Origin of the sequence: Acinetobacter sp. NIPH 298 (assembly GCF_000369505.1) — a bacterium.
Classification (GTDB): Bacteria; Pseudomonadota; Gammaproteobacteria; order Pseudomonadales; family Moraxellaceae; genus Acinetobacter.
The window spans coordinates 262,981-378,323 of sequence record NZ_KB850053.1 but is presented as its reverse complement, the minus strand read 5'-3'; the positions used below and the strand labels follow the sequence as shown (position 1 = coordinate 378,323).

99 protein-coding genes and 8 tRNA genes (2 of these 107 only partly in view) are annotated in these 115,343 nt (G+C 39.9%); 64 read left to right on the top strand and 43 right to left on the bottom strand.

The genetic code is table 11. From position 1 onward, the window contains the following. On the bottom strand, nucleotides 1–503 hold the 5' portion of the coding sequence (gene sfnG, locus F903_RS01695) for a dimethylsulfone monooxygenase SfnG (RefSeq protein ID WP_005194031.1). 601 nt of this gene lie to the left of the window's left edge; only the first 503 of its 1,104 coding nucleotides appear in the window; the start codon lies at nucleotides 501–503; the stop codon falls past the left edge of the window. Nucleotides 504–530: 27 nt separating this feature from the next. Then, nucleotides 531–1,271, bottom strand: coding sequence for an FMN reductase (msuE, locus tag F903_RS01690; protein WP_004673400.1), 741 nt, complete (start codon nucleotides 1,269–1,271; stop codon nucleotides 531–533). A 349-nt stretch (nucleotides 1,272–1,620) separates the two neighbouring features. Here msuE and F903_RS01685 point away from each other — a divergent pair, with 349 nt between their 5' ends. After that, entirely contained in the window at nucleotides 1,621–2,271 is a 651-nt protein-coding gene (locus F903_RS01685; protein ID WP_005194029.1) for a response regulator transcription factor, read from the top strand. A 123-nt stretch (nucleotides 2,272–2,394) separates the two neighbouring features. Here the strand turns inward: F903_RS01685 and omp33-36 are convergent, their stop codons facing one another. Continuing rightward, the gene (omp33-36, locus tag F903_RS01680) at nucleotides 2,395–3,267 is read right to left on the bottom strand and encodes a porin Omp33-36 (RefSeq protein WP_265596651.1); all 873 of its coding nucleotides are present in this window, start codon (nucleotides 3,265–3,267) and stop codon (nucleotides 2,395–2,397) included. Between the two features lie 711 nt (nucleotides 3,268–3,978). Between omp33-36 and F903_RS01675 the strand changes: the two genes are divergently transcribed. The 3 genes from F903_RS01675 to F903_RS01665 all read left to right on the top strand — a co-directional run bounded on the left by F903_RS01675 (nucleotide 3,979) and on the right by F903_RS01665 (nucleotide 8,620). Continuing rightward, nucleotides 3,979–4,818, top strand: a complete 840-nt coding sequence (locus F903_RS01675) for a class D beta-lactamase OXA-289 (protein ID WP_081400730.1) — start codon at nucleotides 3,979–3,981, stop codon at nucleotides 4,816–4,818. Between the two features lie 328 nt (nucleotides 4,819–5,146). Further along, complete coding sequence (locus F903_RS01670; protein ID WP_005194023.1) at nucleotides 5,147–6,868, top strand: GGDEF domain-containing protein; 1,722 nt, start codon at nucleotides 5,147–5,149, stop codon at nucleotides 6,866–6,868. A 54-nt stretch (nucleotides 6,869–6,922) separates the two neighbouring features. Further along, nucleotides 6,923–8,620: a P-loop NTPase family protein gene (locus F903_RS01665; RefSeq protein ID WP_005194020.1), complete on the top strand. Its 1,698-nt coding sequence runs from the start codon at nucleotides 6,923–6,925 to the stop codon at nucleotides 8,618–8,620. A gap of 28 nt (nucleotides 8,621–8,648) precedes the next feature. Here the strand turns inward: F903_RS01665 and uvrA are convergent, their stop codons facing one another. Next, entirely contained in the window at nucleotides 8,649–11,480 is a 2,832-nt protein-coding gene (gene uvrA / locus F903_RS01660) for an excinuclease ABC subunit UvrA (protein WP_005194014.1), read from the bottom strand. A 367-nt stretch (nucleotides 11,481–11,847) separates the two neighbouring features. Here uvrA and F903_RS01655 point away from each other — a divergent pair, with 367 nt between their 5' ends. The 3 genes from F903_RS01655 (at nucleotide 11,848) to F903_RS01645 (ending at nucleotide 13,854) form a co-directional block, all read left to right on the top strand. After that, nucleotides 11,848–12,450 (top strand): TetR/AcrR family transcriptional regulator, encoded by a 603-nt coding sequence (locus F903_RS01655; protein WP_034594675.1) that lies wholly within the window; start codon nucleotides 11,848–11,850, stop codon nucleotides 12,448–12,450. Between the two features lie 3 nt (nucleotides 12,451–12,453). Next, nucleotides 12,454–13,431, top strand: a complete 978-nt coding sequence (locus F903_RS01650; protein ID WP_005194009.1) for a zinc-binding dehydrogenase — start codon at nucleotides 12,454–12,456, stop codon at nucleotides 13,429–13,431. Between the two features lie 69 nt (nucleotides 13,432–13,500). Then, the gene (locus F903_RS01645; protein WP_005194008.1) at nucleotides 13,501–13,854 is read left to right on the top strand and encodes a DUF1304 domain-containing protein; all 354 of its coding nucleotides are present in this window, start codon (nucleotides 13,501–13,503) and stop codon (nucleotides 13,852–13,854) included. A gap of 144 nt (nucleotides 13,855–13,998) precedes the next feature. Here F903_RS01645 and tenA read toward each other — a convergent pair whose 3' ends face one another. After that, complete coding sequence (gene tenA, locus F903_RS01640) at nucleotides 13,999–14,673, bottom strand: thiaminase II (RefSeq protein WP_005194007.1); 675 nt, start codon at nucleotides 14,671–14,673, stop codon at nucleotides 13,999–14,001. Nucleotides 14,674–14,848: 175 nt separating this feature from the next. Here tenA and F903_RS01635 point away from each other — a divergent pair, with 175 nt between their 5' ends. The 3 genes from F903_RS01635 (at nucleotide 14,849) to ssb (ending at nucleotide 18,050) form a co-directional block, all read left to right on the top strand. After that, nucleotides 14,849–15,931: a DUF475 domain-containing protein gene (locus F903_RS01635; protein ID WP_005194006.1), complete on the top strand. Its 1,083-nt coding sequence runs from the start codon at nucleotides 14,849–14,851 to the stop codon at nucleotides 15,929–15,931. Between the two features lie 136 nt (nucleotides 15,932–16,067). Next, nucleotides 16,068–17,432 carry an MFS transporter gene (locus tag F903_RS01630; protein ID WP_005194005.1) on the top strand — a complete coding sequence of 455 codons (1,365 nt, stop codon included), beginning with the start codon at nucleotides 16,068–16,070 and terminating at the stop codon, nucleotides 17,430–17,432. Nucleotides 17,433–17,483: 51 nt separating this feature from the next. After that, on the top strand, nucleotides 17,484–18,050 hold the full coding sequence (gene ssb / locus F903_RS01625; protein WP_004673380.1) for a single-stranded DNA-binding protein: 567 nt from the start codon (nucleotides 17,484–17,486) through the stop codon (nucleotides 18,048–18,050). Between the two features lie 97 nt (nucleotides 18,051–18,147). On the opposite strand, the gene F903_RS01620 is transcribed toward ssb, so the two are convergent. After that, on the bottom strand, nucleotides 18,148–19,071 hold the full coding sequence (locus tag F903_RS01620; RefSeq protein ID WP_005194004.1) for a LysR substrate-binding domain-containing protein: 924 nt from the start codon (nucleotides 19,069–19,071) through the stop codon (nucleotides 18,148–18,150). 71 nt (nucleotides 19,072–19,142) lie between these two features. Beyond that, nucleotides 19,143–19,769: an isochorismate family cysteine hydrolase YcaC gene (ycaC, locus tag F903_RS01615; protein ID WP_005194002.1), complete on the bottom strand. Its 627-nt coding sequence runs from the start codon at nucleotides 19,767–19,769 to the stop codon at nucleotides 19,143–19,145. A gap of 289 nt (nucleotides 19,770–20,058) precedes the next feature. On the opposite strand from ycaC, the gene F903_RS01610 reads away from it, so the two are divergent. The 3 genes from F903_RS01610 (at nucleotide 20,059) to F903_RS01600 (ending at nucleotide 23,498) form a co-directional block, all read left to right on the top strand. Further along, nucleotides 20,059–20,925: a pirin family protein gene (locus F903_RS01610; RefSeq protein ID WP_005194000.1), complete on the top strand. Its 867-nt coding sequence runs from the start codon at nucleotides 20,059–20,061 to the stop codon at nucleotides 20,923–20,925. Nucleotides 20,926–21,355: 430 nt separating this feature from the next. Next, complete coding sequence (locus F903_RS01605) at nucleotides 21,356–22,654, top strand: FAD-dependent oxidoreductase (protein WP_034594671.1); 1,299 nt, start codon at nucleotides 21,356–21,358, stop codon at nucleotides 22,652–22,654. 1 nt (nucleotide 22,655) lies between these two features. Further along, nucleotides 22,656–23,498, top strand: a complete 843-nt coding sequence (locus tag F903_RS01600; RefSeq protein ID WP_005193996.1) for an SAM-dependent methyltransferase — start codon at nucleotides 22,656–22,658, stop codon at nucleotides 23,496–23,498. 51 nt (nucleotides 23,499–23,549) lie between these two features. Here F903_RS01600 and F903_RS01595 read toward each other — a convergent pair. Then, nucleotides 23,550–23,625: transfer RNA gene (locus F903_RS01595), tRNA-Thr, on the bottom strand. 626 nt (nucleotides 23,626–24,251) lie between these two features. Between F903_RS01595 and F903_RS01590 the strand changes: the two genes are divergently transcribed. From F903_RS01590 to F903_RS01575, 4 genes are all read left to right on the top strand, one after another. Next, nucleotides 24,252–26,489 carry a hypothetical protein gene (locus tag F903_RS01590; RefSeq protein ID WP_005193993.1) on the top strand — a complete coding sequence of 746 codons (2,238 nt, stop codon included), beginning with the start codon at nucleotides 24,252–24,254 and terminating at the stop codon, nucleotides 26,487–26,489. Nucleotides 26,490–26,817: 328 nt separating this feature from the next. After that, entirely contained in the window at nucleotides 26,818–27,741 is a 924-nt protein-coding gene (locus F903_RS01585; RefSeq protein ID WP_005193991.1) for a YagK/YfjJ domain-containing protein, read from the top strand. Between the two features lie 183 nt (nucleotides 27,742–27,924). After that, nucleotides 27,925–28,533 (top strand): hypothetical protein, encoded by a 609-nt coding sequence (locus F903_RS01580; protein ID WP_005193990.1) that lies wholly within the window; start codon nucleotides 27,925–27,927, stop codon nucleotides 28,531–28,533. Nucleotides 28,534–28,628: 95 nt separating this feature from the next. Beyond that, a complete protein-coding gene (locus tag F903_RS01575; RefSeq protein ID WP_005193987.1) occupies nucleotides 28,629–29,636 on the top strand; it encodes a DUF4917 family protein in 1,008 nt (335 codons plus the stop codon). A 100-nt stretch (nucleotides 29,637–29,736) separates the two neighbouring features. Here the strand turns inward: F903_RS01575 and F903_RS01570 are convergent, their stop codons facing one another. From F903_RS01570 to F903_RS01555, 4 genes are all read right to left on the bottom strand, one after another. After that, on the bottom strand, nucleotides 29,737–30,195 hold the full coding sequence (locus F903_RS01570; protein WP_034594669.1) for a hypothetical protein: 459 nt from the start codon (nucleotides 30,193–30,195) through the stop codon (nucleotides 29,737–29,739). Nucleotides 30,196–30,390: 195 nt separating this feature from the next. Further along, entirely contained in the window at nucleotides 30,391–30,915 is a 525-nt protein-coding gene (locus tag F903_RS01565; protein ID WP_005193981.1) for a hypothetical protein, read from the bottom strand. A gap of 128 nt (nucleotides 30,916–31,043) precedes the next feature. Beyond that, nucleotides 31,044–31,613, bottom strand: coding sequence for a hypothetical protein (locus tag F903_RS01560; protein WP_005193980.1), 570 nt, complete (start codon nucleotides 31,611–31,613; stop codon nucleotides 31,044–31,046). Nucleotides 31,614–31,662: 49 nt separating this feature from the next. Beyond that, entirely contained in the window at nucleotides 31,663–32,079 is a 417-nt protein-coding gene (locus F903_RS01555; RefSeq protein WP_005193979.1) for a hypothetical protein, read from the bottom strand. 684 nt (nucleotides 32,080–32,763) lie between these two features. Between F903_RS01555 and F903_RS01550 the strand changes: the two genes are divergently transcribed. From F903_RS01550 to drmB, 10 genes are all read left to right on the top strand, one after another. Next, nucleotides 32,764–32,997, top strand: coding sequence for a hypothetical protein (locus F903_RS01550; RefSeq protein ID WP_005193976.1), 234 nt, complete (start codon nucleotides 32,764–32,766; stop codon nucleotides 32,995–32,997). Nucleotides 32,998–33,033: 36 nt separating this feature from the next. Next, nucleotides 33,034–34,083 (top strand): DUF932 domain-containing protein, encoded by a 1,050-nt coding sequence (locus F903_RS01545; RefSeq protein ID WP_005193975.1) that lies wholly within the window; start codon nucleotides 33,034–33,036, stop codon nucleotides 34,081–34,083. 164 nt (nucleotides 34,084–34,247) lie between these two features. After that, on the top strand, nucleotides 34,248–35,360 hold the full coding sequence (locus F903_RS01540) for a YqaJ viral recombinase family nuclease (protein ID WP_005193974.1): 1,113 nt from the start codon (nucleotides 34,248–34,250) through the stop codon (nucleotides 35,358–35,360). 141 nt (nucleotides 35,361–35,501) lie between these two features. Then, nucleotides 35,502–36,392 carry a recombination directionality factor gene (locus tag F903_RS01535; RefSeq protein WP_005193973.1) on the top strand — a complete coding sequence of 297 codons (891 nt, stop codon included), beginning with the start codon at nucleotides 35,502–35,504 and terminating at the stop codon, nucleotides 36,390–36,392. Nucleotides 36,393–36,479: 87 nt separating this feature from the next. Further along, the gene (locus F903_RS01530) at nucleotides 36,480–36,710 is read left to right on the top strand and encodes a helix-turn-helix transcriptional regulator (protein WP_005193972.1); all 231 of its coding nucleotides are present in this window, start codon (nucleotides 36,480–36,482) and stop codon (nucleotides 36,708–36,710) included. 216 nt (nucleotides 36,711–36,926) lie between these two features. After that, the gene (locus F903_RS01525; RefSeq protein WP_005193971.1) at nucleotides 36,927–37,787 is read left to right on the top strand and encodes a hypothetical protein; all 861 of its coding nucleotides are present in this window, start codon (nucleotides 36,927–36,929) and stop codon (nucleotides 37,785–37,787) included. Then, a complete protein-coding gene (locus F903_RS01520) occupies nucleotides 37,784–39,151 on the top strand; it encodes a hypothetical protein (RefSeq protein ID WP_005193969.1) in 1,368 nt (455 codons plus the stop codon). Before F903_RS01525 ends, F903_RS01520 begins: the two co-directional genes overlap by 4 nt. Nucleotides 39,152–39,157: 6 nt before the next feature. Then, nucleotides 39,158–40,912: a nuclease-related domain-containing DEAD/DEAH box helicase gene (locus F903_RS16940; protein WP_005193968.1), complete on the top strand. Its 1,755-nt coding sequence runs from the start codon at nucleotides 39,158–39,160 to the stop codon at nucleotides 40,910–40,912. Between the two features lie 2 nt (nucleotides 40,913–40,914). Beyond that, a complete protein-coding gene (locus F903_RS01510) occupies nucleotides 40,915–44,616 on the top strand; it encodes a helicase-related protein (protein ID WP_005193967.1) in 3,702 nt (1,233 codons plus the stop codon). After that, nucleotides 44,609–46,480, top strand: a complete 1,872-nt coding sequence (gene drmB / locus F903_RS01505; RefSeq protein WP_034594733.1) for a DUF1998 domain-containing protein — start codon at nucleotides 44,609–44,611, stop codon at nucleotides 46,478–46,480. The genes F903_RS01510 and drmB overlap by 8 nt, the downstream gene beginning before the upstream one ends. Here drmB and F903_RS01500 read toward each other — a convergent pair. The 5 genes from F903_RS01500 to F903_RS01480 all read right to left on the bottom strand — a co-directional run bounded on the left by F903_RS01500 (nucleotide 46,441) and on the right by F903_RS01480 (nucleotide 51,880). Continuing rightward, complete coding sequence (locus tag F903_RS01500; protein ID WP_005193963.1) at nucleotides 46,441–48,000, bottom strand: DNA cytosine methyltransferase; 1,560 nt, start codon at nucleotides 47,998–48,000, stop codon at nucleotides 46,441–46,443. The genes drmB and F903_RS01500 overlap by 40 nt on opposite strands. Before the next feature lie 232 nt (nucleotides 48,001–48,232). Next, nucleotides 48,233–49,276 (bottom strand): BsuBI/PstI family type II restriction endonuclease, encoded by a 1,044-nt coding sequence (locus tag F903_RS01495; RefSeq protein WP_005193961.1) that lies wholly within the window; start codon nucleotides 49,274–49,276, stop codon nucleotides 48,233–48,235. Further along, complete coding sequence (locus tag F903_RS01490; protein ID WP_005193959.1) at nucleotides 49,260–50,282, bottom strand: DNA cytosine methyltransferase; 1,023 nt, start codon at nucleotides 50,280–50,282, stop codon at nucleotides 49,260–49,262. The genes F903_RS01495 and F903_RS01490 overlap by 17 nt, the downstream gene beginning before the upstream one ends. A gap of 162 nt (nucleotides 50,283–50,444) precedes the next feature. Continuing rightward, on the bottom strand, nucleotides 50,445–51,608 hold the full coding sequence (locus tag F903_RS01485; RefSeq protein ID WP_005193958.1) for a tyrosine-type recombinase/integrase: 1,164 nt from the start codon (nucleotides 51,606–51,608) through the stop codon (nucleotides 50,445–50,447). Nucleotides 51,609–51,790: 182 nt separating this feature from the next. Continuing rightward, a tRNA-Ser gene (locus tag F903_RS01480) sits at nucleotides 51,791–51,880 on the bottom strand. 121 nt (nucleotides 51,881–52,001) lie between these two features. On the opposite strand from F903_RS01480, the gene F903_RS01475 reads away from it, so the two are divergent. The 3 genes from F903_RS01475 (at nucleotide 52,002) to F903_RS01465 (ending at nucleotide 55,434) form a co-directional block, all read left to right on the top strand. Continuing rightward, nucleotides 52,002–53,882, top strand: a complete 1,881-nt coding sequence (locus tag F903_RS01475) for a potassium transporter Kup (protein ID WP_005193957.1) — start codon at nucleotides 52,002–52,004, stop codon at nucleotides 53,880–53,882. Between the two features lie 162 nt (nucleotides 53,883–54,044). Then, the gene (locus F903_RS01470; RefSeq protein WP_005193954.1) at nucleotides 54,045–55,121 is read left to right on the top strand and encodes a DNA/RNA non-specific endonuclease; all 1,077 of its coding nucleotides are present in this window, start codon (nucleotides 54,045–54,047) and stop codon (nucleotides 55,119–55,121) included. 70 nt (nucleotides 55,122–55,191) lie between these two features. Beyond that, on the top strand, nucleotides 55,192–55,434 hold the full coding sequence (locus F903_RS01465; RefSeq protein ID WP_005193952.1) for a hypothetical protein: 243 nt from the start codon (nucleotides 55,192–55,194) through the stop codon (nucleotides 55,432–55,434). Between the two features lie 59 nt (nucleotides 55,435–55,493). Here the strand turns inward: F903_RS01465 and aqpZ are convergent, their stop codons facing one another. Both aqpZ and F903_RS01455 read right to left on the bottom strand, forming a co-directional pair. Then, nucleotides 55,494–56,186, bottom strand: a complete 693-nt coding sequence (gene aqpZ / locus F903_RS01460) for an aquaporin Z (RefSeq protein ID WP_005193950.1) — start codon at nucleotides 56,184–56,186, stop codon at nucleotides 55,494–55,496. A 176-nt stretch (nucleotides 56,187–56,362) separates the two neighbouring features. Next, the gene (locus tag F903_RS01455) at nucleotides 56,363–57,370 is read right to left on the bottom strand and encodes an AraC family transcriptional regulator (protein WP_005193948.1); all 1,008 of its coding nucleotides are present in this window, start codon (nucleotides 57,368–57,370) and stop codon (nucleotides 56,363–56,365) included. Between the two features lie 115 nt (nucleotides 57,371–57,485). Here F903_RS01455 and F903_RS01450 point away from each other — a divergent pair, with 115 nt between their 5' ends. After that, nucleotides 57,486–58,130 carry a sterol desaturase family protein gene (locus F903_RS01450; RefSeq protein WP_005193938.1) on the top strand — a complete coding sequence of 215 codons (645 nt, stop codon included), beginning with the start codon at nucleotides 57,486–57,488 and terminating at the stop codon, nucleotides 58,128–58,130. A gap of 338 nt (nucleotides 58,131–58,468) precedes the next feature. Here the strand turns inward: F903_RS01450 and hisF are convergent, their stop codons facing one another. Further along, entirely contained in the window at nucleotides 58,469–59,227 is a 759-nt protein-coding gene (hisF, locus tag F903_RS01445; RefSeq protein ID WP_005193936.1) for an imidazole glycerol phosphate synthase subunit HisF, read from the bottom strand. Between the two features lie 112 nt (nucleotides 59,228–59,339). On the opposite strand from hisF, the gene F903_RS01440 reads away from it, so the two are divergent. From F903_RS01440 to F903_RS01430, 3 genes are read left to right on the top strand one after another with little or no spacing between them, the layout of a single operon-like run. Continuing rightward, nucleotides 59,340–60,290, top strand: a complete 951-nt coding sequence (locus F903_RS01440; protein WP_005193934.1) for a homoserine kinase — start codon at nucleotides 59,340–59,342, stop codon at nucleotides 60,288–60,290. Between the two features lie 9 nt (nucleotides 60,291–60,299). Then, nucleotides 60,300–60,917: a DUF1294 domain-containing protein gene (locus F903_RS01435; protein ID WP_005193932.1), complete on the top strand. Its 618-nt coding sequence runs from the start codon at nucleotides 60,300–60,302 to the stop codon at nucleotides 60,915–60,917. Between the two features lie 24 nt (nucleotides 60,918–60,941). Beyond that, nucleotides 60,942–61,334: a DUF4870 family protein gene (locus F903_RS01430; protein WP_005193930.1), complete on the top strand. Its 393-nt coding sequence runs from the start codon at nucleotides 60,942–60,944 to the stop codon at nucleotides 61,332–61,334. 143 nt (nucleotides 61,335–61,477) lie between these two features. Here the strand turns inward: F903_RS01430 and F903_RS01425 are convergent, their stop codons facing one another. From F903_RS01425 to hisB, 8 genes are all read right to left on the bottom strand, one after another. Beyond that, nucleotides 61,478–62,662 (bottom strand): Fic family protein, encoded by a 1,185-nt coding sequence (locus F903_RS01425; protein ID WP_005193929.1) that lies wholly within the window; start codon nucleotides 62,660–62,662, stop codon nucleotides 61,478–61,480. A 115-nt stretch (nucleotides 62,663–62,777) separates the two neighbouring features. Then, nucleotides 62,778–63,620: a DMT family transporter gene (locus tag F903_RS01420; RefSeq protein ID WP_051065073.1), complete on the bottom strand. Its 843-nt coding sequence runs from the start codon at nucleotides 63,618–63,620 to the stop codon at nucleotides 62,778–62,780. 120 nt (nucleotides 63,621–63,740) lie between these two features. Beyond that, complete coding sequence (locus tag F903_RS01415; protein WP_005193924.1) at nucleotides 63,741–64,592, bottom strand: universal stress protein; 852 nt, start codon at nucleotides 64,590–64,592, stop codon at nucleotides 63,741–63,743. Between the two features lie 116 nt (nucleotides 64,593–64,708). After that, nucleotides 64,709–66,196, bottom strand: a complete 1,488-nt coding sequence (locus F903_RS01410) for a SulP family inorganic anion transporter (RefSeq protein WP_005193922.1) — start codon at nucleotides 66,194–66,196, stop codon at nucleotides 64,709–64,711. 235 nt (nucleotides 66,197–66,431) lie between these two features. Continuing rightward, complete coding sequence (gene hisA, locus F903_RS01405) at nucleotides 66,432–67,163, bottom strand: 1-(5-phosphoribosyl)-5-[(5-phosphoribosylamino)methylideneamino]imidazole-4-carboxamide isomerase (protein WP_004673294.1); 732 nt, start codon at nucleotides 67,161–67,163, stop codon at nucleotides 66,432–66,434. A gap of 172 nt (nucleotides 67,164–67,335) precedes the next feature. Next, a complete protein-coding gene (locus tag F903_RS01400; RefSeq protein ID WP_005193921.1) occupies nucleotides 67,336–67,875 on the bottom strand; it encodes a DUF805 domain-containing protein in 540 nt (179 codons plus the stop codon). A gap of 149 nt (nucleotides 67,876–68,024) precedes the next feature. After that, nucleotides 68,025–68,642, bottom strand: coding sequence for an imidazole glycerol phosphate synthase subunit HisH (hisH, locus tag F903_RS01395; protein WP_005193920.1), 618 nt, complete (start codon nucleotides 68,640–68,642; stop codon nucleotides 68,025–68,027). Continuing rightward, nucleotides 68,642–69,235 carry an imidazoleglycerol-phosphate dehydratase HisB gene (gene hisB / locus F903_RS01390; protein WP_004673288.1) on the bottom strand — a complete coding sequence of 198 codons (594 nt, stop codon included), beginning with the start codon at nucleotides 69,233–69,235 and terminating at the stop codon, nucleotides 68,642–68,644. The genes hisH and hisB overlap by 1 nt, the downstream gene beginning before the upstream one ends. Before the next feature lie 104 nt (nucleotides 69,236–69,339). Between hisB and F903_RS01385 the strand changes: the two genes are divergently transcribed. The 4 genes from F903_RS01385 (at nucleotide 69,340) to F903_RS01370 (ending at nucleotide 71,003) form a co-directional block, all read left to right on the top strand. Next, nucleotides 69,340–69,717, top strand: a complete 378-nt coding sequence (locus F903_RS01385) for a GNAT family N-acetyltransferase (protein WP_004673286.1) — start codon at nucleotides 69,340–69,342, stop codon at nucleotides 69,715–69,717. 107 nt (nucleotides 69,718–69,824) lie between these two features. Beyond that, nucleotides 69,825–69,900 (top strand) — tRNA-Phe (locus F903_RS01380). Between the two features lie 152 nt (nucleotides 69,901–70,052). Next, nucleotides 70,053–70,128: transfer RNA gene (locus tag F903_RS01375), tRNA-Phe, on the top strand. A gap of 221 nt (nucleotides 70,129–70,349) precedes the next feature. Further along, nucleotides 70,350–71,003 (top strand): IS1595 family transposase, encoded by a 654-nt coding sequence (locus F903_RS01370; protein ID WP_005193918.1) that lies wholly within the window; start codon nucleotides 70,350–70,352, stop codon nucleotides 71,001–71,003. A gap of 30 nt (nucleotides 71,004–71,033) precedes the next feature. Here F903_RS01370 and F903_RS01365 read toward each other — a convergent pair whose 3' ends face one another. The 3 genes from F903_RS01365 to ompR form a co-directional block, all read right to left on the bottom strand. Next, entirely contained in the window at nucleotides 71,034–72,548 is a 1,515-nt protein-coding gene (locus tag F903_RS01365; protein ID WP_005193916.1) for an acetyl-CoA hydrolase/transferase family protein, read from the bottom strand. 121 nt (nucleotides 72,549–72,669) lie between these two features. Further along, nucleotides 72,670–74,124 carry an ATP-binding protein gene (locus F903_RS01360; RefSeq protein WP_005193914.1) on the bottom strand — a complete coding sequence of 485 codons (1,455 nt, stop codon included), beginning with the start codon at nucleotides 74,122–74,124 and terminating at the stop codon, nucleotides 72,670–72,672. Nucleotides 74,125–74,141: 17 nt separating this feature from the next. Next, nucleotides 74,142–74,906 carry an osmolarity response regulator transcription factor OmpR gene (ompR, locus tag F903_RS01355; protein ID WP_004673280.1) on the bottom strand — a complete coding sequence of 255 codons (765 nt, stop codon included), beginning with the start codon at nucleotides 74,904–74,906 and terminating at the stop codon, nucleotides 74,142–74,144. A 459-nt stretch (nucleotides 74,907–75,365) separates the two neighbouring features. On the opposite strand from ompR, the gene F903_RS01350 reads away from it, so the two are divergent. The 5 genes from F903_RS01350 to F903_RS01330 all read left to right on the top strand — a co-directional run bounded on the left by F903_RS01350 (nucleotide 75,366) and on the right by F903_RS01330 (nucleotide 80,538). Further along, nucleotides 75,366–77,723, top strand: coding sequence for a Tex family protein (locus F903_RS01350; RefSeq protein ID WP_005193913.1), 2,358 nt, complete (start codon nucleotides 75,366–75,368; stop codon nucleotides 77,721–77,723). Between the two features lie 388 nt (nucleotides 77,724–78,111). After that, a complete protein-coding gene (locus F903_RS16310; RefSeq protein ID WP_416202005.1) occupies nucleotides 78,112–78,396 on the top strand; it encodes a DUF805 domain-containing protein in 285 nt (94 codons plus the stop codon). 210 nt (nucleotides 78,397–78,606) lie between these two features. After that, a complete protein-coding gene (locus tag F903_RS01340) occupies nucleotides 78,607–79,437 on the top strand; it encodes an AraC family transcriptional regulator (RefSeq protein ID WP_005193910.1) in 831 nt (276 codons plus the stop codon). A 76-nt stretch (nucleotides 79,438–79,513) separates the two neighbouring features. Beyond that, entirely contained in the window at nucleotides 79,514–80,224 is a 711-nt protein-coding gene (locus tag F903_RS01335) for an AzlC family ABC transporter permease (RefSeq protein WP_005193909.1), read from the top strand. Then, the gene (locus F903_RS01330; protein WP_005193908.1) at nucleotides 80,221–80,538 is read left to right on the top strand and encodes an AzlD domain-containing protein; all 318 of its coding nucleotides are present in this window, start codon (nucleotides 80,221–80,223) and stop codon (nucleotides 80,536–80,538) included. The genes F903_RS01335 and F903_RS01330 overlap by 4 nt, the downstream gene beginning before the upstream one ends. 52 nt (nucleotides 80,539–80,590) lie before the next feature. On the opposite strand, the gene F903_RS01325 is transcribed toward F903_RS01330, so the two are convergent. Then, nucleotides 80,591–81,346 (bottom strand): SDR family oxidoreductase, encoded by a 756-nt coding sequence (locus tag F903_RS01325; protein WP_005193907.1) that lies wholly within the window; start codon nucleotides 81,344–81,346, stop codon nucleotides 80,591–80,593. 104 nt (nucleotides 81,347–81,450) lie between these two features. Here F903_RS01325 and F903_RS01320 point away from each other — a divergent pair, with 104 nt between their 5' ends. Next, the gene (locus F903_RS01320; protein ID WP_005193906.1) at nucleotides 81,451–82,335 is read left to right on the top strand and encodes a LysR family transcriptional regulator; all 885 of its coding nucleotides are present in this window, start codon (nucleotides 81,451–81,453) and stop codon (nucleotides 82,333–82,335) included. A gap of 99 nt (nucleotides 82,336–82,434) precedes the next feature. Next, nucleotides 82,435–83,202 (top strand): HD domain-containing protein, encoded by a 768-nt coding sequence (locus F903_RS01315; RefSeq protein WP_005193905.1) that lies wholly within the window; start codon nucleotides 82,435–82,437, stop codon nucleotides 83,200–83,202. A gap of 81 nt (nucleotides 83,203–83,283) precedes the next feature. Here F903_RS01315 and F903_RS01310 read toward each other — a convergent pair whose 3' ends face one another. After that, the gene (locus F903_RS01310; protein ID WP_005193904.1) at nucleotides 83,284–84,171 is read right to left on the bottom strand and encodes an SDR family NAD(P)-dependent oxidoreductase; all 888 of its coding nucleotides are present in this window, start codon (nucleotides 84,169–84,171) and stop codon (nucleotides 83,284–83,286) included. A 248-nt stretch (nucleotides 84,172–84,419) separates the two neighbouring features. Beyond that, a complete protein-coding gene (locus F903_RS01305) occupies nucleotides 84,420–85,697 on the bottom strand; it encodes an O-acetylhomoserine aminocarboxypropyltransferase/cysteine synthase family protein (RefSeq protein WP_005193902.1) in 1,278 nt (425 codons plus the stop codon). Between the two features lie 298 nt (nucleotides 85,698–85,995). On the opposite strand from F903_RS01305, the gene ettA reads away from it, so the two are divergent. Beyond that, the gene (gene ettA, locus F903_RS01300; RefSeq protein ID WP_004673266.1) at nucleotides 85,996–87,657 is read left to right on the top strand and encodes an energy-dependent translational throttle protein EttA; all 1,662 of its coding nucleotides are present in this window, start codon (nucleotides 85,996–85,998) and stop codon (nucleotides 87,655–87,657) included. A 171-nt stretch (nucleotides 87,658–87,828) separates the two neighbouring features. Then, nucleotides 87,829–88,932: an acyltransferase family protein gene (locus F903_RS01295; protein ID WP_005193900.1), complete on the top strand. Its 1,104-nt coding sequence runs from the start codon at nucleotides 87,829–87,831 to the stop codon at nucleotides 88,930–88,932. Nucleotides 88,933–89,037: 105 nt separating this feature from the next. Here the strand turns inward: F903_RS01295 and F903_RS01290 are convergent, their stop codons facing one another. Then, nucleotides 89,038–89,493, bottom strand: coding sequence for an AAA family ATPase (locus F903_RS01290; RefSeq protein WP_005193898.1), 456 nt, complete (start codon nucleotides 89,491–89,493; stop codon nucleotides 89,038–89,040). Between the two features lie 147 nt (nucleotides 89,494–89,640). On the opposite strand from F903_RS01290, the gene F903_RS01285 reads away from it, so the two are divergent. The 7 genes from F903_RS01285 to F903_RS01260 all read left to right on the top strand — a co-directional run bounded on the left by F903_RS01285 (nucleotide 89,641) and on the right by F903_RS01260 (nucleotide 98,148). Further along, nucleotides 89,641–90,048, top strand: coding sequence for a cation efflux protein, CzcI-like (locus F903_RS01285; protein ID WP_416202004.1), 408 nt, complete (start codon nucleotides 89,641–89,643; stop codon nucleotides 90,046–90,048). A gap of 297 nt (nucleotides 90,049–90,345) precedes the next feature. Continuing rightward, nucleotides 90,346–90,522 (top strand): hypothetical protein, encoded by a 177-nt coding sequence (locus F903_RS16630; RefSeq protein WP_005193894.1) that lies wholly within the window; start codon nucleotides 90,346–90,348, stop codon nucleotides 90,520–90,522. A gap of 167 nt (nucleotides 90,523–90,689) precedes the next feature. Beyond that, on the top strand, nucleotides 90,690–91,118 hold the full coding sequence (locus F903_RS01280; RefSeq protein ID WP_005193892.1) for a cation efflux protein, CzcI-like: 429 nt from the start codon (nucleotides 90,690–90,692) through the stop codon (nucleotides 91,116–91,118). 44 nt (nucleotides 91,119–91,162) lie between these two features. Continuing rightward, complete coding sequence (locus F903_RS01275; RefSeq protein ID WP_005193891.1) at nucleotides 91,163–92,581, top strand: TolC family protein; 1,419 nt, start codon at nucleotides 91,163–91,165, stop codon at nucleotides 92,579–92,581. Between the two features lie 4 nt (nucleotides 92,582–92,585). Further along, entirely contained in the window at nucleotides 92,586–93,827 is a 1,242-nt protein-coding gene (locus tag F903_RS01270) for an efflux RND transporter periplasmic adaptor subunit (protein WP_005193890.1), read from the top strand. Beyond that, nucleotides 93,817–96,957, top strand: coding sequence for an efflux RND transporter permease subunit (locus tag F903_RS01265; RefSeq protein WP_005193889.1), 3,141 nt, complete (start codon nucleotides 93,817–93,819; stop codon nucleotides 96,955–96,957). Before F903_RS01270 ends, F903_RS01265 begins: the two co-directional genes overlap by 11 nt. Nucleotides 96,958–97,203: 246 nt before the next feature. After that, nucleotides 97,204–98,148 (top strand): cation diffusion facilitator family transporter, encoded by a 945-nt coding sequence (locus F903_RS01260; RefSeq protein WP_005193888.1) that lies wholly within the window; start codon nucleotides 97,204–97,206, stop codon nucleotides 98,146–98,148. 36 nt (nucleotides 98,149–98,184) lie between these two features. Here the strand turns inward: F903_RS01260 and F903_RS01255 are convergent, their stop codons facing one another. Continuing rightward, on the bottom strand, nucleotides 98,185–98,523 hold the full coding sequence (locus F903_RS01255; protein WP_005193887.1) for a hypothetical protein: 339 nt from the start codon (nucleotides 98,521–98,523) through the stop codon (nucleotides 98,185–98,187). A 230-nt stretch (nucleotides 98,524–98,753) separates the two neighbouring features. Here F903_RS01255 and F903_RS01250 point away from each other — a divergent pair, with 230 nt between their 5' ends. Together F903_RS01250 and F903_RS01245 are read left to right on the top strand one after the other, a co-directional pair. Then, on the top strand, nucleotides 98,754–100,382 hold the full coding sequence (locus tag F903_RS01250; RefSeq protein ID WP_005193886.1) for a hypothetical protein: 1,629 nt from the start codon (nucleotides 98,754–98,756) through the stop codon (nucleotides 100,380–100,382). 180 nt (nucleotides 100,383–100,562) lie between these two features. After that, entirely contained in the window at nucleotides 100,563–101,489 is a 927-nt protein-coding gene (locus tag F903_RS01245; RefSeq protein WP_005193885.1) for a hypothetical protein, read from the top strand. An 83-nt stretch (nucleotides 101,490–101,572) separates the two neighbouring features. On the opposite strand, the gene F903_RS01240 is transcribed toward F903_RS01245, so the two are convergent. The 7 genes from F903_RS01240 to F903_RS01210 all read right to left on the bottom strand — a co-directional run bounded on the left by F903_RS01240 (nucleotide 101,573) and on the right by F903_RS01210 (nucleotide 105,708). Continuing rightward, nucleotides 101,573–101,648 (bottom strand) — tRNA-Glu (locus F903_RS01240). A gap of 30 nt (nucleotides 101,649–101,678) precedes the next feature. Further along, a tRNA-Glu gene (locus F903_RS01235) sits at nucleotides 101,679–101,754 on the bottom strand. Nucleotides 101,755–101,930: 176 nt separating this feature from the next. Continuing rightward, nucleotides 101,931–103,346 carry an amino acid permease gene (locus tag F903_RS01230; protein WP_004673240.1) on the bottom strand — a complete coding sequence of 472 codons (1,416 nt, stop codon included), beginning with the start codon at nucleotides 103,344–103,346 and terminating at the stop codon, nucleotides 101,931–101,933. A gap of 114 nt (nucleotides 103,347–103,460) precedes the next feature. Next, nucleotides 103,461–103,536: transfer RNA gene (locus tag F903_RS01225), tRNA-Glu, on the bottom strand. A 120-nt stretch (nucleotides 103,537–103,656) separates the two neighbouring features. Next, nucleotides 103,657–103,732: transfer RNA gene (locus F903_RS01220), tRNA-Ala, on the bottom strand. Nucleotides 103,733–103,789: 57 nt separating this feature from the next. Further along, nucleotides 103,790–105,298 (bottom strand): glutamate--tRNA ligase, encoded by a 1,509-nt coding sequence (gene gltX, locus F903_RS01215; RefSeq protein ID WP_005193883.1) that lies wholly within the window; start codon nucleotides 105,296–105,298, stop codon nucleotides 103,790–103,792. A 104-nt stretch (nucleotides 105,299–105,402) separates the two neighbouring features. After that, nucleotides 105,403–105,708, bottom strand: coding sequence for a DUF4179 domain-containing protein (locus tag F903_RS01210; protein WP_005193882.1), 306 nt, complete (start codon nucleotides 105,706–105,708; stop codon nucleotides 105,403–105,405). Nucleotides 105,709–106,116: 408 nt separating this feature from the next. On the opposite strand from F903_RS01210, the gene F903_RS01205 reads away from it, so the two are divergent. From F903_RS01205 to F903_RS01170, 8 genes are all read left to right on the top strand, one after another. Continuing rightward, nucleotides 106,117–107,109 (top strand): sulfate ABC transporter substrate-binding protein, encoded by a 993-nt coding sequence (locus tag F903_RS01205; RefSeq protein WP_005193880.1) that lies wholly within the window; start codon nucleotides 106,117–106,119, stop codon nucleotides 107,107–107,109. Nucleotides 107,110–107,307: 198 nt separating this feature from the next. Next, complete coding sequence (rsmH, locus tag F903_RS01200) at nucleotides 107,308–108,231, top strand: 16S rRNA (cytosine(1402)-N(4))-methyltransferase RsmH (protein ID WP_005193879.1); 924 nt, start codon at nucleotides 107,308–107,310, stop codon at nucleotides 108,229–108,231. Continuing rightward, nucleotides 108,231–108,569 (top strand): cell division protein FtsL, encoded by a 339-nt coding sequence (locus tag F903_RS01195; RefSeq protein ID WP_004673228.1) that lies wholly within the window; start codon nucleotides 108,231–108,233, stop codon nucleotides 108,567–108,569. Before rsmH ends, F903_RS01195 begins: the two co-directional genes overlap by 1 nt. A gap of 10 nt (nucleotides 108,570–108,579) precedes the next feature. Next, nucleotides 108,580–110,412 (top strand): penicillin-binding protein PBP3, encoded by a 1,833-nt coding sequence (ftsI, locus tag F903_RS01190; protein ID WP_005193877.1) that lies wholly within the window; start codon nucleotides 108,580–108,582, stop codon nucleotides 110,410–110,412. 3 nt (nucleotides 110,413–110,415) lie between these two features. Then, on the top strand, nucleotides 110,416–111,915 hold the full coding sequence (locus F903_RS01185) for a UDP-N-acetylmuramoyl-L-alanyl-D-glutamate--2,6-diaminopimelate ligase (RefSeq protein ID WP_005193875.1): 1,500 nt from the start codon (nucleotides 110,416–110,418) through the stop codon (nucleotides 111,913–111,915). Between the two features lie 23 nt (nucleotides 111,916–111,938). Further along, on the top strand, nucleotides 111,939–113,336 hold the full coding sequence (locus tag F903_RS01180; RefSeq protein ID WP_005193874.1) for a UDP-N-acetylmuramoyl-tripeptide--D-alanyl-D-alanine ligase: 1,398 nt from the start codon (nucleotides 111,939–111,941) through the stop codon (nucleotides 113,334–113,336). Continuing rightward, nucleotides 113,337–114,455: a phospho-N-acetylmuramoyl-pentapeptide-transferase gene (mraY, locus tag F903_RS01175; RefSeq protein ID WP_005193873.1), complete on the top strand. Its 1,119-nt coding sequence runs from the start codon at nucleotides 113,337–113,339 to the stop codon at nucleotides 114,453–114,455. It abuts the gene before it with no gap. A gap of 70 nt (nucleotides 114,456–114,525) precedes the next feature. After that, nucleotides 114,526–115,343: the 5' portion of a putative RNA methyltransferase gene (locus F903_RS01170; protein WP_005193872.1), read on the top strand. It continues 1 nt past the right edge of the window; the window shows 818 of its 819 coding nt (coding positions 1–818); its start codon is at nucleotides 114,526–114,528; its stop codon straddles the right edge of the window (only 2 of its three bases are visible, at nucleotides 115,342–115,343).

Sequence of the window (115,343 nt, the reverse complement as noted above, 5' to 3'; positions counted from 1 at the left end):
TGATAATATTTGCCTTCAAAGCTGTAATCGTCCGTGCTCCAAATGCCTTTGAGTGTACGAATAAATTCCTCAGAGCGGACATAACGTTCATCATGTTCAGGCCAAGGCTCGCCTATTGCATCGAACTCGCCACGAAACCATCCACTGACGACATTAATCGCAACACGACCTTGGGTGAGATAGTCAATGGTCGCTAGTTGTTTCGCGGCAAGTACAGGCTTCCAAGGGCCAGGTAAGATGGCAGCAATCACTTTAAGTTTTTCGGTCTTGGCTAATAGCGCATGACTAAAGCTGACTGATTCATGTTGATTTTCTGCACCGTAGCCTGCGGTGAAACGGATTTGGGTCAGTGCATATTCAAAGCCACTTTTCTCTGCAGCTTGTGCTAGACGGATATTATAGTCATAGCTCCAGTCGGTACGTTGTTCGATATTGCTCACCACAAGTCCACCACTGACATTGGGGACCCAATAAGCGAACTTAATTGCTGATGTTGTTGTCATTTTCCTACCCTTTAGACATTTTTGATTTTATGCGACGTGGGTTAAATTCTTTGTAGACTTGGGGTGCAAGCGAGATTCGGCTGCATCTAAGTCTGGAACGGCCGCAGATGGTAAAACCTCTGCTTGTTCAATCTGTTTGTTAATCCCTAGGTTTTGATTGGCCTGTTCGGTTTTGGCTTTGATCACGGCAGCGCGTTGTCCTTTGGCTGGTGCCCATTCTAGAATCGGTAAAGCGCGTGCAACGGCTAAGGTCACACGATCAGACAACTGTTCACTTTTGACGGTATATTCTGGTGTGAAATCACGATCAGTTGCATAGACCCCGATGGGTAAGGTTTGCGCTTGGAAGAAGCTAAACAATGGGCGCAATTGATGCTCTAGTACCAATGCATGACGGTCGCTGCCACCTGATGCAGCCAATAAAACTGGAACATCGACCAACGCTGTTTGTTCGACAAAATCGAAGAAGTGTTTGAATAATCCTGTGAACGAAGCACGATAAACAGGTGTACCAACAATCAATGCATCGGCTGCTTCTACCGCAGCCAAGTCATCTTGTACTCGTTGGGGTAATTGATTTCGATAAATTGCACCACCCAATAACGGCCCAATTTCACTGAGTTTCACAAAATGTACTTTGATATGAATGGCTTCAGCAAGCTCATCTAGAATAGCTTGGACTAAGCTCTCTGTCTTTGATGGGCTATTTAACCCCCCAGAGACAGCAACGATATTGAGGGGAGTAGAAACAGTATTACGATTGGACATAGTGATAGCCTAAATAAAAGTTCATTAGCAATGGCTTTTATTTATCTATATCGCTGCACCACAGTAAAATAAGCAAATACTGCAAGCTTATCTGATTTAAAGATATATCGCCCAATCGTGCAAAATTGGAAATTTAATGCGGTTTAATTCTATGTTTCTATTCAAAATTTTGAATGTTAAATTTGATTTGATCTGATTTATACGAATATCTGATTTATTTTACTGGAAAAGGAAATAAAAAATGTCAGAGTGCTTGACCAATGGTTTATTTAAAAATAGGCTTAGATAGGTTAATTTTAATAAACACCGTACAGTGACGTACTAAAACAGCAGATTGCTTATAGCGCTTATGAATATTTTAATTGTAGATGATCACCCTCTCTTTAGACATGCTTTAATTCAAGCGGTTCGTTACAGTTTGCCACAAGCGCAGATCCAAGAAACGGCTGATGTAAACGAATTCTATAAGCGGTTAGAACAGGGTGCAGAACCAGATTTAGTGTTACTCGATTTAAATCTACCTGGTGCTTCGGGTTTCTCGGCTCTGGTCTATGTGCGGGCGCAATATCCTGCCATTCCGATCATTGTGGTATCAGCGCATGAAGAGGCTTCAATTATTCAGCGTGCCATCGCACATGGTGCTATGGGCTATATTCCGAAGTCATCACATCCAAGCCATATTGGTGAAGCAATTAAACATGTGTTAGAAGGGGAAATCTGGTTACCGCCAAGTTTACCGAAACATGCGGGTTTTGATCCAAGAGCCGCCGATGAGACCGCTTTGGCAGAACGTTTGCAATCACTGACCCCCCAACAATTCCGTGTGCTTATGATGGTTGCTGAGGGATTGTTGAACAAACAAATCGCCTATGAGTTAGAGGTTTCAGAAGCCACTATTAAAGCGCATGTGACTGCGATTTTTCGTAAATTAGGGGTACAAAACCGTACTCAAGCCGTATTAGCCATTGGTGCATTAAATATTGAAGACAAAAAGATGTAATTCAATATAAAGATAAAGGTGCGATACTTTATTTCTCTTTGATCTTTAAAAATAAAAAACCAGTTCAAATGAACTGGTTTTTTATGATCTATCGTCTGCTCTATATAGAGCATAGATTCAATCTTAGAAACGGAACTTCGCGTTTACGCCAACAGTTTGCGTATCTAAGTCAGCATTTACTGCATTTGCATTTACGTAGCTTGCACCAACAGCAACCGCTGGAGTGATGAAGTAGTTTACGTTTGTACCCCAAGCTGAATCACGAGCACTATTAAAGCTAGATTCTGAGTAAGAAGCACCAACGCTTAACTTAGGTGTTAGGTAAAGATCAGTTTTTAATTCGAAAGCAGTGTCATCACCATATACAAGACCAGCTTCAAAGCCTACAGCCATGTTAGTACCGTCGATGTTACCTACGTATTTAGTACGTGCAGTAATCGCATCTTGGTCTTGACCGATTGTTTGTGCTTCAGCTACTGATTTAGCAATACCACGTGAAAGTACGCTGTTTGCATCCAAAGCGAATTGGTCAGCAATGCTAGTATAACCTACAGCAACTAAGAAATTAGGTGAAAGCATTGCACCCACTTCTAATGCATAACGATCGCCATTGTCTTTTTTGCCATCGATTTTAGTTTTAGAGTGGCTATATGCAGCACTTGTATAAACTGGTAGGTAAGGTGTAGGGATGTAAGCTTCACCTTTAGCACCAAGAGATTCGTTCTTTGTAGTTACGATTTCATCACCGCTTTCTTTCGCAAAGCTATAAGCAACAGAAACGTTAGATGCATGGTTTAAGAACGCAGCTTCAGCTAAAGGACCTTTAGAAGTGTCTACATTTTTGAAGAAGTAACTTACTTGTCCAGCACCAGTAAAGTCTTTGTCATTTTGCTTAGTATCTAGAAATTCAGATTGACCTTGAACTTCAACTTGATAAGCGTTAGCACCGGTCATGGCTAATAATAAAGCAGTGGCTAAACCGAGTTTTTTCATAATAATTTCCAGCTTTAACAGTGATTGAGTTAAGTTGGGGTCATTGTATTGTAACAAAGTATGATGTCAATGTCATAAATCCAAGCCTCCGACGAAGGGTGAAACACTGACCACATTTTGTTTAAAAAACAAACAAAAGCAAAGTTTGTTGTCAACGCTCAATAAAAGTTATAATTAACAAATAGATATAATTGTTTAATGCTAGGAAGAAAGATCATTTTTAAGTGCTGTATGAGATTTGTTTGATTGGTTAATTCGATTGTTTCAATCGTTTTTTACATTCAATTTGTGCTGGCTTGTGTCATAATTTTGCCATTAAAAGTGTGGTTTAAACATATTTTTTTAATAATTTTGCGATGAAATATACAAAAAAAAGCGAATAATTTTTGATGAAATCATGATCAATTTAAAACTGAGAAAGAAATGATTTAAAGATTTAATTTGATTTACCGATTAAGTCTTTAAATGTAATTTGTTTAATCGGTTTTACATTGTGAGGTATAGTTCACATAATGTGAAGCAAGAGATAGGTAATTTGCATTTTACGATCTCGGAACATTTTCTTTGTGTATTTGTAGTTTACTAGCTCAGCTTTCCCCAAGGTTGAGCTTTTTTTTGTCTGTTCATTTCCTATTATAGATGAGATAACAATACAGAGCGAATAATACAAAAGGTTTATAGTAATCAAATCTATACTCGACTTCTGCTTTTCTTATGCCAAAAATACTAAAACATCTTAGCCTTTGCGCATCTGTAATGATTGGACTGACCTTGCTTGGTTGTCAAAATTTTCACGCCCCAACTCAAAGCGCCGTGTCAAAAAAACACGATCAAACCGAGATCGCTTCTTTATTCCAACATGCTCAAACTGTTGGCGTATTTGTTACATATGATGGGCAAACACTTCAAGCATATGGCAATGCGTTGAGTCGATCGAATACGGCTTATATTCCAGCCTCAACCTTCAAGATGTTAAATGCTCTGATTGGGATACAGCATCACAAAACTTCACCAAACGAAGTGTTTAAATGGGATGGCAAAAAGCGTGCTTTTGCGAGCTGGGAAAAAGATTTAACTTTAGCCGAGGCGATGCAGGCATCAGCAGTGCCTGTTTATCAGGAATTGGCTCGGCGTATCGGGTTAGAGTTGATGGCGAACGAAGTAAAACGCGTTGGCTTTGGCAATGCCGAGATCGGAACGCAAGTCGATGATTTTTGGTTGGTTGGCCCGCTTAAGATTACCCCAATTGAAGAGGTTAAATTTGCTTATGCTTTGGCAAATAAGCAGCTTGAATTTGACCAATCTGTGCAAAAACAAGTGAAACAGATGGTCTTCGTTGATGAAGTTCATGGAACTAAGATTTATGCCAAAAGTGGTTGGGGGATGGATGTAACACCGCAAGTGGGTTGGTGGACGGGCTGGATTGAACAACCGAATGGACAGGTGATTGCATTTTCTTTAAATCTGGAAATAAATAAGCCTGAGCACGGTGATGCGCGTAAAGCGATTGTTTATCAAGCATTACAACAATTGAAATTGTTACAGAAGCAATAAATATTTTCTTAAAAAAAGCCCAACTTTAACGAAAAAGTTGGGCTTGGAAATAGGATGTTTATACTTGGGGGAGAAAACATCCTAGAGGGTTAAAAGTACAGATTCTGGTATTGCTTGGCTTGATTAAATTATGTGCGAATGATCTTAATTTGTAAAATTGATAATTTTCATCTTTAGAATCTATTTATCCAATAGTCTTGCTGCTAGGTGATTTGATCAATGATATTGAGGAAATTGAAAAGTTGCTGTGGTTGAGAGAACACAGGTAAAATTATTGATTGTTTAAAAAATAATCTGGATGGCTTTTTGAGAAAGACAAGGTGGGTTTATGGGACGTAACTTAAGACGTGTTAAATTACGTTCAGAACAAATCAGCCTTCGACTTTTTGTCTGTATGGCGATCATTATCTTATCAATTCTATATATTTCTATTCCTTTAATTCTGAATAGTTTTCAAGAATATAATAAAACAAATCAGGTTTTGACTGAAATCACCAGCTTACGTGCATTAGTCCAAACTGCAAATAAGATTTCTAGAGAGCGCGGACCTGCAAATAAGGTTATGTCGAGTACATTAGAAGAAATAGAAAAAAATAAACAGGAATTGGCTGAGTTTAGATTGGTCGTTGATAAGCAGATTAATGAAACAGTATCGACTTTAAATCAAGCGGGTTTCACATCAGTCGCAGCACAGCTCCAAACTGATGTGAAATTAAAATTAGAGCAGGCGCGTAAAATCGTCGACGCATATGCGGAAATACCACAGTCTCAACGCACATCGCAGCAACTTGATCATGCCATTTTAACCATGTTCAGTGTCTGGGATAACAGCCGTGAGCTTCTCAATGAGTTGATGGCGCAGTCGAAAAGTAAAGACAGTAAGATGTCGAATTATTTTATTTCTATTTTGATTCTAACGGATATGCGTGATCAGGCAGGACGAGTTGCATCTAATGTTATGGCACCGATTACTTTTTCTGAAAAAATTTCTGATATAAACCGTGCGAGGACTTTGCAAACAGAGCATCAGGCTAAATATCTGTGGTCCTTAGTCGATATAATTCAACCGCAATATATGAAAACTTCTGATTACATCCGATTACACCTACGTGTAAGAACGGAGTTCTTAGAGCAAGGATTACCTATCATCCGTAGATTGTTAGATGAAAGTCAAAATAATCAAGCGTATTTTTTAACAGGGACGCAACTGACAGAACAAATTGTTGATAAATACACCACGGTCATGGATCTACAAAAGTATATTTTAGATTACAGTGTCCATATCGCAACGCAACAGAATAAAAAGGCCAAACAACAGTATTTTTTTACTCTAGCGATTTCAAGCTTATCACTGTTGATTGCTTTTTTTACGATGATCTATACCAAGAGAAAGGTGTTTAGCCCTTTGATTAAAGCACGTGAAATGATTTTGGGTTTATCGGATACGATGCATGGGCCACCTTCTCGTCAGAAATCAAAACATGAGTTTTACTCCTTGTTTGAAGCGATTGATAAATTAAAACTAATGCTTAAGCAGCGTGATTTGATGGAATCACAATTAAAACAAATTGCGAATTCTGATGTTTTAACGGGTGTATCAAATCGGTTGGCATTGGAAGAATATATTAATGATTTGACTGCTAAGCCGAATGCGCTATCTCAGACATGTGTGTTTGCGATCGATATTGATCATTTTAAGTATGTAAATGATCAATATGGGCATCTTGTTGGCGATGAGGTGATCGCAATGGTTGCTAATCAACTCAAGCATCATGTACGAGCTTCTGATCTTATCGTGCGTTATGGTGGTGATGAATTCTTAGTCGTGATCGAGAGTATTCAAATGGATGCCGCCATGGCGATTGCGGAAAGTATTCGCTTAGGGATTTCTACGCAAAGTATCGCTGTTACAAGTCTTGGCAAGTCAATTCAGATTTCTGTCAGTATCGGGGTGGCTATTGGTGCAGAGAGTTGGTTAGAGCTGTTAGAAAAAGCGGATCAATCGTTGTTAAAAGCCAAAGCCAAAGGGAAGAATGTAGTGGAGGGTTGATTAGTTTAAATAATTAATTATTATAAGGTTTGACTACTAAAGCATTTTTATTCTATGAATATCTTGGAAAAAGAAAAAAGACTCGAAGAATTATTAAAAAATAATATAAAAAATGAAAAAATTGGCACTGCAATTGCGATTACAGGGGCTTGGGGAGTTGGGAAAACATTTTTTTGGAAAAGCTTTTTAGATAAACAATTGAGTGATGAACGAGTTTATAAAAAAGACAATGTCTTTAATCGCAAATATGCTTATGTTTCTTTATTTGGATTAGAGTCTTTGAGTGATTTAAAGACTCATATTTATAGTAGCATTGAAAGCTTCCATTCGACAGTAGAAATTCCTAAATGGATTAAGAGCTTACCATCGGTTTTTAAAGATACTCGTGTTACGCAATTAGGAATAAGTGCTCCTGTTAAACTAATTGATAATTTAATGTTTAGTCGAGTTAGTGATGCAATTATTTGCTTTGATGATTTTGAGCGGATGTCCGATAAACTGAATATTAACGATGTCATGGGTTTAGCAAACTACTTAAAATTAGAAAAAAATTGTCAGGTTATTTTGATTTTAGATGAAGATAAAGCTGAGGGTAACAATAAGAAAAAGTATGCGGACTATAAAGAAAAGTTAATTGATGAAACAATTATCATCAACTCTGTTGAGCCCTTGATTCGGGAAAATGCTAAAAACATTCATGATCAACTTGTTAATTTGATGATCGAGTTTGCCGACAAATTGGAAATTCATAATTTCAGATTTTTCCAAAAAGTGATTAAATTATTCCAATATTTTTTGAGTGAATTACCTGATGAAGTTGCTTATTCAACTAAAGAGATTATCTTAATAAGAATTTTACAAGGTTACTTAATTCATGATTTCCAACAGTTAGAATATAGATGGGATGATTGCCAATATTATATAGAACAGAAACGAGAGAATTGGTCGGATAGGAAAAAACAAACTTATGAAAGTTTGCAAAAGGTATCTTATTCATTCAATCGTGAGGATGAATGGTTAATTCAATTTCAAAAGTGGTTTGAGCAACGAGATAGAGTCGATTTTTCTGAGTTAAAAAAGCTTGCTCAGTCTGATCTGATTTCAGATGAAAATAATCAGAAAAAGGCTAATTTTAATAAGTTATTTGATAATTTTTGGGGACTATCTATAGATGAGAGTTTCTCAGAGAAATTATTTATTGCTTCAGAGCAAGTCATAGGATTAGAGGGATTACATAATTTAAGCTTTGCCTTGGACATTTTAGAACAATTGGGAGAAGCCCAAAAAGTAACGTTACTTGAACGGAAAATAAAGGAATGGATAGAATTAAAATTAGGAGAAAATAGGAATGCTTTTGATAAAATGGATATGTTTGGTAATGTAAAACATGTATTCAAAGATTTTATATTAATTTATAAAAAACAAAATGAATTTAAGGGTTTACCTAAATTAATTGATGTAATCCACCAATATATTGATACCCAAAGTTATAGCTCAGAGCACGTTCAAGCTTTGGAAAATGCGACAAAGAGTGAATGGGAGCAAGTGTTATTTGCACAAATACCACATGATGACCGTTTTCAGCGTATAAATAGTAGTCAAGTTGTTGAAAAAATGATTAAGCAATCTATGAAATCGGAACTAAATTCAAAAATTAGAAAAATGATTGCTGAAGTTTATGAAGCCAAAGGACAAGAATCAGCTTTCCATAAAAGATACATGGATTATTTGATTTCACGGTTAGATGATTAAAAAAGGGCTCATTCGAGCCCTCTAGTAATTACTTCAACATCGTTTTTAAGAACTTACCTGTATGTGACATTTCAACCTCAGCCACTTGCTCAGGTGTACCTTCCGCGATGATCATACCACCGCCTGAACCTCCTTCAGGACCGAGATCAATCACCCAATCGGCGGTTTTGATCACATCCAAATTATGCTCAATCACCACAATGGTATTACCCTTATTGCGTAGCTCATACAAAATGTCGAGTAACTTGGCAATATCATGGAAATGTAGACCTGTTGTCGGCTCATCCAAGATATATAAGGTTTTACCTGTATCTCGTTTTGCCAATTCACGTGCCAGTTTAACCCGTTGTGCTTCACCACCTGAAAGCGTGGTTGCAGCTTGACCTAAACGGATATAACCCAGACCAACTTGCATCAAAGTATCTAAGCGACGGTGAATCACAGGAATCGCACTAAAGAATTCTGCTGCATCTTCAACCGTCATTTCCAAAACATCAGAAATGTTCTTGCCTTTATAACCAACTTCTAAAGTTTCACGGTTATAACGCTTGCCATGACAGGCATCACACGGTACATACATATCAGGTAAGAAATGCATCGCCACCTTGATCATGCCATCGCCCTCACAGGCCTCACAGCGTCCACCTTTGACGTTAAACGAGAAACGACCTGCACTATAACCACGTGCTTTGGCTTCAGGTGTTTGCGCAAATAATTCACGAATTGGCGTAAATAAACCTGTATAAGTGGCAGGATTCGAGCGCGGAGTACGACCAATTGGACTTTGGTCAATATCAACCACTTTATCGAGATGCTGTAAGCCATCAATCGAATCAAATTTTTCTGCGGTCAGTGTGGTTGCGCCATTCAGCTGAGTTGCAGCCAAAGGCAATAAGGTACGGTTAATTAAGGTCGATTTACCTGAACCTGAAACGCCAGTGACACAGGTCATGATGCCCAGTGGAATGGTGAGATCGACATTTTGTAAGTTATGACCACTTGCCCCAGAGAGTTTGATAAATTCGTCTGGGCGTGGTGATAGGGTGCGTTGCTTAGGTATCTCGATTTTCAGTTTGCCTGAAAGATACTGACCTGTAAGCGAGTCTTTATTGTTGGCAATTTCATCATAGCTGCCTTCACCGATAATGACGCCGCCATGGATTCCTGCACCCGGCCCAATATCAATAATATGGTCCGCAGCACGAATGGCATCTTCATCATGTTCAACCACAAGCACGGTATTGCCCAAGTCACGTAAGCGAACGAGGGTTTGTAACAAGCGATCATTATCACGTTGATGTAGACCAATCGATGGTTCATCCAGTACATACATCACGCCCATCAAGCCTGCACCAATTTGCGAAGCGAGACGAATACGTTGTGCTTCACCACCCGAGAGGGTTTCTGCTGAACGTGCCAAACTCAAATAATTCAAACCAACGCTGACCAAGAAATGTAAACGCTCACGAATCTCTTTAAAGATCTTATCGGCGATTTCACCTTTAGCACCTTCAAGACTGAGGTCTTGATAATAATTCTCGGCATCCCCAATCGACATTTGGGTGATTTGGGCAATGGTTTTATCTTTGACACGGACGTGACGTGAGATTTCATTGAGACGCGAACCATCACAAGCATCACAGGCTGCATTAGATAAATATTGTGCCAAATCATCACGCACATAATTTGATTCGGTTTCACGATAACGGCGCTCTAAATGCGGCAATACACCTTCAAAGGCTTGAACACGGTTGTGTTTACGACCACGCTCATCGATATAACTGAGGTCGATTTTCTCTTTGCCTGTGCCTTGTAAGAATTTCTTTTGCGTGTCTTTATCCAGCATATTCCACGGTTCATCTAAGCCAATGCTAAAATGATCTGCGACTTTTTGCAACATGGTGTAGTAATACGGACGCTGTCTATCCCAACCTCGGATAGCCCCTTGGCTAATCGCGAGTTCAGGATTTGGAATCAGTTTATCTGCGCTGAAATGACTGCGTGTGCCTAGGCCATCACAGACAGGGCAGGCACCAAATGGATTGTTAAACGAGAATAAACGCGGTTCAAGTTCTGCCACAGCACGATCACATTTAGGGCATGAATGTTTGGCTGAAAAAACACGTTCAGGGTGTTCTCCATTCATCCATGATAAAACGGCAATGTCACTACCTAAACGCAGCGCTGTTTCAAAAGACTCTGCGATACGATTGCCTAAGTCATCACGGACTTTAAAACGATCCACCACCACTTCAATGGTATGTTTTTTCTTTTTATCCAGTTCAGGTGGGCTATCAATATCAATAATTTCGCCGTCGACACGTGCACGTACAAAACCTTGACCTTGTAATTGTTCAAACAGTTGAGTGTATTCACCTTTACGTTCACGTACCACAGGCGCAAGCAACATCAGTGCGGTGCCTTCTTCTAGCGCTTTGACCGCATCGACCATTTCTGAAACGGTTTGTGCCACCATCGGGAGGTCATGTTCAGGACAATACGGTGTGCCGACACGCGCGTACAGCAAACGCAAATAGTCATAGATTTCAGTAATCGTGCCGACAGTTGAGCGAGGATTGTGGCTCGTGGATTTTTGCTCAATCGCAATTGCAGGAGATAGACCTTCAATGGAATCAACCTCAGGTTTTTCCATTTGCGAAAGGAATTGGCGTGCATAGGCTGAAAGCGATTCAACATAGCGACGTTGGCCTTCAGCATATAATGTATCAAATGCGAGCGATGATTTCCCTGAACCTGAAAGCCCTGTGATCACCACAAACTTGTCACGTGGAATATCGAGTGACACATTCTTTAAATTATGGGTACGTGCACCTCGAATACGGATATGACTTTGGCTCATTAAAACATCTCAATAATATGCAAATAGAAAATCAAACGACGTTGAACATTGATGTCATGCATCATCAATTATTCAATTTAAATGCAATGCTGGAAGATTCAGTACATCTAAATTTAAAATAATTTCTGAGCAGCATCTTACTGTTGAACAGGTCTTATATGATAGCGCCTTAAAATTGTTCAAGTGGTATAAAAATATTTAAAACGACAAATTGTGACGGTTAGACCACATTTATAACCACTGTCTCACGCTAACCGAGTTGTATTTTTATCATTCATTGCCACAGATATCTACAGCTAAGGTGTAGGCGAAGAAAAATACACAACTTTACTAGACGACTGGTCTAATATTAATTTATAGTATGGACATGAAACGATCAATGAAGAGTGAAGCAACTCGACAACACATTTTAGATACCAGTTTTGAATTGGTACTGCGTAAAGGTTTTGTCGGCGTTGGCTTACAAGAAATTTTAAAAGCCTGTGATGTGCCGAAAGGTTCGTTCTACCATTATTTTGCTTCAAAGGAAGCCTTTGGTTGTGCTTTGTTAGAACAATATATGGCTGACTATAAAGTACGAATGGAACAACTTTGGCAGCAGAGCGAATCAAGTGCTTATGCACGGTTGATGGCTTTGTGGCAGGCGTGGATTGACGATCCTATTTATGGCAGTTGGGCAGAGAATTGTTTAATTGTGAAACTCGCGGCAGAGGTTTCTGATCTATCAGAAGACATGCGACAGATTTTGAACTTGGGTGTGCATCGGCTTACGCAACAGCTGGCTTTATTGCTGCAAGAAGGGCAACAGCAAGGTTCGATTCCGACACATCTTGACCCATTTAAAACAGCTCAAGTGATGTACCAGCTATGGTTAGGTGCTGCATTGATGACCAAATTGGCACAGGACAAAGCACCATTACATTTGGCCTTAGAAACCACACAACAGCTGTTACAACCGATACAGGAATAAATTATGCAAAGTATTATCCATCATCAATTTGGCGAACCCGTAGACGTTTTAGCGTTAGGTGATATGCCTCAACCTGAACCCAAAGCGGGTGAAGTACGTATCAAGACCATCATGTCTCCGATGCATAATCATGATGTTTGGACCGTGCGTGGTAGCTATGGCTATAAACCGACGCTACCTGCGATTGGGGGTAGCGAAGCGGTAGGTATTGTCGATGCAGTCGGTGAAGGCGTTGATCAAAGTAAACTCGGTCAACGTGTAGCAGTCGCTGGTGTCCATGGAAGTTGGGCTGAATATTTTATTGCCCCTGCACACAGTATCATTGCTTTAAACGATGCGATTGATGATGAAACAGCAGCACAATTGATCGGGATGCCGATTAGTGCCTTGATGTTATTAGATTTCGTGAATGTTCAAGCAGAACAATGGTTGATTCAAAATACCGCCAATGGCGCAGTCGGTAAAACAGTTGCCATGATTGCACAGGCACGTGGTTTACAAGTCATTAACCTAGTACGTCGTACAGATGCAATTGCTGAGATGCAGGCTTTAGGTATCCAACATGTGGTTGCAACTGATCAGGAGGATTGGAAGCAACAAGTCAAAGCCATTCATGCGGATCAAACTCTGATTGCTGGGGTCGATTCAATCGGTGGAACGGCTAGTGGTGAGATGCTGAATTTGCTAAGTGAAAATAGTCTATTGGTTTCATTTGGCAGTATGACGGGCGAAACCATGCAGATTTCATCGGGTGATTTGATATTCAAACAAGCGACGGTGAAAGGTTTTTGGGCAAGTGTGGTCAATAAAGAAATGCCAGCAGAACGTAAAAAAGCGTTGTTTGTTGAGCTGTTAACGCTTGCGACACAAAAGAAACTGACTTTACCTGTTGAGGGTGTTTTTAGTTTTGATGACATTAAAACTGCTGCACTGAAGGCGACTCAGGGCGCTCGTCAGGGTAAAGTATTATTAAAACCATAATTGGAAAGATAGCAGATCAGCCGCGCGGTTGGTCTGTTTAAGTTCAGACACAATAAAAAGGAAAAAAGTATGATCGGACAACTGCTTGTAGGATTGATTGCTTTATTGCATGTTTATATTTTAGTGCTTGAAATGTTTTTGTGGGATAAACCCGCGGGTTTAAAAGCATTTGGTAATAGCTTGGAAAAAGCACAACTGACCAAGGTCTTGGCACAAAATCAGGGTCTTTATAATGGTTTTCTTGCCGCAGGTTTATTGTGGTCGTTGTGTGCACCTGAAAGCTACGCATTGCCTTTAGCGAATTTCTTTTTAGGCTGTGTGTTGGTGGCTGGTATTTATGGTGGGCTGACCGCCAGTAAAAAGATTATTTATATTCAAGCTGTGCCGGCATTGATTGCTTTAATTGCGGTTAACTTTTTTTAATGGATAAAGGTATTCACTCGATCTCGTTTGTGTTTTAATGCAATCAGTTTGAGATGAGCCTCATACAGTATATCGGACGATACGATATACGACTAAGCCCCTTAATTGGGGCTTTTTTACGACGATATAAATGATTTTAATCGGTTAAATGTTGTCTAAACCGAACCATTGACGTTTTTGATAGGCACTGTCCCAAAACAACCATTCCAGTTTTGCACCCATGGTATAAGCTGCGTGCATTTTTGCTAAAGTATCTTCATCACAGCGCGCCGCTACTTTATCCACGGTTGCTATCACATTGCGTACCGCTGTATTAAATTCTTCACCTGCATAAGTATCTATCCATGCTTGGTACGGATTATTCGCAACCGATTGGCTCACGATGTCTTTCCCCACTTCCGCGTAAATCCAGAAACAAGGCAGTAGTGCTGCCAAAATCACGGGATAGCTTTCTGACCAAGCGGTCGCTGTCAGGAAAGAGGTGTAATGATGGCAAGCGAGTGTCAACGGCGTGTTTTCAAATTCGGTTTTAGTGACGTCAAATTCCTGCATAAAATCATTATGCAAACTGCGTTCGACAATGATCGCAATTTTGGCAGCCTCAGAAAATTGAATCACATCATCTGCATCAAAGGCTTTTGCGGCAGCAACCGCAAGCGCACGACCATAAGCCAATAAATAATGTGCATCTTGAATCACATAATGACAAAAAACCGTACGATCCAAGGTTCCCGCAGCAAGTTCTTGGTTAAAGGGCAAGGCTAAAATTTGTTGATATAAATCATGGTTGCGTTGCCAAAGTGTCTGGGAAAAAGTCATCAATTGAACCTGTTAGAAAATGATAAAAATGCATCTTGTTCAAACTATAACAGAACTCCGTTTTAATCGCTTTTGATCTCAAAATAACTCCAACAATCTGCACTATCTTTCGGCAAAAACTCGCCTACAATAGACACATTTTTATGACCCAACAATTTCGAATAAAAGGCTGCTCATGAAGCATTTCCGTTTTTCAATATTCTTTACGATTGTGTGCTTGGCACTGTCCGCTTATTGGGGCTATACGCATGGCCCTGAGGCGGGTGTGTCAACCATGCTCAAAGCCTTAACCATTACTGTTATTTTAGCAATTATGGAAGTTTCGCTCTCGTTTGATAATGCCGTGGTGAATGCCTCGGTGTTACGTAACTGGAATCACTTCTGGAAGATGCTGTTCTTAACCGTCGGTATTTTAGTTGCTGTATTTGGCATGCGCTTGATCTTCCCAATCTTGATCGTGGCTGTAACCGCAGATATGGGCATGATGGAAGTGGTGAAATTGGCACTGAATGATCCAATGGCATACTCTGCTCGCCTCATGGAGCATCATCCTGAGATTGCTGCCTTTGGTGGCACATTCCTGTTAATGGTGTTTTTAAACTTTTTCTTTGATGATGAAAAAGAAACCCATTGGTTCCGTTGGATTGAATCCAAGTTAGCCCATCTGGCTAGCGTACCTGCAATGTCGGTCTTTATCGCTTTAGTGGCGATGTTGATTATGGCTGCGCATGTCGATGAAGCGAAGCGTTTGGTTGTGACCATGGCGGGTATTTGGGGCATTGTGGTTTACATTGGCGTGAAAGTCTTAAGTCATTTACTGGGTGGTGAACCTGAAGTGGATGACAATGGAAATGCAGTAACCCACGGTGCTGATGGTGCCTCGAAAGGTATGGTAAAAGCAGGGATTGGTGGTTTCTTGTATTTAGAAGTGCTCGATGCATCTTTCAGTTTCGATGGCGTCATTGGTGCGTTTGCGATTACCAGTGATGTGGTAATCATCATGCTCGGTCTAGCGATTGGTGCGATCTTCGTGCGTTCGATGACGATTTATTTGGTCGAGAAGGGTACTTTAGAGGCTTATATTTTCCTAGAACATGGCGCGCATTATGCGATTGGTGCTTTGGCCTTTATCATGATTACCAGTGGTACGGGTGTGCATGTACCAGAAGTGGTGACAGGTTTGATTGGTGTGGCATTTATTGTTTGGGCGGTGATCGCTTCTATTCAATATAACAAGCGACAGCAACAATTGTCTTAAGCTTGAATTCAGTTTACTGAATTAGCATGATATGAAGGGGCGGGAACGTCCCTTTTTAATTTTTTGGTTGTGTTTTTATTTAACGCTTTGTGAGCGGATGGCTTATAATCCGCTGAGCCAGTTTTAGTATCTTGAAATGATGAATGCTTTAGAACGCCGTTCAACCTTTGCCTTAAGTAGCATCTTTGCCTTACGCATGTTGGGCTTGTTTATGATTATTCCTGTATTTGCGGTTGCAGGACAATCATATCAGTATGCAACACCTGCATTGATCGGTTTGGCAGTCGGCGTATATGGACTGACCCAAGCACTATTACAAATTCCATTTAGTTTGCTGGCTGATCGGTTTAATCGTAAGCCTTTGGTCATCCTTGGCTTATTGTTGTTTGCACTCGGCGGTGCGATTGCGGCCATGTCAGAAACTATTTATGGGGTGATTATTGGACGTGCGATTGCAGGTGCTGGCGCGGTTTCTGCGGTGGTCATGGCTTTGCTGGCAGATGTGACGCGTGAAGAGCAACGCACTAAAGCCATGGCGATTATGGGCATGAGTATCGGTCTGTCATTTGTGGTCGCCTTTAGCCTAGGTCCTTGGTTGACTCATCTCGTGGGAATCTCAGGGCTGTTTTGGGTTACCACACTGATGGGCCTGATTGCGATCGTGATGTTGTCGTTGGTTCCCAAAGTCACTCGTCATCATCGAAATTTTCAACAAGGCTATTTGCCACAGCTCAGACAAGTTATTCAAATGGCCGATTTGAATCGCCTGCATGTTTCTGTTTTTTCTTTACATTTACTTTTAACCGCGATGTTTTTATATGTACCGTCACAATTAATCGAATATGCACAAATACCATTGGCACAGCATGGTTGGGTGTATTTGCCGCTCTTGCTGATTAGTCTGTTTTTTGCTTTTCCAAGCATTATCATTGCTGAAAAATATCGCAAAATGCGCGGCATTTTCTTGTCTGCAATCGCAGGGATTATTCTCGGACTCTTTATTTTGATTTTTGGTTATGAATCAAAATATCTGTTATTGGCAGGTTTGGGTATTTTCTTTATTGCGTTTAATGTGATGGAAGCGCTATTGCCATCGTGGTTGTCTAAATCGGCACCGCTGCAATCCAAAGCGACTGCGATGGGGGTGAATGCCAGTGCCCAATTTTTAGGTGCATTTTGTGGTGGTATTTTGGGTGGTCAATTGATCATGTTACAGAATACTGCACTGGGTTGGAGTGTGCTGACAGTCATTGCTATACTGTGGCTGTTGATTAGTTTTCGTCTCGCCCAGCCGCGTTATTTGTCTTCAGTGGTGTTTACATTACCTGAAATTAAACAAATGGATGAGTGGACTTCTAAACTATTGGCAATTCGTGGTATTGAAGAAGTTGTGGTGATGCCTGATCAGCAAGTTGCTTATATTAAAGTCGATAAACAGTGCTTAGATGCTGCCGCGCGACATGATTTAACGCAGCTGTTGGGGAAAGAGCTAGCCATTTAAGCATAACTCTTATAAAGTAAAACACAGAAATACATAGGATGATGACAGCTAATGCGTGGTGTGAATAAAGTAATTTTAGTCGGTACTTTGGGTAAAGATCCTGAAACAAAAACTTTTCCAAATGGTGGCTCGCTCACACAGTTCTCGATTGCAACAAGTGAATCGTGGACAGATAAAAGTACGGGCGAACGTAAAGAACAGACTGAGTGGCATCGTATTGTATTGCATAACCGTTTAGGTGAAATCGCGCAGCAATATTTGCGCAAAGGCTCAAAAGTGTACATCGAAGGTTCATTGCGTACCCGCCAATGGACAGACCAAAATGGTCAAGAGCGTTACACCACAGAAATTCGTGGCGATCAAATGCAAATGTTGGATTCACGTCAGCAAAGTAGTGAACAAAGCGGTGGCGATTTCAACCAACCACGTTTTAATAACAATAATAATCAAGGTGGTGGTTACCAAAATACAGGTTATAACAACAATAACCAAGGTGGCCAGGGTCAAGGCAATTATGCGGGCAATCCACAAGCGGGTAATGGTTTTAATACACCAAAATCTGCACCACAACCTGCTGCGACAGCACCTGCTGATTTAGATGATGATTTACCATTTTAAATCGCAAGCTTAGAAATATTAAAAAGGCATAAAACTGAGTTTTATGCCTTTTTTGTTTTAGTTATGGCGTAGAAGCAATAATTTCCTATTTTTTAAACTATAGGCTATAACCGCTGTCTGTTTCTGCCAGTTGACGAAGTCCATCGATTAACGTGTCGATAAGCTTTTCAACCACCAAGCGTTGTCCTTTTCGTGACGCATAGACCAACTGAACCGTTCCTCGATTGGATTTCCATTCAGGGAGAATATGAATTAGTTTGCCCTTCTCAATATCGGCTTGCACGGTTAAATAGGGTAGGTCTGCGATGCCGATGCCATCACTTACCGCATAATACACGCCAGCTAAATCATTACTTTTTACTCGAGGTGAATAAGGAACATCAACCGTTTCATCACGATTCACGCTGCATAAGTGCCAAACATATTGATTTTTCTGAATGCCCAAAGCGACACTCGGGTAATCTTGTAATTCTGAATAATGTTGGATCTGTTTGCCTTGTAATAATTCGGGGGCTGCAACCAAACAATGTTCAGTGCGGATCACATCACGAACAATCAGGCTTGAATCTTCAGTGGGTTCAAAGTTGGTTCGGATCGCGATATCAATATCATCATGTAATACGTCGACACGGCGGCTGGTGAGTTCTAAGGAGATTTCAACTTTGGGATGGTTTTTTAAAAATTGATTCAATAACTTGCGTACTTGAAAATGCATCATTAAAGGCGGACAGCTAATTTTGACCAAACCTTGAGGTTCACTTTTTTGTTTGAGCAATACATTTTCAGCACATTCAACTTGAGCAATCACCTTGCAACACTCTTCATAAAACTCTTGTCCGAGTTCGGTGACTTTAAAATGCCGTGTAGTTCTTTGAATCAGACTTACATTGAACTTATTTTCTAGATCAATAATACGTCGACTCAGTTTGGATTTGCTGATATTTTCCGCTTCACTGGCTGCACTAAAGCCGCCATGTTTTACCACGAGATAGAAATAGTAAAAGTCATCAAATGAGTTCATCACGGCAAATGAAATCCTATAAAGGTTAAAGATTAGAATAGCATTGACTATTCTAATCTTTATTGAACATTTTATTTTTGTGAGGTGTTTTGATTGTAACTATTGATCAGGTTGCGATAGTCAGGGATATGATTTGAGAACAATGCACCTAAACCTTCGATATCATTACGCCAGTCACGATGCAATTCACACGCCATGCCAAACCAAGTCATCATTTGTGCGCCTGCGCTAGACATACGATCCCAAGCAGCGTCGCGGGTTAAGGCATTAAATGTCCCCGATGCATCAGTAATCACAAACACTTCAAATTCTTCTGCAAGTGCTGAAAGCGTAGGGAAAGCGACACATACTTCGGTGACGACACCTGCAATAATCAATTGCTTTTTACCTGTCGCTTTGACGGCTTTTACAAAGTCTTCATTGTCCCATGCGTTAATTTGACCCGGACGAGCGATGTAAGGTGCGTCTGGGAATATTTCTTTGAGTTCTGGAACCAACGGACCATTTGGACCATTTTCAAAGCTTGTAGTTAAAATGGTAGGTAAATTAAAATATTTCGCGGCATTTGCCAGTGCCAATACATTATTCTTAAATTTATCCGGATCAATATCACGAACTAGAGACAGTAAACCTGTTTGATGATCGACCAGTAGTACAGCCGCATTGTCTTTGTCTAGGCGAATATAGTCTTGACTCATTAGTGGTATTCCTCATGTTTTTGTAAAATGAATAAGAGCGTAGATGATCTCTTTTTCGTATTGCTCAAAATGATGCTAGCTAAATTTATAAGTTGAATGAAGTCTAAGAAATGAGATTATGAATATCAAAAATAGGATGATTGATGATTCTAGCTACTCATGTGGTTTTTATTAATCTGATTGTCCCATATATAGAATAATGTGTTGTCAATCTATGTCTATAAGCCGTCCTCGCTGAAGCGTACAATCTATATTAATAACAGAACTTCTACCTTACAGGAGAAACCAAATGAAAAAAATTCTCGGTGTGTATCAAAATAAGCAGATGCACTGGGTCGGCGATGGTTTTCCCGTCTATAACTTATTTTCCTACGACCGTTTAGGACAAAGTATTAGTCCATTTTTACTCTTGGATTATGCTGCGCCATATCGGTTTGATCCAACCACAGCACAACATGGTGTGGGTTCACATCCACATCGCGGTTTTGAGACAGTCACTATTGCCTACCAAGGTGAGGTGACACATAAAGATTCTGCGGGTGGTGGTGGAACCATTCAAGCGGGCGATGTGCAATGGATGACAGCTGGTGCAGGGATCTTGCATCAAGAGTTTCATTCTCCTGAGTTTGCTCAGCAGGGTGGTTTATTTGAAATGGTACAACTCTGGGTAAATTTGCCAGCGCATTCAAAAATGACACCAGCAAAATATCAAGCCATTGAAGCTAGCCAAATCCAAAGTATTGCGCTTGATGATGTCGGAAGTGAATTACGCGTCATTGCTGGTGAATATCAGGATACGGCAGGTGCAGCAAGCACATTTAGCCCTGTTAATGTATGGGATGGAACTTTAGTTGAAGGTCAAGCACATACCTTTTATGTGACGGAAGGGCATAGCGCATTGTTTGTGTTGCTTTCAGGAGAGGTGGTATTCAATGAAACTCAAACGATTGAAGCACCAAGTTTGGTGGTTTTAAGTCGTGATGAGATTGATTTTAATATCAAGGCCCAACAAAACAGCAAATTCCTGATTTTGACAGGTCAGCCACTGAATGAGCCAATTGAAGGTTATGGCCCATTTGTGATGAATAGCAAAGCCGAAATAATGGAAGCGATTAATGATTTTAATCGTGGTAAATTTGGAGGAATAGCGAGTTAATTCATTTATTAATCAGTTATCTATAAGAAAGCCCGAAACTCCATTAGAGTCTCGGGCTTTCGGTGTAAATGGTGCTCTATTGATTTTTTTAATATTATGTCACTTATAATTATTCAGCTTGTTATGTGACTTAGTTCTCGTTATTGTTTAATCAGAATAGCGCGATTTTTGTCCTTTGCAAAGCCTTTCAAGTACAAAAAATGGATAAATAAAGACGGATCTGTATAATTATTGCTGTTTTTATATAATAAATTTAATAATTTCATGTGTTTATGGTTAAAATTTTAATTGTGATAAAGTGTAACAACAGATATTAACCACATTTCGACAAAACTCTGACTTTAATGCTGAATCTGGTATTTTTTAATACCGTATTTAGGTTAAGGATCAGTCATAATCAATAAAAATCATCAACTGATGGGACATAATTTTGGATATTGCAATTATAGGCAGTGGAATGGCAGGGCTTGCTGCAGCCAGAATCCTACATGATGCAGGACATAAAGTGACGATATTCGAAGCACTTGCTGGTCGAGGCATGGATAGTCATAGTATCGATTTTGATGGTGGGATCATTGACGCACCTTTACGTGTGATGAACCCAAAGCTTTGGAAAAATACGCTGAGCTTGGCGAGCTACTTGGGCATTGAAACATTCCCAGTACGTACTTTTATGGCCTGCAGTTGGTTATTTGAAGACAGAACTGAAACATGGTTGACCACGTCGCGTAGCCGCATTGGTAATTTTCCGATCATTAATAACCGTAAAGGCATCCAACAATATGGTTGGCGACTGGTTAAAGGCATGTTGCAACTCAAAACTGCGGTGCATCAATTCTTTAAATCAGACAATCAAGACATCACTTTAGCTGAATTTATGAATCAATATCATATTGAGGAAGTATTTTGGCATGGTACGGTGATGCCTGTTCTGTATACCATTTGCACCTGTCATCCCAAAACCATTGGTGAGTGGCCCGCAAAACCATTATTAGAATTTATTCGCCAACTCACTGAAGGTGAAGCTTTGTTACGAATGAAGGGCGGTACACCTGCTTTGGTCAGCCGCTTAATTGAAGGGATTGAAATTCACAGTGGTTCACCTGTGCAAAAAGTAGAACAACAAGGCGAACAAATCTTGGTTGAAAATGAGCAAGGTGAAAGCCAGCTTTTTAATCGTGTAGTGATTGCAACGCCAACCCCTGTCATCGAAAATTTCCTGAAGCAACCTCAATTTGCCGATGACATTGCCTTGCTACAAAAGTTCAGATTTGAGCAAGGTGATCTCGTCATTCATACCGATCCAATCGTGATGCCAGAGCGCCGTAAAGATTGGGCGGTATTGAGTTATATGATGGATCGTAAGTTTGTCCGTCAGCAATTCACGGTTTGGATCAATGCAATTGAGCCAAGTTTAGTTGGTAAAAATGCAGTGTTCCAAACATGGTGTCCTGTGATTGATATTGATCCAAAGAAAATTATTTCCAAGGTGAAGCTGACGCGTGCTGTGGTTGACTCAGAAACCGTCGCACTGAATAAGCAGATTCAACAACGTCATTTAGATATCGACCGTAAAATCTTTTATTGTGGTTCATGGTCATGTGATGGTTTGCCAATCTTAGAATCAGCGGTCACCTCTGCGATGAAAATTGCTGAGATTATTGGTGCTCCAGCTCCCTTTGTTGGGCTTAAACCTAAAGTTACGGTCGCGCCTGAACTCGGTTATTAAGATGACCAACCACAAACAAGCGCTGTTCGAGAAAATCCTAGGGCATAAGTATGCGATTGATGCAAAACGCCTTGGTGATGACTCGCCGCTTGCTTGGAGTAATTTAGGGTATTGGCAAGCCCCACAGTCGGATTTACAGCAACATGATTATCCGCTGGCTTGCCAGACTTTAGCCGATCAAGTAGCAATCTCAGTCCAACTCAAAAAATCAGATCGTGTTTTAGATCTAGGTTGTGGGCAAGGGGCGAGTTTGTTGCATTGGCTTAATGAGTATGATGTGGAACAACTCAGTGCGGTTGAATTACAAACAACATGTATAGAACAAATTCAAAAAAACTTGCCGCAGGTTGAAAGCTATTGCCAATCTTTTTTGAATTTAAAACAACTGAATTTTTTAAATTCATTTGATGCGGTGGTTTGTATCGATGCAGCCTATCACAGTAATTTGAATTCATTTCTCAATTCTGCCACCTCAGTTTTAAATTCAAAAGGTCGAATCGCGTTTCATTATTTGATGTGGTCTGATGCTTGGCAGCATTGTCGTTATCTGCAAAAACAGCAATATCGTTATCTGCTAAAAAGTGCCGATGTGCAGTGGCAGCATTTGGTGAATGAGCAACAACTCGTACAGACCTTAGCACAGTATGGTTTGGGTGATATTGTTATTCAGGATTTTTCAGTGCCTGTTTTAGCTGGATTTGCTGAATATATTGAATTCAGCAGAACTGAAAAAAAAGCCTTTGATTTGGCTCAATTCAAAATAGGCATGACGGCCAAGTTATGTCGAAAACTCTATCAAGATGGTTTAGTACGTTATATTCAGATCAGCGCTGTTAAAAACTAGCGCATAAAAAAAGGCTTAAACTCATCGAGTTTAAGCCTTTTTTGAATTTGATGGTGCCGGCACACGGATTCGAACTGTGGACCTACTGATTACAAGTCAGTTGCTCTACCAACTGAGCTATGCCGGCAACGTGGCGTGAATTTTACCGAATTTGGGTAAAAAGACAAGCGAAAAAATGAACAAATGAATCTTGGCGAGAGAGGGAATAAACTTTTGAATTTAAGATTATGAAAATCAATAAAAATTAAAAATTATGTTTTTTATTTTACCCCCAGATTTACCCCCAACTGTATAAGGGTGCTTACTTAGCCACACAGCTATTGGCCTTACTATAACATGGAAGTTATATGATCTGATCAATTATAACCTAGCAGAGTCTACTGGTCTCGCTGAAAAAACTAATTGTCTTTTTGCAACCTCAAATTATCCTAAATTTGTATGACCTTCTCTTTTAATACTAAATATCTATTAAAGATATATTACGTATGCAACCTGACTTTTTGCTCAAATATTAACCACACCTAAATGATCAGTACCTATTCACTTTTGAAAGCTGCCAGTAAAAGTGTGGAGACCTTTCGAACAATTTATACATTTCTTCGCAGCTTAATTGTGATTGCTAAATAGTAGCTACTAATTATTATATGAAAATCACAGTGATTTTTAAGTAAAATCACTGTGATTAATAGGAAATTATAATGTAGTATTGAGTTAAATAAATCTTTGCTATGAAAGCATTTGAATGGAATTTATATGGATTTTCAAGAAAAAATTTCAAATGATAATTTTTTTAAACTTATGAAACATCGAATTCCTTCATCCTCTTCAAGGCCTACTAGCTCTGCTTTCGGGGAAGGTATTATTTTTAAAGAAACAATAGATGCTTTAAGGCTGTTCGAGAAATTTGCCTTAGAGATTAAAGAGGGTGTATGGGAAGAGGATTCAATTTCGTTAAAATTAGAAAATCCAGAAAATAAGAAGCAGTATGATGAGCTTTTATATGCATTTAATGACTTACGATTGAATCAATATTTATTACCACATCCAGAGATGTTCAATCATTTATTTTTCCAAAGTGTATATAAGGCATATAAGCTAATTGACCAGCTACCAAAAGTCGATCTAAAAAAGAGTGTATTACCGATCATCCCTTATGTTCGGGATAAAATCGATAAAGGAATTCAAAGACAGTTTGAGTTAGAGAAAAACGCATCTAATGATCTCAGTCAACAGACGGAGGCTTTTGATAATTTATTACGAAGACATAAGTCTGTTTATGTGTTGGTATTAGATATTTATATTGAGAGCTTCTTCAAATCATTATTAGTTTCAGCTGTTGAATTTCAAGAAATCAAAAGACGCCAAATTGAACAGTTACATATAATTTTGGCTCAGCTTGCTCCTCTACATGGGATCACTAAGATCGAGACTCATTTCAAAGATGGATTGAATTTACATTGTATTTTGATGCTTAAGCCTACAAAGGACTTCTCCGAGAAAAATACAATTGAAGTGTTAAAGCAAAAAATTCAGCATGATATGGGAGGGTTACATGTAGATATTAGGAACTGGAATACGGTTATTGAAAAAATTTATTCTAAAATTGCAGTAGGTCTCATTAAAAAATCACAAACTAAAAATATCGAGGCATTCAAATACTGGATACTAAGTTTTTTTTATATCCTTGATTTACATATCAAACCCTATTTGCCTGATGAATTAAAAAACTATTTGGTTGTTAATGGTTATCTCGATTATTACATCAATACAGTTAAGGAGCAGAGAGAGAAGCAGCAAAGTTACATGATCGAAAAAAGCCAATTAAATGCATTAAAAAAACTTTCAAAAGCTTTGCCGAAGGTTTGTATACCACCTATTTCTGATAAAGCTCAAAAAACTATATGGGCTACACGCCATTTACCTAAAACAAGTCAGGGCTACATAGATGCGATTAGCCATTACTATCAAGAGATTGAATCTGATGAAAAAAAGCGTCAATTAATAATACGTATCGAGGTTTTCATTGAGACCTTAGTAACATCACGTTTTGAGGCATTTGATCTCAGTGTATCTCCAGACCAAGAACAACTTACATGGCAAATTTTAAATCGAGCTATAACTCGTCTTGGGCAACAATTGATAGAGTTAGCTCAGGTTCAGATTGTTGATTTGGATCACCCTCGGTATACACTTTTAGCTCAAGTATTCAATGCTGCAAGCTTTAGAAATATAAATCAACAGCTCATAGGCCCTTATATCAATAGAAAAACTATTGAACAGGTTAATGAGATGATTACCAAATTACGGCAGCTATATATAACGCCATTTGAAAGTCTGGATAAAAAATCTATTTTGGCGATAAAAACTCAAGCCTATAAAAAATATAAAAAACGACTAGATACTGCCATAGCATTGTTTCAACATTTAATGAAACAGGATTGCCGAATTTTTAGGGTAACAATTGAGGTGTTCCTTGAATTTGAACATATTCCTCTAGAAAAATTAACTCTTATATGGACGGCATTTTTACATCATGCACAACGATCAAAGCCCTTATTCTGGAAAACTGGTTATTTGGGATTATGGCGTCTGAATGACGAACAACATTTCTATGCTGATGTGTTCATTGTGTTTGATGAGCGTGTATTTACCTCAGAAGACTTGGTAATTCAACAGTTAAATGATCAATGGAGCGTCTTTATAAAGAACAAAGCTTCTTCAAAATTAGGACTTAAAGAAAGTCAAAAGATGAAAAGTTATAGAATACAAGGTAAATCAATTATGGCGGAAAACGTAGAGTATTCATCAAATAGTTTATTGATAGATTCAACCAATAGTCAAAGAAAATCTGAAGTTATACAAAAAATTATACCTACTTTTTTAAGTCGTAGTATTTTTGAAGAAGGCTTTTTAGAAAGTTTTAAAGAAACAAATACTGGAATTTTGATGAAAAGTAGTATTGCTGTTGCGAAGAAAAAGAAGATTAAATAACATAAATCCTCAAGCTCATCTTTAGCCAGACATAAGTGTGTAAATTAATGAAAGCGTAACTTTAGCTTTAAATTTCATTAAATACTTATATGATTATGGGAATGCATACAATTAAAGTTCCCGTGTACTACAGTCTTTTAATTCATAAAGTTTACTGGGTTATTAATATAATAAATATATCTCTTTAATATTTTAGTTAGCATTGCTCTATTGATTTTAGTTCATAATTGATTGTGGATAATAAACTCATTACATGGCAGAAGAAAATTATGTAAAATTTAAATAGCTTCCTAGTTATATGTACTTCAACACAAACTAGGAAAAATCAATGAATAAATCTATTCCTACTCTTAATGAATCTAAAGTATTAGTTGAGATAGAAAAATTCATTATCTCTATGTCGTATGAGAGCTATACTGAGCCAGGTTTTAAAGATGGTTTAATGGAATTCATTCCTCAATTTAAGGCAATTTATAAATCCCACTTAAAATATGCTCAAGGTATTGAGACCTTTCATTTTTTGATGAAAGCTATTGATGAAATGTTGAATGGTCAACCTATTTCTGCTGTAAGGCATCTTACTCATAGACAAATAGCTTTATTGTTAGAGCATTTAAGAGAGGGTAAGTTGAATATTGCACTTGAGATCATCCAATTAAAGGCTCAAGAAAAACGTAATCAGCGTAGTCTTCGTGAATATCTACAAAAACTAACTCAGCATTACGCCAAACTATTATTCATTCGTATAGATTTGAGTATCGAGCTAAAACATCAGCATGCTGTAGATATTGAGCAGTTTAATGCCTATCTACGCACTTTTATAAATAGAGTGCAGAATCAAGATACTTGCTTTAAAGGTCTACAAGGTTACGCATGGGCTTTAGAGCATGGGGCGCAGAAGGGTTATCACTGTCATCTTCTACTAATCTACGATGGTCATAAACATCAAAAAGATTTTGGGATGGCTATACAAGTTGGGCAGTGTTGGAGTGAGATTACGGCTAATAAAGGCTATTACTTTATCTCTAATTCTCCAGAGTACAAAGAGCAATTTCAAAAAAAGGGAAAATTGGGTATTGGTATGATTCATAGGAATAAGCCTGAGCAAATTCAGAACGCAATCAATGCAGCTATGTATTTGGTGAATCCTGAGAAAGATAACCAACATCTTCGAGCTAGAATTAAGGATATACGTAGCTTTGGTAAAGGACAGTATAAGATCAATAAGCGTAGGAAAGTTAAAGCTGAATAAAAGAACTTGATAAGAAAGATGTGTAATGTATTAGAGCATTGCACATCCTATGTAATATTAATAAATCTAATGAATGTACATGCTGTAAGTTAATATTTGAATTTAGATAAGAAGAAATTTAAGCAAGCATAGGTTAAATAATCTCAAAGTGATATAGAATGTATTGCTTTTAGGATATGAAAGATGAGTAATTGGTTTGAAGATAACCCTTTAAAATCAATAATAGGTCATACAGTATTGGTAATGACATTTACATGGGGGATTTCAACATTTGTTTTAGAAGATAGAAAACTTTCAGATGTTAAAAGTCAGTTAGAAACACAAAAAAGTGTTACAGAAGAATATAAAGTGAAAGTTGAGATTCTACAAAAAGATATTGAAAAGTTACAGGCTGAAAACAGTGAGTATAAATTATGGTTGGAAAAAGAGGGGAAAGTAGTACCTTCGATTATTGTATCTAAAAATTTACAGATGCAAGAAGAGATAAAAAACTTAAGGTCTATGTTAAAAGATAGCGCTATGGGGGTGGAGTATAAGCATAATTTAAGTGTTGGTACTGCTTATATAGATAATGGGTTAGATATTAGTATGACCTTGGATAAGGTTTTTTATGGGAATAAAGCATCAATATATATTAGGTTTCCAGATAGTAATGAAAATGTTAAATATGAAAACATTAAAGCTGGGGATGTTAAAATTTTTAAAAAAGATAATAAAAAGCATAAAATAACTTTTACAAAAGTATTATTTATACAAGATTTGGTGGAATTTACTATTGATTCTAGTAATTAAAATACTTGATATAGAGCTGTCATTTTAAAAAATGATGATTTTGTGTTATTTTGTTGTATCATGGTAGTTGGTTTAATTGATTTTGATTAACTACTATGATTCTAAGTTGGCAAGAAATTCTAAGTAAAGAATATGTTTGGGATAACCTATTGTTGGGTAATGGGTTTAGCTGTAATATTTGGGGGAGTTACTCTTACACTTCACTTTTAAGCTTTTCTAAAGAGTATGGCGTTGAACCTATTTTAAAAAAAGCAGTTGTAAAAATATTTGATGATTTAAAGACTACTAACTTTGAAGAGGTATTGAAAGCTTTACTAACTACTGCCATAGTAAAGGATTCTTTAGGGGAGGATATTACTGAAATATTGGATTTATATGATAATTTAAGAAAAAATCTTTTTAATACAGTGCATGCAACACATATCCCTTTTTCGAATCTGAATATAGAATTTATTGGAAAAGAATTAATTAATTTTAGAAAAGTATTTACAACCTGTTATGACTTGATTCCTTATTGGAGTGTATACAATACAATTTCACTTAACAAACAAGTCGATTTTTTTTGGAATAAAAATACATTTAATTCTAGAGATGTAGGTATTTATTATCCAGCTAGGGTAACAGCATTCTATTATTTGCATGGCGCATTACACCTCCAAACTAACCTTACATTAGAGGTTAATAAAATACTAGGTGCCTCAAGTGGTTTGCCAGAGATAGATAGCTATAAGTTTTCAGAGTTAAGTACTCTTTTACCATTGTTTATCACTGAAGGAACCAGTGAATATAAACTGAGAAAAATAGAATCAAATAGCTATTTAAATTTTTGTTATAAAGAATTGTCTAAAGTCAAAGATGGCTTAGTTGTGATAGGTCAAGGTCTTGATCCAATATATGATCAACATTTAGTTGATGCTATTCTTCAAAATGAAAATTTAAAATATGTGGCAATATCTATTTATTCTGGTTTGTCTCTATACGAAAAGGAGAAAGCTGTTAAGTTTTTTGAAGCACGTTTATTTAGAAAAACAGGTGGATTAGAATTGTTTTTCTTTGATTCGGAAACTCACCCCTTGTGTTCAAGGGAAATACGGTCAAAATAGTTTATTAAAAAGATTTATTTAATGTATTGATTTAGATGTATATTTATATATAAAAGTAAGAGAGAACCTCTGTGGACTCTCTTACTTAATTGCTAGTAAACTAACAGTAGGTTTCAGTACATAAATCTCTTGATTGTGAGTCTAGATCTAATATAATCCAGTGTACAGCTATTGCAACAAGGTAGCTTGTAAACCCCACGATTGCAAAAAAAGCTATATTATTTATTTGTCCAAAAATTAAATTTGCCAATAACATTGCGGTACAAAAACCTACAAATGCATAAATGGATTTCACTAAAAATTTTGAAAAGAAGACACATAAATCAATAACAAGAGGATTTAATTTTAAATCACCAGCGACATTTACTAAAAGTGTAAATATAGGGATAAAAAATATTGTTTCCCAGTAGCTTATTGATACTGCTAAGTTAAATAAAAATTCTAAAAGATTTGTATATCCAGTTTTTAATGCAATAGCTAATAAAAGCCCGCTAATAGCGATGAGCCATAGTGAGCGTTTATGCTCTGCCGATCTAAAAATTTCTCTAAATCTATCCAATTGACTTGCTTCACATATTTAAAAACAAGATTAATAATTAAACGATTTGTTAGTGTTTTTCAAGATCTTGTACATAAGTTTGAATACTTAATCGTTCTAGAGCGAGCACGATCTAAACAATTTGAGAGTTGAGAGCTTTTATATGATTATTTGCATAGGATATTGACTATTAATCGGGGGCTATGGTTATTTCATTTAGTCAACTTGATAAGTATCAGTACCTCTAATGGTACTGATACTGATTTCACGAATATATTCCACTTTACAACGTGGATAAGCTAAAGCCACTGAGCCATAGCGCATATTCTGGTAATCGTACATGCGTGTGATACCACAGTTTCCACGATTGATTTGAATGCCAGTAATGGTAGTGGGTTGGTCATTGAGTGAAATGATGTCAACTTTATCGATATAGCCTGTCATTGAACCTATCGATTCTGCACGATACACGCGGATATCAAATTGTTCTTGAGGTTGCTCGTGAGTTAAAGCTTCAATCATCTCATCGGACTCTGGGCTTAGCTCTGGTTCTGTTGATATTGGTATTTCATCATTTTGTGTTTGTTCACTTAAATCCGTTTGCATGATTTTCTGAGTATCTGGATCAAGTTCAGATACTTCAGTTTGAGCTGGTTTTTTTGCCGTATCTTGTGCAGGACTACAAGCAGTCAGCATCGCGATTGAAAAGATAAAAGGGAGCATGAGTTTAGTGAATGACATGCTTTACTCCTAGAAATGCTCCTCTGTTCTTACTCATTTGGATTTTTGAATATTTTGCGCTGATTCAATAAGAGGGTGAGCTTAAACAGAGGATAGGGTATTAATGGGTTGTGTTTTTTTTAAAGCAATCATTCCTCGACGATGGCTTGATAAGTAAGCTTGCCATGCGTGGTATACAGATAAACTTCTTTGATTTCTTCGGCAGTACAGCCCTTTAAAACAAGTTTAAATATAGCCCCGTAATAGGACACACTTGGAAATTTAGTTGTATAAGGCTCTACACCAACGACTTTACAGTTTGGGTTGTCCATTTCGACTTTATCAATAACATCGTTCACTTCAGAGACCACTTTCAAACGAGTAGTGTCATAAATGGTTTGTGTGACCACAATAAAGTTTGGAGGAGAACCAATAGGACGGAACTTAACTTCCAAAGCCTCACTCGGTAGCAGTTCACGCTTAAGTTGAGGTGGGGGAATATCAGTATTATCCGCATCTGTATAAATACTGTCTGGATCATAACGATCATGGGCAATGGCAGCAGCTTCGGCTTCCTGCTCTTTCAGTTGCTGCTTGGAATCATCTTGGGTAGGAGTATTGGTTGATTCGCTAGTAATATCTGGCGAGGACGGTTCAGGTGTCTTATTGCAGCCTATTAGAGTCGCTAAAATGACAGCCGTAATGAAGATCTGTTTCATGACAGAATTTCCTTTTAATTCGAGAATGGAAGGTACAAAGATTGCTTGGTTACTGAGAACCAAACTGGGTACGTTGGACGTACTTCAGAACAGCTATACCTTTGATGTACAACCATCTGTCATTAATATTCTCGGCATGATAATCAAAGACCTGATAAGCAAAGTCATCAATATCAATTAACTTCTGTTCCTTTAAATCCTTACCTTCTCGAATAAGGGCATTCAGATCACCGCTATAGATGTAATAACGTAATCGATCATCTTTAGGAATAATTTGCCATTCTCTGCTAATCGCGACGAAGGCATTGCAATTTACATTGCCTTCGCAACGTTTAATTGTTGGAGCTGAGGAAGGCTCATTAATGAGTGACATGACTTTATTCATATCAGCATGACAAAGTGAGGTGATGGATAAGCAGGCTGTGACAGCACTGCATTGTAAAAATGCTTTGATTCGGTTGTTCATAAAAATTAAATCCTGATTATTGTTGTTTATTGATTTTTAGGACGACGTGCAGACAGACAGCATTGCTACATTTCAGGCATGGCAGTACATCAATGACTTAATTTCATTGAAGAATTAGAAAAGTAAATGCCTGGTCAGCGACAAAGGTGTTGTGATGCAGATCGTTTTAGTCTGTTAAATGACCTGTCGTATGTGGCGACGAGCCATAATAAGAAGGTAAGGGCGAAGGATATTTAGAAATATAAAAAACAGTCATGATTGACTCCTTGGAATTAAGAAGTTCTACCGCATCACTGCTAAATAATGGTGGCAGAACGAAAAGGGGTTAGCAGACTGGGATCCAAGGAACCAGCACACCCGGAGGTGTCCCCCTTCCGTCCTACCATAAAGAAAAAAGGGGGACGAGAGAGTTCCCAAAAAATAGTCGAAACTATTTTTTGTCCGGATCAACGGTCTGCTAAAACCGACTGACGATGTAGGTCAGCAAGCTCATAATAATCATAACGATTTCATAGGTCAATTCGATTTGTCCTGATGTTTTGTACAACTCAGTAAAAAATGAACAAGCATATGATTCCAAATTATTTCAAATACATATTACTGAAATGAAGTAACGCCAAGCAGTGTCCTAATAAGGTCTGCAATGGCGTTTTAAACAGTCATTTCAAACATTGGAGAAACACCATGTCGTATCTGGATAACGAGGAAGAAATTTATAACCCGCGCTTTCGTGAAGCCCAACCTTTGCAACTGAGCCTTGCCAGTGCGCCCACCACTCTGGCCGTGCTAGGCATGAGCTTAGCTAAGTCGATGGGTTTCTCACCGCTGATTGGTGGGGTTGCTGGTGCTGCTTTGGGTGGCGTGATTTTAGTGCTGGCAGATCAAACCCGATCCAACATCAGCACAGCTAAATACTGAGCACGCATTTAACAATAGCATTAAAGGACATATCTTATGGCACATTTAGTTGAAACAATGGCATTCACAGGACAAACCCCTTGGCATGGCCTAGGCAATCAACTCACACCAAATCAACCCCTACACGTTTGGGCACAGCAGGCAGGGATGGACTGGCAGATTGAATCATCAGATGTCAGTTATATGGCACAGAACCATAGAGGACAAAACATCATTATGCCCTTTGAAGAGCAGCGCGTTTTATACCGTTCCGATACCCATGCACCGTTATCTGTGGTGAGCCAGCGCTTTCAAGAAGTCCAGCCGATGGAAATTCTGGAGTTCTATCGAGACCTGACTGAACAATCTGGCTTTGAGTTAGAAACCGCAGGCGTGCTCAAAGGTGGCAAGAAATTCTGGGCGTTGGCGAAGACTGGACAGAGCGCAGCACTTAAGGGTAAGGATGTCAGTAATGGCTACATTTTATTGGCAACCGCGTGTGATGGAACTCTGGCAACTACCGCCCAATTCACCAGTATCCGTGTGGTATGTAATAACACCTTGGCAATCGCTTTACGTGGTCAGCAAGGGAGTGCAGGCGTCGTCAAAGTTCCGCACAGCATTCGATTCGATGCTGAGAAAGTCAAACAGCAACTTGGTATCTCAGTTCGTGCGTGGGATGAACACATGTATGAAATGAAGCAACTCAGTCAGCGTAAGGTGACTCAACAAGAAGCAGCCGCTTACTTTGATGCTGTATTTAACAATACCAGTCTGAGTATGGCAGAACAGGATGAAAGCATCATTCAGTTTTATCGAAATGCAGCGATGCCTAAGCAATCTCAGCCATCCAGATCAGACAATAAAACTGAACCGAATGGACGAGCCATGTCTAAAGTGATGACCATGTTTAACGGACATGGGCGTGGAGCAGAACTCAGTTCAGCCAAAGATACAGCCTATGGCTTGCTTTGCTCAATCACCGAGTTCTGTGATCATGAACGTCGGGCTATGAGTACGGATCACCGACTCGACTCAGCTTGGTTTGGGGCAGGTGCAGCGATTAAACAGCGAGGTTTGGAACAAGCTTTAAGAATGGTGGTTTAAACAGACCCATTATTTCTTCAGCTTTATTTAAGCTCTCTATTTTAATTTAACTTTTAGGTAAAACATCAAGCAGCAAAACCCTTTTCGCCACGTCACCCCCGACGTGGCTTTTTTTATGCCCGAAATTCAGCTTTTACGATTTTACCAATATAGGAATATTTATTATGAATAGCCATACTCATATTCAGAACACTTTAAATCATCCACCCTTACAACCGTATCCCATCAAGATTGAAACTGAGCATAAGGTTGAGGTGGGCACACGAACCAAGAAAACGCCAAAGAAAACCAGTCAACTGCCCGCAGCTAAACGTCTTGCCAACACCAAAAAGCTGAATTACCAACAATGGCTAGAAGTCAGAAAACAGGGCATTGGCAGTAGTGATGCAGCAACGGCCTGTGGACTCAATCCCTATATGTCGATGTTGGAACTGTGGATGATCAAGACAGGTCGGATGCAGCAAAGCATTGAGGACGAAAGTGCAGGCCATGCACCGTTATATTGGGGCAAGCAGTTGGAACCTCTGGTGGCGCAATACTACAGCATGCATACCAATCACAAAGTCCGTCGCGTCAATGCAGTGCTACAGCACCCAGATGAAGACAAACACTTTATGTTGGCTAACTTGGACTATGCCGTTGTGGGCAATGAGGAAGTTCAAATCTTAGAGTGCAAAACAGTAGGGGAATATGGTTCAAAACTCTGGCGAGATGGTGTGCCGCTTTATGTGCTCTGCCAAGTACAACATCAGTTAGCCGTGACAGGCAAACAGGCAGCGCATATCTGTGCCTTGATCTGTGGACATGAAACCCGAATCTTTAAAGTGACGCGTAGTGAAACGGTGATTAAATACATTGTGGATGCAGAGCGTTACTTCTGGGAATGTGTGGAAAAAGATGTTCCGCCTGATGTGGATGCCAGTGAATCAGCAGCCAAAGCACTACAACTTTTATATCCAGTCCACACACCACTCAGCACTACCGATCTATCTGAGGATGTCACAGCCAATCAGTGCTTTGAGCAATTACTGCAACAACGTCATTTGCTGGAGCAACACCAGAGCAGTTTTGATCAGTTGAAGCATCAAATCCAAATCAAGATGCAGGACTCAGAACGAGCCATATTTAAGGCGGGTTCAGTTACGTGGAAGAAATCTAAAGATTCGGTCAGCTTAGACAGTAAAGCCTTACTTCTACAGCATCCCGAGTTTCTGCAACAGTTCCCACAAACCAAAGCTGGAACAAGGCGCTTTCAGATTTATCCAAATGGTGGGTAAAGCAGATATTACCGACATCAACAATTCATTCTAACTCAACCAACCCGATCCCATACCTCAATAGGAATGGGATTTTTTATACCCAAAATTTATTTATCCAAATTTAAACGCCATTTCAACATCTATATAGAGGACAGCATCATGATTAAAGGTTTAGTAATTACTCCACCCGTTTTAGGTCGTATCAGCATTGGTAAAATTGTAGAAAAGAATGGAAAACGTCTGCCTGAAAAAGATGATCAATTTACCATTACCAGCCAAATCCAAAATAAGGATGGATGGGTCAAACATCCACTGGATGAGCAACTGCGAGCTAAAGCACCGAATCAAAACCAAAAGTTGAGAAGTATTCCAGTCCGTATGATCTTTAATGATCCTGAATTGAATTTACGAGCAGAGTACAGCCTATTTGATCGTCAAACAGGACGTTTGATTTGCTCAGGTAATGGAGAAATCTGTCAGCGACTTGGGCAAAATGGCATTGAACAACACCCATGCCCATCACCTGATTTATGCTCTTTAGCACAAGGTGGGCAGTGCAAGCCTTATAGCAGACTCTACGTCAATTTGGATGAGTCTGATGAGTTGGGTACTTTCATCTTTAGAACCTCAGGCTTTAACAGCATCCGAACTTTGGCAGCACGACTACGTTACTACCATGCAGCTTCAGGTGATTTACTTTCGTGTTTGCCATTGCAACTGACTTTAAGAGGTAAAAGCACAACGCAAAGTTATCGTACTCCGATCTACTACGTGGATCTGACTTTACGTGATGGAGTCAATCTGCAAGATGCGATTATTTCAGCCAAGCAGATTGATGAGCAAAGCAAAGCGGCAGGATTTTATCAGGAGGCTTTAGATCATGTGGCAAGGCAAGGTTATGGCAACGCTAATTTTGAGGTGGGAGGTGAGGAGGGCTTAGATATTGTTGAAGAGTTTTATACGGATGAAGCAAATTCAGTGCAACATCAACAGACCCATGTTCAAGACATTCAGAAAGGATTACAACAGTCAGTACAAGCTTTGAATTGACTGAAATGGGATTCAAGTTTTTTATTACAGCAGTCCCAATCATTTGAGCGAATTTCCGCTCGCTTCAGATGATTAGGAGAAAACATCATGAATGCGTTCACAGGTCAAACTTTTCAGATGAATCAAATCATTAACATCAAGCATGTTGTTGAATTTACTGCTCTGAGCAAATCAAAAATTTATGAGATGATCAATAAGAAATCAAAGTATTATGATCCAACATTTCCCCAGCCTATACGTTTAACAGAGATGCGTATTGGTTGGTCTGCTTGGGAGATCCATCAGTGGATTGAGTCAAAGATGGAAGAGCGAGAGTAATGGGGGCTTTTGCTCCCTTATTTTTGAATTAAAATATTCTTTTGATCATTTTTTATAATCATACATATTAAGGGTGCATTTAAGTAAAATTTCTATAGATTGATAGGCAGGTTAATCTATTTTTAGGAAATGTAGAGTTTTATTAATAGTAAGTGGTAAAAATAACTGCTATAAATAGATTAATTTAAAAGAAGGATTTAAATAAGATTACTTAGTATGGATTTGAATAAGTTTCCAAAGCAATACCAGCTTCTCTATGCATTATCAAAAAGCTTATTTATAGATAGAGAGTTCAAATGTGTTGCAATTATCTCAAAGACTCCATATTTAACAGCTCTTGCTGCATGCCATGGTGCTAAAGTAAAAATCCTCCCACCGTATGAGCGAGGTACTTGCCTTTTGCTACCTAAGCAAGATGAGCCTAATAAATATATTCATGCTGTTATAGAGGGAACAGTTAATTTTTCAGGAAATCAGGACTTTTATTGGTACAGATATCGTAAGGTCCGTTCAAATTCAAAATGTGATCCAGGACGTGAAGCAAAACCATGCTCGGAAATTGAACAGTTTGGAAAACTATTTCCACACAAAACACCTGAAAATTGGTTAGGTAAACGGGACATAACTTTTGATGAGGTGCAACACTTAACTAATTCAGCTTATCCTGTGCTTATTGGCCATGATGCAAAAGCTAAACTCGATTATTGGAAGAAAATTCCTCTAGGTATACCAAATATGCCTAAATTAAATATGGAATATTTACTAAATTTATCAGCCTCAGGCGGTAAGTTTTCGGACATTAATACCTTTTCACCTAGAAGTTTTAATTCAAAAAAATTTGAAAGTCAGATCTGGGTTAATGATGTACCTGAAAGTATTAGATTAGGACGTTTTATGATCATAATTTCTCCTACTCATAATCGTTATCAAGATTTAATTTCACAGGTAAATAATATTTATGCTAATAACCGACTTACATCAGTAGAACCCCAAAGTATTCCCACAAATTTAATAGAGCTTGGTATTAAAAATAGAGCATTGTCTGTTGTTGCTTTAATGAGAGATTCCGCTTTATGAATTCTTTTTTCCAAAATTTTGAAAACTCTACCATTGTTTCAATACCATACAAGCATGATCCGATTATTTTTTTTATGAATTCAGTAAAACGTTTGCAGGCTATGTCTAGTGGTGAGGAGCAAATTTCTTTTGTATTGAACCAATGTTTCCAATTATTAAATAAGTTCATTTCCGCAAGAAAAATTATTGAAGATGATATAACAAAGACTCGTAAAGCATGTGAGACACTTAAGTACTATCGTTCAGAAATTAGAAATGCTGCTAAGGATATCTTTGGTTCAATAAGATTTATTGATATTAATAACATAATCATAGAAACGTTGGAAAATATTATTTTAAATAATAATAGTGAAATGTATGGTCTTTTAGTTGAATCGAGTGATCAATGGGATTTTATGTTTGAAATTATTCAGAAAAATGGTTTACATGAATTTGTAAAGCCAGTTTTTACAAAAACTGCTAGAGAGCAATATTTTGATATACCTATCATTACTTTTCTTCCTGCTAATTGGATATCGGGGTTAGTAACTCTTCCTCCTTCTGAAAAATTTATTTTAATTCATCCAGAAAATACATTTATCAATGGCTTCAATGCTTCAATATTTAAAGCTCCGAATGATCAGTCTTTAGAAGTTACTACAGATAATCTTAAATTAAAAAGAAGTGAATTAATATCAGTTAAACCTAGCCAAGATTTTTATTCAAAATTTTCAGCTTCTTTCTGCGATGAGATGATTATTAACTCTGATATATCATTGCTCAATAGTTGTGAACAGCCACTTTTTATAATGGAAGTATTTGATAGTAAAAGAGAATTAAGGTATATAGAATGTAATAAAGAATACCTTGTAATCGATGAAGATGGAAAAATTAAATATTCAAGTTTTGAAAATAGCGATCAGATCCAAAATATAAAATACATAGTAGATCGAATTGATACATCCTGCTTGACGTCAGAAGATTTAAAGCGTAAGCAAAATCTAATAATGGAAAAATGGAAAAAACCTTTAAGGGATCACCCTCATATTGATGGTCTTATAAAAGAATTAGAAATGTTGGGGGCAAAGAAAGCTAGTATTGTAAATATCAAGAATTGGTATAACCCGAACAACATTGCGCCTGGTAATTTTGAGGACTATAAGTCTGTATTATCTTTTGCAGGAGTTAGAGATAAGCAGGAAGTAGAGAAATTCTTTGAGTTAGCAAGAAGACGAAGAGGTGATTCTATAAGTGAAGGACATGAAAAAAAAATTATTGGTTTAGAGATTGTAAGAGAGTTCTTGGAAAGCTTGAAATGTAATACTTCACTAAAATCTGAGTATCAAATTCAAGGTATTAAATTTTCACTTATAGCTTTAGGATAATAATAAATGCCAAAAATGATTCCAAAAAGAATTGACCCAGATAATCCAAGCCCTGGTGAAATAGAATTCTTTACGAGGATATCTCAAGAAGAAAATATTTCTGACTGGACTATTCTCCACTCTTTGAATATTGCCTCAACGTATCACCAAACCCAAATAATGGGTGAAATAGACTTTTTAGTTATCATTCCAAAGCTTGGAATGATAGCAATTGAAATTAAAGCACATCGTGAAATCCGAATTGAAGATGGTGTGTGGTTTTTAGGTAGAAATGACCAAAGTGGTTCTAGAAACCCTTTTGTACAACTGAAGGATGCGATGTTCAGTCTTCAAAAATACATTTCTGACCACAATTCGTTATTAAAAGGAATTCCAATATTTCCGTTGGTAATTTTTACTCACTGTGAAATAGTGCTTGAAAGTGTAGAAATTGACAGAACTAGCTATGCATCGAGTAAAGAATTCAGAAATGGGAAATTATCTGATTTGTTAGAAAAGAAAATTTCACTTGCTCGTAAGGAATTGCTCAAGAAGAATTCTGCACAATGGTTACGAAATAATCCTGATAGACCTAATGATAAAGATATATTAGATTTAATTAGATTACTTCGCCCTAATATTGAATTGAGTCATCAAGTACTCAATCATTGTGAAGCCATTGAACAAGATTTATTAAAATTTACTACCGAACAATTCGATGCTTTAGATTCCTTGGTAGATCACTCATGTGTCTTGTTTAATGGTCCAGCGGGAACTGGTAAAACATTTATCGCTATAGAGTCAGCTATTAGAGCTTCTAAAGAGGGCAGCAAAGTATTATTTATTTGCATGAATAAGTTGCTTTGTGAACATATAAAGAAACAGCTTAGTGGCTATCCCAACATTACTATTTCGACCTTCCACGCCTTAATAAAATCTTATGATCCTCTGACTCATCCAGACAATGAGTATCAAGAGGGCTATTGGAACAATGACCTACCTCAATTGGCCTATTCTAATATCATCAATAAATCAGAGGATGGTTCATATGACCTTCTTATTATTGATGAGGCACAAGATATTATTGGAAATGATCTTTGGTTAGATTGCCTCGATTTGCTTTTGGCAAATGGACTTCCCTATGGTAAATGGCATATTTTTGGGGACTTTATATATCAATCGATCTATATTAGAAACGTTTCTGAGTCAGAATTAATTAGTAATTTAAGAAAAAGAAACCCAAGCTTTATATCTTACAAGCTTCACAAAAATTGTAGAAATACAGAGACATCATCCCGTCTAAGTTTAACTTTGTTAGCAATGGAATCACCCTACAAAAGCTATTTACGATCTCAATCATCAATTTTAGAATCTCGGTACTACATGTACTCAAATCATTCTGAACAACTAAGAAAATTAAATGAAATTCTTCAAAATTGTTTGAAAGAAGGTTTTAAATGTTCAGATATAGTCATTTTATCAAAAGTAGCTGAGTCTAAGGGCTTAGCTCACCAAAATAAAGTAGGACTTAATGCTGAGGTTTACACTTTCGGTTCTGACCGTTTGAGATACACATCAATACATAAGTTTAAGGGGCTTGAGGCACCAGTCATTATTCTTACTGACTTTGATGAAATTGAATCAGATGAAGCAAAGAAAATGATGTTTACTGGAGCAACAAGATCAACAGATTCTGTTTACTACTTATTTCATAAAAAAATTGAGAACACATTCAGATCCCGCTTTGAGAAAAAGTTAAACAGCATTAAGCGCAAGGAGTAAAAATGAAGACCGGAGCATCTATTAGAGATAACATAATTTTTAAAACTTTACATGAAGAACTAGTAGGACCTTGCGCTTACGGAGAGGAGCTTGATGTCCTTAATTCTCCATCCATCTCATCTGATGTAAATTCACCTTTTGTCACAAAATCAGATAGAGAAGAGATCCTAAAGGTTTATCCAACTCAAAGATATGGGGTAGGTGTTATCTATCCTATGGATACTAATCTTGAAGTGCAACATAATGAAACTCCTCAATCAGCCTCTCAAGAAATTACTGAACAAGTAGCCACTGAATATATAAAGACAGAAAGCTATCAAAACTCATTCCAAGTCAATCAATCAACGTCTGAAGATACTGATGATTTTGATATTTCACTTACCAGCACTAGAGCCCCCTCAAGTATTGGGATTTCTTTTTTATTAGATCCAAAATTATTAAATGAAATAACTTTTGAAGTTTCTGGAGCATTCTATAAAAATTTTAAGGTCAATATACAACGTGAAAGCAAAACTTTTCAAGATAGCTGGTGGTATCGAAAGCCTATCAAAGCTGCATTTAATAAAAATATCTCTGAGTTAGGTAAAAGTTTTCAATTTAATCTCTTAGATGAGTCTAATAATCAATCTGAGGATTTATTGAAGTCGTTTCGGATTGAGGGCGTTACTAGGGAATATCAAGGAAAGTTATTAATAACTATTGCATTAGTTAATCGTCATAACCTACTTGACAACTCATTTGTTGAGCGTAATCAAAAAAGCCTATTTCAATCGCAGCTTCGAATTACCACCCCTAACATAGTCTCACCGTCTATTCTTCCATACCCTGAGGCTGAGAATAATCATCTTAGTGAAGATGAGCTAAGCAATCGATTGTTATATAGAAATGCACCTGTTTTCGCTAGAGGACATGGCATTGCCGCAAATTGGAATAGCCTCCCTTACTCTGAAACTAAATCTGTTACTGAGGTTTTCACAGAGGCATTGCCATTCTTCGAAACACCAAGTATTTCCGCTGAGGTTGAGCTAGATGACCTAACCAAGCTTGAAATTTCAATGGAATCACTCGCCAATTTTGAGTTAAACAATGAAGGTGATCACCAGATCCAAGCCATGATAAAGGCCTATTCACAGTGGATTATTCAAAATCAAAGCTATATTGATTCAGCTGAACTAGAGTCTAAATTAAAAGAAACTGCCTTAACTCACATTAAAAACTGTCAAGAAGCTCTCTCCCGTATTGAGGCTGGCTACTCATTAATTTGTTCTGACCGTCAAGCTCGTCTTGCATTTCAACTTGCTAATAAAGCAATGCTGAAACAACAACAACATGCCCCTAAAACTATTCGAGGTATAAGTTTTGATCAAAATCATCATCCTTATGTAAAAACTAGTTTTCAAAAAAATAATAGTGCAAAAGGAATATGGCGTCCTTTCCAGATTGGTTTTCTACTTATGTGTATTCAAGGTGCTGTTGATAGTACTCATACCGATCATGAAAAGGTTGATCTTATCTGGTTCCCTACAGGTGGTGGTAAAACTGAGGCCTATCTTGGCCTAGCTGCTTTCACTTTAATCTACAATAGATTGAAACGGGGTAGTGAAGCCGATGGTGTACAGGTATTAATGCGCTACACCTTACGTCTATTGACTGCTCAGCAATTACAGCGGGCAGCCACACTGATTTGTTGTCTTGAAGTAATTCGTCAGGAGGAAAAAATTCCTGGTAAAAGATTCAGTATCGGACTTTGGGTTGGAGGAAAAAACACCCCAAATAAAAGAGTACAAGCTCTTAAGGATCTTTCTACTTTAAAATCTAGTATAAGTAGCAATAAAGAAACCTTAAACCCATTCCTATTAGATAGATGCCCATATTGTGCAACTCAAATGGGCATAGTAAACACCCCAGATAATAAAAAGGTGATTGTTGGTTATGTGGCAAATAAACAATCACAATCTGTTATTTTTTCCTGTATAGATACTAACTGTCCTTTTCACTTTCAAATCCCTGTCTTCGTAGTTGATGAGGATATTTACGATGAGCGACCTTCTGTAGTTATCGGTACTGTAGATAAATTCGCGATGCTAGCATGGCAGCCTAAAATTAGAAGTATTTTTGGGATTGGAGAAGATGGAAAAAGATTTTCTATGCCTCCTCAGCTTATAATCCAAGACGAATTACATTTAATTTCTGGTCCTCTAGGGTCCATGGTTGCACTTTATGAGCCTTTGATTGAAAAGTTATGTTCTGAAGACATAAATGGATTGTTTATAAAACCTAAAATTATTTGTGCGACTGCAACTACAAAAGGATTTAAAGAACAGATAAATGGTATCTACGGGAGAGTAAAGGTTGGAATTTTCCCACCTCCTGGTCTAGATGCAGAGGATTCATTTTTTGCAAAATATGCCCGTGATAATGAGGGAAATCTATTGCCAGGGCGTAAATATGCTGGTGTATGCGCACCTGGCCTTGGATCAATCTTAACGACGCAAGTTCGCACCCAATCGGCTCTTTTATTTGCTGCCAATAGAGTTGAAATTGAAAATAGAGATCCTTGGGTCACTTTACTCTCTTTTTATAACAGTATACGAGAACTTGGGGGAGCAATTACTCTATTCCAATCAGATATAGTGAGCTATTTATTAGAACAGAAACGAAGATACCCTCGATGGATTCTCCCTCGCAGAATCTATCAAGGCATGGAGCTTACCAGCCGCTTAAAAGATGATGAGATCCCAAAGGCTCTAGTTTCTCTTGAAGAAAAGCTTAATTTGGCTAATTTGAAAGATATTTATAAAAATTTAGTTCCTGAACTTAAGATCCTTGAAAGTCAGCATCCTGATCTTTCAAAATACACGAATCAATTGATTCAATCACTAGAGCAGAACCAGAAACTAGATCTGGAAGATTATCATTGTATAGAGAACATAAAATTGCTTCTGGATCGAAAGACCCCTAGTGTCAAACTGCCAATCAATTCTAAAAAGTTTTATGACCTAAGCTGTAACTACAATATACAAGCTTATTGCTTAGCTTCAAGCATAATTGAGGTAGGGGTTGATATTGATAGATTATCAGTCATGTCTATTATTGGTCAGCCTAAAACTACAGCACAATATATTCAGGTATCTGGTCGTGTTGGTCGAAAAGCTGATGAGCGTCCAGGATTAGTTGTCACTATCTATAACAACTCTAAACCACGTGATAAATCTCATTATGAAGATTTTAGAGGGTATCATCAAAGACTATACGCAAAAGTTGAACCATCAACAGTTACCCCTTTTTCTAGACCAGCAATTAAACGTGGGTTAGGAGCTATTACTATTGCTAATGCTCGTCAAATATCTCCACTAGATGCAAAACCAAGTGATATTAACAAATCGTTAATAGAATCTTGGAGAGATGAGTTGTTTAAGCTTAGGTCTAATTTAATGAGCTTAGATGAACAGAAGGATTTAACCAGTTTCTTTAATCAACTATTAAAACGATGGGATAATTCAAAAATAACTTATAACGAATGGGGACAATTAAAACCTGATAGTGAACCAGCACAACAGGACCTTCTTATTCCATTTGGTATCATTCGTAATCACAAAGCTAAAATTTGCTGCCCAACCAGCATGCGTAATGTAGATGGCGAATCTAGCTTATGGATTACAGGAGTTTATGATGAATCAGATGAGGATGATTGGGATGAGTAAAAAAAGTGAAGTTAAAACAAGAAAAGGGCAGTTGATTCATACCTTTGGTCCTGGGGCTATGCAAGTCAATAAGAATGGGGTATCAATGATTGCATGTGGTTTGGACTATTGGTTTACAAAAGACGGAACAATAGAGCCTCTGAGTCTGAATGTCATTGATAAGTATAAAATTGATGATAAGCGATTGAGTAATAAATTAGGAGTAAACCATTTTAGAGTTCCACCTAATGCAATAACTATCGATGGGCATCAAAAAGTATTAAGCCCAATTCCAGCGAGTAGATTTCCGTATTGGCATATTTGTAGTAATACAAACTGCCAACGACTTGTTAGAATTTCACCAACGAGGGAAGATGTACCAAAATGTGAGAGTTGTAGTGCTCCTGTTTACCAATCTCGTTTTGTTTGTGGATGTAGTAATGGACATTTACAAGATTTTCCTTGGTTTGAATGGCTAAATAACCATAATGGTACTGAATGCAATGAATCCACATGCAAATTAGCGCTTGTAGGAACAGGTAGTACTACTATTTCTGGTGTTAAAGTGAAATGTCTTACTCACGCTTCAAAACCAGTCACCCTCGCTGGAATTTTTACTAAAACTCAAAAAGGAAATGGAGAGTCATCATCAACTTTGCAGGAGAAAGGGGTTCATTGTTCAGGTCACTCTCCTTGGCTTGGGTGTAATAGTAATGAAGTATGTAATCAGCCGTTAGTTGCAGTATTGCGTCAAGCTACAAATATTTATTTTTCAAAAACCGATTCGTCTATCAAAATCCCGAAAACTGAAAATAATATAAACAGTGAGTTGGAAGAACAATTTGAGAGTCTTCCTTTAGCTCTAAAAGATGTAATCAATGCCAGTGGCGACTTAGAGAGCAAAGTGGCTATTATGATGGGGGCTTTTTATCCCATATTTTCTAAAGAGGAAATAGAAGAGTTTCTTAAAGGTTTACAACTAGGTGAAAAAGATTTTTTGCCTGAAACCGATAGTGATTATAAGTTTCAAGAATATCAATATCTTCTTCAATCAATGTCAAAAATCCCCCTTGTTACCAAGCCATTAATTATGGACAACTTTGAGGGTTGGTTTCAGAATTTCTTTTCAGCAGTAACTCAAGTTAAAGAACTAACCATTACAAACGCTTTCTATGGATTTGATCGTATAGAACCCCAAATTAATCGAACTATTGATAACTATAAAAAATCTTTACGAAAGTCTACGGGAGATATAGCAGATTGGCTACCAGCAGTTCAAATCCAGGGCGAAGGTATTTTTCTTCAGTTTAATTTAGAAAAAATTAAGCAATGGTCTTTGGAGTTTGAAAAAGAGAAAGCCTTTAGGGCTCTGATTGCAAAAGCAGAAAAAGTCCCCCTCTTCCAAAATATCGGAGAGATTGGTCCAGCATTCCTTTTGGTGCATACCTTTTCTCATCTTTTAATGAATCAACTCATTTTTGACTGTGGGTATAGCACAGCATCTTTAAGAGAAAGACTTTATGTGAGTAACACGCCTGAAAGAGAAATGTGCGGACTGCTAATATATACCGCAGCAGGTGATAGTGAGGGCTCATTAGGAGGGCTTGTTCGAATGGCTGAACCAAGCATACTTCAGCCTGTCATTAAAAAAGCTATAGAAAGTTCTAATTGGTGTAGTTCAGATCCTATTTGCCGAGAAGTAGGCAATGATGGTGGTCAAGGTCCTGCTGGTATGAATCTAGCTGCATGTCATAATTGTGCATTATTGCCTGAAACTTCATGTGAAGTTTTCAACTCGCTGCTTGATAGGGGGGCTATAACGAGCAAGGACTTGAGTTGTATGGGTTATTTTGATGAGTTGCTGACCGACTCCAGAATTTCATAGACAATAGTGGCGATTTGTCGAGCCAAAAGCGGGGGGACTGCATTGCCAATTTGATGAAATTGATTAGTTCTTTTACCCATAAAAACGTAAGAGTCAGGGAAAGATTGAAGTCTAGCAGCTTCCCTGACTGTTAAAGAACGGCATTGTGTAGAGTCGGGGTGAATAAAGTAATGCCCATCTTTTGCAATATGGCTGGTAATTGTACTTGACGGCTGATTTTTACCTTGAACTTTGAACCGATCTACAAATTTTCCACTATTCCAACTCTTATGATCAGGAGCTAGGGATCTCGGAAATTCATGATCCTTAGGATTCCTGCCGTAAGTTTCTCTAAAAACTGAGCAAAAAAAGTATCTAACTAGATCACTATCCATATGAGGTCTAGGAGAATGATCTAATATTTTTGAATTTTCAGAGTCAAATACAAAGTCATAGTATTCATGATCCATTATGTTAGGATATTGATAACAAAGTGGTAATGAATCTTCTTCTTTCTCATTATTGAGAAGAAATAAATGTTCTTTTAAGGAGTTGATTAAGATCTCATCTAGCATAGACGCATCTACTTTTATTGTGTGATTGATGCCTTTAGTTATACTTTCTTTCCATTTTTTTACAGTATTATCTGATTTAAAATTTTGACTTCTACTAGAAAATTGACTGCGGCAAAATGGTAAATTTCCTATAGCTTCATTGACTGTAATTTGTGGTTTTTTTTCTAACTTCCCAATTTTTATCTTTTTAGAAGATAAAAGAGAATCCTTTATTCCTAAAATTATAACTCTATGTCTATTTTGGGGAATACCATAATTTTCGCTAGTTAAGATAAATTCCCTGACATTATTAAAGCCATTTACATTCAAACTAAAAGGTTTCCCATTTTTTAAGCTAAATAACGTATATCCTTCACTACAGGTTTGAAGGTCAGATATAATTTTATTAAATACAGGGCCACCATTTACTTGAGAAGAAAGAACTCCTTTTACATTTTCCATGATAAAAATATCTGGAGAAAATATTTCCATTATCTTTAAATACTCTTGATATAGAAAATGTCTTTGATCATTCTCTGGAATATAATTTTTATTTCCTTTATTTCTAGCTCTTCCGACTAAGGAATAAGCTTGGCAGGGAGGTCCCCCAATCAAAACTAAAGGCTTAGTTTTATCAATATCTTCCTTAATCTGATTGAAAATGGAAAGGTCTTTGGATTCATCTTGTCCTAAAGTTAAAAGAAATGTCTCTTGACATGCTTCATCCCATAAATATTTTGTATCTGGATTATGAGGATATGAGCGGTGTCCATTTATATACTCAAGGTACTCTTTGGGTAGTTTTTTTTTGTTTTGTACTAGCTTTCTATAAAAACTTCTAAGCCGTAGAGTTGAATGCGCGCATATATCTTTTTCTATAGAACATAAAGATTTGTATGGGAAAAACTTATCTTTAGTTTGAAATGAGAAAAAGCCTTCCCCTAATCCACCAGGGCCAGCAAAAAGGTCTATGACATTAATTTTCATTTATTTCAACGTAGAGATAGTTGAACACCAGGATAGTACTTTTAAATTTTTTGTAAAGTGCTTTTAGAGTGCTAAAGTACAAAAAATGTTTAAACTATTTAGCTTATTCTATCTAATTAAGAAAGTTGCTTTGGGTCCAAATGAATATTATTTTTGGCTTATTCTTTATATAATTGAATAAGCCTTATTGACTAATTTATTTGATATTTTTGCTCAAAGAATATATAAAAAATTAAGTTCTATTAATATAAGGCCCTAAAAACTTATCTCCATTAAAATGTACTAAGTGATCAGGATTGTCAGCTATCCAAACTTCAGTTTCCCATGCAATATCGGCAATAAAAGTTCTAAATTTGGCTCTATTCTGAAATGCTGTTACATATACAATATCAGCAGAGCAATCTTTAGTTAGCCCCTGAAGCTGTAGTAGCCTTTCTTCACTTATAGGACCTGAAGAGTGGACTGCTTCAATAAGATATAACCAATTTTTTTCTTTGGAATATGCTATAACATCTGGTAATTCTTCATGCGCAATATCGAAAAATCTTAGTTCTTTTAAACGCTTTTTATCCAAATGTAGATGTTTTTTTGCCGTATCACCTACGTATAGAACTTCGGCACCAAAACCATATCTGGGTAAAAATTCTTCAATAATAGATTTTTGTAAATCATTATGCTCACCTAAAGAAAAATTTAACTTTGTTCCATTTGAAAGGGTCACGTTGATTTTGGAAATTTCTCTCTCCCGTCTCAATTTTTCGCTTAATTTCTGGACATTCTCAAGTTTTTTTTGAACCAATTGATTCCAGTTATTAACTCCAAATGATCTTATTAAATCCGAATATAAGGGATTTAACATATAACCTCTAGTAGAGTCATTAGTCGCTGAAGTTGGGGAAGATTTATTGACAATATTAGCCAAGACTAAGTGTTTTAGATCTTTTCTTCTAATATCATCATAAGATCCCGAGCTTATCTTTTCCTCGAAATTTGCATTAATAAAAGTGATTATCTGTCGTGTTGTCAGAGCATGTGGGGTATTTGCATCTTTACAATCTTTTAATTCTTCAATTTTTGTAATTCCACATACTGCTAGAAAAGATAAAGCCATTTTTTCTATACTTCTAGAATATCCTTTTTCTTGCTTTATAGGTATTCCGAAGTGGTCAAGAATAAATAGAATTGTATTTATAAGTTCCTGATTTTCCTTTTTCTTTAGAGTAAATGTATTTGGTTTCTGAGGGTTTTTAGGATTTGGATCAAGATATTGCTTCATTTTCAAATAACTTCAATTGATGAGCTACAGTTGTGTAATCACTTGGATTGTTTGGATCTAGAATATGCTGTTTTATTTGCAAAGCAAGATGATAAGCAAAATAAGGCGCGACTGCATTGCCTATCTGTGTAAATTGACTTGTTTCATTGCCTGAAAAATTAAACCAATCTGGAAAACTTTGTAATCTCGCTGCTTCCCTTACGGTGATTCTTCTACGTCTACCATCTGGTAATCTAATGCGGTGCATATCACCTGTTGCACCTGCTAAATTACGGCATGTTAATGTTCTAGCTGGACGGTCAAGATATAAGTCTCTTGGATTTACACATTTAGATGCTTTCTCATAATTAGCTACATATTGATCCATTGATTCTGTAAAAAATTTAGACTTTTCATCATATTGAAATGCTAAATCTCCTAAAGCCTCACCTACTTTGATGCGCTCTAACTGAGGTTCAGGTAGCTTAATTTTATTTTTAGACCCAAGAACGATAACACGTTCTCTATTTTGAGGGACTTTATAATTAACGGCATTTAATAGTGCATAATCAAGGTGATAGCCTAAATGCTCTAACTCATTAAGAACTTCGTTTAAATACCATTTATTCTTATAAAGCATACCTCTTACATTCTCGAATAAAAAAACTTCTGGTTCGAGTTGTTTAACGGCCTCTATGAAAATGGGAAATCCATCTCTAGAATCTTGTAACCCCAGCTGTTTTCCGCCCACACTAAAAGGCTGACAAGGAGGACCACCTATAACAATATCTGCTTTAGGATAATTTGTTTCGGTTGTTAACTTTTCGTTCAGACACTGACCTAGCAAATTATTATTGTATGTATCAGCCGCATGACTGTTCATTTCATAACCGATTGTTTTGAAACCGCAGGCTTCAAAGCCTAAAGATAGTCCTCCACACCCTGCAAATAGATCTAGAACTGTTTTATTAAGTTCCTTATCTACCCAAGGCTTCAAAATTTTGCTAACTTCATTCGGATAATTCATTAGGAAAAAGACCACTAAAAGACAATGCTATCATATCAAACATACATAAGATTTTTTGCATTCATAGTTAATATGTATAACTGTTTAACATATAAATCCTACAGAGAAATACTTTATAACTTTTAATTTAGCTTTAAAAATTACTTTAGTCAGAAGCAAAACCTATTTTCTCAACCCATCAATAAAATCAGACCATTCCTGCATCATCTTTACTCGATATTCTAGATGTTGTGCATGATTGTAAGCTTGGGAAACAGCATTACCCACTCTATGAGCTAGCTGAATTTCAATTGCATCATGCATATAACCCTGCTCATGTAAGGTTGTAGAGGCAAGCCCACGGAAGCCATGACCAGTCATTTTACCGTTATATCCCATCGTTCGAATTGCACATAAAAGCGCATTGCTGCTAATTGGCTTAGCTGTACTGTAATTATAGAAAACGTACTGTTTTATGCCTGTAATCGATTGAATCCTTTCTAGTATCTCTAAGGCTTGTTTTGATAAAGGCACAATATGAGGCATAGCCATTTTCATTTTGTGTGCAGGAATTCTCCATAAATGATTCTCATAATCAATCTCATTCCACTCCATCATTCTAAGTTCTGCTGTTCTGACAAAAGTAAGGGTCATCAACTGTAATGCAGATCGAATGATAAGGTTGCCGTGGTAGCGATCCATCCGTTCAAGAAAAGCAGGGAACTCAGAAATATCCAAACGGGCCATATGCTTTACTTTGCGTGGTTTAAGTGCCTCGCCTAAGTGTGGGGTGGGATCGTTCTCAATAATACCTTTACGAATCGCAAAACGGAAAATACGTCCAGCTAAAGGAATTGAGCGTTTCGCCATTTCCAGTGCACCACGCTCTTCAATTTTTTTGGCACAAGCGAGCACATCTTTCCCTTTGATTTGATCAATTGGCATATTACCTAGGACAGGGAAAAGGTCTTTTTCAAATACGGATAAATCACGTAAGTAAGTTGCTTCTTTTATAACGGCTTTACGGTCTTGCATCCATTCCATTGTAAGTGCTTTAAAAAGCGTGCTTTCGTCTACCTGCAATTTTTTTTGTTTCTTCGCTTTGTTTGGATTAATTCCATCTTTTAACTTTAAGCGAGCTTCATCACGGATTCTTCTCGCTTGGGCAAGTGTGGTGTCTGGATATGTACCAATACTGAAAATATTTTCTTTGCCCTGAAAGCGAAATTTCATACGCCAATGCATACCACCTGACGGTGTGACTTCCAGATACATGCCTTTTTCATCAGAATATTTGGTTTTCTTTTCAGAAGGTTTGATCTTTCTGACCTGAGCATCTGTAAGCATTACAACGCTTCCCGTAGAATTTGGGGGTATAAAAATAGGTGTAATTTATTATACCCCCAGTTATACCCCCAACTATATCAGGATTCAATAGGGTTAATTGGAAAACATAAGGCAATAAAAAAAGCCTAAACCCTTTAGATCTAAGCTCTTAAGACTCTATGAGATATCATAGAAAGTAAACTTGGCGGTGAGAGAGGGATTCGAACCCTCGATACGCGCAAACGTATACACACTTTCCAGGCGTGCTCCTTAAGCCACTCGGACACCTCACCAAGGTGTGGGATAGTAACCAAAAAAAAACCAACTGCCAAGCGACAAAATCATAGATTTGCAGAAAAAGTTTTTGGCTAGTGGTAATATGGCGCAATCTCAAATCCGATTTGATTGAAATATATGCAAAGTGCTGCAAAAAAAACCGCATTGCCAGTGATGACATTGGCAGCCTTAGGGGTGGTCTTTGGAGACATTGGTACAAGTCCGTTGTATGCCATACGAGAGTGTTTCAACACAGGACACATGGCGATCAATGAAGCATCGGTGTTGGGGATTTTATCTCTGATTTTTTGGTGTATGAACTTAACCATTAGTTTTAAATATGTTTCAGTCATTATGCGCGCAGATAACAATGGTGAAGGCGGGATTATCTCGTTACTGGCGTTAAACCTTCGCTCAAAAGTATTTTCAGATAAAAATAAGATTTACTTGATCGCACTGGGTTTTATCGGCGCATCATTATTTTTTGGTGATGGCATTATCACACCAGCGATTTCGGTTCTATCTGCGATTGAAGGACTGAGTATCGTAACGCCTGCTTTTAATCAGTGGCTGGTTCCGATCGCACTTGGGATTTTGACAGGGCTCTTCATGGTACAACGGCATGGTACAGCCACGATGGGGAAACTATTTGGGCCAGTGACGCTGTTGTGGTTTCTGTCCATTGGCTTGATTGGTCTATGGAGTATTATTCAAACGCCTTATGTGCTGATGATGATCAATCCCTACTGGGCATTTAACTTTGTCTATGAACAGCCGATGATTGCATTTATCACCATGGGCGCAGTGATCCTGACCATGACAGGCGGCGAAGCCTTATATGCGGATATGGGGCATTTTGGGCGTATGCCAATCAAGTTGGCGTGGTTCTGTATCGTCCTTCCTTCTTTGTTATTGAATTATGCAGGTCAGGGCGCGTTATTGCTTCGTAATCCACAAGCAATTGAAAACCCATTCTATCTGTTAGTTCCAGATTGGGCATTATTTCCCATGATTGGGCTTGCAACTGCGGCTGCCGTGATTGCTTCGCAAGCGGTGATTACTGGGGTATTCTCGGTCGCCAATCAGGCGATGCAGTTACGTTACTTACCCCGTTTAACGGTGCACCATACTTCGGATGTTGAACAAGGTCAGATTTATTTGCCCTTTATTAATTGGGTGTTGTTTATTTCCGTCGTTATTTTGATTTTACTTTTTGAAAGTAGTACTGAGTTAGCTAGTGCCTATGGTGTGGCGGTGACCATGACCATGTTGTGCGGCACCATCCTCATTTCGACCTTGGCCTATGGCGTGTGGCGCTGGTCTTGGTGGAAAGTCGCGCTGCTGGCGATCCCTTTTTTATTACTCGATTTAGTATTTGTTGCGTCGACATCATTAAAGATCTTGGCTGGCGGTTGGGTGCCAATTTTAATTGGTGCAGTGGTATATACCATTTTGATGACATGGAAACGTGGGCGCGAGATTGTATATAAGCGTATGGAAACCGATGCGTTATCGCTAGACTTATTTATTAAAAGTATCGGTATGAGCAAGGAAACTCAATTTGTTCCTGGCGAAGCGATCTTTTTAACAGGCACGCCAAATATTGTACCGCATGCGATGCTGCACAATATTAAACATAATAAAGTGCTGCATGAGCGCAATGTGATCGTCACGGTCTATACCGAGGACATTCCATATGTGGCGACAGAAGATCGTGTAAAAGTGGAAAAACTGGATGATCACTTCTATCGCATTTATATGTATTACGGCTTTAAAGATCAGCCTAATGTGCCAAATGCTTTGGAACAAGCTTATCAGGAACTTGGTTTTGAATTCGATATGATGCAAATGAGCTTCTTTATTTCGCGTGATCGTATTGTGCATACTGTTGGGGATGGGATGTCACCGTGGCGTGAAAAACTCTTTATCTCGATGCAGCGTAATACCAGTCCAGTCAGTGACTTCTATCAAATCCCAACCAACCGTGTGGTTGAGTTAGGTAGTCAGATCGAAATTTAGTGATGAATTGATATGAAAATGGCACCATCAGGTGCCATTTTTTATGCTTTGATGATCAAGTGAACAGTTTGACGACATAAAGTGTCGTTCTGAGCCACTTGTGAATATACAGTTGCTGTTTGAGTTGTTAAGCTGCGCGTTAATATTGATTTTGAAGTGGTTATGGCTAGAAGAACAACTCGAAAGCGTAAAACGCAATTCGCTTTTTTGAGCCAAAATGTTGGAAAGATTTTATTAGCTTTGCTCGCAACGAGCAGCTTTGCGATTGCGTTTGGCAATGAGAAAATTTCTAAATTGATTCCATTGCAGAGCACCAATAGCGGTTGTTTAAATCAATTTTATCGGGATGTTCCTCCTTTATTAAGTAAAGAAAGTCTGCAAAAAGACAGCTACGCCCTGTGCTTTAATGATTTTAACGTGATGTATTCAGGCATCTCAAAAACCCCACTATGGTCAGCGGAATATTTAACCCCGCAACGTTTAAGTATTAAAATTAAGCGTGAAGATAATTTCCATGAGGAAACCCGTGTAGCAGAGCGACATCGCGCTTTGTTATCCGACTATCGAGGCTCAGGCTACGATCGTGGGCACATGGCACCCAATGGCGATATGAACAATAAAGCTGCGCAATATGACAGTTTCTCATTGGCCAATATGGTGCCCCAAGCGCCTAAAAATAATCAGGAAGTATGGCGTAAAGTTGAGGAAGCGGTTCGTTCTATCGTGACCAAACAACATAAGGATGCCTATGTCATAACAGGGCCGATCTTTGAGGGTCAACGCTTAAAAACCATTGGTAAAGGGGTGATTGTGCCCACGGCGGTATATAAAGCCGTATATTTACCAAAACAAGGCATTATTGGGGCTTATTATGCCCCGAATAACGCATCACTACAGGTTAAAGTGGTCAGTGTCTGTTATTTAGAAGAAAAGCTCGGGATTAATTTATTTCCACAATTAACCGAGCAGCAGAAGCGCAATATTTATCAGTTGCCTGTATCAGCACAGCAGGTCAAGGCCAATAATGAAATTCGTTATTTGCATTGGGATGGGCAAAGTCAATGCGCAGAAGAAGCGACCACTGACAGTATTCAAGTGCAGCAACGCCAATTTAGTTCAGGTCGAACCCAAGCCGCCGAAGACAGTTCCTCACCGTATATTGATGAAGATGCTAAACAAGCTGTGATCAAGCATTTGGTCGATATGCTGGTTCAGTATTTTTTACAATTGTTGAGATAATGTAGAGCATCTTGCAAAGCAATTGAGCTTGGCGCAGGCTATATCGATATAATAACAACGTGAGAATGAGATGTTTAAACCTTTTGAACATGGTGATGAGTCTTCAGCGATTTATGATCTGACTTTAGAAAATCAGGTCGATTGCGTGAGCTTATATGGCAATTTGCAAATTACTAAAGATCAAGCGGGTCTAAAAACTGCGAAAGCGTTGCAAAGCTTTATTAATGATGTGGTGGCGGCACTCGAGAAAGAAAACTTACCTGCGCAAATCGAGCGTCAAGCTGAACAAGAAATTGAAAATCCGTTTCTTTAAATGCAAATTGAAGCATAAAAAAACAGCCTACGTGAAGGCTGTTTTTTTATGAGGATGTATTATTCGTCTTTCTCACGTCCTACAATTTTATAAATTACCGCACCAATCACGGCACCAATAATTGGAGCGACCCAGAACAACCATAATTGGCTGAGTGCTGCTGTTTCAGCAAAGAATGCCACACCCGTACTACGTGCAGGGTTAACTGAAGTATTCGTCACTGGAATACTGATTAAGTGAATTAATGTTAAAGCCAAACCAATCGCAATCGGTGCGAATCCAGCAGGCGCACGACGATCCGTTGCCCCCATAATAATAATGATGAAGAATGCAGTCAGTACCACTTCAATAATGAAAGCAGAACCTAGAGAAAATTTATTTGGAGACAGATCACCAAAACCATTACTCGCGAAACCACCTGTACCCGCAAAGCCTGCTTGACCTTGTACGATAATGTAAAGGACCAATGCCGCGATCGTTGCACCAATCACTTGAGAAATAATATAAGGAGCAAGTTCTTTTGCTTCAAAGCGTCCACCTACCCATAAACCCACACTGACGGCAGGGTTAAAGTGACCACCTGAAATATGACCAAACGCGTAAGCACCCGTTAAAACGGTGAGACCGAATGCCAATGCCACGCCCATAAAGCCGATACCAAGTTCTGGATAGGCTGCTGCTAGTACAGCACTACCACAACCACCAAAAACGAGCCAAAAGGTTCCAAGAAATTCTGCTAAATATTTGTTCATTGTTATCACCACATATTTTTTAAAAAAAGAAAAACCAAGCATCCAAAACTTTATTATGGATATGTTTAACCCCTGTGAAAAAAATGTGAACTAATTCACATGGGTATATAGGTTCTTGTATAAAGGGTGTAACAACAATGATCAGTTGTGAAACAGTGAGTTCATCAATATTTTTATTACGAATTGTAAATTGTGTTGTTGTTCCGCCACTGTTGCGGTGTTTGTCCCGTCCAAAGTTTAAAAGCGCGCTGAAAAGCGCTTTGCTCTGAATAACATAGCAGTAAGGCGATTTCCTGTAGGCTGAGATGAGGGTCTTTTAAATACTCAGTCGCCAACATAAAACGAATTTGCTGTACACGCTCCTGAAAAGTAGTGCCTTGCTGTTGCAGATGCCGTTGTAACTGTCGAACAGACAGTCCTAATTTTTCTGCAATAAAATCGATCTGATATTGGTTCTTTTGCAAACCTGTCAAAATGGCATGTTGTAGACGTTGATCCAGTTGAGTTGAATTCGGTAACTTGTCTAATAAAGCTTGCGCCTGCTGTAACAGCAGTTGTTGTAGGGTGTGGTCACTGCTTTTTAATGGTTTAAACGCTTCAGCTACTGGCAATAGCAGTTGCGTTTTAGGCTGTTCAAAACGAACCTTGCAGCGAAAATATTGCTCATAAATGCTGATATTTTTTGGAGGGGGATTGACGAAATGCACTTCGTGTAAATGGATACTTTCGCCTGACATAAACAACTTGAGGAATTGCACCATCAATGCAATGGCAATTTCATCGGTGAGTTGGGTTGGATGCGGTTCAGGTGCTTCCCAACGAATGGAAACATAAGGGTCATTAAACTCGACCACCAAAGGGCTGCCATCATAAATTAAGCGATGAAAGTCATGATAGCGTGTTAAAGCTTCGCCCAAATTTTCACATGAAAGCGCAAGATACGCGATAATACCGAGATGTTTAGGTTGCACATAGGCTGCAATTTCTAACCCAAGTCCAGTTTTCGGATCTAAGCGATTGAGATCTTCAAGCAAGTCACGCCAGATCACATAATCGAAGCGTTCTAGGTTTTGAACGTGTTGTAATTGCTCAGGAACAGCAATATTTTCTGCCTCGCAATAGGCTTTGAGTAAATGCCCCAAACCACCAAAAACAGAGCCAGTATAGTTCTTGAGTTGAGACATCCTGTCGACTCCTTAGTTTGTCGTGTTTTGTCAATACAACTATAGCGTATCGTCAATACTTCGCCTACCAAAATTTATATGCTGAATATAAGTCAGGACAGATTGGGAAAAAATCATGCTAAAAGGTTTTATTGCAGGTTTGGCAGTTGCCAATGCATTTGAATGGTTTGCACATAAATATATTTTGCATGGCGTACATCGTTCAGGGCAGCCACGATATAGCCCTGTACCAAAAAGCATGGAATCACATTGGGCCCATCATCGTGAAGTGCGTAAGCAGGAATTTGCCGATGAATGTTATGTGCAAGGATTCGAACATTGGCGCACACGTAATGAAGTGATGTCACTGGCGGTGGTGGCGGGGGTGGCAAGCGTGGCGTTCTATCCATTCTCAAAAGGCATGTCTTTGGCGGCACTCTACAGTGCTGGGAATTATTATTATGTGCATCGCCGTGCGCACTTAGAACCTGATTGGGCGAAGGCTAGCATCCCTTGGCATTATGATCATCATATGAACTCAAACCAAGATGCCAACTGGTGTGTGACGCGTCCTTGGTTTGATTATGTGATGGGAACGCGTGTGGTCTCTTCTGCGGACTTAAAAGAAGCCAATCCATTGGGCATACCTTTACCCGCAACATTCTCTAAGCTGCTTACCCAAGCGATAGAATCAGTTTTTCCTGCCAAGTGGGTGGAACAAAAGCCAAAACTGCTTGCATCTGCTGTGATGAAAGAAGAAGAAAAGCAATCCGTGGCTTAAATTGAGTATTTAAAGGATGCAACGTGCAGAATTGAATCCCTCGATGAGATCGGTATTTAGATCGGTCGTGAGCAAACCAAATGGGGTGCTGTCGTGAATTGTCAATAAAATAGGGTTTTAATGTCAATATTTCTGCTGCTTTTATCGCTATTTTAGCTCAGGCACTTTAAATGCTTAGAATTTACTCAAAATGGCTGTATGTTCTCTTACCCTCTGGCGTTGTATATACGCAGTTTCTATACCTTGCTTAGCAGGGTATTTTTTTGTCTTAAATATGACCACATAAAAAACCTCTCAAATATTAAAGTTGAGAGGTTTGGCGTTAATAGAGAAACGGTTTAGAGGCGCATTTCAATACCTTGCTCAGCAAGATATTGTTTCGCTTCAGGAATGCTATGTTGACCAAAGTGGAAAATTGAGGCTGCAAGGACTGCATCCGCGCCACCTTTTAAAATACCATCGGCTAAATGTTGTAAGTTGCCTACACCACCTGATGCAATGGTTGGCACACTGACGCGGTCATTGATCGCACGCATTAGTGCGATGTCATAGCCTGCTTTGGTGCCATCGGCATCCATACTGGTAATCAATAATTCGCCTGCGCCAAAATCAGCCATTTTCACCGCCCATTCAATCGCATCGATACCTGTCGGTTTACGTCCGCCGTGAGTAAAAATTTCCCACTTATTTTCACCCGTTTTTTTCGCATCAATCGCAACCACGATACATTGCGCACCGAAACGTTGAGAGGCTTCTTGTACAAACTCAGGATTAAATACGGCTGCTGAGTTGATGCTGACCTTATCCGCGCCAGCATTGAGCAGTAAACGAATATCTTCTACTTTGCGCACACCGCCACCGACGGTTAATGGCACAAAGACACTTTCAGCCATGCGTTCTACAGTACGGTAAGTGGTGTCACGTCCATGATGGGTAGCAGTAATATCTAAAAAGGTAATTTCATCGGCGCCTTGTTCGTTATAACGACGAGCAACCTCGACAGGATCACCTGCATCACGAATATCAAGGAATTGAACGCCTTTGACGACTCGACCATTATCAACATCTAAGCAAGGGATAATACGTTTTGCGAGCATAAAATTTTCCAAAAAATCGCCAATAAAGAAAGGAGACCGATTTAGGTGCTACACCTTCATGAAGGGAACAGGTATTCTAGCAAACTTCACAGCTATTTTTTGCAGGTTTTCCATGTCGGTTTATACCCCGTTGAGTTTAGAACAAGTTCAAGCCTTTGCTGAGCCTTATGGTTTGGCAGTGATTGACCTGATTCCAATCCAAGGCGGTATTCAAAACACCAATTATTTTTTGGTGGATCAAAATCAGAAGCAGTATGTTTTAACGGTTTTTGAAGAATTAGATGCGATCGGAGCAGGTGAACTGGTGCCTGTACTGGATTGTTTGGGACAAGCAGGCGTGCCTGTGGCAGTGCCCTTGAAACACCACGGTCAAGCGATTCATAGTATTGCCGATAAACCTGCACAAATTGCGCCACGAATCATGGGTGAACATCCAGAAGATACGACCATTGAGCAGATTCAAGCGATTGCTCAAGCACAAGCAAAATTACATTTGGCTTTGCAAGGCTTTGCTCTAGAACGTGATTTTAACCGTAATCATCAGTATTGGTCAGATGTCGCTGAACAGCTCAAGCCACAGATGAATATTGATGATCAAAGTTTATTGGCGCTGGTCTTTCAGCAATTTGCCGACATCACACAACAACACCCTGATCGTCCAGTGGGCTTTATTCATTCAGACTTATTTAGAGACAACACGCTATTTGAAGGCAATCAGTTAAACGGTATTCTTGATTTTTATGAACTCAATCAAGATGAGTGGCTATTTGATATTGCGATTAGTATCAATGATTTCTGTACTGCCTATCCACAAGCGTATCTTGATCAGAGCAAAGCAGATGCATTCTTGGCGGCTTATCAGGTGATTCGTACACTTAGCGACGATGAGCTGGCGTGTTTAGATATTTATTTGGCGATGGCGGCTTGCCGTTTTTGGAGTATGCGTTTGCAAGTGGCGCAGAAAAATGCAGCGCATGGTCGTACAGGTGAAGATATTTCTCAGAAAGATCCCGTTGAAATGCGAATGATGTTACTAGACCGATTACAACGAATCACAGCTTAGGAAAAAGTCATGCGAGATCAAGGACGTTTAGTGGAATGGTTTGATGACAAAGGCTATGGCTTTATTCAACCCAATGATGCGAAGAAAGAGCGAGTTTTTCTACATATTAAAGACTTTGCTCGTACTGGGCCAAGACCGATTGTGGGCTGTGCTTTAGATTATTTGGTGATTTTAGATGAGCGCGGTCGCTATCGTGCGCAACAAGTTGTTTATTTGAAAGCATCACAAGTGATTGAGCATAAAGCCGCGCCTGTTCGACCGACCACAGCGACTGGATGGTCGCCGATGAAAGTCGGGATTGGGGTTTATATTGTCTTTATGGTGATTGCGAGTTTTAGCAAGCTATTACCGCCGTTTACTTTGCTCTTTGTAAGCTTGATGAATGCACTAAGTTACTGGTTGTATTCTCAAGACAAAGAGGCAGCGCAATTGGGCAATCGTCGTATACCCGAACAGACTCTGCATATCGTTGATTCTTTAGGAGGATGGTGCGCTGGTTGGCTTGCTCAACAAAAACTGAGACATAAAACACAAAAACAACCATTTCGTAAGATTTATTTCTGTACCATAGCCTTTCATATATTGTTGATATGTTGGTTAATTTCTCCACTCAATATTTTTCATTGAGGGAGGTTTTGGAGCTAAATAAAAATGAATTACTCTGTTGATCAAGACCCGAATCGTACTTTGACCTTGATTCTTTATGTGCTTTATATTATTGCGATTTTTAGCGGTGGTTTATTGGCGATCATTGCCTTGATTATTAACTATGTGAAACGTAGCGATGTACAAGGTTCAATTTTTGAAAGCCACTTTACTTGGCAAATTCGCACATTTTGGTGGTATTTAGCGTGGAATATTATTGCATTTATCCCATTTTTCTTCCTGTTTTTGACAGGCGATAATCCAAATGCATTTGCTGGTGTTGCACTGTCTGGCACGGTTTTCTGTGTATCGGTTATTTTTGTTGCATGGATATGGATCGTTTATCGTGCGATTCGTGGTTTGATTGCGTTAAATGATAATAAACCGATGTATTCGTAAGATGAAAAGTTGATAGAGACACCTCTATCAACTTTTTTTCTAAAAATGTCAGTAAAAATGTCAGTGCTATTTTAATATATATCAAATGATTAAATCATTTTAATGGTAGTAAATGTCAGTAAAAATGTCAGTGATCTTACACTTTAGAAGAGCAATTTTCCATGATGCTCTTTTAAAAAGCCCATTTTCACGATTTTATCAATATCTCTAAAGTAAGTGCGTTCGGTTTTCCCTGTAAATAGTGCTTGAACCACCGCTTGTTTATAAAGTTCGCTTGGTGAAAAAGAAACGCTCTCTTTCGCAATCAATGACATATAAAGAGTGACAACTTGAAATTGTCTTTCAGATAGTATTTTTTGATTTCGTGCTTCATTAAGTGCATTCTTATAGAGTAGAAAACGAATTAAATCATCACCTTGATCATGTAATAAATTAATTGTTCCAAGCATTCCTGTCGCCATGAAATCAACAAAGCCGTGGTGTGCCAGAGGTTCTTTCTTATCTGCTAACTTACGGCATTGGTTAAATAAAGCAAAATATTGGTGGATATTTTCTTGATAATATTTCCAAATCGCAGATGAGCTAAAACGGTAACCAGATTGCTCTAAAATCAGCATTTCAATTAAGCGACCTGTCCGACCATTACCATCCCAAAAGGGATGGATTAATTCAAAATAATAATGTGCCAGACTTGCTCGAACGAGTGCAGACTGTTGAATGATCGCAGGACTATTCAACCACTCGACCCATGCAAGCATAAGATATTCTATATCTTCAAGGCATTTTGGGGGACGATAAGAACCACCATGTTCAGGATCACCGACACGTGTTTGTTGTGTTGGTTGATTGTTTCGAAATTGCTTAGGAGGGTTATTTTGCTCATCAATACTTTGAGAGACTAACTGATGTAATGTAAGTACGTGGTGTAGCGAAATATTTTGGCCTTGATTGGGTTGCAGTTCTTGATGACTAAATTGTTTAATCCACTCAATTGCTTGTTTTAAATTCGTTAATCTTTTTTCAGCTGTTTTTTGGATTAACTTTGGATCGGTTTTAAGAATTTTTTCAGTTTCAGCTTCACTGAATTCACCACCTTCGATTGTATTGGTACTATAAATACTACTGGCAAGCACTTTGTCCTGCATTTGATCGATGATCTGTGGTAACCCTGGCATTTTATTAAAACGTCTTTGGGCATCGTTGATGCGGTCAATGATGGCCTGCAACTTTTCTAAATCTAAATTTAAACTAAAAGTAAATGAACCAGATTTATAGGTCATTATTCTTAAAGTATGATCATCTAGCCATGTTTTACTCAGTTCAGGCATAATTTTCTCGGGAAAATGTCAGTAAAAATGTCAGTACTTTTTTAATATATCTCAAATGATTACAGTATTCCAATGGAAAAAAATGTCAGTAAAAATGTCAGTCTTTTTGATTGTACTAAAATTCTTTATCTTTCAGGTTCTTCTTAAAAGACCTCAATTTCAACTCACTCACCAAAACCCCTAAGACCACCAGTAAACCACCAAATAATGCCAGTAGCGGCAACCTTTCACCTGCGATACGCCCAAATAATCCTGCCCAAACAGGTTCGCCAGCATAAATGATGGCAGCACGGCTTGGATCAACCATACGTTGTGCCCAATTCATCACAAATTGAATCAATGCACTGGCAAGCCCTAATCCCACTGCGATCATCACTAAGGGCCAAGAAAAAACTGGAATACTATGTTCACCAACAAGGGGCATACTGGCAAATGACAATCCAGAAGCAACCACCAACTGAACCACCGTGACACGTCTCAGATTCACTTTTCCTGCAAAATATCCGATCAAAATAATTTCTAAAGCGATCACAACGGCACAGATCAAAGTGAGCATTTGCCCATAATTTAAATTGATACTCGAAAAACCATTCCCAGTTAAAAAGACTAAACCGATAAATGCCAAGGCTGTACCGATCCATGTCATCAAGGAGGGGCTTTTCTGGAAAATGATCCACATCAATATGGGAACGAGTGGAACATAAAGCGCTGTCAGAAAGGCCGATTCACTACTCAGGATCGTTTGCAGGCCAATGGTTTGTGTACCATAACCAATGGCAATCATGAGACCAATTGCTGTACCTGCAAGAGTTTCCTTGAGCGTCAAACCAGCCATGGACTTCACCGAAATAAGCAAGATCACCAATGCCGCCACCGCAAAACGACAACCGACAAAAAACATCGGCGTACTAAAATTCAGCGCATATTGCACCGCTAAAAAAGTACCACCCCAAATCATAGTAATAAAAATCAGGGCGAGTTGAGGCGTATAGGCGTTAAATCTTGTCACAACAGTTCCTAAAGCGACACTTCATTTAGCAGAGCTAAATACCTTGCTAAATGAAATGTTTCCCCGAGCTTATCTTAGCAATAGCACAGGTTTTGTGGAGCGAACTAATAGTTTTGTGGTGGTGCTACCAATAAAGAATTGACGGATTTTGGAGTGTCCATAAGCACCGATCACTATTAAATCAATATTCTTTTGGTCGGCGTAATTCAGAATACTTTCATCAACATCACCTTCCAAAGTGCTTAATGTCATATTAAAGCCTTGTGACTCTAATTGTTCTTTTGCCCAAGCAAGTTGAGTGTGTATTTCTTGGTTGGGTTGACCTACATAGACCAGATGTGCAGCGAGTCCTTTAAGTAAAGGGCTATTCGCAATCTTCTCTACGCACTTCTTCGCCGTTGCACTGCCATCAAACGCCACTAAGAAAGATTGAGGCTGAGTGAAGGGTGATGAAGCAATTAAAACAGGTTGGTGAATGGCACGGACTACATTCTCGATTTGTGTGCCTATTTTATCGGAATGGTATGCAGTTTGAGTACCATGTTTTCCCATGATCAGCACACGTATATCATCTTCTAACGCGACAATGGTTTCTAACAAACTGCCACGACGTTGGAAGCTATGTACATCGAGACTGAAGTTGTCTAGCACATATTTTTTTGCCTCACGAAGCAAAATTTTGCCATGCTCAATCTCAATTTTTCCTCGACGTTCATCTAGCTCTACTAACTCATTTAATAAGCTTTCTCGACTTCCCAAGCCAATCGCACCGCTTAAATCCTGTGGTACTTGCGCTCTCGGCGTATCGATCACATGTAAAAGTTCAAGTGGCGCATTCAGTTTTTGGCTAAACCAAGCAGCATAATCACATACCGTATTTGTGCCGATTGAACCATCAATACACGCAATAATTTTTGACATTGTTATAATTTCCTTTTAGGGACTTCTTTCATCAATCCCTCTTGCGGAACTTCAATCGTTCCTCATTCTCCCAGTGGGAGAAACATAAAGAGGGAATAAAGTATGATGAAAGCGGTCTAGTGATTGTCCAAACGATCTAGCGCATTTGGTTTGTCATGTACACCAAATTTATCAACCATCGTTTGACTTGCTTCATTCATCCCGATCAGTTCAACATCCGTTCCTTCACGTTTAAATTTAATCACAACTTTATCAACGGCTGCTACAGCTGAAACATCCCAGAAATGCGCTTGACTAACATCAATTACAATTTTTGAAATTGCTTCTTTGAAATCAAATGATGCCGTAAATTTATCCGCAGAACTAAAGAAGATCTGACCAGTAACCACATAGGTACGGGTACTTTCAGTTTCATCGAAAACAGATTGAACTGCCATATAACGTTCGATTTTATTGGCAAAAAATAGCGCAGATAACAGCACACCGATGAGTACACCATAAGCCAAGTTATGGGTTGCCACAACAATCGCAACGGTCGCGATCATGACGATATTACTTGAGAGTGGGTATTGGCGAATATTTCTGAGTGAATCCCAGTTAAATGTACCAATTGATACCATGATCATCACAGCGACCAATGCAGCCATCGGAATGATTTTCAGCCAATCACTAATGAACACCACCATGATCAACAAGAATATACCTGCACAGAATGTAGATAAACGAGTACGACCGCCAGATTTAACATTAATAATGGATTGACCAATCATGGCACAACCCGCCATACCACCCATAAAACCAGAGGCGATATTGGCTACCCCTTGGCCTTTACATTCGCGGTTTTTGTCACTCGAAGTATCGGTTAAATCATCGACAATCGTGGCTGTCATCATCGACTCAAGCAAACCCACGGCGGCCATCGCTGCTGCATAAGGGAAAATAATACGAAGTGTTTCTAAGTTCAGTGGAATGTCTGGTAGCAAGAACACAGGCAGAGTATCAGGCAATTGACCCATATCTCCGACGGTACGAATGTCGAGTCCCATCAGAGTTGCAACAATGGTTAAAACCACAATGGTCACCAAAGGCGATGGAATTAATGTTCCGATTTTAGGGATGTATGGGAATAAATAAATAATCGCTAAACCTGCCGCAGTCATCGCATAGACATGCCATGTGACATTGGTGAGTTCAGGTAACTGTGCCATAAAAATCAAAATTGCTAAGGCATTCACAAAGCCGATAACGACAGATTTAGACACAAAGCGCATAAATTGCGCCAGTTTTAAATAGCCTGCCACAATTTGCAGGACCCCTGTCAGGATCGTCGCAGCGAGTAGATATTCCAGTCCATGCTCTTTTACCAGCGTAACCATGAGTAATGCCATTGCACCTGTTGCAGCGGAAATCATACCTGGGCGACCGCCAACAAAAGAAATCACAACTGCGATACAGAACGACGCATATAGACCAATTTTAGGATCTACACCTGCAATAATCGAAAATGCAATTGCTTCAGGAACGAGTGCTAAAGCAACAACAAGACCCGCCAGCACATCGCCGCGGATATTGGAGAACCATTGTTCTCTTACATTGGAAAACATAGAAATAGCCTATTTCTTTAAGAATATAAAAAGGCTAGTGATGTGATATATAAAAAACACACGACTACACCACATCACTAGACAGTGATGAGTTCATTACAAATAAGAGGTAAAAAAACTAAGGTGGCGTAAGTGTCATTATAAAATTGGAGAGTAAGATAAAAATCGGTACAAGGATAACATTTAAGCTTAAAAAGCTCTAGCCATTATTTAAATCACTAGAGCTCTTGATCAATTACAAACGATCTTCATCCAACAATAACTGCGCGTCACGAAGGCTCAATGTACCTTCATAAATTGCACGACCTGTGATCGCGCCTAAAATGCCCGTTTGGCCTTTTAGGTTACGCACATCATCAAGATTGGTCACACCACCTGATGCAATCACAGGCAAGCCTGAATATTGTGCCAAATTGACGGTTTGTTCAACGTTAACGCCTTGCATCATGCCATCACGAGCGATGTCAGTGTAGACAATGCTTGACACGCCTGCATCGGCAAAACGCTTGGCAAGATCAGTGGCTTTAACATCTGTGACATTGGCCCAGCCATCGGTTGCAACCATACCATTGATGGCATCAATACCAACGATGATATGACCTGCAAAACGTTTACATGCTTCGTCCACAAACGCAGGATCTTGAACCGCTTTAGTTCCAATAATCACAAACGAGACACCCGCTTCTAAATAGTGTTCGATCGTTTCAAGTGAGCGAATCCCGCCGCCGATTTGAATTGGTAGTTCAGGTTGAGCACGGGCAATTGCTTCAACCACAGGTTTATGAATTGGCGTACCAGCGAAAGCACCATTTAAATCAACTAAATGTAAACGGCGCGCGCCTTCATCAACCCAGTGTTGTGCAGTTGCGACAGGATCATCAGAGAAAACAGTATCGTCTTCCATACGGCCTTGTTTTAAACGAACACATTTGCCATCTTTCAGGTCAATTGCAGGGATGATTAGCATGCTTTCGCTCCTTGCGTCATCATAGAGTTTAAATTGACTACATATTAGCAAAGTATTGCTCAATCGCTAAGCTTTGGATGTTAGACGACAGCGTCTTTCTTTAAAGTTTTATACAAAGAAAAAAGCCAAGTCTAACAACTTGGCTAATCAATATCTAAATTCTGTCATTTATTTATTCAGAATAGTCCTGTTGATATTCCATTTGGATTTGTTGGCTTCGTTCAATGTAACCCTGATAAGCTGGCAGCGCGATTGCTCCGATAATACCGAAAACAAATGCCAGTGGAATAATCACAATATAGATCCAGCCAAATACTTTTTCCCAACCTGCTGTTTCCCGCAGAGGACCATAACTATTTTCACCGTCCGAGCCTTTTGCAGCGAGTAGATAGATTAAAAATATAAGGTTAAAGACGGGAATAAGCATTAACAATGATAGCCATCCAGTTTGATTGCGATCATGTAAACGGCGAATAGTAAAAATAAAAGAGACATAGATCATTGCAACATAAATCACAATGAAAAGTAGTACGGTGATTAAGGGGAAATCATCGCTTACTAGAAGATTGCCACCAAAACTTGCGAAGGCCAAAATGAAAATCACGATACAGAAAACAATCGTCATTAACAATGTCCATGCGGCAAAAGACAATCGGCCAAAACGACCTTTAGGACTTAGCGGTTTATCTACGGTTTGGATAGGTGAATTCATTTTTATTCCTATTTAGGTGTTCTTATACAATTGTTAAAATGGAGTGATCTGTATAGATGCGAATAATAAAGAAAATAATATGAGAATTACAGAATATTTTGATAAAAGCAGATCAAATGAACAAATTTGATCTGCTTTGGTTTTTCTAATTAGATGTTCCATTCCACAAAGTTTTTTAATAACTGTAAACCTGCGGTATGACTCTTTTCAGGGTGGAATTGTGTGGCAAATAAATTATCTTTATGAATCGCGGTACAAAAGTTCACGCCATAATCGCAAGTTGCTGCGATCACAGATGAATCTTGTGGTTCAACATAATAGCTATGCACAAAATAAAAACGCGCATCTTGTTCGATGTTATTCCACATCGGATGGCTTGGATCAAGTTGATGTACTTGGTTCCAGCCCATGTGCGGTACTTTTAAATTTGGCATTTCAGGAAAATGTTTAACTACGCCGTCAAAGATACCGAGCGCAGCAACGCCACCATTTTCTTCGGATGTTTGCAATAAGGCTTGCATGCCTACACAAATCGCCAAAACAGGCTTGTTGAATGCAGCTTGACGAACCACTTCATCAATACCAGCTTCGTGCATACCTTGCATACAGTCGCGCATCGCACCAACACCCGGAAATACGATTTTATCGGCTTTGGCGATCAGTTTAGGATCATTGGTCACGTCAACCGTTGCGCCGACATGTTCCAAGGCTTTTGCAGCAGAGTGCAAATTGCCCATGCCATAGTCAAGTAAAGCAATACGCGTCATTACAAACTACCTTTGGTCGAAGCAATGGTATTTTCTGCGCGTGGATCAACTTCACATGCCATACGCAAAGCACGCGCTAGAGCTTTAAACACGCTTTCAATCTGATGATGGCTGTTTTTACCTTTCAAGCTATCAATATGTAAGGTCATCAGAGCGTGATTGACAAATCCCTGAAAAAATTCAGAGAATAAATCGACATCGAAGCTGCCAATACGGGCACGCGTGAAGGGGATATCCATAAATAAACCAGGACGACCTGACAAATCGACCACAACACGAGACAATGCTTCATCTAAAGGTGCATAAAAATGACCATAGCGGCGTAAGCCTTTTTTATCACCCAAAGCTTGCGCAAAGGCTTGCCCTAAGGTGATTCCACAGTCTTCTACTGTGTGATGATCGTCAATTTCAAGGTCGCCATCACAATGAATATCAATATCAAATAGACCATGGCGCTTGATTTGATCAATCATATGGTCTAAAAATGGAACTCCAGTGTTGAGTGTGCCTTGACCAGTACCATCGAGATTGAGACGAACTCGAATTTTTGTTTCGTTGGTATTTCTTACCACTTCACTGATACGTTGCGTCATGGACACGTTCCTCAAAAAACGTCAAAAATGATTGAATTAAAAACCGAAAGTTTCGCTGTGACGAAAAAGTGACAGCATCATAGTTTGCTCAGGAGGGTTAATCAATGCCTATTACAGTACATGCCTACAGTTCTTTAGACCAACTAGGAATCCGTACTCAGCTAGAGCGACTCTATGATACCAGCCCAGAGTTCGGAGATGGGCAAGATGCGATGGAGCAACTTGAACAAAATCTACAGCAATATACCACAGTTTATACCGCTGAATTTAACAGCAAAATTATAGGTGCAATCTGGGCAACAGGGCAAGGAGAAAGCCGTGTTTTAGAATATATTGTGGTGCATCCTGCCAATCGTGGGCGTGGTGTCGCTGAACGTTTAGTTGAAGAGGTCTGTCGTTTTGAAGAAGAGCAAGGGGTAAAGTTATTTGAGCCGGGATGTGGTGCAATTCATCGCTGCTTATCCCACATTGGGAAAATCTAAAGCAGGTTGGAGCATTACTGGCTTTGTTGCAAAATTAAACGCTAGGTAGAAAAATCCGCAAATTTGCTTGACGGATTTTGACAAACATTGTTTAATACGCCCACTTTGGCGCGATAGCTCAGTCGGTAGAGCAACGGATTGAAAATCCGTGTGTCCCCAGTTCGATCCTGGGTCACGCCACCATGATTTGTATTTTCAATCCCTGATCCCATCAGGGATTTTTTTTGTCCAAAAACTTTTGCAGTATACTTTTTGGATAAGAAATGGTCATTTAAATCAAAAGCTCAGGATAGTTGTTGACTATTTATCTGAGATACGGCTTAATACACGCCATTGGCGCGATAGCTCAGTAGGTAGAGCAACGGATTGAAAATCCGTGTGTCCCCAGTTCGATCCTGGGTCACGCCACCATATTCAAAAAACCCCAAACGAAAGTTTGGGGTTTTTTTATGGAAAATCGAAACCAATGACAACGCATTTCAAATGCATAATTAACTGACGCCGATTGCTCAAGCTAACTATTACATTGTGGATGTATGATAAAAAGCAGAAAAGCATGCTTCCACATGCTTTCCTGCTGCAAATATAACTGTAGGGGCTGTAGTAGATTAGCATTGTGATAATCTACTTTTATGAAGATAACTAGATGTAAATTAAATAGAAAAATTCAGATAAGGTTGTTAGCGTTTTTCATTGCCGAAGTTACTGCTAGAACTGCTGCTGATTTATTGGGAATTCAACCTAACTCCGCAGCTCTGTTCTACAAGAAAATTCGTCAAATCATTATGTTTCACCTTGACCAAGATGCCATTGAAGTGTTTCAAGGACAAATTGAATTGGATGAAAGCTATTTTGGTGGAGCACGTAAAGGAAAGCGTGGTAGAGGTGCTGCTGGTAAAGTGATTGTTTTTGGTTTACTCAAGCGCAATGGTAAGGTCTATACGGTCATTGTACCTGATACTAAATCGAGTACCCTAATGCCTGTAATATCAAATAAAATCACTCCTGATAGTGTTGTTTATACAGATCACTGGCATAGTTATAATGCTTTAGATGTTGCAGGGTTTAGTCATTATAGAATCAATCATTCAAGCCATTTTGCTGATGGTCAGAATCATATCAATGGAATTGAAAACTTTTGGAATCAGGCAAAAAGAGTACTTCGAAAATACAATGGTATTGACCGAAATGCCTTTTCATTGTTTATTAAAGAATGTGAGTTTCGATTTAATTATGGCAGCCCAAAGCAACAGTTGAAAACACTATTAAATTGGACTGCAATTTAACCTTATCTACTACAGCCCCTAACTGTATTGTTAAGCTGATTTTGCTGTTTTGATTGGTGCTAGCATCTGTCCCGTTTCTTCAAAGTTAGCATGCCAAGACAGCGCTTCACGTAGGATGTGAGGAGTGTGACCACCTCTTGCACAAGCACGATCAGAATAGTCATTTAATGCAGCTTGATACAATGGATGTACACAATGGTCGATAATGACACGTGCGCGCTCACGCGGTGCTAAACCACGCAAATCTGCCAATCCTTGTTCTGTCACCAAAATATCCACATCGTGCTCACAATGATCCACGTGGCTCGCCATCGGAACGACCGAAGAGATATCTCCGCCCTTGGCAATCGATTTAGTCACAAAAATGGCAAGATGTGCATTACGGGCAAAATCGCCTGAACCGCCGATACCATTCATCATTTTGGTACCACAAACATGGGTTGAGTTGACGTTGCCATAAATATCAAACTCTAGCGCCGTGTTAATCCCAATAATGCCTAAGCGACGTACGATCTCTGGATGATTTGAAATTTCTTGTGGGCGTAATACCAGTTTGTCTTTGTATTGATTTAGGTTGCCAAAAACACGCTCGCCACATTTTGCCGATAATGTAACGGAGCTGCCTGAGGCAAACTTCATTTTACCAGCATCGATCAATTCAAAAGTACAGTCTTGTAGCACTTCTGAATACATCACCAGATCTTCAAAATTCGAATCTTTTAATCCTGTTAAAACGGCATTGGCAATCGAACCAATCCCTGCTTGTAACGGACCTAAATTTTTTGCTAAACGACCTGCCGCAACCTCTTGTTCAAAGAAGGCAATGAGATGATTGGCAATCGCTTGTGTTTCCGCATCGGGTGCAGTTACGGTTGAAGGAGAGTCGGCGGTGTCGTTGAGTACGATGCCTACAATTTTTGCTGGGTCGATCGGAATCGCCGTTGAGCCAATACGATCGTCCACTTGAGTTAAGGGGAGTGGTGTTCGTGTCGGACGATAGCTTGGAATATAGATATCATGTAAGCCTTCAAAGTCTTCGCTCAATGCAGTGTTGATTTCCACTATGACTTTTTCCGCAAAGATCGCAAAGCTGGCAGAGTTGCCCACAGAAGTGGTGGGTACAATATGACCTTGTTCGGTTATGGCAACCGCTTCAATCACTGCAATATCTGGGCGTTTGAGCTGCTGATTACGCATTTGCTCGACGGTTTCAGATAAGTGCTGGTCCACAAACATGACTTCGCCATTGTTGATGGCACGACGTAAGGTGCTATCGACTTGGAAGGGCATACGACGCGCCAAGACACCTGCTTCAGTCAATTGCTTGTCTAAATCATTACCGAGGCTTGCACCTGTAATTAATGTGATTTTTAATGGATTTTTTTTAGCACGATTGACCAGTGCTTGTGGAACGGCTTTTGCTTCACCTGCACGGGTGAAACCACTCATGCCAACGGTCATACCATTTTCAATAAAGCTGGAAGCCTCATCAGCGCTCATAACTTTGTCATGTAGGCTGTGAAGGCGAATGCGACTTAAAGACATCATCCATTCTCAATGTTGCTTTTTATAAGCGTTGGATTTTAGCGCTAAAATGTGAAAAGTGTATTGATTTTAGGCTAAGGTCTAACGCAAATCACAGTATATCTGATCAGAAAATGTCTCTCTAAAAATGTCCCGTCAGCGTTTGTCTGATTTTGTCGATGGTGTTGTTTTGTGGCTCATCCGTTTTTTCGCTTGGAATGGGCAATGAAATGACCACTTCTAAGCCACCTTGTTCGCGGTTGCGAATATTGATTTGCCCTTGGTGAATATCAACAATACGCTTCACGATCGCAAGGCCAAGTCCACTGCCTTGAACGGTGCGGGCTGAATTTCCACGCACAAACGGTTGCATCAACTCTTCGACCTGATCGGGAGGAATGCCCTCGCCATGATCAGCTACGGTAATGAGAATATGATCATCGACATGGCTGGCAGAGAGTTCAATCGGCTCAGAACCATAACGTTTCGCGTTATTGAGCAAATTGGCGATTAAACGTTTCAAAGATAAGCTACGTGCTGGAATGATCGGTAACTGTTGTGCTTCAAACTGAATATCGAGCGGTTGGAATTGCACCACCAACTCTTGGAGTAAGGTGTTGAGATTGGTCTCTGTCAGCTCTTCATCAGAACCATCACGCATATAAGAAATGAATTGATTTAAAATCGCATCCATATCATCCACATCGTAGATCAAGCCTTCTCGAAAGAATTCATCAGGTAGCATTTCTGCGGTTAAACGAATACGCGTCAACGGGGTGCGGAGGTCATGTGAAATGCCTGCCAACATGATTTGCCGATCACGTTCTGTTTGTTCAAGGGTATAGACCATGTGATTAAAGGCTTGATTCACTTGGCGGATTTCAAGTGGGCCGTGATTGGTGTCGAGATATGGTGCTTTGCCTGTTTTACTATAATTGTTGGCGGCATTTTGTAATCGACGTAAGGGGCGATTCATCTGGCGGACCAGAATGAGAATAATAATTGAAGAGAGAATAGGCACACCAAATAACCATGATGCAATCAACTCGACACTGTAATTATCATAGGTTTTGAGTGGTTCGCGGACCCAGTTGCCATTCATTTCTGGTGTTTGAATCCAGATGCGTGGAATCGGTTTAAATTTGAAATAAACCGTCACGTCTTTTACACCTAACTCTTTGGCGAGTTTGGCTTCAATTTGGTTGGTAAATAATTCAGCAAGGAATTTCTCTTCAACTTTAGGAAATTCTTTGGGATCGGTAACGTACTCGATGCCAATACGGTTCTTTAACCAGTCATCAATATCGACTTCGGTATCTCGGTGTAAAATCCGAATATCGGGATTGTTAATGAGTTCAAGTTCAATCGCGAGATAACGCGCATGTTGTTGCAACTCAGGTAAATACAAGGTACGCCAAAAGAACCACAAAGACATAAATAGACTGAAAAAGACCATGGACAGTACCAAGAGGGTGGTACGCATGGCAGCAGAACGCGGTTTGATTTTATCTAAAAAACGTTCCCATTTTGTTCGCGGCCTTTCAGAGTAGGTCGCGAAGTCAGTAAATTCTTGCGGATCAATTGGTTCAAGTTTCAATGTCTAGTTTCCTACGCTCATTCCGCACCATCTGGAACAAAAACATAGCCTACACCCCAGACAGTTTGAATATAGCGTGCACGTGCTGGGTTGTCTTCGATTAAGCGACGTAAGCGAGAGACCTGTACATCGATTGAACGCTCCATTGCGCCCCATTCACGACCACGTGCGAGATTCATCAGTTTGTCGCGCGTCAATGGTTCACGTGGATGTTGGACCAGTGCTTTGAGCACGGCAAACTCACCTGTGGTCAGCGTCACAACTTGACCTTCACGGGTTAGGGTTCGGGTGGAAAGATCTAAAGCCCAAGGTCCAAAACTGACGACCTCAACGTGCTGGCTCGGTGCACCTGGTACTTCACGCACCTGACGACGTAATACTGCACGAATACGTGCCAGTAACTCATTTGGATTGAACGGTTTTGGTAGGTAATCATCTGCCCCTGCCTCTAGGCCCGCGATACGGTCTGAGTCACTGCCACGCGCAGTAAGCATAATGATCGGGGTGTCAATATTGGATTGACGTAAGCGACGACAGATACTTAATCCATCTTCAACCGGTAACATAAAATCAAGGACGATGAGCGAGAACAACTCACGTTGTAGTAAACGGTCCATTTGTGTCGCGTCATGGGCAGTTTTAACTACAAAGCCTTTGTCTTCGAGGAAGCGTTGTAAAAGCGTACGCAAGCGCACATCATCATCGACCACTAAAATGCGTTCGACCCGGTCTGTTTCATGGTGAACAGTTTCCGTCGATTCTGCAGGTACAACTAAACTCATGCTGTGCTCCTTTATCGTTTATTGTCATCGTCTTTATGCAATGCTATAGGGGCTATTTATATTTCAACCCTGCTTTGCGTTATCGGCTAAAATCTAGCACCGTATACGGCTTATGTCGCAATGAGAGCTATAGCTCGTAAGGTGAATGTGAATAGACTCTGTAGTATACGACTCATTGCACAGTCTTGGCTATGTTATAAAGCAACAAATATTGCCAATAAAATCAAGAGAAAGATACCAAATATATACAGGTAAAATTATGACAATCAATCTATTTTTCAATATTTAGGCTGAAAAAGCTCGGTATTTTAGAAACATTGTTCAATTAGCATAATCTGTAGGGTTTGTGGGGAAAGAAGTAACCCTATGCACAATATTTTAAAAAAACAATAGTGGATTTTATAGCCATGGACTTTATAATCATTGCTTTTAGACTCAACCCTTGTGGAATCAATCACGATGACTGACTTAGTTCAGCAGTTGGCAAATGAACTTGCCGTACGTCCAAACCAAGTAGAAGCTGCTATTCGTTTAATTGATGAAGGCGCTAGTGTTCCTTTTATCGCACGTTACCGTAAAGAGGTCACTCAAGGCTTAGACGATACGCAATTACGTCAACTTGATACACGTTTAACTTACTTGCGTGATTTGTACGAGCGTCGTGAGAAAGTGATCCAGTCTTTACAAGAACAAGATAAATTGAACGATGATTTATTGGGGCGTGTAAATGCTGCTGAAACCAAGAATGCGTTAGAAGAAATTTATGCGCCGTACCGTCCGAAACGCACCAGCAAATCATTTAAAGCAAAAGAAGCGGGTTTAGGTGTTATTGCTGAAAAGATTATTAATGATCAAATTGATCCAACTGAAGCTTTAGCTGGTTTTAGTCATGAAGACTATCCAGATGTTGAAAGCCAGCTTGATGCAATTCAGCATATTTTAATTGATGATTGGGCACAAAATATCGCCTTAACCACTGAATTAAAACAAACTTTTTCTAAAACAGCAGTGTTGAAAAGTGCGGTCGCTTCTGAAGAGAAAAAAGAAGTCGGCAAAAAATTCCGTGATTATTTTGAGTTCTCAGAAAACTTAAATAAAGTACCTTCACATCGTTTATTGGCGATGTTACGCGGTCGTCAAGAAAACGTATTGGGCTTGAAAGTGGATGGTGAAGATGATGCACCATTGGCACGTATCGAAACGGAATATAATCTTGAACAGATTCAACCGCAAATACGCCAAGATTATTTAAAACAAACTGCAAAATTATTTTGGTTGGGTAAGATTCGCCCACAAATCGAACATTCATTATTAACAGATAAGCGCTTAACCGCAGAAGCTGAAGCAATGGATGTCTTTGCAGAAAACTTACGTCATTTATTGCTTTCTGCACCAGCAGGCAGTCGCACCACCTTAGGTGTAGATCCTGGTATTCGTACTGGTGTGAAGCTTGCCGTGGTGAGTGATGCAGGTGATGTACTTGCACATAGCACCATTTATCCATTTGCACCGAAAGAAGATAAAGCCGGTTCGATTGCTGAGCTTACGCGTTTATGCCGAGAGTTCCACGTGGAACTTATTGCGATTGGCAATGGTACAGCGAGTCGTGAAACTGAAGCTGTGGTTGCAGAAATGATGGCAGCCAATGCTGACTTGAAACTGACACGTATCACGGTGAGTGAAGCAGGTGCATCAGTTTATTCTGCAAGTGAATTGGCTTCGCAAGAATTACCTGACCTTGACGTGTCAATTCGCGGTGCAGTCTCAATTGCCCGTCGTTTACAAGATCCATTGGCTGAGCTTGTTAAAATCGACCCGAAATCAATCGGTGTAGGTCAATACCAACATGATGTCAATCAAACAGGTCTAGCAAAAACCCTGGATGCTGTGGTTGAAGACTGTGTGAATGCTGTTGGGGTGGATGTGAATACCGCTTCTCCTGCGATTTTGGCTTATATTGCGGGTCTGAATAAATCCATTGCACAACAAATCTTTGAATATCGTAAAGAACATGGTCGCTTTGATAGTCGCCAAGCATTGAAGAAAGTACCACGTTTAGGCGAGCGTACTTTTGAGCAAGCAGCAGGATTTTTGCGTATTCAGGATGGTACAGAGCCATTGGATGCGTCAGCCGTTCACCCTGAGAGTTATGGCGTGGTTGAAAAAATCGTTGCGGCGAAAGCGACCACAGTCAAAGACATCATTGGTAATACTGAAATTATTCGTCAAGTCAAAGCAGATGAGTTTGTTGATGACAAATTTGGTTTGCCGACCATTCAGGATATTTTGGCTGAATTAGAGAAGCCTGCGCGTGATCCACGTCCAGAGTTCCGTACTGCAAAATTCCGTGACGACATTACCGAAGTTGCACAACTCACTGAGGGTTTGCAGCTTGAAGGTGTAGTGACCAATGTTACGAATTTTGGTGCTTTCGTAGATGTAGGTGTGCATCAAGATGGTTTAGTGCATATTTCTGAACTTGCCAATGAATTTGTTTCTGATCCGCATAAAGTAGTGAAACCAGGTCAAATTGTACAAGTTCGTGTGATTCAAGTGGATGCAGAACGTAATCGCGTCAACTTGAGTATGCGTGCGGAAGGTTCTGCGCCTGTGAAAGCGCCTCGTCAGCAACAGCGTCCACAGCAAGATCGTCCTGAACGTTCTGAGCGTAAGCCTCAAGGTCAGCGTCCACCACGTAAAGAAGGTGACTTTAAACGTCCGCAAAATAACAAGCCAAAAACCGAGAAACCACAAGAGCAAAAAATTGGTGGTTTAGGTGCGTTGTTATTGCAAGCAGGCATTAAAGGATCTAAATAAAAGTTGTTGTTTGCTGTTTAATAGCTTTTAAGTTCAAGCTAGCTCTTGTTTTAAATACTTTTTCTATGAAAGGGAAGTTGATTAATCAGCTTCCTTTTACTTTACAAAAATTAGATCAATTAAAATTATGAATTTTTATAGGGGGTAATATGAGAAATCAACAATTGATAAATGACCATCCGTTGCTGTGGAGAGGGCGATTTTCAAGATTATCTTATCTGGCATGGATGGGATTAACATTTATACTTTTTGTTTGTGTACTGTTTTTTGATTTTTTTCGTTTAGGTTTGTGCATCCAGTCGAAATCTATTCGCTTGACATGATTTCTAAGGCTTTTTTTCCGTCAATCATTTTTATGATTACATCATTTTATCCTTTCTTTGTTTTTATGATCAGGCGGTTACACGACTTAAATCAATCTGGATGGTATTCACTTTTTTCACTCGTACCAATTCTGAGTTTTTTCTTCTATTTCTATTTAATGTTTGCCAAAGGTCAAGATCGACGCAATACTTATGGCAATTATCGGGAAACGCCTTTGTGGGAAGGGTTTTTAGGCTTAGCCACAGGCGGTTTGATGTTAGGGGTGATTGGTGTAACGATTTACGCATTTTTTAAACCACGAAATGCTGAACAATCTTCTAGAATATTACAGATTATGTTGGGATTGTAATTTTTTCAGAATATAAGTTTTGACCACTTTGGTATGTTCTTTTCTAAACCATATACAGTCTAATATGTAAAAACCTTCCTTCGGGAAGGTTTTTTGTTTGGGCGGATTAAGTGATAGATTGATAATGGAAGATAAAACAGCAATTTTATTCTATAAATCTGATCCCATTGCGTTAACCTGATTTGATGCCAAAATCCAAAGGAGGTCGTGATGTCACGTAGACCTCGTGAACAAGTCGATTACTTACACCTCGAAGAACTCGGTGGTTTAGAAATGCTGAAAGCCAGTTACTTTCAGCAGGAGTTTTCACGACATGTGCATGAAGGATTTTGTATCGGTGTGATCGAAGAAGGAGCACAACGTTTTTATCGCACAGGTGGCAATCACGTCGCACCGCAAGGCGATATTATTTTGGTCAATGCCGATGAAGTGCATACAGGTTCTTCAGCAGTAGAGACGGGTTGGCGTTATCGGGCGATTTATCCTACACCTGAGGTGTTTAATGAGCTGACACGCGATTTGACCACTGTTCATGGTACTGCACCGTGGTTTAGAGAAGCCGTATTGCATGATGAAGGTTTGGCACAACAATTCCGTTTGCTATTCGACTTATTCGAGCAACCCAGCAACACCTTACTGAAGCAAACCTTATTTCTCTCTACCATCGCTTGGCTAGTGTCGAAGTATAGTCAAACCAAGCCGCAAGCGACCGATCTAAGTAATGCCAAACAACGGATCTTAAATATTAAAGAGCTGATGGCATCAATGCCTGAACAAGAGTTTTCTTTGATGGCATTGGCTGACATGGCCAATCTAAGCCAGTGGCATTTTCTACGCCAGTTTAAAAAGCATGTGGGATTGTCTCCACATGCATGGTTAGTGCAGGCACGTTTGCAAAAGGCACAAAAATTATTAAGGCAAGGACTAAATTTATCTGAGATTTCGCAGCAGTGTGGCTTTTCAGATCAGAGCCATTTTAGTCGGCATTTCCGTCAAACTTTTGGGATTACGCCAGGCGGCTATATCGCTTATCTCAAATAAAACAGCAATTTTATGCAATCTTCATAGATTAATTTTTGGCATAGTCATAGACCCCTTATAAACGATTGTAATGCTGATGTTGACTGAGACGATCGAAGACACCTCTATGTCTGTGCCTCGGGCCTTTTTAAATGGTGTGGTCAAAATATTGCCCTTGTGTTTTGCTGTGTTGCCTTGGGGTATCTTGGCAGGTTCAATGGCGATCCAAGCTGGACTAACGACCATGCAAGCCATTGCAATGTCAGCATTGGTTTTTGCTGGCGCTGCTCAATTGATGACTTTAGGCTTGGTCATGGCAGGAACACCTGCACTTACGATCATCATTTCGGTATTTCTGATTACCACGCAGCATTATTTATATGCGCTGTATTTACGTGAAGATATTTCCAAGCAACCGTTAAAACATCGGTTAATGTTAGGTTTTTTACTCACAGATGAGTTGTTTGCGGTCAGTATTAAAAAACAACAGCACTATATTTACTATCTTCTCGGGGCGGGTAGTTGCTTTTATCTATGCTGGGTATTGTTTAGTGTGTGTGGCGTGCTGCTTGCATCCTCTGTGCCGAATTTAGATCAATACCATCTCGATTTTTCGATTGTCGCGACTTTTATCGCTATCGTGATTCCATTTATTAAAAATTTAAATACTTTGGTGGGTGTATTGGTTTCAGTGGCTTTAACTGTGGTGTTTCTGAGTTTAGGTTTTAAAAGTGCAGCCATTATGGCTGGGGTGATTGGTATGTTCACAGCAACTTGCCTGCAAAATCTGCGGGAGCGTACAACATGACTTGGTTTGTTCTGATTATTTTGGCATTGGTGGTATTTATGAATCGCTATATTTTGCTTGAACCGAATATTCCGCTACGTTTACCGAAATGGTTCCAACAGTCATTGCAGTATTCAGCACCATGTTTATTGACTGCGATTGCCACACCGATTGTCTTTATGGATGAGCAGGGTGCATTTCGTGAGACTTTATTGAATCCTTATTTTATTGCCACCCTTCTAACCATTGCGATAGCGTATAAGGTTCGCCATACCTTACTGACGATTGTTCTCAGTTTGGCTTGTTTTTATGCTTTGGTATTTTGGTTCAATTAAAAAAGCTTGGGCACATGTGAATCATGCCCCAAGCCCTTCTCATGAACATGAATTATCGCGTGGTATAACCTCCATTGGCGAAAATGGTTTGTCCAGTTATCCACCAGCCATCTGTGACTAAGAAACGAATCAAAGGTTCAATATCTTCGATTTTGGTGAGTCCACCGAGCGCCGATGCCGATTTATGATAAGCCACTGCCTCAGGCGCTTCTTGACCATAGAAAAATGGCGTATCCATGGGACCCGGCGCGACAGCAGTCACCGAGATACCGCGTTCGCCAAACTCTTTGGAAGCCGCACGGGTATAATGTTCAACAGGGGCTTTTAATCCTTCATAAGTAGAATAAAGACCTGTGTAGGCTGCCAATAAACTGGTCACAATGCTACAGATTTTGCCGTTTGGGTTGAGATGGCGACCTGCTGATTGAATAAAGAAATAGGCAATTTTATTATTGATGTCGTTCATCACATCAAACTCTTGTTCGGTGGTGTCCAAATAGGGTTTTTTCAACACACGACCGACGGTATTAATGGCAATGTCAACACCGCCAAATTCAGCTTTGGCTTGGGTAAATAAGGCTTCGATGTTTTGAATATCGGATAGATCGGCTTGAATCAAAATGGCTTTGGCACCGAGCGCTTGTACGGTTTTTAAGGTGTCTTCGGCATCGGCTTGTGTCGCTGCACTATTATAATGGATCACTAAGTTTGCACCTTGCTCAGCAAACTTACGTGAGATCAAACCACCTAAATTTTTTGCACCGCCTGCGATGAGGACGGTTTTACCTGCTAACTCGTGTTGTGACATGACTGCATCCTGATTTTGTTTTGTGTGAAAATTATCCTAAATCAATTTCTTTGTTTGAAATAGTTGTTAGTATTGAACTGATTGTGCAAGAAAGTTGAATAATAATGGATAAGATCGAGCGCCTAAAAACATTTTGTTTGGTGGCAGAAAAGCAGTCTTTCGCACAAGCGGCACTGCAATTGGGGCTGCCGCGTTCTAATGTCACTTACGCAATTCAATCACTTGAAAAAGAATATGAAGTGCTGTTGTTTTACCGTACGACACGTAAGGTTGCTTTAACGCATGAGGGCAGTCTGTTTTATGACGAAGCGATCCGTTTGGTCGCACAATTAAAAGAACTAAATCGTTTTAAAACCCATGTTCGTAGCCAAGAGGGCAAGATCAGTATTGGTATGCCGAAGCGACTGGCAACACAGCTTTTGATTCCGAATTTACTCGCGTTTTATCAGCGTTATCCAAAAGTAAAAGTGTTGATCAATGGCAGTGATGATTTTTCTAATTTGATCGAACAACAACTCGATTGTGTGGTGCGAGTTGGGCAATTTCAGGATGAATATTTACTGATCCGACCGATTACCCAGACTAAGATCTGGACATTGGCATCACCGCAGTATGTCGCTGAGTTCGGTGAACCTAAAAGTTTCGATGAGTTACAGCAGCATTTCGCCGTGGATTATCATGTGGCAAAAAATTATCGAGAAATGAGTGAGCTTGCGTTTCGTGATCATCGTATCGATATGCCGTATCGCTTACTGATCGAAAACACCGAAGCTTATATTCATGCAGGTTTGGCGGGTATTGGCATGATTCAAATTCCTGAGTTCGATGCTGCGCCATATGTACAACAAGGAAAACTGCAACGCTTATTTGTCGATATTCCCAGTCTAGAATTACCGGTCAATATTTTGCTTACCGACCGTCAATACCGTCCAAAGTATTTTCAGGACTTCATCGAATGGTTAGATGATTTACTCAAAAGACGGCTTTAAGCTGCGGTTTTTTGTCAAGAACGATTGCTTTGACATTGAGCAATATTTGCAGTAAAACTTAAATTAGAGCAATTACTCTAATTTTATGTGGGAATAATAATGCAGATTGGTCGACAAGCATGGATGATACAAACTTCAGGTGATTTATCTTTGAAAGATCGTATGGCTCTATTGAGTCATAGTCTATTACCTGTATTGAAACAAAGTATAAAAATGTATGGCTTAGCACATCGCTCGAAGAGCAAAGCACAGCATGATTTGAGTCTCGATGATTTGTATTTACCCGACAGCATTGATGTAAAGCAGGCATTGCAGAAGATGCAATCTTGTAGTTCTGAGGCCTTGCAAAATCATTGCCTGCGTACTTGGTGCTATGCGGTTGCATTTGCCAAGATGCAAAACTTAAAGCGCGATGATGAGCTATTGGCGGTGTCATGTTTATTGCATGATTTGGGGATGACTGAACAGCATTATCAGCACCATGAAAACTGTCGATGCTTTGAAGGACAGGGGGCTCATGCTGCAAAAGACTGGTCAATTGAGCGAGGATGGCATGCCCCTCGTGCGGATCAATTGTTTGATGTGATCAGTATGCACATGAATCCTTATGTGGCGATGGAGGATGGTGTCGAAGCACATTTACTGCAACAAGCTGCCAGTTGTGATGTAATTGGCAGTCGTGGTTTTGAATTTTCTCAGCAGTTTAGACAACAATTATATGCGCAACATCCACGCTTGGACTTTAATCACAAGATGATTGAATTTAGTCAGTTAGAAGCGATCAACCGTCCAAAGTCTCGTACAGCGATGGTGGTACAAAGTGGTTTTAAGCATCTTATAAATTTGAACCCTTATCTGGTTAAGTAATTTCATCCTTTATTCCTTCCAATAAAAAAGCAGCGCATATCTCTATGCGCTGCTTTTCTATTTTGCAGGGAGTTGCTTAAATTACCAATGTTCACCTGGGAACAAACGCGCGTAAGCACGCTGCATGATGTTTAACTTTTCTTGTTGACCCACTGAGGCAGTAGAGCTTGGGAATAAGTTAAAGCCAATCGACATCAAAATATTATTGATGTCTGGGGCAACCGCATAGGTGATCGATGCTAAGCGACCTAAGTTGGTTGCGATTTTCTTCGGACGTTTTACAATCGCGTAAGCAATCAAATCGGCCGCTTGTTCTGGAGAAAGTGTTGGAACATATTTATACATTTTAGTTGGAGCAATCATCGGTGTGCGTACTAATGGCATATAAATAGACGTAATCGCAATCTTGTGTGAATGAACTTCAGCAGAGAGACAACGACTAAACGCATCAAGTGCAGCTTTAGACGCAACATACGCTGAGAAACGAGTTGCATTGGCAAGTACACCAATCGAGCTAATGTTAATGATTTGACCATCTTTACGTTGCATCATATGCGGTAAGATATTCAAAACTAAGCGTACAGCACCAAAGTAGTTAAGCTGCATAGTACGTTCAAAGTCATGGAAACGATCAACTGACTCATGCACAGCACGACGGATTGAACGCCCCGCGTTGTTGACTAAAATATCAATGTGATCAACAGAAGCTAAAATCTCTTTTGAAACAGCATCAATCGATTCCATATCGTTGAGATCGCATGGGAATACAGTGGCCTTACCGCCTTCAGCTTCGATCTCAGCTTTTACTTCATCTAATTTCTCTTTGGTACGCGCTAGCAATAAGACATGTGCACCTGCTTGAGCAAGATATTTTGAAACCGTTAAACCAATGCCACTTGAAGCGCCTGTGACAATGATTGTTTTCCCGTCGACTTTTTGTTGAAAAAGCTTTTTGAGTTTTGCGTTCATGTAAGTTTCCTACATTAATCAAGCTGTTGTTTACAATGTCCTTGTGTTGCGATTAAACACTGCACTTTATTTTGTACTAATATTAACCGATTTTTTTTGTTTGTCTAGTGTAAATGTTTGAAATATAATAATATTTTTAGAGTAAAAGCTCTAAAACAAATGATTGTAATAGTTGAAAATGCAATAATATTTTTCTTCAAAAGCATAAAAAACAGCCTCTAAAGTGAGACTGTTGTCTTTTATTCGGTTTAAACCTGAGCGAGGGCTTGTTCGAGGTCTGCAATCAGATCGTCGATATGCTCAATCCCAATAGACAAGCGGACTAGGTCTTCACTCACACCAGCAGATTTAAGTTCTTCTGCGTTGAGTTGACGATGGGTCGTCGTTGCAGGATGACATGCCAAGCTTTTTGCATCGCCAATGTTGACCAGACGAGTAAATAACTGTAATGCATCAATAAAGCGAGTTCCGCCATCTAAGCCATCCTGTACCCCAAAGGAAAGGATAGCAGAAGGTTTACCTTTCACATATTTTTGTGCCAAATGATGCTGTGGATGGTCAGTTAAACCAGCATAATTGACCCATTTGACTTTTGGGTGTTGTTTTAAATATTTTGCAACTTGAATGGCGTTTTCAGTGTGGCGCTCCATACGAAGATTTAACGTTTCTAAACCTTGTAAAATGAGGAAGACGCTGAGCGGGCTAATGGCTGCACCTGTATTTCGTAATGGAACAACACGAGCACGAGCGATATAAGCTGCTTCACCGAGCACTTCAACGTAATTTACGCCGTGATAACTTGGGTCTGGCGTATTCAGTGCTTTAAAACGCTCTGGATATTTGCCCCAAGGAAATTTGCCACTATCGACAATAATGCCACCAATACTATTGCCATGACCGCCGATGTATTTAGTCAATGAGTGAATGACAATATCCGCACCAAATTCAAACGGCTTTAATAGGGCAGGGGTTGCAACGGTATTATCAACAATAACTGGGACACCATATTCATGGGCAATTTTTGAGATTGCTTCTAGATCTATAATATTGCCCAGTGGGTTGCCGATCGACTCAACAAAAACCAATTTAGTTTTATCATCAATCAAGTTGCGTAAGCTTTCAGGGTTTTGATAATCAAAGAAGCGAACTTCGATGCCTTGTTTGGGCAGGGTATGTGCAAATAGATTATACGTTCCACCATAGAGTGTTGAAACCGAAGCAATATTGTCACCTGCTTCAGCAATGGTTTGAATCGAATAAGCAATGGCTGCCATCCCAGATGCTAAAGCTAATGCGCCAATCCCACCCTCAAGCGCTGCAATACGTTGTTCCAGCACAGCCGTGGTTGGGTTCATGATACGGGTATAGATATTTCCCTGAACTTTTAAATCAAATAAATCTGCACCATGTTGCGTATTGTCAAAGGCATAAGAAGTCGTTTGGTAAATAGGGACAGCCACTGCTTTAGTCGTTGCCTCTGGTGAATAGCCCGCATGAATCGCCAAAGTTTCATCTTTATAAGTCATGATTACATCATCTACGTGAGTTAAATAGTGACCGAGTTTAGCTTAAAAACCGTCCAAAATGGTGCATAATTTATGCGATTTATTGCGTTTTTATTCATATAAACAGAATCTTGCTCTCTTCCTATTTTTTTCAGCATGACTGTATCGTGAATCGTGTAACGTCTTGAAAAAGAAAATCCTTTGATTGAGGCAAACAAATATCATCTTAACTTCATGTTAATCCGGTTTTCAGCGTATAATACGTGCGATTATTTTTCGCTTTTTGCGATTTATTGGTTTTTCAATTGAGGAGTCCTGCGTGGCCCAATATATTTATACGATGAATCGAGTGTCGAAGATGGTTCCGCCTAAGCGCGAAATCCTAAAAGACATCTCTTTATCATTTTTCCCAGGCGCAAAAATTGGTGTGCTTGGTTTGAACGGTGCAGGTAAATCTACCCTACTCCGTATTATGGCTGGCGTAGATAAAGATTTCTCAGGTGAAGCGCGTGCACAACCGGGAATCAAAATCGGTTATTTAGAACAAGAGCCACCATTAGATCCAAGTAAAGATGTTCGTGGAAATGTTGAAGATGGCGTACGTGAAGCACTAGATGCGTTAGAACGTCTTGATCAAGTTTTTGCTGAATATGCTGACCCTGATGCAGATTTTGATGCACTTGCAAAAGAGCAAGAAAAATTAGAATCAATCATCCATGCTTGGGATGCACACAACCTCAATAACCAACTTGAAATTGCGGCAGGTGCATTGAACCTACCAGCTTGGGATGCAGATGTATCTCTACTTTCAGGTGGTGAGCGTCGTCGTGTGGCACTTTGCCGTTTATTGTTGTCTAAGCCTGACATGTTGCTTCTAGATGAACCGACGAACCATTTGGATGCTGAATCAGTATCTTGGTTAGAACGTTTCTTAAAAGATTTCCCAGGCACGATTGTGGCGATTACGCATGACCGTTATTTCTTGGATAACGTGGCTGAGTGGATTCTTGAGCTTGACCGTGGCATGGGTATTCCATATCAAGGTAACTACACCTCTTGGCTTGAGCAGAAAAATGCTCGTTTAGAGCAAGAGAATAAACAAGAAGAATCTTTTGCTAAGGCATTGAAAAAAGAACTTGAATGGGTTCGTTCAAATGCCAAAGGTCAGCAAAAGAAAAACAAAGCGCGTATGGAACGTTTTGAAGAGTTGAACTCTAAAGAATTCCAACAACGTAATGAGACTTCTGAAATCTATATTCCACCTGGCCCACGCCTAGGGAATAAAGTTGTAGAAGTTGAAGGCATCAGCAAATCATTTGATGGTCGTCTGCTTTATAAAGACTTAACATTTACCATACCGCCAACTGCGATTGTGGGTATTGTTGGTCCTAACGGTGCGGGTAAAACCACATTATTCCGTATGATGACAGGTGAACAGCAACCTGATACTGGTACGGTAACGTTGGGTGAGTCTGTTAAAGTGGCGTATGTTGGTCAGATTCGCGATACTTTAGATAACAATAAAACTGTTTGGGAAGAAGTTTCTGGCGGTTTAGATATCTTGAAAATCGGTGATTATGAAATCGCGTCGCGTGCTTATATCGGCCGTTTTAACTTCAAAGGTCAAGATCAGCAAAAACGTGTTGGTGAGCTATCAGGTGGTGAGCGTAATCGTTTACAACTGGCAAAAATCTTACAGTTAGGTGCAAACGTAATCTTACTGGATGAGCCATCAAACGACTTGGATATCGAAACTTTACGTGCGCTTGAGGATGCAATTCTTGTATTCCCAGGTACTGTGATGGTGGTATCGCATGACCGTTGGTTCTTAGACCGTATTGCAACGCATATCTTGTCTTTTGAAAACGAACAGCCAGAATTCTACACAGGTAACTATGCAGAATATGAAGCATATCGCCAGTCACGTTTAGGTGATGAAGCAGGTGCAAAGCGTTCAAAATATAAAAAGATTACGGGTTAATACCTGATTAAAAAAAACCAGCCTAAGGGCTGGTTTTTTTTAATCCGAGGTTTAGATTACACCGTTATTAAAGTTATCTATGTTAGGTGGGTTAGCAACCTATATGCCTATTTGAAAAAAAAATATTAATCACCTATTCTACTGCCCATTCTTTATAAGAAAATTTGATATATGCGAAATTATAAAATTGATATCCTCCGTGGAGTTTCAATACTTCTTGTTTTAATTCATCATTTTAATATTCCTTATAAATTACACGATACATTTTTGGGTATACAAGTTTTTGGCGAAAGTCTGAGTACATTCATTGCTAGAAATGGAAATTATGGTGTAACGATGTTTTTTGTGATTTCTGGATTTTTAATCACAAGGCAGACTCTATATAGGAATAAAACGCTTGATCAAATTCATCTCAAGGATTTTTACATACGCCGTATCGCTCGAATTGTTCCTTGTTTAGTTTTATTGGTGCTGACTGTCTCATTGCTTGGACATTTAGGACTTCAACCCTTTATGAACCAAGCGCCCAATAATATTGAGGTATCTTATGGGTTAACGGTTCTCTCTGCTTTTACCTTTTGGATGAATATCCTGATTATTGAGTATGGTTGGGTCAATTATGCATTGGGTGTGTTGTGGTCTCTTTCCGTTGAAGAGGTCTTCTATGTTGCTTTTCCTCTACTGTGTGTTTTATTCGGGAGAGGCAAAGGATTTATTTTATTTTTAATTGCAATAATTTGCTATGCACCCTATTTCCGTTCACTCCATTTAGGCGAAGAAAGTGGGGCATATCTCTATCATTATTTTTCTAGCTTTGATGGTATCGCGATCGGTTGTTTAACCGCACTAATCGCTCACAGACTTCAAGGAAAATTACGCTCTTCAAACTTGGTCATTGCAACTACGTCTGTATTGATGACTGTTTTGTATTTTTATGCGCCCATTAAAGAAGTCAGCACTTGGGGGATGAGTTTATTTGCAGTGTTATCCGCAATTTTAATTTTCAATTTTACGCAAAATCCAGACACTAAAGTTCAATTCATACCTTCCAAAATTCTGGTATGGATTGGTCAACGCAGTTATGAGATGTACTTATTTCATTTAATTGTTTTAGGGCTTTTTAAAGTTATTTATTTCCCTAAAGAGACTTTGCCTTTAGAAAAGGTGATGTTGTTACCTATTTACTTTACTATTGTCTTTATTTTAAGTTGGGCGATCGAGAAATATTATTCAACCCCATTAAATTTAAAAATTAGACGTCGTTGGATAAATTGACAAAGCAAGATGTAGTTGATGGCACAGGTGCCAAACATTCCGATTATGAAAAAGATTATGGGTTAAGTCCTAGTCACGAAATCAGCCTGAAGGTTGGTTTTGTGGCTATTCGCTAACAATGATGTTTGTAAACCCTTCGTCTAAAGACGGTGCTTCTATCGCAGCGAAAACATTTTTTAGGGCTTGCTCATCCACCATTTTATCTATAGTTCTTTGCGCATTTCTTTCTAAACAAATCGCTAAATCTGTTTTGAATAAAACAGCTATACATTGAAGATTTTTTTGGGCTGCAATATCGAGAATTGGTGCTCGTTCAACCTTCTTAACTAAAATAGCATCAAAAACAATATTATAAGGCTCTTCCTTTATTTTTTTGTCGGCCCAAGTGCTTTTACCAGCAGCTTGGCAACCAATCAGGACATAAACCATTCGTACGCTTGAATTGTTGATTACTTCATTTTCAAAGTCATCAAAGCATTTTGCCCATGCGATCTGATTTCGTTCAGCAGTGAAGACTCTACCAGAATCTGTTTCTAAATAATGATCAGGATTGATGTGCATTGGAGCCTAAGGGAGTATATATATTTATGAGAATATGGATATATTAAGCATCGAAAAATTTTAAAGTATTTACTTTTTGTTTAATGTAATTTTATTACATGCACATTGCTTGTTATAGTAAGGCAAATTTTGACCAGTTGGTGAAACGTGCGACGTTGCGCTGTATTTATGACACTCTTGCTAAGTTTGTTCATATTCCAAAGTATTTGGAATGTGGCAGCAGCTTATTGCAGTCATGAAATTACAAGCAAAGCAACGATAGCCGTTACTCATTTCGGTCATCATCTTGTAGAAAACTCAAAAGATCAGGTAAGTTCTTTCGCTGTGGTTGAAGATAATACTGATTTATCAAAACCGCTAAACCTGCAAGATCATCATGATCATTTGCCAACATGTTTTCATGTCGTTGTTATCTCGACGCTGCAACAGCTCAATGAACCAATTTTACGTATACATGAATTAGAACAAAAATATCACTGGTCCAATGATTACCAGTCTCCTTATTTGTCTGGATTAAACCCACCTCCTGTACTCACCCCGCTTTTGGTGGGGTAGCCAAAAAGCCCACCAGAAATAGATCTATTTCAAAGGGTTCTTCCATGCTTGATGATGCATTTAAAAATGTAAAGCACCTTACTTATAGAGGTCTCAATATCACATTCGAATATTCATTCTGATGTCATGTTGATCGGTACATTTGCGTCAAAGTTTTGTAAATCATGATTGAGTAAAAGTCTTGAGATCAAGACCTGCTGATTATGAATAGACCCTAAGCGAATAATTTTTATTCATTTTATTTGGGTGTGAATTTATCCATCAAATGAATTGCAATATATAAATCAGGTGAGTGTTATGTCTATTAAATTAAATACAACGTTATGTTTCATGGTTTTATTTCTTTCGGTAAGTTTGGCGAATGCTGATGGAGGTTTGATTTTTCTAGAAAAAAACCTACAGTCTCAGCAAGAAGCGAAAGGGCATTTAGAAAAGCATATTCACCACTGCGACATCAAGCAGAAGTGTAAATAATCAGATTTATATTTTAGGAAACTGCTTGCTCTACTGAGCAGTTTCCTACCTTTCAGCAAAAATCTAATGATTCGCACATTCTGCATACACAAAAGATTTTATGGCTGAATTCGCAGATGTAATTTTATTACATCGAGTTTAGTTGCTATAGTCCATCTGAGCAATTTTTGACTAAAGAGAAAAATTTGCGTCGTTCCAGTATTTTCGTGACCGTCTTGCTAAGTTTGTTCATATTCCAAAGTCTTTGGAATGTGGCAGCAGCTTATTGCGCCCATGAAAATACCAACCAGCAATCAACGTTATCAAGTCATTTTGGGCATCATGTTCCCGATACTATTGAAGCAGCAACGACTCTGGTTCAAACTTCCAAATTAGATACAACTGATTTGCCTATGCCTGTGAGTTTGCAAGATCATCACGATCATTTGCCGTCTTGCTTTCATGTGGTTACGCCTGAAGTACAGCAACAGCTTGATCAGCCGATGTTGCGGACGCAAAAATTAAAACAAAAATATCACTGGTCGAATTCGTATCAGTCTCCGTATCTATCCAGTCTCAATCCGCCACCTGTTCTGACCCCGCTATTGGTGGGGTAGCCGAAAAATAGCCCACCGCAACCTTATTATTTGCGGGGCTTAACATGTCTTTAAGTTTAAATCAGCGTACCCATACGCTAAAAAATTCTGTCCATTCATCACCATTCAAGTGGTCGATATTGGGGATTGCGCTCTCGACTGTCCTTTTTGGGCAATCCATCTCAGCGAAATCTGTACTCGATGTCAATCAGGCATCAGCAAGTTCAAGTGCTGTGCAGCAAAATTCTAATTTTGAACAAATTTTGCAGCAGGTTCGGGCGTATCAAAATAATCAGTCAAGCTGGCAAACACAGCAACAGATGGCGAGTGTGCAGCTAAAACAAAGTGCTTTGTGGGCAAATCCGAGCATTTCGATTGAGCAAACGGGTTTCCAAAATGATCAAGACAGAGAGTTGTCCATTGGTATTTCACAGCCTTTAGATCTCTTTGGTCAGCGTAAAGCGGCGCAAAAAGTGGCTAAGCTTTCCGCCAATCAAGTTGACTTGGAACAGCAACGCTACGACGCTGAACTCGAATTGATCGTGCAATATGTTTGGGCACAAGTGGCTTTATTACAACTCGAAAAATCAGTGATTGCTGAGCAATTACAAGTCAGCCAGCAAAACTTGGATGCCTCTCAAAGACGTTATCAGGCAGGCAGCATTGCCCAAGTGGATGTGGAGCGGGTTCGTATCGCACATTTGGAAAATCAGCGGCTCTTTCAACAAGCGGATTTACAACTGCAACTGGCACAAAAGCAATTGGCGAGCCTTGCAGGAGAAAGCGTAAATCAATTTTCAATTTCTGCAAACACGGCTGAATTATGGACCAAAGCAACGCAGATCGAGGCAGTGACTCAGCAAAATGAGAATTTATTTGAGCGAGGTTTGCAGTTAGAAACGCAGCGTCAACAAGCGCAAATTGATCAACTCAAAGCCAATTCACGTCCACAGCCGATCATGACTTTTGGTGTCAATCGCACCCGTTCAGCTGATCAATATAGTGAAAACCAAATTCGTTTAGGCGTTGAAATTCCACTCAATATTTTTAACTCCCAAAAATATGGGGTTCAAATTGCACAAGCCAAACAAACGCTAATTCAGCAGCAACAACGTACTTATCGTCAGCAGAATCAGATGGATATTGATATTCGTCTGGCTGAATTGAAAGGCCTACAAGCGCAATTTAAGCAGCTCGACGATCAGCAAATTCCACTGGCGGATCAAGTTCAGCAAAAAACTTTGCAGGGCTTTCGTTTAGGCAAGTTTTCAGTCACCGATGTGCAACAAGCCACCATGCAGTTACAGGATGTGCGTTTACGTAAAGTGCAATTGCTAAAGCAAGCATGGCAACTCAGTACCGAACTGCAAAGTGCGCGTATGGGACTGTCAACCGAACAAATCACCGCCAAAGATGCCTTGATGCAACTGAATCAGCGTATATGGCAACAAAGTAATGCCTTCCCAAACCAAGTTGGAGAATAACAAGATGAAGATTAAAGCAAAAATGCGTTCTCAATGGGTTTGGATTGCCATTATTGTCATTGCAACGACGCTTGTGGCTGCCATGTTGTTGTGGAGTGGTCAGCGCAAAAGCAGCGAAAGCGCGGAACATGGCGAACAAGGGCATTCGCATCAGGAAAATGAAAAAGATCAGCATGCGGACACAGGAGAGGAGCACGAGTCAGAGGAAAGCTTAAGTCTAAGTGCCGAACAGATGCAGCAGTATAGTGTCAAGCTTGCTCAAGTCGCGCTCGGTGAAGTCAATCAAGTGCAAACTTTCCCTGCAAAACTGACGGTCAATACTGATCGTCAGGCCCATGTTTCCCCTAGCTTTGCGGGGCGAGTTGAGTCCGTATATGTGGAATTGGGGCAACAAGTCAAACGAGGACAAGCATTGGCAAATTTGCTCGTGCCTGACTTGGTTGATCAACAAGCCAATCTGCAAATTGCGCAAAGCAATTTAGACTTGGCTAAACAAGATTATGAGCGTGAACGTAGTCTATGGTCACAAGGTATTTCTGCCAAACAAGAATATCAACGCGCCTATAACGCTTATCGTCAAGCACAGATCCAAGTACAAGCGGCACGTTCACGTTTAACTGCATTTGGGGCAGCTTCAGGATCGAATGGACGCTATCGCTTAACTGCACCGATCAGTGGTGTGATCAGCAATAAAGATATTGTGATTGGTGAAAATGTTCAGCTTGCAGATCAACTCTTTACCATTGATCAATTAGACCAACTTTGGCTGGAGTTTGTATTGCCGACCATGGTCAATATCAATGTGCAGCCGAATCAGCAAATTCGTTTTAAATCGCTGCAAACAGGCAATCAATTTAACGCGCAAGTCCAGAGCTTGACCTCTGAAGCAGATGCACAAACTGGTCGCTTACAAGTACGTGCCAAAGTGTTATCCAACGCGGCTGAGTTACGTCCAAATTTGATGGTCAATGTTGAATTACAAGCAGGTTCACAGCCATCGGTGATGCGAGTCAGTGCCGAAGCGATTCAACAGATTGAAGGCAAAGATGTGGTTTTTGTGGCGAAGTCGAATCCGAAAAAAGGTTTCGATTTTAATGCAGTTCCAGTACAGATCGGACAGCGTAGCCAAGATGGGCAATGGGTTGAAATTACTCAAGGTCTAACAGTAGGTCAGTCTTATGTCGCAGTCGGCAGTTTCTTGTTGAAGTCTGAACTTGAAAAAGGAGAGGCTGAGCATGGACACTAATTCTTCTCAATTGCCAAAACCTGAAGGCTTATTTGATCGCCTGATTCAGTTTGCGATTAAAAATGCCATTTGGGTCATGCTGTTTGTGATGACATGGATTGCGATAGGGGTGTGGAGTTATCAGAAACTACCGATTGATGCCGTTCCTGATATTACCAATACGCAGGTACAGATTAATACCCAAGCCAATGGCTATACCGCTTTAGAAGTTGAACAGCGGATTACCTATCCGATCGAAACTGCAATGGCGGGGATTCCTGACTTAGAACAAACCCGTTCGATTTCGCGTTATGGTTTATCGCAAGTCACCATTATTTTTAAAGATGGCACTGATATTTATTGGGCCAGACAGTTGATCAATCAGCGTTTGCAAGAAGCGGATGGACAATTACCTGATGCGGTTGATCCTGTGATGTCGCCTGTTTCAACAGGTTTAGGCGAAATATATCAGTGGGTGGTCAAAGCCAAAGCTGGTGCGAAAAAAGAGGATGGTACGCCCTATAGCGCAATGGATTTACGTGAAATCCAAGACTGGATCGTGCGCCCACAATTGCAGCGCGTCAAAGGTGTTGCTGAAATCAACAGTATTGGGGGGTACAACAAAACCTATATCGTTTCGCCTGACTTAAAACGCCTACAACAGTTACAGATTTCACTCACTGAATTTCAAACTGCATTGCAGGAAAATAATGAAAACCGTGGTGCAGGTTTCATTGAGGAGAATGGTCAGCAGCTGACGGTTCGTGTGCCGGGTATGTTGAGTACCATCGAAGATATCCAGAATATCACTGTCAGTATTAAAAATGGTTCACCGATTCGTGTGTCAGATGTTTCAACGGTGGCAATCGGGCATGACTTGCGTACTGGTGCAGCAACCTATAATGGTGAAGAGACTGTTCTCGGCATCGCCATGATGATGATGGGCGAAAACAGTCGTACTGTTGCGCAAGCGGTGGATGCAAAGATCCAAGAAATTCAATCGACGCTCCCGAAAGGTGTAGAAATTGAAACGGTGTATGACCGAACGACATTGGTCAACAAAGCCATCAAAACGGTGCAGAAGAACTTGGTCGAAGGCGCGATTTTGGTGATCGTGATTCTGTTTATTTTCTTAGGTAATTTCCGTGCAGCTTTAATCACAGCCTGTGTGATTCCACTTTCCATGTTGTTCACCTTGACGGGCATGGCACAGCAGAATATCAGTGCCAACTTGATGAGTTTGGGTGCATTGGATTTCGGGATCATTGTCGATGGTGCGGTGGTGATTGTTGAAAATTGTATTCGACGGCTTGCAGAGGCACAGCATCATGCGGGGCGATTACTCACCCGACAAGAACGCTTTAAAGAAGTCTTTCTTGCAGCAAAACAAGCACGTAAACCGTTATTGTTTGGGCAAGCCATCATTATGGTGGTGTATTTACCGATTTTTGCACTGACAGGTGTAGAAGCGAAAATGTTCCATCCGATGGCGATGACGGTGGTGATGGCATTACTGGGTGCAATGATTCTATCGGTGACTTTTGTACCTGCCGCGGTTGCCTTATTCATTACGGGTGAGGTCAAGGAAAAAGAATCACGTTGGATGCAGACTTTAAAAGGGAAGTATCAACAGATCTTAGATTGGGCTTATCAATTCAAAATGGTGGTTGTGACATTTGCTATCAGTATCTTGGTCTTGACTGGGGTGTTAATCACTCAAATCGGTAGTGAATTTGCCCCACAACTGAGTGAAGGTGATTTTGCAGTACAACAAATGCGGTCGCCAAGTACAGGTTTAGAACAGTCTTTAAGGATGCAGGAAAATACTGAAAAGCTGATTCTGAAAAACTTTCCAGAGGTGAAGGCTGTATTTGCTCGTACAGGTACAGCTGAAGTGGCGACTGATGTCATGCCACCCAATATTTCTGATGCAGTTATTCTATTGAAACCTAAAGATCAATGGAAAAATCCAAAAGAAAGCATTGATGCGTTGCGTGCCCGTATGCAAGCATTTTTAGAAACCATTCCAGGGAATAACAGTGAGTTTTCTCAACCGATTGAATTGCGTTTTAATGAGTTAATTTCAGGAATACGCAGTGATGTGGGAATTAAAGTATTTGGCGATGATATGAATGTGCTCGATACACAAGCACAAGCCATTGCCCAAAAAGTACAAAAAATTTCAGGTGCAACAGCAGTTAAGGTGGAGCAGACCAGCGGTTTGCCTGTATTAAATGTGGATATTAACAATGCGCTTGCGGCGCAATATGGTTTGTCGGTGAAAACGATTCAAGATGTGGTTGCGGCCAGTGTCGGTGGTCAAAATGTCGGTCAGATTTTACAAGGCGACCGTCGTTTTGATTTTGAAATTCGTCTACCTGACGATCAACGCACCGCACAAAACTTGGCGCAGCTCCCGATCCAATTACCCAATGGTGGTCTGATTCAATTACAAGATGTCGCCAAAGTCGAAACCATCTCAGGCATGAGCCAAGTTGGACGTGAAAATGGTAAACGTCGTGTCATTGTGACGGCAAATGTAGAAGGACGAGACCTCGGTTCATTTGTGCAAGAGTTGCAAACGACCCTGAAGCAGCAACCTTTACCCGCAGGTTATTGGCTGGAATATGGTGGGCAGTTTGAAAACTTGGCATCTGCGGCAGCACGTATGCAGATCGTGATTCCACTGGCATTGATTGCGATTTTTACTTTATTGATGGCGGTATTCCATAACTTTAAAGAAAGCTTACTGGTGTTTAGTGGTGTGCCATTTGCCTTGTCTGGTGGATTGGTCGCACTGTGGTTGCGAGATATTCCATTGTCGATGTCTGCGGGCGTGGGTTTTATTGCACTTTCAGGTGTTGCGGTATTGAATGGTTTGGTGATGCTGAGTTTTATCAAAGAACTACGTGAGCAGTTCGATCTGCATATTGCCACATGGCAAGGTGCAGTCTTGCGTCTGCGTCCTGTTTTGATGACGGCTTTTGTGGCATCACTGGGTTTTATTCCGATGGCAATCGCGACTGGAACGGGTGCAGAGGTACAGCGTCCATTGGCAACAGTGGTGATTGGTGGGATTATTTCATCGACTTTACTAACTTTGGTGATCTTGCCTGTGGTGTATCGCTGGATGAATGAGAGGGATTGTTGACCCTTGTATTTCATGGCGGAGTCTTACTGTGATGAGCTTGATCTCATCCGTTAACTCCGTTACTTTTTTAAAAAAGTAACCAAAAACTTTGTCATCCACAAAACCTGTTCACTTTCTGCATTTCATAAACAGCGTCGCAGAAACGGTATATAGCGGATAGCACGCAGGTTGTGGATGACGTCTAGCACGAGTAAATGACAGTGAAAATAGGCGGTTTTTGTTTTTCACGCAAATAAGGAGTCCAACATGAGTGGACATCAAGGTCATGACCATAGTCATGCAGCGGTGACTGAAGGCAATGTCAAAAAATTGACCATTGCCCTGATACTCACATCGACATTTTTAGTGGTCGAGGTTATTGCGGGTTTAATGACCCAAAGTTTGGCATTACTCTCCGATGCGGCACATATGTTTACCGATGCAGCTGCACTTGCGATTGCATTGGCGGCTATTCAAATTTCCAAGCGGCCAGCAGATAACAAGCGTACTTTTGGTTATCAACGTTTCGAAATTTTGGCGGCATTATTTAATGCTTCTATGCTGTTCTTTGTGGCGATGTACATTTTGTATGAAGCGTATCAACGCTTTACCCAACCCCCAGAAATTCACAGCGTGGGTATGCTGATTGTAGCAACACTGGGTTTGGTGATTAATCTGATTTCAATGAAGATGTTGATGTCCAGCGCTTCGGAAAGCTTAAATATCAAAGGTGCATACCTAGAGGTGCTCAGTGATGCCTTGGGCTCCGTTGGTGTGATCATTGGTGCGATCGTGATTTATTATACCAATTGGTATTGGGTGGATACGATTATTGCGGTCGCCATTGGTTTTTGGGTATTACCAAGAACGTGGATCTTATTAAAGCAGAGTATCAATATTTTACTAGAAGGCGTGCCAGATGAAGTTGATATTGAAAAGTTGAGGAATGACTTATTAGCGCTGGAGGGTGTTGAAAGTATTCATCAATTGAAAGTCTGGGCGATTAGCTCGAAGAATATCCATTTAACCGTACACTTGTTTGCGCCGAATGCGGATCGCAAACGACTCCATCTCGCCGCAACAGAAATGTTGGCGCACCAACATGATATTGCTGAAGTGACCTTACAGATTGAGGATGATGCTGAGATGAATTGTCAGCATACCCATCAACATGCTGAACCAGTAAAACAAGATCAGCCACATCAGCATTAAGCTGATGTGGAGGTGCGAGATTTTATGATCGAGGTATTAATTTTGCCATTCGTGATTGCAGTCACGGCATTTCCAATGTTTTTGTGCCTGCATAAAAGCTTGCATTGAAATCTTAAAATCAGGTAGATCACGCCAGAATAAGCCACCCGCAATCACACAGACAGCAAATACAACAACAGTTGCGATTTGTAGACCTTGACCTGCGCCATTGCCAAAAAGCCATAGTGCAATGCTAATTAACACGAGGATCAATAAGATAAAAATGGCAGGCACTAAGAGCACCAAACTTTTCGGTACGTTTGGACGAGGGCTATTTGCACCTTGACTGACAGGTATCACTTTTACGCTTTGGCACTTAGGGCAACGGTATTGCATAGATTTTTCCTATTCTGTTTTGGCTATTTTAGCGAAAAAACCACAAAAGCTAAAACCGAGAATGGCGTAAATTCAAAAATTTACACGATTGCAGCGCATATTGGGGCTGAGCATCGAGGTAGCGCATAAGTTTATACTTGGCATGCATCTCGTCTAAAGCTATTCGCTAAAGTATTCACAGTCATGATAAGTTGATCGAAGAATTGAGCGAATAATACGCAAGGAAATACATGCTTCCTACTAAAATTTTAAAATTGCGTTTAGCACGGATTGCAAAAGCCAAGGGGCATCTGTCCACACAAGATAAATTGATGTTGGTCAGTATGGAAAGTCCAGACCTTAGCGCCAATTTCTTGTTACGATTATTTAAAGTCTCTTTACCAAAGCAATGGAAATTCAAGCATGAGACAGATGACGATATTCTCTATACAACCCAGTTGATTCGACTGATTGAAGATGAATTGATCCCAGTGTATGAGTTTCATGCACGTAAGTATGCATGGTATGAGCAATGTGTGATGTACCAACTGAACTATGTCGTTCAGCAGCCGACAGCGCAGCAAATCAATGTATATGTACGTCAGCTCGAACTATGCCTAGATCAGCAGCCTAAAATTGATTTACTCAGTTATATTCAACAGCATGATCCGAGTGCGGCACATGCTATTGCTTTGGCAAAAGCCTATGCTGGTGCAGCACAATACAGCCAAGCAATCACACACTATGAATGGGCAGCGCAGCAATCGACACAACGCAATGAAGTTGCTTTTTTTGCTTATATCGATTGTTTACTGCATCGCAACCAGCCCAACTATCAGCCCGATGTCAGTGATGCTGAATATGCCATTGCTTTGCTGTGTCAGTACCGCCAAGCAATTGATCAGAAAGCCTATTTGAAAATCTTGCACCGCGCCGTGAGCACTTTACTTCCAGCGGCAATTTTGCAAACGCGAGGATCAGAAACCAATATTTTGATGGATGTTGGTCGTGGTTTAAATTCACTGGGCAAATCTTTGGGCGGAATACTGGGAGGGCGAGAATCTCAGCTTGCTTATAGCAAAGAGGTGATTGCCAGCGCACCCCAATTATTAACCGATTCTCGTGTGCTAGAAAGTATCGCGCAGTCGAGTTCGATGCAATATGTTTTGCAACGTAAATTGATGCAGACTAAAGATCGAATCGAACAGCAAAGCACCGAATCGCTACTGGAGAATTTGTGGCGATCTATTCAAAAAGATGCTGACACTTCATTAACTTTGCTGATAGATCAAGAACAGCATGAGCAACTCACACATCTGCTTACTCAACCCATCTTGGTAGATAGGAAAAAATTAGATTTAGGGTCAATTCATAAGATTCTGGAGCATGGTCTTCTTCATTATTTAGACGATATTCGTCTTGATAAACAGCATGCTGAGCGGAATAGCTTGTATGAGCTACGTGATGTTATTTTTGCTGAAATGACGGCATTGGCGCTGTGGTTCCAGCAAGACGTGCTTAAAAGTTATTTGCAGCAACAAAGTCATCAATTGCAACAAGTCAAAAAACTATCGTGCGGTCAATTCGATGAGATTGCGCTCTCCAGCGGTTTATTTGCCTATCAATTTGAAATACAAAAACGTGCGCAAGATTTATCGGATTGGTTGCAACAGAAATTAGAGAAAGGCAATGATTTTGACAAGATGCAAGCGGCATGGGTCACGCTACGCGAGCTGGTTCATTTTGATTGTGATGAGGGGCAAGAGAAAATAAATCAGATTCAGCAAAGCTTAGACCAATACAAAACGATGCGTTTAAATCAAATCTTATTACGTCCAGATCGAAGTGAAATATCCAAGCAGAAACAAGATGAAAAGTAACTGGTTTTGAGTGTAAATTAATCAGATGTACGCATCGAAAATTTGAGGATATGCAACAAAAATACGCAAATCGCGTTGCGTTGCGTGCTAATCTAGAAAAAACGTTCGACCAGTTCGGAAAGTGGATTATAGCTCATAAGCAGTGAGCCAATAAGTAAGAAAGGGAAGAGGGAGAGCATCTTGAATCAACAAGATGATAAAAAGGCAATGTTCGATATCATGCCAGCAGATACAGCATCTGATAATAAACCATCATTATCTCGTCGGCTCATCAATAAAACATTGCAACATGCACAAGATGCGGTTGAGTTTGCCAGTGATACTTCTCGTAATATCGCAGGTGTGGCAGATGCGGCATTAGATGCTTTAGATCATGTTACCCATCATACTAAGCGTGGTGTCGAGGGGGTGCGAAACTCTGTGCGAGATATTGTCTCAGAAACCAGCGAAGCTGCACGTCAAGTGGCACTCAGTATGGCCAGAGCTTCTTTGGGGAAAAGTAGTTTAACTTTATATTTGCCAGAAATGTTGCTCAATAATCAGATCCGAAAACGCATTGATCGTGCCGAAATTGATGACATTAAAGTGGAATGTGGCAATGATCGTTTTCATATCGAATTAGACGGACACTATCGTCGTTTTCTCTATCGCCTTTCATTAGAATTTAACGTTTTAGAGTGCCGTATTGGACAGGAAAAATATTTGCGTCTGCGTCAGGTAGATGAACATTTAGACCTACAGGTTCGCCATGGCGGAACTTTGACCAATTGGGCTGCGCGTCGAGTGGGCAGTGTCAGTTTTGACGTGATTAATTCTTTACCGATCCCTTTTTTGATTAATCATTTGATTCGGGATGTGCCGGGTATTCAAAAAGAAGGGCATCGTATTTGGTATATTGACCTTGAGGAAGCAGGTTTTATTGATTTTATTAATAACCGCTCTTGGATGGTCGACAAGCTGTTAAGTTTAACTGATTTTAGTATTCTGCCTGGTTTAAACATTCTGCAAGAAAGCCGAGAGTTGGTTCAACAGTTGGTTGATCAATTTGAGATTCGAGGCCTGCGTGTACAATCTGGACGTTTAGAGGTTCAGGTTGGTATTGGGTGAAATGTAGAGGCGAACTGTGTTCGCCTTTAAAGTATATCCGCGCATAAAAAAGCCACTGTCAATGCAGTGGCTTTTTTAGAATTTGGCGTCCCTACGGGGATTCGAACCCCGGTTACCGCCGTGAAAGGGCGATGTCCTAGGCCTCTAGACGATAGGGACTTATATTGAGGCATACATCTGAAACATTAATGGCGTCCCTACGGGGATTCGAACCCCGGTTACCGCCGTGAAAGGGCGATGTCCTAGGCCTCTAGACGATAGGGACGTTTCAGAGGTGGGCGTATATTAGGGCGAATTAGATAATGTGTCAAACGCTTTTCAGGCTAAAAGCTAAAAAAAGCGAACAAGTGGATAAAATTACATCAAAATCAAAAAAATGCAGCTTGAGCAAGCTAAAACGATTGAAGTTTTAGCGAAGCGCAAGTGCATTTTCTCTGAGATTTATTTGCGGTCACGATAGAAGACATAGTGACTTAAATAACATGCCGCGATAAAGACTAAACAAACGATGAGACCTGCGTGCATTTCGGGATCTGCGGCCATACTCAAGCCTGTAATAAAGCAGAACACAAATCCTAAGATTGGCACGATAGGATACAGTGGCGCAGCAAATTTCAGATCCTTTGCAGTATAGCCAGCTTTATACCATTGACGTCTAAAGTTGAATTGGCTCAAGCAAATACTCATCCACACGATCACCATGGTGAATGCAGCCACACCTAGCAAATTCTTAAAGATGGTTTCTGGGGCAAAATGCTCAGATAACAGTCCAGGAATTGCACCAAACATCGTCACTACAAGCGCTATAATTGGTGTGCCACTCTTCGAAAGTCGAGAGAAAAGGCTTGGAAGTTGGCGTTGATCAGACAGTGACCACATCATTCGAGAGGCGGCATATAGGCCTGAGTTCGCAGCAGAAAGCAACGCCGTAATGATTACAAAGCGGATGATGTCATCTGCATATGGAATACCAATGTAATTAAACACTGTGACAAAAGGACTGCTACTGACACCTTCACCGCCTAAACCTGCGATTTCGAAAGGCAATAAAGCACTGATGACAATGATGGTTCCAACAAAGAAAATCAGCAAGCGCCAAATGGCGGCATTAATGGCTTTCGGCACGTTCACTGCTGGGTCTTTGGTTTCACCTGCGGCAACACCAATCAACTCAGTTCCAGAGAAGGCAAAGTTTACAATCAGCATGGTGGTAAAAATTGGAATCAAACCTTGAGGGAACCAGCCATGCGTGGTCAAGTTGTGGAACAATGGTGCTGATTCAGTACCCTCAAAAGGAATGAGGCCAAAAATAGCCAGTAAACCAAGCAAAATAAACACGATAACGGTTACGACTTTCACCAATGCCAGCCAAAATTCAGACTCAGCAAAAATACGTGTGGAGCTTAAATTGAGAGCAAAAATGGTGAGAGCAAAAATAATGGTCCAAATCCACATCGAGATATGGGGAAACCATTCCTGCATCAATAAGGCTGCTGCGGTAAACTCGGTTCCCAGTGTGGCAGTCCATGTGAGCCAATAGACCCAAGAGATCATGTATCCTGTGCCTGGACCAATGTATTTTTGCGCGTATGCACCAAAAGCGCCTGCCACAGGCATGTGTACAGCGAGCTCACCGAGACATAGCATCACCATATAAGCGATCAAACCACCGAGGATATAGGCGATAATTGCGCCTACAGGGCCAGTTTGAGCAATAACTTCGCCAGAACCTAGAAATAAACCTGTACCGATTGCACCACCGAGAGAGAGCATCACTAAATGACGCGTACTCATAGCACGTTTTAATGTTTTTGGTGCATTTGGGTCTTGATGGGTATTTGAGTTGGAAGATTGCATACGACAATTTGTCCAAGCATAGAGAAGCGGCTATTTTATGGAAAAATCGAAAATGTGCAATCTGATTTAATGGAAAGATTGTGAGAAAAATATAATTATTAGATAAACAGAATATGGCGTCCCTACGGGGATTCGAACCCCGGTTACCGCCGTGAAAGGGCGATGTCCTAGGCCTCTAGACGATAGGGACAGATGAGGCATGGTTTGTGTGCAATAAAATATTGCAACTTTTAAACTGAGCTTGCCTGCGCACAGCGTAGCTGTTTGCTTAAATTTTAAGGAAAAGTTTTACTTTTCTAATCTTAAAATTTGGTGGAGCCAAGCGGGATCGAACCGCTGACCTCTACAATGCCATTGTAGCGCTCTACCAACTGAGCTATGGCCCCAGTTTGTGTGAGGCAATATTAGGAGGATTGCACTCACACGTCAATGATTATGTTGGATTAACTCTCACTATTTGCATCATTTTTCGGCAATTTTAGCGATTCATTTAACTTTTCCCACACTTTCAGTTCTTTCTTGCTTGGTGTACCTACAATTTCCAAAGCATGGCGTAAACGCGCAAAGGTTAAATCAGGACCAATCGTCACCATTGCTTGCATCACAGGGGTTGAGCTGGTTGAACCCGCAATGGCAATAAAAAATGCGGGCATGAAATCACGCAATTTAATTTCCATTTGATTTGCCAAGTCCATCAGTGTTTGGCTCACCGTGTCATTGTTCCATGTGAATTGGCTTTCTAAGCGCCAAATCGCGAATTGTAAGCTTTGACGAACTTGTTCTTCAGTCAATTTTTTGCTTTCAAATTGTTCTTTGCTGATTTGTGGCATGTGATTGAAGTAAAAACCTGCCCAATTCACAGCTTCTGACAACAAGTTGATTCGCGGTTGAATCGCAGCAGCAATCTCTTCTAAAGTCTTTGGATCACTTTTCCATGTGAGTAAACGTTCTAACAATTGTGCAGGTGTGAGCGCTTTAATCCATTGACCATTTAGCCAATTTAGTTTTTCAACATCAAAGATCGGGCCGCCCAGTGAAACACGTTGTACGTCAAAGTTGTCCACCATGTCTTTTAAGGTGAATACTTCACGTTCGTCAGGCATCGACCAACCCATACGACCTAAATAGTTCAATAGAGCTTCAGGTAATACTCCGATATCTCGATAGTAGTTGATCGAGGTCGGATTTTTACGTTTTGAAAGTTTTGATTTATCTGGGTTACGCAATAAAGGCATATGGCACAGCGCAGGCATGTCCCAGCCAAAATATTGATACAATAACTGGTGTTTCGGTGCAGAAGGGAGCCATTCTTCACCACGTAATACGTGGGTGATTTCCATCAAATGGTCATCTACGACGTTTGCAAGGTGATAAGTTGGCAAACCATCCGTTTTGAGAAGCACTTGCATATCGACTTGTGCCCATGGGATTTCGACTTCGCCACGTAACATGTCATTGATTTTACAAATACCTTGTTCAGGCACTTTCATGCGGATGACATGTGGTTCACCTGCTGCAAGACGACGTTGAACTTCTTCTTGTGAGAGTTTTAAACCACGGCCATCATATTTCGGCGTTTCACCACGAGCTTGTTGTTCAGCACGCATTTGATCGAGTTCTTCTGCGGTTGCGAAACAGTAGAACGCATGACCTTTTTCAATCAACTCAAGTGTATATTGTTTATAAATGCCCATACGTTCAGATTGGCGATATGGAGCATGTGGGCCACCTACATCTGGGCCTTCTGACCAATTTAAGCCTAACCAGCGCAACGAATCTAAAATCATTTTTTCAGATTCAGGTGTTGAACGAAGCTGATCCGTATCTTCGATACGTAAAATGAATTCACCACCGTGCTGTTGAGCAAAACATAAATTAAATAATGCAATATAGGCAGTGCCTACATGAGGAAAGCCTGTAGGAGAGGGCGCAATGCGAGTACGAACTGTCATAAGTGATCGGCGTTTAAATTAGAATTTGAACTATTATAACGAAAAAGCCTAGTCACGGTATGACTAGGCTCATTTAAACATGTGAGGAATTACATATTTAATCGTTAAGATGTATGCGGTTGAAATATGGTTTGAACGAAACGGGAAAAACGTTCATGTTGACTGGCAAAAAAAGTTTGAGTCGGTGTTGTCCGAATACTATTCAACATTTTTAATTCATCATCTGTTGCAGATAATGATAATGAGGTATTGCGTTTTTGCTGATCGAGCGCTTTAACGATCGGTGAAGTCGTCTTGTCTAGCGTTTTTAAACTGTTATTTTCTTTAATCGCAGCTGCATGCCCAACAGATATAGAACAAGTTAAAAATAAACTTAGGCATAGTGCTTTTTTCAACTCTAATGCTCGCATTGCTCACATCCCCTTTTTGATTTCTGGTCTATCAAGACCAACCAAACAACTAATAATTTGCTTTATAGATACAATTTAAACATAAAAAATAATAAAAAAGTAGAACTGCGTCACACTTTTTACAAAAAATCTAAAATTTAGCCACGCCGTTATATATGTTTATAACAGTGTTGCTGCTTTGTACACAATACAAATTTAGCAAGCAAATGTGTAGAAAGCGTGGAGGCCCTCACTTTTCAAATGTTAGCTCACAATGCCTCGTTGTACGTTTATAGAGCAGTAGATATCTTGTAGCGGTATATCTTAAAAGCAGAATAATAATCTATTTATTAATATAACTATATGATTGTAAAGCTATTTGATACTAAATATAGTGCTTATGAATGGGGTCTGATGAGGAAGAAATAAATGAAAATAGCAATAACAACATTTTTGCTGTTGGGTTTAACCAGTGTAGCCCAAGCAGCGACAGCCTTTCTAAATGTATCTTATGATCCAACGCGTGAGTTTTATCAAGAATATAATCAGGCATTTGGACAGTACTGGAAGCAAAGAACAGGTCAAGACGTTAATTTTAAACAGTCACATGGCGGTTCGGGTAAACAAGCTCGATCCGTGATCGATGGTCTACAAGCAGATGTGGTGACTTTAGCACTTGCCAATGATATCGATGAAATAGCGAATGCTGGTTTAATTCGAAAAGATTGGCAAAAACAATTTAAAAATAATTCTGCACCTTATACTTCAACCGTTGTCTTTTTAGTTCGCAAAGGCAACCCAAAGCATATTCGTGATTGGAATGATTTAATTAAAGATGGTGTTGAAATTATTACCCCAAACCCTAAAACAGGCGGTGCACCGCGTTGGATTTATTTATCTGCTTGGGGGTATGCATTAAAACAACCCGCTGGAAATGATGCAAAAGCGCGTGAGTTAGTCAAAAAACTTTACCATAACGTCAAAGTTCTAGACTCAGGTGCACGTGGTTCTTTAACGACTTTTGCTGAACGTGGTATTGGTGATGTGCTGTTATCTTGGGAAAATGAAGCGTTATTGGCAACTCAAGGTTTGGGAAAAGATAAATTTGAAATCATTTATCCCTCTATTTCGATTTTGGCAGAGCCTTCGGTTGCAGTCGTCGATAAAACAGTAGATAAAAATGGAAATCGTCATTTAGCGCGTGGCTACTTAAACTTCCTTTATTCCCCTTTGGGACAAGAGCTTGCGGCGAAACATTACTTCCGCCCACGGCATCCGCAAGTCGCAGCAAAATATGCAGCGCAATTTCCGAAGATTCAATTGTTCAATATTAATGAGGTGTTTGGTGGATGGGAAAAAGCGCAAAAAACACATTTTGTGAATGGCGCAGTTTTTGACCAAATATATTCCCAAAAGCGATAGAATGACGTGTCGCTACTTCGGATTACTTAAGTGCAAAAGCAAATATGCGAGGTATTTGCTTTTTTTATTGAATGGAAAATGATAAGAAAACGGTTTTACCTATGAAAAGTTAAGAATTCTCTACAAAAAGTCGTTTGGTACTGGCATAAAACAAGGTGATAATGTGCAGTTACATTTTTAGCTGTTGATTTATCTACTATGTCGCATATTTCTGTCTTACTTCACGAAACCATTGATGGCGTTTTGGCAGGTCGCGACTCAGGTGTTTTTGTTGATGCCACCTTTGGGCGCGGCGGTCATACCAAATTATTGCTCTCAAAATTAGATCAAAATGCACGTGTTTACGGATTCGATAAAGACCCACAAGCGCTTGAAGTCGCAGCACAATTAGAACAAGAAGATCCTCGATTTAAAATTATTCATGCCAGTTTCGCGGATATACAAACAGAGTTAGCCAAGATCGGTATTACTGAAGTCGATGGCATCATGGCGGATTTAGGTGTGTCCTCGCCACAGCTTGATCAAGCAGAGCGTGGCTTTAGTTTTATGAAAGATGGGCCATTGGATATGCGGATGGACAATTCGCAAGGTCCAACTGCGGCAGAATGGTTGTTGAAAATTGAAGAAGAACAACTCGCCAATATTATCTATCAATACGGTGAAGAGCGTTATAGTCGTCGTATTGCCAAAGCGATTAAAGCAGCAGGCGAAATTACCACCACTGCACAGCTCGCAGAAATCGTTAAGGTTGCTCATCCAAAATGGGAAAAGCATAAACATGCTGCAACGCGAACCTTTCAGGCGATTCGCATTGCCTTAAATAAAGAGCTGGATGATATTGAGGTATTTTTACCGCAAGCGGTAGAATTGTTGAAAGCCCAAGGGCAATTAGCCGTGATCAGTTTCCATTCTTTAGAAGATCGTCTAATTAAGCAGTTTATTCAAAAAGAATCGACTCTAGCTGAAGATCATGGTTGGGGCATGCCGCAACAACGTGTTGATACGCGACGCTTAAAGAAAGTGTCTCGGATTCGTGCGAGTGAAGCTGAAGTGAAAGAAAATCCTCGTTCTCGTAGTGCATGGCTGCGCGTTGCAGAGCGTATAGAGCAAAAAGGCAAATAATGAACAATAAAAATGATGACGAGGTTCTACCAAACAGCAAAAATGGACTGAAAAAAGTCGTTGTTTATGCTGTACTTGTTGCACTGGTATTCACGAGTGCAATGATGGTGGTGTTTCAGGTATTTGAATATCGTCATGACTATCGTGACTTGAGTGCATATATGCGTGAAAGAGATGATTTAAATGCTGAATGGGGGCGTCTGCTCATTGAGCAGCAAACCTTTGGTGCGACGGCACAGATTGGTTCACGTGCTGTTACGCAACTCCGCATGTTTTCACCCCCCGCGGCACAAACCGTTGTGATTTCTTTACCTACGACCTCGAAGCAAGATAAATAAGGCATGCTGTATGGCAGATAAGCGAAGTAAACCGATACGAAGAAAACAGCAGTCTATTTCGGCAAAACCAACACTTGCTTTGGATATGTGGCGGTTTTATTTGCTTTGGGGTGTGGTACTGCTTTGTTTCGTGGTTCTGGTGGCACGTGCATTTTATGTGCAAGTGGTCAATAAAGACTTTTTGCAAAATAAGGCCAATGCCAATATTTTACGGACTGAACGTCTAGAAGCAATGCGTGGTGTGATTAGTGATCGTCACGGTGTGCCGCTGGCAATCAGTACACCGATTATGAAAATCGTGATTGACCCAAGAGATTATTGGGATGCTAAAAAACAATTTAATGAAATTACTGAAGAACTCAAAAAAGATCCGACCAATCGCCGCCTAAAACGTCAGTTGCCGAATAAAAATTTAAATTTAGATGAATTGGCAGATGCTGTTGGAATTGACCGTAAAGTTTTAAAGCAACAAATGAATGATCGGGCTCGTTCACGTTATTTGGTATTGCAAAAAGAAATTCCACCGCAACAAGCAGATTTAATTATAAAACGCAATTTTCAGGGTGTTTATACTGAGAAAAGTTATAAACGTTATTACCCTCAGCCTCAAGCAAATGCACAAATTATTGGTTTGACCAATAGTGAGGGCACGGGTATCGAAGGCTTAGAAATGCAGTTGAATACACGACTGGCAGGGGTTGATGGCGAACAGAAGATTATCCGTGATAAAAAAGGCAATCGCCTCAAAGTTTCGGAAGTGATCAAAGAGGTCGAATCAGGTGAAAACATCACCCTGAGTATCGATTCACGTCTGCAATATATTATGTATCGCGAGTTGACAGCTGCGGGTGTTGCAAACAATGCACGTTCAGCAACAGCGATTGCTGTCGATGTCAAAACGGGTGAAATCTTGGCGATGACCAGTTGGCCATCTTATAACCCAAATGATAAGGGCGGGCTTTCAAATAAAGATGCCATGCGTAACCGTGGTGCGATTGACATGTTTGAACCGGGTTCAACCATGAAGCCATTTACCGTTGCTGCTGCATTAGAAAGCGGTCAATACACACCGAATTCAATTATCAATACCGCACCAGGATCGATGCGTTTGGGTTGGCATACCATTCGTGATACCCATAACTATGGTGCGCTGACATTGACAGGCGTGATTGTTAAATCATCAAACGTGGGTTCAGCGAAGCTTGCCTTGTCTTTGCCTAAAGATGCTTTGCCGTCCTTTTTCCGTCGTGTCGGTTTTGGTCAGCGTTCGGATGTAAGATTTCCTGGTGAAAGTGCAGGCATACTCTATTCTGGAGATAAGCTCAACTCATCACAACTCGGTACGATGGCTTACGGTTATGGCCTGAATGCCACGATTTTACAACTTGCACAAGGTTATGCGATGCTGGCGAATCATGGCATGGAAATGCCGTTAAGTTTGCATAAGCTAGAACATGCACCCGAAGGCAAACAAGTACTTGACCCTAAAATTGCAGATCAAGTGTTGATGATGTTGGAACAGGTCACTTTACCGGGGGGGACTGCAAAACAAGCCGTGATTCCTGGTTATCGTGTTGGGGGTAAAACGGGAACAGCACACAAACTTCGCGCTGACCGTAAAGGCTATTCAAATAGTGAATATCGTGCTTTATTTGCGGGTGTTGCACCTGTGAGTGACCCTCGTTTAGCAATGATCGTTGTCGTAGAAAATCCGCAAGGCCGCTACTATGGTGGTTTGGTTGCAGCGCCTGTTTTTGCCAGAATTATGCAAGAGTCCTTACGCTTACTCAATGTCCCTTTGGATAGACCACTAGATACTTCACCAACTCCAGTGCGCAGGTAAAAAATGTCGATTTGTTTTCTACAGATACACCCGATCAACATCGATGCAGCTTGGTCTGCGCAGCCTTTTAACGGTTTTTGTTTGGATAGCCGTAAGCTTGAAGCAGGGCAAATCTTTATTGCGTTGAATAGTTTTAGCCAAGCTGAGAAAACCCGCCAATTTGCGCAAAATGCATTGGATGCAGGTGCATTGGTGGTGATTAGTGAAACTGCGCTAGGTTTAGAAAAAGAGTGGACCTGTCCAACAGTTCGTCAGTTATTGGGTGAATGGCAAAAGCAATATTTGCAGCATGTTAATCCAGTATCGATCTTACGCGGTATTGCAGTCACAGGCACCAATGGCAAAACCACAATTTCTCGTTTAATCGCGGAATTGGTGAGTTCACAAGGACAAGGCTGTGCGGTGATGGGGACCACGGGCAATGGTATTTTGCCGAATTTGACACCCTCGAGCCACACGACCTTAGACGCATTACAATTACAAAATGCCCTGCATGCTTATGCCAAGCAAGGTGCAGCATTTGTTGCGTTAGAAGCCAGTTCTCATGGCTTGGAGCAAGGGCGTTTAAACGGCTGTGAGATTGAAATCGCGGTCTATAGTAATTTAAGTCGTGACCATTTGGATTATCACGGTACTTTAGAGGCTTATGCTGAAGCAAAAGCCTTGTTATTTAGATTTACCACTTTAAAAGCCGTGGTGATTAATTTAGACGATACTTATGCCACGCTCATGTTGGATGCGGCCAAGGCCAATCCATCGCAACCTAAAATCTTAACTTATTCACTGACTCAAGCAGTTGCAGATTATCATATTGCTGATTTGCACTATCGCTTGAGTGGAGCGAGTTTTACGCTGATTGCGCCAACAGGTTTGTATTCAGTTCAAAGTCCATTGCTTGGGCATTTTAATGTCGAGAATTTATTGGCAAGCTTAATTGCAGCTGAGTATGCAGGTTTTGCTTTGGCTGATTTAGTCCAGTTTGTACCACAACTCAAAGGTGCACCTGGTCGCATGCAAGTGATTCAGGGTGCTGAGCGTTTATTCGTGGTCGATTATGCACATACTCCTGACGCTTTGATTCAAGTGTTGACGACTTTAAAGCGCCATGTCTCTGGTCAGCTTTGGGCGGTATTTGGTTGTGGGGGGGATCGTGATCGTGGTAAACGTCCATTGATGACACAAGCAGCACTTGATCATGCCAATCCTGTAGTTTTGACTTCAGATAATCCACGGACTGAAAACCCTGAACAGATTTTTGCTGATATGAAGCAAGATATTGACTTTGCTGATCATACAACGCATGAAATTCATGATCGCCGTGAAGCGATTAGATTTGTGGTTGAACATGCACAAGCAGGAGATATTGTGGTGATCGCAGGAAAAGGACATGAAAACTATCAGGAAGTTGATGGCGTTCGTCATTGGTTTGATGATGTAGTAGAAGTGCAATCAGCAATTGCTGCACAGCCACATTCGATACACTCAGCATATCCTGCGCAATAAGAGTAAAAAGGTAAATAACAAGTATGCACACCTCAACCACCAGTACAGTTCCATTAGAACCTTGGACAGCAGAACAATTACAACAAGCGACACAGGGTGAGTGGTATAACGCAAAACCTCTACAAGGTGAAATCAAGCGAATTTTGACAGACTCACGCCATGCCGAAGCAGGTGATGCTTTTCTTGCCTTGAAAGGTGAGCGTTTCAATGCACATGATTTTGTCGCACAAGTTGCGTCACAGGGATGTCAAATGGCGATTGTTGAACGTCCAGTCGATGCTGATATTGTGCAGCTTGTGGTCAAAGATACGCGCTTGGCTTTGGGGCATTTGGGGGCTTATCGTCGTCAACAGAACCCACAACTTAAAGTGATTGCATTGACGGGCAGCAGTGGTAAAACCACGACTAAAGAGATGTTAGGCAGCATTCTGTCTCGTTTAGCGCCGACGTTGATTACCCGTGGCAACCTCAACAATGATTTAGGGGTGCCGATGATGTTGCTTGAATTACGTCAAGAACATCGCTATGCCGTGATGGAGCTTGGGGCGAGTCATCAAGGTGAGATTGATTACACCTCAAATCTAGTGCAACCGCATGTGGCTGGCATTCTAAATATTGGAACAGCGCACTTAGGTGAGTTTGGTGGGCGAGAGGGTATTTGTCGCGCCAAGTCAGAAATTTATGCGCACATTTTGCCTGAAGGCACTGCGATCGTTCCTGCAAAGGATGATTATGTGGCAAGCATTCGTGAGAGTGCTCAAAAGCATCCAATGTTAAGTTTTGGTGAAGGTGGAGATATCTTTGTCACTGATGTTGAACTTCATCCTCAATTTTCACAGTTTCGTTTGCATACACCGCAAGGCGTTCGCGCTGTGAATCTGCCCTTTGCAGGTGCACATAATGTGGAAAATGCAGCAGCAGCCACCGCATTTGCCCTGGCGATTGGGATTGAACTCGATGATATTGTGCATGGCTTAGAACAGGCACAAGGTGCAAAAGGTCGTTTGAACTTTATTCAACATCAACAGCACCTATTTATTGATGATACTTATAATGCCAATCCAACCTCAATGCGTGCAGCTGCGAATGTCCTATTGCAGCAGCAAGGTTTGAAAGTCATGGTCATGGGCGACATTGGTGAGCTTGGTGAATCAAGTTGGCAAGAACATCATGATTTAGGCCGAGATTTAGCGAATTTGCCTTTAGATGCATTGGTTGTGGTCGGGGAGTTTGCTGAAGCAGCACAGCAGGGCTCAGCGTATGCCAAAACATTACATGCATTTGCTACACAAGCAGAGGCGTTACCGTTTTTAATTAATTTAGTGCAAAGACATCAACCCCAGTCGATGAGTTTCCTCTTCAAAGGGTCCCGTTTCACCCACATGGAAACGTTGATGGCTGATTTGATGGAGAAAATTTAAATGTTGTTATGGTTATTTGAACAATTGGCGGGGTATAACAGCTCGTTCCAAGTTGTTCGTTATTTAACATTGCGTTCATTATTGAGTCTACTGACCGCGTTGGCAATTGGATTGGTTTTAGGGCCGATCATGATTCGCAAATTACAAGCATTAAAATATGGTCAAGCGGTGAGTTCTTTTGCACCTGAAAATCATGCCAAGAAGATGGGAACGCCGACCATGGGCGGGATTCTTATTCTGCTGTCTATTGGTATTAGTACCCTTTTGTGGGCAGACTTATCTAACCCTTACGTATGGATTGTTTTGGGGGTTATGGTGGTGTTTGGCGCAGTCGGTTGGGCCGATGACTGGATTAAAGTCCGTTATAAAGACAATGCGGGTTTACCTGCACGGAAAAAGTTTTTTTGGACTTCGGTTGCTTCCTTAGGCGCAGGTATTGCCTTATATGTGATTGCAAAACAGCAAGATAGTGCCTTGCATACCGCGAATATGTTGGACTTATTGATTCCATTCTTTAAGAATCTTTCCATTCCACTTTCAGCGGTTCCACTTGGTTTAGCCTTTATTGCCTTTACTTATTTGGTGATCAATGGCGCATCTAACGCAGTCAATCTAACCGATGGTTTGGATGGCTTGGCGATTATGCCGATTGTAATGGTCGCGGCAGGTTTGGGCGTATTTGCCTATTTGTCTGGTGATATTCGTTTTGCCAATTATCTACATATTCCCTATGTGAAATATACCTCAGAGCTTGTAGTGATTTGCTCAGCGATGATCGGTGCTGGTTTGGCCTTCCTTTGGTACAATGCCCACCCTGCTCAAGTGTTTATGGGTGATGTCGGTGCGTTGGCATTGGGTGCGATGCTCGGTACGATTGCAGTCATGGTCAGACAGGAAATTGTATTTGCGATTATGGGTGGCGTATTTGTTATGGAAGCCATCTCGGTATTTTTGCAGATTGGTTCATTGCGGATGCGAAACAAACGTGTATTCCTGATGGCACCTCTACATCATCATTATGAAAAACAAGGCTGGAAGGAAACTCAAGTGGTGATTCGCTTCTGGATTATTACGATTTTCTTGGTGGTTTTAGGGTTAATGACGTTAAAATTACGTTAAGCCACGATTTAAAAAAAAGCTGGTGAATACCAGCTTTTTTTATGCTTGGAGAAAACTTGGAGAAAAATAGATGAATTTATTGATGTGTCCCGTTTGTCGCCAATCATTAAATTTGGTTGAACATGCATGGCGATGTGATAACGGACATCATTATGATGTGGCGAAACAAGGCTATGTAAATCTGCATGTGGTGCAGCATAAGCACAGTAAAACGCCAGGGGATACGGCGGAGTCCGTGTTGGCACGCCGAGAATTTTTGCAAGCAGGTTTCTATCAGCCCTTACAACAGGCTGTGGTCGAATTACTACAACAGTTAAAACCAAAAGCGATTTTGGATATTGGTTGTGGCGAAGGCTATTACACCAGTGCTATGCAGCGTTATACCGAATACTGCATCGGTGTGGATATTGCCAAAACAGCAGTACAACGTGCGGCAAAATTAAATTCTGATGTGACTTGGGTGGTGGGTACGGGGGCAACTTTGCCTGTACGAGATCATTCGATTGATGTCTGTAGCAGTTTATTTAGTCCGATTCCACAAAATGAAATCGTACGAGTGTTGAGTGATCAAGGTTATTTGATTGTGGTTACACCTGCACCTAAGCATTTATTCGCATTGCGTGACGCGTTGTTCGAGCAGGTCAATTTGCATGAACCACAGAAGTTTATTGAACAGCTTGAGACTCAATTTGAACTGAAACAGCAACGAATTGTTGAAACCACAATGCAGTTAGATCAGCTCGCGCTCAGCAACTTAATTGCGATGACGCCCTATGCGTATAAAGCCAATCCAGAGCGACGGAAAGTACTTGAGCAGCAGCAGCGATTTGTGGTTAGTGCCGCTTTTCAAATTTATCTATTTCAGAAAAACAAACAGCCATCAATTTG

What these genes read in the sequence shown, in the direction of transcription:
- msuE (WP_004673400.1), bottom strand. Translation starts at nt 1,271, where the DNA reads ATGTCCAATCGTAATACTGTTTCTACTCCCCTCAATATCGTTGCTGTC.
- F903_RS01685 (WP_005194029.1), top strand. Translation starts at nt 1,621, where the DNA reads ATGAATATTTTAATTGTAGATGATCACCCTCTCTTTAGACATGCTTTA.
- F903_RS01675 (WP_081400730.1), top strand. Translation starts at nt 3,979, where the DNA reads ATGCCAAAAATACTAAAACATCTTAGCCTTTGCGCATCTGTAATGATT.
- F903_RS01670 (WP_005194023.1), top strand. Translation starts at nt 5,147, where the DNA reads ATGGGACGTAACTTAAGACGTGTTAAATTACGTTCAGAACAAATCAGC.
- F903_RS01665 (WP_005194020.1), top strand. Translation starts at nt 6,923, where the DNA reads ATGAATATCTTGGAAAAAGAAAAAAGACTCGAAGAATTATTAAAAAAT.
- uvrA (WP_005194014.1), bottom strand. Translation starts at nt 11,480, where the DNA reads ATGAGCCAAAGTCATATCCGTATTCGAGGTGCACGTACCCATAATTTA.
- F903_RS01655 (WP_034594675.1), top strand. Translation starts at nt 11,848, where the DNA reads ATGAAACGATCAATGAAGAGTGAAGCAACTCGACAACACATTTTAGAT.
- F903_RS01650 (WP_005194009.1), top strand. Translation starts at nt 12,454, where the DNA reads ATGCAAAGTATTATCCATCATCAATTTGGCGAACCCGTAGACGTTTTA.
- F903_RS01645 (WP_005194008.1), top strand. Translation starts at nt 13,501, where the DNA reads ATGATCGGACAACTGCTTGTAGGATTGATTGCTTTATTGCATGTTTAT.
- tenA (WP_005194007.1), bottom strand. Translation starts at nt 14,673, where the DNA reads ATGACTTTTTCCCAGACACTTTGGCAACGCAACCATGATTTATATCAA.
- F903_RS01635 (WP_005194006.1), top strand. Translation starts at nt 14,849, where the DNA reads ATGAAGCATTTCCGTTTTTCAATATTCTTTACGATTGTGTGCTTGGCA.
- F903_RS01630 (WP_005194005.1), top strand. Translation starts at nt 16,068, where the DNA reads ATGATGAATGCTTTAGAACGCCGTTCAACCTTTGCCTTAAGTAGCATC.
- ssb (WP_004673380.1), top strand. Translation starts at nt 17,484, where the DNA reads ATGCGTGGTGTGAATAAAGTAATTTTAGTCGGTACTTTGGGTAAAGAT.
- F903_RS01620 (WP_005194004.1), bottom strand. Translation starts at nt 19,071, where the DNA reads ATGAACTCATTTGATGACTTTTACTATTTCTATCTCGTGGTAAAACAT.
- ycaC (WP_005194002.1), bottom strand. Translation starts at nt 19,769, where the DNA reads ATGAGTCAAGACTATATTCGCCTAGACAAAGACAATGCGGCTGTACTA.
- F903_RS01610 (WP_005194000.1), top strand. Translation starts at nt 20,059, where the DNA reads ATGAAAAAAATTCTCGGTGTGTATCAAAATAAGCAGATGCACTGGGTC.
- F903_RS01600 (WP_005193996.1), top strand. Translation starts at nt 22,656, where the DNA reads ATGACCAACCACAAACAAGCGCTGTTCGAGAAAATCCTAGGGCATAAG.
- F903_RS01590 (WP_005193993.1), top strand. Translation starts at nt 24,252, where the DNA reads ATGGATTTTCAAGAAAAAATTTCAAATGATAATTTTTTTAAACTTATG.
- F903_RS01585 (WP_005193991.1), top strand. Translation starts at nt 26,818, where the DNA reads ATGAATAAATCTATTCCTACTCTTAATGAATCTAAAGTATTAGTTGAG.
- F903_RS01580 (WP_005193990.1), top strand. Translation starts at nt 27,925, where the DNA reads ATGAGTAATTGGTTTGAAGATAACCCTTTAAAATCAATAATAGGTCAT.
- F903_RS01575 (WP_005193987.1), top strand. Translation starts at nt 28,629, where the DNA reads ATGATTCTAAGTTGGCAAGAAATTCTAAGTAAAGAATATGTTTGGGAT.
- F903_RS01565 (WP_005193981.1), bottom strand. Translation starts at nt 30,915, where the DNA reads ATGTCATTCACTAAACTCATGCTCCCTTTTATCTTTTCAATCGCGATG.
- F903_RS01560 (WP_005193980.1), bottom strand. Translation starts at nt 31,613, where the DNA reads ATGAAACAGATCTTCATTACGGCTGTCATTTTAGCGACTCTAATAGGC.
- F903_RS01555 (WP_005193979.1), bottom strand. Translation starts at nt 32,079, where the DNA reads ATGAACAACCGAATCAAAGCATTTTTACAATGCAGTGCTGTCACAGCC.
- F903_RS01550 (WP_005193976.1), top strand. Translation starts at nt 32,764, where the DNA reads ATGTCGTATCTGGATAACGAGGAAGAAATTTATAACCCGCGCTTTCGT.
- F903_RS01545 (WP_005193975.1), top strand. Translation starts at nt 33,034, where the DNA reads ATGGCACATTTAGTTGAAACAATGGCATTCACAGGACAAACCCCTTGG.
- F903_RS01540 (WP_005193974.1), top strand. Translation starts at nt 34,248, where the DNA reads ATGAATAGCCATACTCATATTCAGAACACTTTAAATCATCCACCCTTA.
- F903_RS01535 (WP_005193973.1), top strand. Translation starts at nt 35,502, where the DNA reads ATGATTAAAGGTTTAGTAATTACTCCACCCGTTTTAGGTCGTATCAGC.
- F903_RS01530 (WP_005193972.1), top strand. Translation starts at nt 36,480, where the DNA reads ATGAATGCGTTCACAGGTCAAACTTTTCAGATGAATCAAATCATTAAC.
- F903_RS01525 (WP_005193971.1), top strand. Translation starts at nt 36,927, where the DNA reads ATGGATTTGAATAAGTTTCCAAAGCAATACCAGCTTCTCTATGCATTA.
- F903_RS01520 (WP_005193969.1), top strand. Translation starts at nt 37,784, where the DNA reads ATGAATTCTTTTTTCCAAAATTTTGAAAACTCTACCATTGTTTCAATA.
- F903_RS16940 (WP_005193968.1), top strand. Translation starts at nt 39,158, where the DNA reads ATGCCAAAAATGATTCCAAAAAGAATTGACCCAGATAATCCAAGCCCT.
- F903_RS01510 (WP_005193967.1), top strand. Translation starts at nt 40,915, where the DNA reads ATGAAGACCGGAGCATCTATTAGAGATAACATAATTTTTAAAACTTTA.
- drmB (WP_034594733.1), top strand. Translation starts at nt 44,609, where the DNA reads ATGAGTAAAAAAAGTGAAGTTAAAACAAGAAAAGGGCAGTTGATTCAT.
- F903_RS01500 (WP_005193963.1), bottom strand. Translation starts at nt 48,000, where the DNA reads ATGAAAATTAATGTCATAGACCTTTTTGCTGGCCCTGGTGGATTAGGG.
- F903_RS01495 (WP_005193961.1), bottom strand. Translation starts at nt 49,276, where the DNA reads ATGAAGCAATATCTTGATCCAAATCCTAAAAACCCTCAGAAACCAAAT.
- F903_RS01490 (WP_005193959.1), bottom strand. Translation starts at nt 50,282, where the DNA reads ATGAATTATCCGAATGAAGTTAGCAAAATTTTGAAGCCTTGGGTAGAT.
- F903_RS01485 (WP_005193958.1), bottom strand. Translation starts at nt 51,608, where the DNA reads ATGCTTACAGATGCTCAGGTCAGAAAGATCAAACCTTCTGAAAAGAAA.
- F903_RS01475 (WP_005193957.1), top strand. Translation starts at nt 52,002, where the DNA reads ATGCAAAGTGCTGCAAAAAAAACCGCATTGCCAGTGATGACATTGGCA.
- F903_RS01470 (WP_005193954.1), top strand. Translation starts at nt 54,045, where the DNA reads ATGGCTAGAAGAACAACTCGAAAGCGTAAAACGCAATTCGCTTTTTTG.
- F903_RS01465 (WP_005193952.1), top strand. Translation starts at nt 55,192, where the DNA reads ATGTTTAAACCTTTTGAACATGGTGATGAGTCTTCAGCGATTTATGAT.
- aqpZ (WP_005193950.1), bottom strand. Translation starts at nt 56,186, where the DNA reads ATGAACAAATATTTAGCAGAATTTCTTGGAACCTTTTGGCTCGTTTTT.
- F903_RS01455 (WP_005193948.1), bottom strand. Translation starts at nt 57,370, where the DNA reads ATGTCTCAACTCAAGAACTATACTGGCTCTGTTTTTGGTGGTTTGGGG.
- F903_RS01450 (WP_005193938.1), top strand. Translation starts at nt 57,486, where the DNA reads ATGCTAAAAGGTTTTATTGCAGGTTTGGCAGTTGCCAATGCATTTGAA.
- hisF (WP_005193936.1), bottom strand. Translation starts at nt 59,227, where the DNA reads ATGCTCGCAAAACGTATTATCCCTTGCTTAGATGTTGATAATGGTCGA.
- F903_RS01440 (WP_005193934.1), top strand. Translation starts at nt 59,340, where the DNA reads ATGTCGGTTTATACCCCGTTGAGTTTAGAACAAGTTCAAGCCTTTGCT.
- F903_RS01435 (WP_005193932.1), top strand. Translation starts at nt 60,300, where the DNA reads ATGCGAGATCAAGGACGTTTAGTGGAATGGTTTGATGACAAAGGCTAT.
- F903_RS01430 (WP_005193930.1), top strand. Translation starts at nt 60,942, where the DNA reads ATGAATTACTCTGTTGATCAAGACCCGAATCGTACTTTGACCTTGATT.
- F903_RS01425 (WP_005193929.1), bottom strand. Translation starts at nt 62,662, where the DNA reads ATGCCTGAACTGAGTAAAACATGGCTAGATGATCATACTTTAAGAATA.
- F903_RS01420 (WP_051065073.1), bottom strand. Translation starts at nt 63,620, where the DNA reads ATGATTTGGGGTGGTACTTTTTTAGCGGTGCAATATGCGCTGAATTTT.
- F903_RS01415 (WP_005193924.1), bottom strand. Translation starts at nt 64,592, where the DNA reads ATGTCAAAAATTATTGCGTGTATTGATGGTTCAATCGGCACAAATACG.
- F903_RS01410 (WP_005193922.1), bottom strand. Translation starts at nt 66,196, where the DNA reads ATGTTTTCCAATGTAAGAGAACAATGGTTCTCCAATATCCGCGGCGAT.
- hisA (WP_004673294.1), bottom strand. Translation starts at nt 67,163, where the DNA reads ATGCTAATCATCCCTGCAATTGACCTGAAAGATGGCAAATGTGTTCGT.
- F903_RS01400 (WP_005193921.1), bottom strand. Translation starts at nt 67,875, where the DNA reads ATGAATTCACCTATCCAAACCGTAGATAAACCGCTAAGTCCTAAAGGT.
- hisH (WP_005193920.1), bottom strand. Translation starts at nt 68,642, where the DNA reads ATGACGCGTATTGCTTTACTTGACTATGGCATGGGCAATTTGCACTCT.
- hisB (WP_004673288.1), bottom strand. Translation starts at nt 69,235, where the DNA reads ATGACGCAACGTATCAGTGAAGTGGTAAGAAATACCAACGAAACAAAA.
- F903_RS01385 (WP_004673286.1), top strand. Translation starts at nt 69,340, where the DNA reads ATGCCTATTACAGTACATGCCTACAGTTCTTTAGACCAACTAGGAATC.
- F903_RS01370 (WP_005193918.1), top strand. Translation starts at nt 70,350, where the DNA reads ATGAAGATAACTAGATGTAAATTAAATAGAAAAATTCAGATAAGGTTG.
- F903_RS01365 (WP_005193916.1), bottom strand. Translation starts at nt 72,548, where the DNA reads ATGTCTTTAAGTCGCATTCGCCTTCACAGCCTACATGACAAAGTTATG.
- ompR (WP_004673280.1), bottom strand. Translation starts at nt 74,906, where the DNA reads ATGAGTTTAGTTGTACCTGCAGAATCGACGGAAACTGTTCACCATGAA.
- F903_RS01350 (WP_005193913.1), top strand. Translation starts at nt 75,366, where the DNA reads ATGACTGACTTAGTTCAGCAGTTGGCAAATGAACTTGCCGTACGTCCA.
- F903_RS16310 (WP_416202005.1), top strand. Translation starts at nt 78,112, where the DNA reads ATGATCAGGCGGTTACACGACTTAAATCAATCTGGATGGTATTCACTT.
- F903_RS01340 (WP_005193910.1), top strand. Translation starts at nt 78,607, where the DNA reads ATGTCACGTAGACCTCGTGAACAAGTCGATTACTTACACCTCGAAGAA.
- F903_RS01335 (WP_005193909.1), top strand. Translation starts at nt 79,514, where the DNA reads ATGTTGACTGAGACGATCGAAGACACCTCTATGTCTGTGCCTCGGGCC.
- F903_RS01330 (WP_005193908.1), top strand. Translation starts at nt 80,221, where the DNA reads ATGACTTGGTTTGTTCTGATTATTTTGGCATTGGTGGTATTTATGAAT.
- F903_RS01325 (WP_005193907.1), bottom strand. Translation starts at nt 81,346, where the DNA reads ATGTCACAACACGAGTTAGCAGGTAAAACCGTCCTCATCGCAGGCGGT.
- F903_RS01320 (WP_005193906.1), top strand. Translation starts at nt 81,451, where the DNA reads ATGGATAAGATCGAGCGCCTAAAAACATTTTGTTTGGTGGCAGAAAAG.
- F903_RS01315 (WP_005193905.1), top strand. Translation starts at nt 82,435, where the DNA reads ATGCAGATTGGTCGACAAGCATGGATGATACAAACTTCAGGTGATTTA.
- F903_RS01310 (WP_005193904.1), bottom strand. Translation starts at nt 84,171, where the DNA reads ATGAACGCAAAACTCAAAAAGCTTTTTCAACAAAAAGTCGACGGGAAA.
- F903_RS01305 (WP_005193902.1), bottom strand. Translation starts at nt 85,697, where the DNA reads ATGACTTATAAAGATGAAACTTTGGCGATTCATGCGGGCTATTCACCA.
- F903_RS01295 (WP_005193900.1), top strand. Translation starts at nt 87,829, where the DNA reads ATGCGAAATTATAAAATTGATATCCTCCGTGGAGTTTCAATACTTCTT.
- F903_RS01290 (WP_005193898.1), bottom strand. Translation starts at nt 89,493, where the DNA reads ATGCACATCAATCCTGATCATTATTTAGAAACAGATTCTGGTAGAGTC.
- F903_RS16630 (WP_005193894.1), top strand. Translation starts at nt 90,346, where the DNA reads ATGTCTATTAAATTAAATACAACGTTATGTTTCATGGTTTTATTTCTT.
- F903_RS01275 (WP_005193891.1), top strand. Translation starts at nt 91,163, where the DNA reads ATGTCTTTAAGTTTAAATCAGCGTACCCATACGCTAAAAAATTCTGTC.
- F903_RS01270 (WP_005193890.1), top strand. Translation starts at nt 92,586, where the DNA reads ATGAAGATTAAAGCAAAAATGCGTTCTCAATGGGTTTGGATTGCCATT.
- F903_RS01265 (WP_005193889.1), top strand. Translation starts at nt 93,817, where the DNA reads ATGGACACTAATTCTTCTCAATTGCCAAAACCTGAAGGCTTATTTGAT.
- F903_RS01260 (WP_005193888.1), top strand. Translation starts at nt 97,204, where the DNA reads ATGAGTGGACATCAAGGTCATGACCATAGTCATGCAGCGGTGACTGAA.
- F903_RS01255 (WP_005193887.1), bottom strand. Translation starts at nt 98,523, where the DNA reads ATGCAATACCGTTGCCCTAAGTGCCAAAGCGTAAAAGTGATACCTGTC.
- F903_RS01250 (WP_005193886.1), top strand. Translation starts at nt 98,754, where the DNA reads ATGCTTCCTACTAAAATTTTAAAATTGCGTTTAGCACGGATTGCAAAA.
- F903_RS01230 (WP_004673240.1), bottom strand. Translation starts at nt 103,346, where the DNA reads ATGCAATCTTCCAACTCAAATACCCATCAAGACCCAAATGCACCAAAA.
- gltX (WP_005193883.1), bottom strand. Translation starts at nt 105,298, where the DNA reads ATGACAGTTCGTACTCGCATTGCGCCCTCTCCTACAGGCTTTCCTCAT.
- F903_RS01210 (WP_005193882.1), bottom strand. Translation starts at nt 105,708, where the DNA reads ATGCGAGCATTAGAGTTGAAAAAAGCACTATGCCTAAGTTTATTTTTA.
- F903_RS01205 (WP_005193880.1), top strand. Translation starts at nt 106,117, where the DNA reads ATGAAAATAGCAATAACAACATTTTTGCTGTTGGGTTTAACCAGTGTA.
- rsmH (WP_005193879.1), top strand. Translation starts at nt 107,308, where the DNA reads ATGTCGCATATTTCTGTCTTACTTCACGAAACCATTGATGGCGTTTTG.
- F903_RS01195 (WP_004673228.1), top strand. Translation starts at nt 108,231, where the DNA reads ATGAACAATAAAAATGATGACGAGGTTCTACCAAACAGCAAAAATGGA.
- ftsI (WP_005193877.1), top strand. Translation starts at nt 108,580, where the DNA reads ATGGCAGATAAGCGAAGTAAACCGATACGAAGAAAACAGCAGTCTATT.
- F903_RS01185 (WP_005193875.1), top strand. Translation starts at nt 110,416, where the DNA reads ATGTCGATTTGTTTTCTACAGATACACCCGATCAACATCGATGCAGCT.
- F903_RS01180 (WP_005193874.1), top strand. Translation starts at nt 111,939, where the DNA reads ATGCACACCTCAACCACCAGTACAGTTCCATTAGAACCTTGGACAGCA.
- mraY (WP_005193873.1), top strand. Translation starts at nt 113,337, where the DNA reads ATGTTGTTATGGTTATTTGAACAATTGGCGGGGTATAACAGCTCGTTC.